This is a genomic window from Tessaracoccus caeni (assembly GCF_029211185.1).
GTDB classification, from domain to species: domain Bacteria; phylum Actinomycetota; class Actinomycetes; order Propionibacteriales; family Propionibacteriaceae; genus Arachnia; species Arachnia caeni.
Genome location: NZ_JARGDO010000008.1, coordinates 53990 through 168196, shown reverse-complemented (window position 1 = coordinate 168196; position 114207 = coordinate 53990). Strand labels below are relative to the sequence as shown.

The 114207-nt window shown below is 67.1% G+C and carries 106 protein-coding genes and 4 tRNA genes (2 of these 110 only partly in view); 44 read left to right on the top strand and 66 right to left on the bottom strand.

The window, feature by feature from the left end; genetic code table 11:
• Positions 1–297, bottom strand: the start of a protein-coding gene (lnt, locus tag P0D62_RS09305; RefSeq protein WP_275702358.1) for an apolipoprotein N-acyltransferase. Its footprint begins 1272 nt before the window's first position; the window shows 297 of its 1569 coding nt (coding positions 1–297); it begins with the start codon at positions 295–297; the stop codon falls past the left edge of the window.
• Between the two features lie 35 nt (positions 298–332).
• Between lnt and P0D62_RS09300 the strand changes: the two genes are divergently transcribed.
• Positions 333–1223: a 5'-3' exonuclease gene (locus P0D62_RS09300; RefSeq protein ID WP_275702357.1), complete on the top strand. Its 891-nt coding sequence runs from the start codon at positions 333–335 to the stop codon at positions 1221–1223.
• 80 nt (positions 1224–1303) lie between these two features.
• Here P0D62_RS09300 and P0D62_RS09295 read toward each other — a convergent pair whose 3' ends face one another.
• From P0D62_RS09295 to P0D62_RS09260, 8 genes are all read right to left on the bottom strand, one after another.
• A complete protein-coding gene (locus P0D62_RS09295) occupies positions 1304–3004 on the bottom strand; it encodes a glycoside hydrolase family 13 protein (RefSeq protein ID WP_275702356.1) in 1701 nt (566 codons plus the stop codon).
• Positions 3005–3144: 140 nt separating this feature from the next.
• Positions 3145–4401 (bottom strand): MFS transporter, encoded by a 1257-nt coding sequence (locus P0D62_RS09290; protein WP_275702355.1) that lies wholly within the window; start codon positions 4399–4401, stop codon positions 3145–3147.
• Between the two features lie 93 nt (positions 4402–4494).
• On the bottom strand, positions 4495–6738 hold the full coding sequence (locus P0D62_RS09285) for a glycoside hydrolase family 3 N-terminal domain-containing protein (RefSeq protein ID WP_275702354.1): 2244 nt from the start codon (positions 6736–6738) through the stop codon (positions 4495–4497).
• Between the two features lie 30 nt (positions 6739–6768).
• Positions 6769–7371 carry a methionine biosynthesis protein MetW gene (metW, locus tag P0D62_RS09280; RefSeq protein ID WP_275702353.1) on the bottom strand — a complete coding sequence of 201 codons (603 nt, stop codon included), beginning with the start codon at positions 7369–7371 and terminating at the stop codon, positions 6769–6771.
• Entirely contained in the window at positions 7368–8504 is a 1137-nt protein-coding gene (gene metX, locus P0D62_RS09275; RefSeq protein WP_275702352.1) for a homoserine O-acetyltransferase MetX, read from the bottom strand. The genes metW and metX overlap by 4 nt, the downstream gene beginning before the upstream one ends.
• A gap of 17 nt (positions 8505–8521) precedes the next feature.
• Entirely contained in the window at positions 8522–9802 is a 1281-nt protein-coding gene (locus P0D62_RS09270; RefSeq protein WP_275702351.1) for an O-acetylhomoserine aminocarboxypropyltransferase/cysteine synthase family protein, read from the bottom strand.
• A gap of 75 nt (positions 9803–9877) precedes the next feature.
• A complete protein-coding gene (locus P0D62_RS09265) occupies positions 9878–10633 on the bottom strand; it encodes an EI24 domain-containing protein (RefSeq protein ID WP_275702350.1) in 756 nt (251 codons plus the stop codon).
• A gap of 4 nt (positions 10634–10637) precedes the next feature.
• Positions 10638–11072, bottom strand: a complete 435-nt coding sequence (locus tag P0D62_RS09260; RefSeq protein ID WP_275702349.1) for a hypothetical protein — start codon at positions 11070–11072, stop codon at positions 10638–10640.
• A 178-nt stretch (positions 11073–11250) separates the two neighbouring features.
• Between P0D62_RS09260 and P0D62_RS09255 the strand changes: the two genes are divergently transcribed.
• The gene (locus P0D62_RS09255; RefSeq protein WP_275702348.1) at positions 11251–12414 is read left to right on the top strand and encodes a sensor histidine kinase; all 1164 of its coding nucleotides are present in this window, start codon (positions 11251–11253) and stop codon (positions 12412–12414) included.
• Complete coding sequence (locus P0D62_RS09250; protein WP_275702347.1) at positions 12411–13064, top strand: response regulator; 654 nt, start codon at positions 12411–12413, stop codon at positions 13062–13064. The genes P0D62_RS09255 and P0D62_RS09250 overlap by 4 nt, the downstream gene beginning before the upstream one ends.
• Positions 13065–13076: 12 nt before the next feature.
• On the opposite strand, the gene P0D62_RS09245 is transcribed toward P0D62_RS09250, so the two are convergent.
• Positions 13077–13247, bottom strand: coding sequence for a hypothetical protein (locus tag P0D62_RS09245; RefSeq protein WP_275702346.1), 171 nt, complete (start codon positions 13245–13247; stop codon positions 13077–13079).
• A 123-nt stretch (positions 13248–13370) separates the two neighbouring features.
• Here P0D62_RS09245 and P0D62_RS09240 point away from each other — a divergent pair, with 123 nt between their 5' ends.
• Positions 13371–13847, top strand: a complete 477-nt coding sequence (locus P0D62_RS09240; protein ID WP_275702345.1) for a SixA phosphatase family protein — start codon at positions 13371–13373, stop codon at positions 13845–13847.
• A gap of 77 nt (positions 13848–13924) precedes the next feature.
• On the opposite strand, the gene P0D62_RS09235 is transcribed toward P0D62_RS09240, so the two are convergent.
• From P0D62_RS09235 to P0D62_RS09215, 5 genes are all read right to left on the bottom strand, one after another.
• On the bottom strand, positions 13925–15091 hold the full coding sequence (locus P0D62_RS09235; protein WP_275702344.1) for a HipA domain-containing protein: 1167 nt from the start codon (positions 15089–15091) through the stop codon (positions 13925–13927).
• A 16-nt stretch (positions 15092–15107) separates the two neighbouring features.
• Entirely contained in the window at positions 15108–15395 is a 288-nt protein-coding gene (locus tag P0D62_RS09230; RefSeq protein ID WP_275702343.1) for a helix-turn-helix domain-containing protein, read from the bottom strand.
• Positions 15396–15558: 163 nt separating this feature from the next.
• Positions 15559–15633 (bottom strand) — tRNA-Val (locus P0D62_RS09225).
• A gap of 1 nt (position 15634) precedes the next feature.
• Positions 15635–15705: transfer RNA gene (locus tag P0D62_RS09220), tRNA-Cys, on the bottom strand.
• A gap of 43 nt (positions 15706–15748) precedes the next feature.
• Positions 15749–15821 (bottom strand) — tRNA-Gly (locus tag P0D62_RS09215).
• Positions 15822–16098: 277 nt separating this feature from the next.
• Between P0D62_RS09215 and P0D62_RS09210 the strand changes: the two genes are divergently transcribed.
• The 7 genes from P0D62_RS09210 to P0D62_RS09180 all read left to right on the top strand — a co-directional run bounded on the left by P0D62_RS09210 (position 16099) and on the right by P0D62_RS09180 (position 23080).
• A tRNA-Val gene (locus P0D62_RS09210) sits at positions 16099–16173 on the top strand.
• 34 nt (positions 16174–16207) lie between these two features.
• On the top strand, positions 16208–18028 hold the full coding sequence (locus tag P0D62_RS09205; protein ID WP_275702342.1) for an ABC transporter ATP-binding protein: 1821 nt from the start codon (positions 16208–16210) through the stop codon (positions 18026–18028).
• Positions 18025–19809 (top strand): ABC transporter ATP-binding protein, encoded by a 1785-nt coding sequence (locus P0D62_RS09200; RefSeq protein WP_275702341.1) that lies wholly within the window; start codon positions 18025–18027, stop codon positions 19807–19809. Before P0D62_RS09205 ends, P0D62_RS09200 begins: the two co-directional genes overlap by 4 nt.
• A gap of 158 nt (positions 19810–19967) precedes the next feature.
• A complete protein-coding gene (locus P0D62_RS09195; protein ID WP_275702340.1) occupies positions 19968–20765 on the top strand; it encodes a sirohydrochlorin chelatase in 798 nt (265 codons plus the stop codon).
• Positions 20766–20797: 32 nt separating this feature from the next.
• Positions 20798–21214 carry a peptide-methionine (R)-S-oxide reductase MsrB gene (msrB, locus tag P0D62_RS09190; protein ID WP_275702339.1) on the top strand — a complete coding sequence of 139 codons (417 nt, stop codon included), beginning with the start codon at positions 20798–20800 and terminating at the stop codon, positions 21212–21214.
• Positions 21215–21299: 85 nt separating this feature from the next.
• Entirely contained in the window at positions 21300–21878 is a 579-nt protein-coding gene (locus tag P0D62_RS09185) for a DUF3000 domain-containing protein (RefSeq protein WP_275702338.1), read from the top strand.
• A complete protein-coding gene (locus tag P0D62_RS09180) occupies positions 21875–23080 on the top strand; it encodes an HRDC domain-containing protein (RefSeq protein ID WP_275702337.1) in 1206 nt (401 codons plus the stop codon). Before P0D62_RS09185 ends, P0D62_RS09180 begins: the two co-directional genes overlap by 4 nt.
• A gap of 18 nt (positions 23081–23098) precedes the next feature.
• Here P0D62_RS09180 and dxs read toward each other — a convergent pair whose 3' ends face one another.
• From dxs to P0D62_RS09160, 4 genes are all read right to left on the bottom strand, one after another.
• Positions 23099–25033, bottom strand: a complete 1935-nt coding sequence (gene dxs / locus P0D62_RS09175) for a 1-deoxy-D-xylulose-5-phosphate synthase (protein WP_275702336.1) — start codon at positions 25031–25033, stop codon at positions 23099–23101.
• A gap of 120 nt (positions 25034–25153) precedes the next feature.
• Positions 25154–27829: an aconitate hydratase AcnA gene (gene acnA / locus P0D62_RS09170; protein ID WP_275702335.1), complete on the bottom strand. Its 2676-nt coding sequence runs from the start codon at positions 27827–27829 to the stop codon at positions 25154–25156.
• Between the two features lie 147 nt (positions 27830–27976).
• Positions 27977–29107 (bottom strand): class I SAM-dependent RNA methyltransferase, encoded by a 1131-nt coding sequence (locus P0D62_RS09165; RefSeq protein WP_275702334.1) that lies wholly within the window; start codon positions 29105–29107, stop codon positions 27977–27979.
• Positions 29104–31095 carry an APC family permease gene (locus tag P0D62_RS09160; protein WP_275702333.1) on the bottom strand — a complete coding sequence of 664 codons (1992 nt, stop codon included), beginning with the start codon at positions 31093–31095 and terminating at the stop codon, positions 29104–29106. Before P0D62_RS09160 ends, P0D62_RS09165 begins: the two co-directional genes overlap by 4 nt.
• 101 nt (positions 31096–31196) lie before the next feature.
• Between P0D62_RS09160 and P0D62_RS09155 the strand changes: the two genes are divergently transcribed.
• Both P0D62_RS09155 and P0D62_RS09150 read left to right on the top strand, forming a co-directional pair.
• On the top strand, positions 31197–31859 hold the full coding sequence (locus P0D62_RS09155) for a potassium channel family protein (RefSeq protein ID WP_275702332.1): 663 nt from the start codon (positions 31197–31199) through the stop codon (positions 31857–31859).
• Positions 31860–31865: 6 nt separating this feature from the next.
• A complete protein-coding gene (locus P0D62_RS09150) occupies positions 31866–32552 on the top strand; it encodes a potassium channel family protein (RefSeq protein ID WP_275702331.1) in 687 nt (228 codons plus the stop codon).
• 277 nt (positions 32553–32829) lie between these two features.
• On the opposite strand, the gene P0D62_RS09145 is transcribed toward P0D62_RS09150, so the two are convergent.
• From P0D62_RS09145 to P0D62_RS09125, 5 genes are all read right to left on the bottom strand, one after another.
• Positions 32830–35853 (bottom strand): CHAP domain-containing protein, encoded by a 3024-nt coding sequence (locus P0D62_RS09145; protein ID WP_275702330.1) that lies wholly within the window; start codon positions 35851–35853, stop codon positions 32830–32832.
• A gap of 631 nt (positions 35854–36484) precedes the next feature.
• Positions 36485–36853 carry an OB-fold nucleic acid binding domain-containing protein gene (locus tag P0D62_RS09140; protein ID WP_275702329.1) on the bottom strand — a complete coding sequence of 123 codons (369 nt, stop codon included), beginning with the start codon at positions 36851–36853 and terminating at the stop codon, positions 36485–36487.
• Positions 36854–36926: 73 nt separating this feature from the next.
• Positions 36927–37640 (bottom strand): DUF3710 domain-containing protein, encoded by a 714-nt coding sequence (locus P0D62_RS09135; RefSeq protein WP_275702328.1) that lies wholly within the window; start codon positions 37638–37640, stop codon positions 36927–36929.
• Positions 37637–38098, bottom strand: coding sequence for a dUTP diphosphatase (gene dut, locus P0D62_RS09130; RefSeq protein ID WP_275702327.1), 462 nt, complete (start codon positions 38096–38098; stop codon positions 37637–37639). The genes P0D62_RS09135 and dut overlap by 4 nt, the downstream gene beginning before the upstream one ends.
• A complete protein-coding gene (locus tag P0D62_RS09125) occupies positions 38095–38532 on the bottom strand; it encodes a DUF3093 domain-containing protein (RefSeq protein WP_275702326.1) in 438 nt (145 codons plus the stop codon). Before P0D62_RS09125 ends, dut begins: the two co-directional genes overlap by 4 nt.
• Positions 38533–38594: 62 nt before the next feature.
• Here P0D62_RS09125 and P0D62_RS09120 point away from each other — a divergent pair, with 62 nt between their 5' ends.
• Complete coding sequence (locus P0D62_RS09120) at positions 38595–38885, top strand: DUF4235 domain-containing protein (protein WP_275702325.1); 291 nt, start codon at positions 38595–38597, stop codon at positions 38883–38885.
• 88 nt (positions 38886–38973) lie between these two features.
• On the opposite strand, the gene P0D62_RS09115 is transcribed toward P0D62_RS09120, so the two are convergent.
• Positions 38974–39270 (bottom strand): DUF4193 domain-containing protein, encoded by a 297-nt coding sequence (locus P0D62_RS09115; RefSeq protein WP_275702324.1) that lies wholly within the window; start codon positions 39268–39270, stop codon positions 38974–38976.
• Between the two features lie 27 nt (positions 39271–39297).
• On the opposite strand from P0D62_RS09115, the gene sepH reads away from it, so the two are divergent.
• Positions 39298–40461 carry a septation protein SepH gene (gene sepH / locus P0D62_RS09110; protein WP_319946998.1) on the top strand — a complete coding sequence of 388 codons (1164 nt, stop codon included), beginning with the start codon at positions 39298–39300 and terminating at the stop codon, positions 40459–40461.
• 21 nt (positions 40462–40482) lie between these two features.
• Here sepH and P0D62_RS09105 read toward each other — a convergent pair whose 3' ends face one another.
• Positions 40483–41598, bottom strand: a complete 1116-nt coding sequence (locus P0D62_RS09105; protein WP_275702323.1) for an alkaline phosphatase family protein — start codon at positions 41596–41598, stop codon at positions 40483–40485.
• Positions 41598–42164 (bottom strand): DUF5998 family protein, encoded by a 567-nt coding sequence (locus P0D62_RS09100; protein WP_275702322.1) that lies wholly within the window; start codon positions 42162–42164, stop codon positions 41598–41600. Before P0D62_RS09100 ends, P0D62_RS09105 begins: the two co-directional genes overlap by 1 nt.
• 58 nt (positions 42165–42222) lie before the next feature.
• Between P0D62_RS09100 and P0D62_RS09095 the strand changes: the two genes are divergently transcribed.
• From P0D62_RS09095 to P0D62_RS09085, 3 genes are read left to right on the top strand one after another with little or no spacing between them, the layout of a single operon-like run.
• A complete protein-coding gene (locus P0D62_RS09095) occupies positions 42223–43242 on the top strand; it encodes an App1 family protein (RefSeq protein WP_275702321.1) in 1020 nt (339 codons plus the stop codon).
• A 23-nt stretch (positions 43243–43265) separates the two neighbouring features.
• A complete protein-coding gene (locus P0D62_RS09090) occupies positions 43266–45719 on the top strand; it encodes a DNA gyrase/topoisomerase IV subunit A (protein ID WP_275702320.1) in 2454 nt (817 codons plus the stop codon).
• Positions 45716–46207, top strand: coding sequence for a beta-class carbonic anhydrase (locus P0D62_RS09085; protein WP_275702319.1), 492 nt, complete (start codon positions 45716–45718; stop codon positions 46205–46207). Before P0D62_RS09090 ends, P0D62_RS09085 begins: the two co-directional genes overlap by 4 nt.
• A gap of 110 nt (positions 46208–46317) precedes the next feature.
• Here the strand turns inward: P0D62_RS09085 and P0D62_RS09080 are convergent, their stop codons facing one another.
• The 9 genes from P0D62_RS09080 to P0D62_RS09040 form a co-directional block, all read right to left on the bottom strand.
• Positions 46318–47667: an ABC transporter permease gene (locus tag P0D62_RS09080; RefSeq protein ID WP_275702318.1), complete on the bottom strand. Its 1350-nt coding sequence runs from the start codon at positions 47665–47667 to the stop codon at positions 46318–46320.
• Positions 47664–48503 carry an ABC transporter ATP-binding protein gene (locus P0D62_RS09075; RefSeq protein ID WP_319946997.1) on the bottom strand — a complete coding sequence of 280 codons (840 nt, stop codon included), beginning with the start codon at positions 48501–48503 and terminating at the stop codon, positions 47664–47666. Before P0D62_RS09075 ends, P0D62_RS09080 begins: the two co-directional genes overlap by 4 nt.
• Complete coding sequence (locus P0D62_RS09070; protein WP_275702317.1) at positions 48500–50209, bottom strand: hypothetical protein; 1710 nt, start codon at positions 50207–50209, stop codon at positions 48500–48502. The genes P0D62_RS09075 and P0D62_RS09070 overlap by 4 nt, the downstream gene beginning before the upstream one ends.
• Before the next feature lie 97 nt (positions 50210–50306).
• The gene (locus tag P0D62_RS09065) at positions 50307–51332 is read right to left on the bottom strand and encodes a hypothetical protein (protein ID WP_275702316.1); all 1026 of its coding nucleotides are present in this window, start codon (positions 51330–51332) and stop codon (positions 50307–50309) included.
• A gap of 261 nt (positions 51333–51593) precedes the next feature.
• On the bottom strand, positions 51594–52625 hold the full coding sequence (locus P0D62_RS09060) for a hypothetical protein (protein ID WP_275702315.1): 1032 nt from the start codon (positions 52623–52625) through the stop codon (positions 51594–51596).
• A 264-nt stretch (positions 52626–52889) separates the two neighbouring features.
• Positions 52890–53906: a hypothetical protein gene (locus P0D62_RS09055; RefSeq protein ID WP_275702314.1), complete on the bottom strand. Its 1017-nt coding sequence runs from the start codon at positions 53904–53906 to the stop codon at positions 52890–52892.
• An 18-nt stretch (positions 53907–53924) separates the two neighbouring features.
• Complete coding sequence (locus P0D62_RS09050; RefSeq protein ID WP_275702313.1) at positions 53925–55412, bottom strand: DUF1846 domain-containing protein; 1488 nt, start codon at positions 55410–55412, stop codon at positions 53925–53927.
• A gap of 22 nt (positions 55413–55434) precedes the next feature.
• On the bottom strand, positions 55435–56055 hold the full coding sequence (locus P0D62_RS09045; RefSeq protein WP_275702312.1) for an L-threonylcarbamoyladenylate synthase: 621 nt from the start codon (positions 56053–56055) through the stop codon (positions 55435–55437).
• A 9-nt stretch (positions 56056–56064) separates the two neighbouring features.
• Positions 56065–56487, bottom strand: coding sequence for a TadE/TadG family type IV pilus assembly protein (locus P0D62_RS09040; RefSeq protein ID WP_275702311.1), 423 nt, complete (start codon positions 56485–56487; stop codon positions 56065–56067).
• A 191-nt stretch (positions 56488–56678) separates the two neighbouring features.
• Between P0D62_RS09040 and P0D62_RS09035 the strand changes: the two genes are divergently transcribed.
• Positions 56679–57902 (top strand): pyrophosphate--fructose-6-phosphate 1-phosphotransferase, encoded by a 1224-nt coding sequence (locus P0D62_RS09035; protein WP_275702310.1) that lies wholly within the window; start codon positions 56679–56681, stop codon positions 57900–57902.
• 206 nt (positions 57903–58108) lie between these two features.
• On the opposite strand, the gene P0D62_RS09030 is transcribed toward P0D62_RS09035, so the two are convergent.
• The 14 genes from P0D62_RS09030 to P0D62_RS08965 form a co-directional block, all read right to left on the bottom strand.
• Positions 58109–59317, bottom strand: a complete 1209-nt coding sequence (locus P0D62_RS09030; protein WP_275702309.1) for a YhjD/YihY/BrkB family envelope integrity protein — start codon at positions 59315–59317, stop codon at positions 58109–58111.
• A 9-nt stretch (positions 59318–59326) separates the two neighbouring features.
• On the bottom strand, positions 59327–59902 hold the full coding sequence (locus P0D62_RS09025; protein ID WP_275702308.1) for a MerR family transcriptional regulator: 576 nt from the start codon (positions 59900–59902) through the stop codon (positions 59327–59329).
• 154 nt (positions 59903–60056) lie between these two features.
• Positions 60057–60527, bottom strand: a complete 471-nt coding sequence (locus P0D62_RS09020; RefSeq protein ID WP_275702307.1) for a bifunctional nuclease family protein — start codon at positions 60525–60527, stop codon at positions 60057–60059.
• Complete coding sequence (ftsR, locus tag P0D62_RS09015; protein ID WP_275702306.1) at positions 60514–61236, bottom strand: transcriptional regulator FtsR; 723 nt, start codon at positions 61234–61236, stop codon at positions 60514–60516. The genes P0D62_RS09020 and ftsR overlap by 14 nt, the downstream gene beginning before the upstream one ends.
• A 5-nt stretch (positions 61237–61241) precedes the next feature.
• Complete coding sequence (locus P0D62_RS09010; protein WP_275702305.1) at positions 61242–61718, bottom strand: FHA domain-containing protein; 477 nt, start codon at positions 61716–61718, stop codon at positions 61242–61244.
• A gap of 84 nt (positions 61719–61802) precedes the next feature.
• A complete protein-coding gene (locus P0D62_RS09005; RefSeq protein ID WP_275702304.1) occupies positions 61803–62558 on the bottom strand; it encodes a DUF881 domain-containing protein in 756 nt (251 codons plus the stop codon).
• Positions 62551–62883 carry a small basic family protein gene (locus tag P0D62_RS09000; RefSeq protein WP_275702303.1) on the bottom strand — a complete coding sequence of 111 codons (333 nt, stop codon included), beginning with the start codon at positions 62881–62883 and terminating at the stop codon, positions 62551–62553. Before P0D62_RS09000 ends, P0D62_RS09005 begins: the two co-directional genes overlap by 8 nt.
• Positions 62884–62887: 4 nt before the next feature.
• Positions 62888–63670, bottom strand: coding sequence for a DUF881 domain-containing protein (locus tag P0D62_RS08995; protein WP_275702302.1), 783 nt, complete (start codon positions 63668–63670; stop codon positions 62888–62890).
• Complete coding sequence (locus P0D62_RS08990; protein WP_275702301.1) at positions 63654–64271, bottom strand: CDP-alcohol phosphatidyltransferase family protein; 618 nt, start codon at positions 64269–64271, stop codon at positions 63654–63656. Before P0D62_RS08990 ends, P0D62_RS08995 begins: the two co-directional genes overlap by 17 nt.
• Positions 64268–65311, bottom strand: a complete 1044-nt coding sequence (locus P0D62_RS08985) for a glycosyltransferase family 4 protein (RefSeq protein ID WP_275702300.1) — start codon at positions 65309–65311, stop codon at positions 64268–64270. Before P0D62_RS08985 ends, P0D62_RS08990 begins: the two co-directional genes overlap by 4 nt.
• Positions 65308–66132, bottom strand: a complete 825-nt coding sequence (locus tag P0D62_RS08980; protein ID WP_275702299.1) for an LpxL/LpxP family acyltransferase — start codon at positions 66130–66132, stop codon at positions 65308–65310. The genes P0D62_RS08985 and P0D62_RS08980 overlap by 4 nt, the downstream gene beginning before the upstream one ends.
• Position 66133: 1 nt before the next feature.
• Positions 66134–66679, bottom strand: a complete 546-nt coding sequence (locus tag P0D62_RS08975) for an HIT family protein (RefSeq protein ID WP_275702298.1) — start codon at positions 66677–66679, stop codon at positions 66134–66136.
• Between the two features lie 6 nt (positions 66680–66685).
• Positions 66686–68722, bottom strand: coding sequence for a threonine--tRNA ligase (thrS, locus tag P0D62_RS08970; RefSeq protein ID WP_275702297.1), 2037 nt, complete (start codon positions 68720–68722; stop codon positions 66686–66688).
• Between the two features lie 126 nt (positions 68723–68848).
• A complete protein-coding gene (locus P0D62_RS08965; protein WP_275702296.1) occupies positions 68849–69769 on the bottom strand; it encodes an alpha/beta hydrolase in 921 nt (306 codons plus the stop codon).
• A 308-nt stretch (positions 69770–70077) separates the two neighbouring features.
• Between P0D62_RS08965 and P0D62_RS08960 the strand changes: the two genes are divergently transcribed.
• The 4 genes from P0D62_RS08960 to P0D62_RS08945 all read left to right on the top strand — a co-directional run bounded on the left by P0D62_RS08960 (position 70078) and on the right by P0D62_RS08945 (position 73486).
• A complete protein-coding gene (locus tag P0D62_RS08960; protein ID WP_275702295.1) occupies positions 70078–70959 on the top strand; it encodes an MFS transporter in 882 nt (293 codons plus the stop codon).
• Positions 70842–71369 (top strand): MFS transporter, encoded by a 528-nt coding sequence (locus P0D62_RS08955; RefSeq protein WP_275702294.1) that lies wholly within the window; start codon positions 70842–70844, stop codon positions 71367–71369. The genes P0D62_RS08960 and P0D62_RS08955 overlap by 118 nt, the downstream gene beginning before the upstream one ends.
• A 165-nt stretch (positions 71370–71534) precedes the next feature.
• A complete protein-coding gene (locus P0D62_RS08950) occupies positions 71535–72389 on the top strand; it encodes a helix-turn-helix domain-containing protein (protein ID WP_275702293.1) in 855 nt (284 codons plus the stop codon).
• 134 nt (positions 72390–72523) lie between these two features.
• Positions 72524–73486, top strand: a complete 963-nt coding sequence (locus tag P0D62_RS08945; RefSeq protein ID WP_275702292.1) for an alpha/beta fold hydrolase — start codon at positions 72524–72526, stop codon at positions 73484–73486.
• A gap of 53 nt (positions 73487–73539) precedes the next feature.
• On the opposite strand, the gene P0D62_RS08940 is transcribed toward P0D62_RS08945, so the two are convergent.
• Positions 73540–73821 carry a GNAT family N-acetyltransferase gene (locus tag P0D62_RS08940; protein ID WP_275702291.1) on the bottom strand — a complete coding sequence of 94 codons (282 nt, stop codon included), beginning with the start codon at positions 73819–73821 and terminating at the stop codon, positions 73540–73542.
• Positions 73822–73872: 51 nt separating this feature from the next.
• On the opposite strand from P0D62_RS08940, the gene P0D62_RS08935 reads away from it, so the two are divergent.
• Positions 73873–74904, top strand: a complete 1032-nt coding sequence (locus P0D62_RS08935; protein ID WP_275702290.1) for a hypothetical protein — start codon at positions 73873–73875, stop codon at positions 74902–74904.
• Positions 74901–75761 (top strand): hypothetical protein, encoded by an 861-nt coding sequence (locus P0D62_RS08930; protein WP_275702289.1) that lies wholly within the window; start codon positions 74901–74903, stop codon positions 75759–75761. The genes P0D62_RS08935 and P0D62_RS08930 overlap by 4 nt, the downstream gene beginning before the upstream one ends.
• Positions 75762–75847: 86 nt before the next feature.
• Here the strand turns inward: P0D62_RS08930 and P0D62_RS08925 are convergent, their stop codons facing one another.
• On the bottom strand, positions 75848–77926 hold the full coding sequence (locus P0D62_RS08925; protein WP_275702288.1) for a DNA gyrase/topoisomerase IV subunit B: 2079 nt from the start codon (positions 77924–77926) through the stop codon (positions 75848–75850).
• 122 nt (positions 77927–78048) lie between these two features.
• On the opposite strand from P0D62_RS08925, the gene P0D62_RS08920 reads away from it, so the two are divergent.
• Complete coding sequence (locus tag P0D62_RS08920) at positions 78049–78249, top strand: DUF7455 domain-containing protein (RefSeq protein WP_275702287.1); 201 nt, start codon at positions 78049–78051, stop codon at positions 78247–78249.
• 18 nt (positions 78250–78267) lie between these two features.
• Here the strand turns inward: P0D62_RS08920 and nudC are convergent, their stop codons facing one another.
• From nudC to P0D62_RS08905, 3 genes are read right to left on the bottom strand one after another with little or no spacing between them, the layout of a single operon-like run.
• A complete protein-coding gene (nudC, locus tag P0D62_RS08915) occupies positions 78268–79110 on the bottom strand; it encodes an NAD(+) diphosphatase (protein WP_275702286.1) in 843 nt (280 codons plus the stop codon).
• Positions 79107–82247: an ATP-dependent DNA helicase gene (locus tag P0D62_RS08910; protein WP_275702285.1), complete on the bottom strand. Its 3141-nt coding sequence runs from the start codon at positions 82245–82247 to the stop codon at positions 79107–79109. Before P0D62_RS08910 ends, nudC begins: the two co-directional genes overlap by 4 nt.
• Positions 82244–85324 carry an ATP-dependent helicase gene (locus P0D62_RS08905; RefSeq protein WP_275702284.1) on the bottom strand — a complete coding sequence of 1027 codons (3081 nt, stop codon included), beginning with the start codon at positions 85322–85324 and terminating at the stop codon, positions 82244–82246. The genes P0D62_RS08910 and P0D62_RS08905 overlap by 4 nt, the downstream gene beginning before the upstream one ends.
• A gap of 119 nt (positions 85325–85443) precedes the next feature.
• On the opposite strand from P0D62_RS08905, the gene P0D62_RS08900 reads away from it, so the two are divergent.
• The 11 genes from P0D62_RS08900 to P0D62_RS08850 all read left to right on the top strand — a co-directional run bounded on the left by P0D62_RS08900 (position 85444) and on the right by P0D62_RS08850 (position 96023).
• Positions 85444–85710, top strand: coding sequence for a type II toxin-antitoxin system Phd/YefM family antitoxin (locus P0D62_RS08900; protein ID WP_275702283.1), 267 nt, complete (start codon positions 85444–85446; stop codon positions 85708–85710).
• A complete protein-coding gene (locus P0D62_RS08895) occupies positions 85707–86090 on the top strand; it encodes a type II toxin-antitoxin system VapC family toxin (RefSeq protein WP_275702282.1) in 384 nt (127 codons plus the stop codon). The genes P0D62_RS08900 and P0D62_RS08895 overlap by 4 nt, the downstream gene beginning before the upstream one ends.
• Before the next feature lie 108 nt (positions 86091–86198).
• The gene (locus tag P0D62_RS08890; RefSeq protein ID WP_275702281.1) at positions 86199–86972 is read left to right on the top strand and encodes a PP2C family protein-serine/threonine phosphatase; all 774 of its coding nucleotides are present in this window, start codon (positions 86199–86201) and stop codon (positions 86970–86972) included.
• An 87-nt stretch (positions 86973–87059) separates the two neighbouring features.
• Positions 87060–87284 (top strand): DUF3107 domain-containing protein, encoded by a 225-nt coding sequence (locus P0D62_RS08885; RefSeq protein ID WP_275702280.1) that lies wholly within the window; start codon positions 87060–87062, stop codon positions 87282–87284.
• Between the two features lie 182 nt (positions 87285–87466).
• A complete protein-coding gene (locus P0D62_RS08880; RefSeq protein ID WP_275702366.1) occupies positions 87467–88912 on the top strand; it encodes a DEAD/DEAH box helicase in 1446 nt (481 codons plus the stop codon).
• A 132-nt stretch (positions 88913–89044) separates the two neighbouring features.
• On the top strand, positions 89045–90196 hold the full coding sequence (locus P0D62_RS08875; RefSeq protein WP_275702279.1) for a BMP family lipoprotein: 1152 nt from the start codon (positions 89045–89047) through the stop codon (positions 90194–90196).
• Positions 90197–90327: 131 nt separating this feature from the next.
• The gene (locus P0D62_RS08870; protein ID WP_275702278.1) at positions 90328–91842 is read left to right on the top strand and encodes an ABC transporter ATP-binding protein; all 1515 of its coding nucleotides are present in this window, start codon (positions 90328–90330) and stop codon (positions 91840–91842) included.
• Positions 91839–93050, top strand: coding sequence for an ABC transporter permease (locus P0D62_RS08865; protein ID WP_275702277.1), 1212 nt, complete (start codon positions 91839–91841; stop codon positions 93048–93050). The genes P0D62_RS08870 and P0D62_RS08865 overlap by 4 nt, the downstream gene beginning before the upstream one ends.
• Entirely contained in the window at positions 93050–94333 is a 1284-nt protein-coding gene (locus tag P0D62_RS08860; protein WP_275702276.1) for an ABC transporter permease, read from the top strand. Before P0D62_RS08865 ends, P0D62_RS08860 begins: the two co-directional genes overlap by 1 nt.
• 1 nt (position 94334) lies before the next feature.
• Positions 94335–94730 (top strand): cytidine deaminase, encoded by a 396-nt coding sequence (locus tag P0D62_RS08855; protein WP_275702275.1) that lies wholly within the window; start codon positions 94335–94337, stop codon positions 94728–94730.
• Positions 94731–96023 (top strand): thymidine phosphorylase, encoded by a 1293-nt coding sequence (locus tag P0D62_RS08850; RefSeq protein ID WP_275702274.1) that lies wholly within the window; start codon positions 94731–94733, stop codon positions 96021–96023. It begins immediately after the preceding gene.
• 18 nt (positions 96024–96041) lie between these two features.
• Here the strand turns inward: P0D62_RS08850 and trpS are convergent, their stop codons facing one another.
• Both trpS and P0D62_RS08840 read right to left on the bottom strand, forming a co-directional pair.
• Positions 96042–97130: a tryptophan--tRNA ligase gene (trpS, locus tag P0D62_RS08845; RefSeq protein WP_275702273.1), complete on the bottom strand. Its 1089-nt coding sequence runs from the start codon at positions 97128–97130 to the stop codon at positions 96042–96044.
• 52 nt (positions 97131–97182) lie between these two features.
• Positions 97183–98034: a PHP domain-containing protein gene (locus tag P0D62_RS08840; RefSeq protein ID WP_275702272.1), complete on the bottom strand. Its 852-nt coding sequence runs from the start codon at positions 98032–98034 to the stop codon at positions 97183–97185.
• A gap of 77 nt (positions 98035–98111) precedes the next feature.
• Between P0D62_RS08840 and P0D62_RS08835 the strand changes: the two genes are divergently transcribed.
• Positions 98112–98579 (top strand): DUF2505 domain-containing protein, encoded by a 468-nt coding sequence (locus P0D62_RS08835; protein WP_275702271.1) that lies wholly within the window; start codon positions 98112–98114, stop codon positions 98577–98579.
• A gap of 2 nt (positions 98580–98581) precedes the next feature.
• On the opposite strand, the gene P0D62_RS08830 is transcribed toward P0D62_RS08835, so the two are convergent.
• Complete coding sequence (locus tag P0D62_RS08830; protein ID WP_275702270.1) at positions 98582–99055, bottom strand: DUF6912 family protein; 474 nt, start codon at positions 99053–99055, stop codon at positions 98582–98584.
• 60 nt (positions 99056–99115) lie between these two features.
• Here P0D62_RS08830 and P0D62_RS08825 point away from each other — a divergent pair, with 60 nt between their 5' ends.
• The 3 genes from P0D62_RS08825 (at position 99116) to P0D62_RS08815 (ending at position 101266) form a co-directional block, all read left to right on the top strand.
• Positions 99116–99451, top strand: a complete 336-nt coding sequence (locus P0D62_RS08825) for a hypothetical protein (RefSeq protein WP_275702269.1) — start codon at positions 99116–99118, stop codon at positions 99449–99451.
• Entirely contained in the window at positions 99448–100707 is a 1260-nt protein-coding gene (locus tag P0D62_RS08820) for a hypothetical protein (protein WP_275702268.1), read from the top strand. The genes P0D62_RS08825 and P0D62_RS08820 overlap by 4 nt, the downstream gene beginning before the upstream one ends.
• Positions 100708–100855: 148 nt before the next feature.
• Entirely contained in the window at positions 100856–101266 is a 411-nt protein-coding gene (locus P0D62_RS08815) for an Rv3235 family protein (protein ID WP_275702267.1), read from the top strand.
• A 29-nt stretch (positions 101267–101295) separates the two neighbouring features.
• Here the strand turns inward: P0D62_RS08815 and secA are convergent, their stop codons facing one another.
• The 7 genes from secA to P0D62_RS08780 all read right to left on the bottom strand — a co-directional run bounded on the left by secA (position 101296) and on the right by P0D62_RS08780 (position 110282).
• Complete coding sequence (gene secA, locus P0D62_RS08810) at positions 101296–104079, bottom strand: preprotein translocase subunit SecA (RefSeq protein WP_455153229.1); 2784 nt, start codon at positions 104077–104079, stop codon at positions 101296–101298.
• A gap of 121 nt (positions 104080–104200) precedes the next feature.
• On the bottom strand, positions 104201–104824 hold the full coding sequence (gene hpf / locus P0D62_RS08805; protein WP_275702266.1) for a ribosome hibernation-promoting factor, HPF/YfiA family: 624 nt from the start codon (positions 104822–104824) through the stop codon (positions 104201–104203).
• A 166-nt stretch (positions 104825–104990) separates the two neighbouring features.
• Positions 104991–105644, bottom strand: a complete 654-nt coding sequence (locus tag P0D62_RS08800) for a ComF family protein (protein ID WP_275702265.1) — start codon at positions 105642–105644, stop codon at positions 104991–104993.
• Between the two features lie 73 nt (positions 105645–105717).
• Positions 105718–107421, bottom strand: coding sequence for a GerMN domain-containing protein (locus P0D62_RS08795; RefSeq protein ID WP_275702264.1), 1704 nt, complete (start codon positions 107419–107421; stop codon positions 105718–105720).
• A complete protein-coding gene (mtrB, locus tag P0D62_RS08790) occupies positions 107418–108980 on the bottom strand; it encodes an MtrAB system histidine kinase MtrB (protein ID WP_275702263.1) in 1563 nt (520 codons plus the stop codon). Before mtrB ends, P0D62_RS08795 begins: the two co-directional genes overlap by 4 nt.
• Positions 108961–109665: an MtrAB system response regulator MtrA gene (mtrA, locus tag P0D62_RS08785; protein WP_275702262.1), complete on the bottom strand. Its 705-nt coding sequence runs from the start codon at positions 109663–109665 to the stop codon at positions 108961–108963. Before mtrA ends, mtrB begins: the two co-directional genes overlap by 20 nt.
• A gap of 53 nt (positions 109666–109718) precedes the next feature.
• Complete coding sequence (locus P0D62_RS08780) at positions 109719–110282, bottom strand: YqgE/AlgH family protein (protein ID WP_275702261.1); 564 nt, start codon at positions 110280–110282, stop codon at positions 109719–109721.
• A 210-nt stretch (positions 110283–110492) separates the two neighbouring features.
• Here P0D62_RS08780 and P0D62_RS08775 point away from each other — a divergent pair, with 210 nt between their 5' ends.
• Together P0D62_RS08775 and P0D62_RS08770 are read left to right on the top strand one after the other, a co-directional pair.
• The gene (locus tag P0D62_RS08775; protein ID WP_275702260.1) at positions 110493–110837 is read left to right on the top strand and encodes a hypothetical protein; all 345 of its coding nucleotides are present in this window, start codon (positions 110493–110495) and stop codon (positions 110835–110837) included.
• A 5-nt stretch (positions 110838–110842) separates the two neighbouring features.
• Positions 110843–111166, top strand: coding sequence for a hypothetical protein (locus tag P0D62_RS08770; protein WP_275702259.1), 324 nt, complete (start codon positions 110843–110845; stop codon positions 111164–111166).
• A 356-nt stretch (positions 111167–111522) separates the two neighbouring features.
• Here the strand turns inward: P0D62_RS08770 and P0D62_RS08765 are convergent, their stop codons facing one another.
• Positions 111523–112008 carry a TetR/AcrR family transcriptional regulator gene (locus tag P0D62_RS08765; protein ID WP_275702258.1) on the bottom strand — a complete coding sequence of 162 codons (486 nt, stop codon included), beginning with the start codon at positions 112006–112008 and terminating at the stop codon, positions 111523–111525.
• 155 nt (positions 112009–112163) lie between these two features.
• Here P0D62_RS08765 and P0D62_RS08760 point away from each other — a divergent pair, with 155 nt between their 5' ends.
• A protein-coding gene (locus P0D62_RS08760; protein WP_275702257.1) for a PEP/pyruvate-binding domain-containing protein crosses the window boundary here: on the top strand, positions 112164–114207 show its 5' portion. It continues 425 nt past the right edge of the window; only the first 2044 of its 2469 coding nucleotides appear in the window; the start codon lies at positions 112164–112166; its stop codon lies beyond the right edge, outside the window.

Below are 114207 nucleotides of genomic sequence, written 5' to 3'. Positions count from 1 at the left end.
CACCACCGCGACGGCGACCCCCACCATGGGCGACCCTATGGAGGCACCCAGCATCGCGACCCAGGAGATGGTGAGGGCGTTCATCGACAGCCCGATCAAGTAGCCATAGCCGGCCGCCTGCTTGGCGCGTCGTCCGCTGAGCAGCCAGGTCATGAGGGCGAGCCCCACCATGGTCGCCGGCCAGACTCCCATCGGGGCTTGCCCGAGGCCGATCAGCAGTCCGGTCAGGACCGCAAGCACCGCCGACAACCAGCGGGGTATCACAACCTGGCTCCATGGCTTAGGGCGCTCATTCACGCCTCGAAGCGTACCCAATGTGGCAGCATGTGCGGATGGGCACCTTGATGGCGTTCGACACGTCGTATCTGTATTTCCGCGCCTACTTCGGCGTGCCGAGCAGCTTCCGCGCTCCCGATGGGACTCCGGTCAACGCCGTGCGCGGCACGCTCGACTTCATCGCCCGGCTGGTGTCGCAGTACGGGCCTGACCAGGTGGCCTGCGCTTGGGACGACGATTGGCGTCCGCAGTGGCGCGTCGACCTGGTGCCCAGCTACAAGGCGCACCGCGTCGTGGAAGTCGCGGGAGCTGAGGCTGAGCAGGTGGAGGCGGATCTCAGCATCCAGGTGCCGCTGATCCGGGAATGCCTCGACGCTCTTGGCCTGCCTGTCGTGGGCGCGGCGGAGCATGAGGCCGACGACGTGCTGGCCTCGCTCGCCGCCGCCAACGACAGCCACACGTTCGTCGTCACGGGAGACCGGGACCTGTTCCAGCTGGCCTCCGCAGACACCAGCGTCGTCTACATCGCCCGCAGCGTCGCGAAGCATGAGGTGGTCACTCCCGATCTGCTGGTCGAGAAGTACGGCGTGAGCCCCGATCGTTACGTCGACTTCGCGGTGCTGCGCGGCGACCCCTCCGACGGGCTGCCGGGAGTCAAGGGCATCGGCGAGAAGTCGGCGGCCTCGTTGGTGACGACCTATCCCTCCCTGTCGGCCATGCTGGCGGCCGCCGAGGATCCGAGCTCCCCGATGGCGAAGGCCATGCGAGCCAAGCTCCTCGCCGCGGCGGACTATCTGGAGCCCGCCCGACAGGTGGTGGCGTGCGTCCTCGATCTACCGTTGCCGACACCGACTCGACGCGGCGTCGACGAGCAACGAGCAGCAGAGCTGGGCGAGCGCCTGGGCCTCGGGGGCTCGATGACGAGGGCCATCGCTGCGCTGAGCTGAGCCCGACCGAGCCGGGCCGACACGACGAAGCGCCCCGTCGCAGACGTTCAGGTCTGCGACGGGGCGCTTGTGTCTCAGGCTCAGCCGCGCAGCCAGACGGTGGTCTCGCCGGGCAGCTGACCGACGGCAAGCGGGCCACTGGACAGCAGTACCTCACCGGCGGGCAGGGCGACGGGCTCGGTGCCGAAGTTCATCACCGCGTGCCAGCCGTTGGGGCGGACGAAGCCGAGCACGGTCTCGCCGATCTCGGTCCACTGGAGTGTTTCGTCGCATTCCAGCGCACTGCGCAACGCCAGGGCCTTGCGGTACATGTTCAGCGTCGAGGCCGGATCGCCGGACTCCACCTCGACGGCGTAGTCGCCGAACCATTCGGGCTGGGGCAGGTGCGCGCCGCCTGTTCCGAAGCCGAAGGACGACCCCTCACGGGCCCAGGGCAGCGGCACCCGGCAGCCATCGCGGCCCACCTCTACCTCGCGGTTGCGGAAGAACGCCGGATCCTGACGCTGATCGTCGGGGATCTGGCCGACCTCCTGCAAGCCCAGTTCCTCGCCCTGGTACAGGTAGGCGGAGCCGGGCAGGGCGAGCATGAACAGCGTGGCCGCGCGGGCCCGTCGAAGACCCTTGACCTGATCAACCTCAGCCGGGTCACCGCCGTCGAACAGCCACTGCTTGCCGTCGTTGCCGCCGACGGTGGCACCAGCGCCCGGGGCCGACGCGCCCAGGCTGCCGCCCTCGAGCCCGTAGCGGGTGGCGTGACGCACCACGTCGTGGTTGGAGAACACCCACGTCGTCGAGCCGTCCAGCTCGGCGGCTGCCTTGAGGTTGCGCTCGATGATGTCGTGGAAGTGGCCAGCCTCGAAACGTGCGCGCAGCAGATCGAAGTTGAAGGTCTGACCCAGGCCGTCCGGCGACGAGTAGCGGGCCTGGCGATGCGGCGCCACCCATGCCTCGGCCACAGCGGTGCGCGGCGGATCGTACTCGTTGAACACGGTGCGCCACTCGGCGTAGATGTCCTGCACGTCGTCGCGGTCCCAGATCGGGTGCTGCCCGTCGAGGAACAGCTCGGTGCCGCCGAGGATATTGGCGATCATGTCGTAGGCCGGGTCGAGGTTCTTCTTCAGGCCATGGGCGACGTCGACGCGGAACCCGTCGACGCCCCGATCCGACCAGAAACGCAGCGTCTCAAGGAAGTCCGCATGCACATCCGGATGCTCCCAGTTCCAATCAGGCTGTTCCTTGGCGAACAGGTGGAAGTACCACTGACCCGGAGTGCCGTCGGGTTCGGTGACCCGCTCCCAGGCACCGCCGCCGAAGATCGACAACCAGCTATTGGGCGGCAGCTCCCCGTTGTCTCCCTTGCCGTCGCGGAAGATGAAACGCTCGCGCTCGGGTGATCCCTTGCCCGCCGCGACCGCGGCGGTGAACCACTCGTGGCGATCCGAGCAGTGGTTGGGCACGATGTCGACGACAACCTTGATGTGAGCGGCATGCAAAGCCGCGACCATCTCGTCGAAGTCGTCGAGGGTGCCGATCTTCGGGTCGACATCGCGGTAGTCGTCGACGTCGTAGCCGCCATCGGCCAGCGCCGAGGGATAGAACGGGCTCAGCCACACCGCGTCGACGCCGAGCTCCTTGAGATAGCCCACCTTCGACGTGATGCCCTTGAGGTCGCCGATGCCGTCGCCATTCGCATCGGCGAAGCTGCGCGGGTAGATCTGGTAGACGACGGCCTGACGCCACCAATCGGGCGCGTTGAAGACGTCGTGCGGGGAGAGTGCCATGGGCGCGTGTGTCCTTCCTGGACGCATTGTGGTTTTGGCTGCATAATCGCTAGCCAGAGAGATTTAGGGGCACAAATTCGAAGATCGAATTTATCTGTGCGCATCTAGCCTAACAGCGCTCGCGTCGCCGTCAAATGCGCTCAGTTCGAGTGCGAGGGAACCGAGGCAGGATCATCGGTCGCGGTGGCCTTTGCGTTCGGGCGGTTGCTGAGCACGCTGGCAAGGATCAGCACCACGACACCGGCCAACGGGATGGCCATCAGGCCCACGCGCAGGCTCGTGGCATCGGCGATCATCCCGACGATCGGCGGGGACAACAGGAACCCCAGGCGCATCAGCCACGAGACGACGGTCAGCCCTGTGCCGTGGCGCAGCCCGGGAAGGTCGTCAGCCTCCTGCATCGCCGCTGGCACCAGGGTGGCGACGCCGAAGCCGGCGGCGGCGAAGCCCAGGATGGTGCCGGCAATGCTCGGAAAGGCAAGCGCGACGCCCATGCCCGCCGCGGTGATGAACGCACCCGCGCGACCAATGGTGCGCTGGCCGAAGCGGTCCACCAGGCCGTCCCCGAGCAGGCGTCCGATGAACTGCGCGCCGACCAGGGCAATGAAGCCCGTGGCGGCCAACGCCGCGGGGGCGCCCAAGGACGTGAGGTACAGGGTGGCCCAGGAGTTGCCGGCATCCTCGACGATGGTGCCCATCGTCGCGATCACGGTCAGCGCGGTCAGAATGAGGATGGTGCGCGTGGTGGCACCGGTTCGCACGGTGGTGCGGATCTCGTCGACATCCGCAATGGCCTCTTCGTCTTCCTCCTCGTCCTTGCCGGGCAGGCAGAACCGCAGCGCCGTCAGGGAGACGACGGAGAACAGCACGCCAGAGATCGCCAGATGCGTGCCCAGTGAGAGCCCGAGCGCGATCGCCCCTGCCGACATGGCGCCACCGAGTACCGCGCCGATCGACCATACGGCGTGGAAGGAGTTGATGATGGAGCGTCCGTAGCGGCGCTGCACCCGCAGGCCGTGAGCGTTCTGCGCGACATCGGTGTTGGCATCCGCCGCGCCACCGAAGAACAACGCGGCCGCGAACAGCAGCACCGACGAGGACAACCCGGCCAGAAGCAGCCCGACGCTGGTCAGGATCGTTCCGGCCACGGCGACCTTCGCCGAACCGAAGCGCCGGATGATCGCCGCCGCCGCGAGACCGGCGATGATCGCGCCAACCGGGAAGGCTGCAATCGACAACCCGTACACCGCATTGCTCAGCCCCAGCATCTCCTTGACCTCGGGATAGCGAGGAATGATGTTGGCGAACAGCGCCCCGTTGGTGAGGAACAAGGCCGCGACGGCGCCACGGGCCCGGCGGTCGACCTGGGACGGCCGAGTGGCAGCAACAGAACTCATGAGTACGAGCGTACTCATTTCGCGGGCCACGACAAACTCGGCGCATTTACGTCCCGGAATGACAGCGCGGCCCTTCGGCCTTCGGACGCCGAGTTACTCGATGACGGTGAACTCCGCGTGCAGCTGCGCGGTGGCGTCGGACCCCACCCACACGTCGAAGACGCTGGGCTCGAGCACCCAGTCGCGGGTGGCGGCGCTCCAATAACGACGCGCATCCGGCCCGACGGCGAGCGTAATCGTCTCTGTCGCTCCGGCTGCGACGTGCACCCGCTGGAAGGCCTTCAGCTGTCGCAGCGGCCGTGACGACGTGCCATAGCGCTGGTGCAGGTACAGCTGCACCACTTCGACGCCATCCCGGTCGCCGGTGTTGGTGACGTCGACACTCACGGTGATCGTCTGGTCGAGACCGACGGTGTCCGCGTCGAGTCGCAGATCGGCGTACTCGAAGCTGGTGTAACCGAGCCCGTATCCGAAGGGGAACAACGGCACGCTCTCCTCGTTCCAGTAGCGCTGGAACTGGGTGGCGGGTGCATGCGACCGGGTGACGGCGTGATGGATCGGCACCTGGCCCACCGAACGCGGCCACGTGAACGGCAGCCGTCCTGCCGGTGCCGTGTCGCCGAAGAGCAGGTTGGCCACCGCGGTGCCACCTTGGGTGCCCGGGTACCAGACCTCGAGGATCGCCGGCACATGTTCGGCCGCCCAGCGCAGATCGAGCGGGCGTCCGCTCATCAGCACCAGCACCACGGGCGTCCCGGTGGCCACCACCGCCTCCAGCAAGCGCTGCTGATCGCCCGGCAGGTGAAGCTCGGAGCGCGACGCGTTCTCCCCGATCATGTCCTGCTGCTCCCCCAGCACCATCACGGCGACGTCGGCCACGGTGGCGGCGTCGATCGCCGCCTGGAACGCGGCCTGCGGATCGAAATCGGCAGGAGCGGACGGGCTGTGGTCGCCCCACACGTCGAAGATCGACGGCGTGCCGCGCTTCGGCTCGGCCACGCCGCGCTCGAACACCACCTGGGCCCGTCCGTCCAGGTAGGTCCGGATGCCATCGACGACGGTGACCGTCTCCGAGGAGTCGTGGTCGAAGACCCAGGGGCCGATGATGTCGCGTCGCGAGTCGGCCAGTGGTCCGATCACCGCGACGGTACCCACCCGATCGGCGTCGAGCGGAAGAAGACCGCCCTCGTTGCGCAGCAGCACCGCAGCCTGCTCGGCGGCCCGGCGCGCGACCACCCGATGCTCCGGCGCGCTCAGGATCCGCTGAGCCTCGTCCTCGTCCACATAGGGCGACTCGAACAATCCCAGCTGCTCCTTGACACACAGAAGTCGCCGCACGCTCTGGTCCAGCCGCTCGACGGTGAGCCTCCCGTCGGCCAGCGCGTCCTCAATATGCGAGAAGGCCGGATCGAAGGCTGTCATCTCCAGATCCACGCCAGCGTTCAACCCGCGCACACCGGCGTCGGTGAGGTCGGAGGCGAAGTGGTGGGTGAAAAGATCGCGGACGGAGTCGGCATCCGACACCACGAACCCATCGAAGCCCAGCTCGTCGCGCAGCACGTCGGTGAGCAGCCACCTGTTCCCGGTGGCCGGCACGCCGTTGAGGTCCATGTAGGCAGCCATGATGTTGCCAGCACCCGCTTCGACGGCCGCGCGGAACGGCGGCAGGTAAGTGTTCCAGATCTCCTGATCCGACAGGTCCACCTCGTCGTAGTCGCGGCCACCGAGCGCGGCGCCGTATCCGAGGAAGTGCTTCGGCCCGGCGATCAGACGGCCAGGAACGCCGAGCCGCTCACCTTGGAAGCCACGCACCTGCGCCGCGGCCACGACCGAGCCCAGCAGCGGATCCTCCCCCGCGCCTTCGATCATCCGGCCCCAACGCGGATCCCGAGCGATGTCGACCATCGGCGCGAATGCCCAATGGATGCCGACCGCCCGCGCCTCTCGCGCCGCTACGGATTGCGCCTCTTCGATGATCGATTCATCCCACGTCGCCGCCAAGCCGATCGGCACCGGGAAGACCGTGCGGAAGCCGTGGATCACGTCGTAGCCGAACAGCGCCGGGATCCCATGCCGGTTGCCCTCGATCGCCGCGCGCTGCAGCCGGTTCACGTCGGCCGGGTCGCGCACGAACAGCAACGCCCCCGCACGACCCTGGGCGAGCTGCTCCTCGACCATCCGCGTCTGCTCCCGCATGCCCTCCGACGTGGCGGCCAGATCAGTGTCCGCAGGCAGCTTGAAATAGAAGTACTGGATCAGCTGCCCGATCTTCTCCTGCGTGCTCATCGCGTCGATGAGCTCCTCCACGCGGGCCGAGAAGCCCGTCCCCTCTGACATAGCTCTCTCCTTGGTCGTGTCCTGGGCAGGTCAGTTGCGCGCGGCGTGCAGCAGGTACATCGCGCTGCTGCCGAACAGGTTGGCGCCGACGTTGCCGAAGGGCCGGATGCGCCCGCGGTCGTCGAGGATGAGACGACGATCGATCTGCAGGTTCAACTCGGCGAACAGGGGCTCCAGGTCGGCGAGCGTGGTGAAGTGCAGGTTGGGCGTGTCGAACCAGTCGAACGGCAGATCCTTCGACATCGGCATCCGCCCGCCGAGCAGCCGCAGCCGGTTGCGCCAGTGGGCGAAGTTGGGCATCGAGACCACGGAGTGCACGGCGATCCGGCTGATCTCGCGCAGCACCTCCTTGGGGCGGCGCACCGCCTGCAGCGTGCGCGACAGCACCACGACGTCGTAGGAGTCATCGGTGAACTCGGAGAGCTGGCTGTCGAGGTCGAGGTCGATCACGTCGACGCCGGCCCGGATCGCGCTCAGCACCTGGTCGGGGTCGATCTCGACGCCGGTTCCGGTGCAGCCCTTGTCCATCAGCATGCGCAGCAGGCTGCCATCGCCGCAGCCCAGATCGAGCACCCGGGACTTCTCGGGAATCAGGCGGGCGATCAGCTTGAGGTCGAGGCGTGGGGGTGTCATAGCAGCTCCTCCGCCGCACGGTCGAGGAAGGCGCGCACCGTCGCGTGGTACTGCTCGATCTCCAACAGGAACGAGTCGTGGCCCCATGGCGAGGCGATGTTGCGGAACGTCACCGGCACTTTCGCGCCCTCCAGATAGCGCACGATCCGACGCGAATGCTCGGGTGAGAAGCGCCAATCCGAGTCGAAGCTGGTCACCAGACATCGGACGGGGTGCGCCTGCAAGCGTGGCAGCGCGGTCTCGTCGGAGAACGGGTCGAAGTAGTCCATGGCCCGCGACAGATACAGGTAGCTGAGCGCGTCGAAGCGGGAGAGGAACCGCTGACCCTGGTGCTCCAGGTAGCTCTCCACCGCGAAATCGACGTCGAAGTTGGGTGAGAGCCGTTCGAACTGGGCCTGTCGTCCGAACTTCTCAGAGAAGGCCTCCTCCGAGAGGTAGGTGATGTGCGCCATCATCCGCGCCACCGACAGGCCCTTGTCGGGGCTGGTGCCATGAGCGGCGAAGTCGCCGCCGTGGAAGTCGGGATCGCGCATGATGGCCTGGCGTCCCACAGCGGAGAAGGCGATGTTCTGCGCGGTCAGCCGCGACGACGCCGCGAAGATCAGCGCGTTGTCGATCTCCTGCGGATGGCTCAGCGTCCAGTCCAGCACCTGCATGCCGCCGAGCGAGCCGCCCACCACGGCCGCCCAATGGTCGATGCCGAGATAGCGCCCCAGCCGACGGTGCATCGTCACGAAATCGCTGATCGCCAGCAACGGGAAGTCCAGCCCGTACGCCTTGCCGGTGGCCGGGTTGGTGCCGGAGGGTCCCGTCGTTCCCTTGCAGCCGCCCAGCAGGTTGGCGCTCACCACGAACCACACGTCGGTGTCGATGGGCTTGCCCGGACCGATCATGTTGTCCCACCAGCCGGGCCGCTCCGCGCCCTCGTGGAAGCCGGCGGCGTGCGCGTCACCGGTGAGCGCGTGGCAGATGAATACGGCATTGCTGCGTCGAGAGTTCAGCGTGCCATAGGTCTCATAGGCGGCCTGCACAGGCGCCAGAACGGCCCCGCTGCGCAGTTGCAGCGGGGTGTCCTGGTCGTAGAGCTGAGCGAACTGGGTTTTCACCGGCCCGACGCTGCGATGGGAAGTCACGCCCCCATTGTGGCAGGTCAGAGGGCGGCCAAGGCTTGCTCGAGGTCTTCGAGCAAGTCGTCGATGTGCTCGATGCCGACAGACAGGCGCACCATCTCCGGCGGCACGCCCGCCGCCTCCAGTTCCGACTCGGAGAGCTGCGAGTGCGTGGTGGAGGCGTTGTGGATCACCAGCGACTTCACGTCGCCGATGTTGGCCAGGTGGCTGAACAGCCCTAGCGACTCGACGAAGCGCGAGCCGGCCTCGCGTCCGGCCTTCACCCCGAACGAGACCAGGCCGCCGAAGCCGCCCTTGAGGATGCGCTTGGCCACCTCGTGCGTCGGGCTGGACTCGAGCCCCGGGTAGTTCACCCAGGCCACCTTCTCGTGGCCCTCGAGGTACTTCGCGACAGCCAGCGCGTTGCTGCTGTGACGCTCCATGCGCAGGTGCAGCGTCTCGGTGCCCTGCAGGATCAGCCAGGAGTTGAGCGGCGCGATCGCGGCGCCGGTGTTGCGCAACAGCACCGTGCGGGCCCGGATGATGTAGGCGGCAGGGCCGGCGGCGTCGGTCCAGACGACGCCGTGGTAGGCCGGATCCGGGCCCGACAGGCCGGGGAAACGCTCGGCGTGGGCCGCCCAGTCGAAGCGCCCGGAGTCGACGATCACGCCGGCGAGCGTGGTGCCGTGGCCTCCCAGGTACTTGGTCGCCGCATGCACGACGATGTCGGCACCGTGGTCGAAAGCGCGAGTCAGGTAGGGCGTCGGGACGGTGTTGTCGACGATCAACGGCAGCCCGTGGGCATGCGCGGCCTCGGCCCACGCGTCGAGATCCACGACGTTCAGCGCCGGGTTGCCGATGGTCTCGGCGAAGACCAGCTTTGTCTTGTCGTCGACGTAGTTCGCGAGATCCTCGGGGCGGGCCGGGTCGACGAAGCGCGTGGTGATGCCGTACTGCTCCAGGGTGTGGGCGAACAGCGCGAAGGTGCCGCCGTAGAGCGTGGAAAGGGCGACGATGTTGTCGCCGGCGTAGGTGAGGTTGAGCACCGAGTATGTGACGGCGGCCATGCCGGATGCCACGGCCAGCGATCCGACGCCGCCCTCCAGCGCGGTGATCCGCTCCTCCAGGGTGTTCTGCGTCGGGTTCATCAGTCGGGTGTAGATGTTGCCGGGCTTGGACAGCGCGAACAGGTCGGCCGCGTGCTGGGTGTCGTCGAAGACGTAGGAGGTGGTCTGGTAGATCGGCACCGCCCGGGAGTTGGTCGCCGGATCCGGCTGCTCCTGGCCCGCGTGCACCGCGATGGTCTCGAGACGATGAGTCATCTGCTTCCCCTTAAGAAGGTCGTTGCTGCTCCCCGAAGAGTAGGGGCTGGGGACGGCCGATAGCGGGCGTCTCGGCTATCGCGGGAACGCGTGCGGCTCTCCGCGAAGCTCCCGGATCAGCAGGGTTCCTCCGACGATCGCGGCCGGCGTGCCGATCACGGCGACCCCGGGAATGAGGAAGATCAGATAGGCCCCCACGCCGAAGCCCAGCTGCCGTGCCCGTCGGCCGGCGAGCAGCGCCTGACGCTGATCGAGCGTCAGGCCACGGGCGTCGCCCGGAAGTGAGGTGAGCTCGACCGACAGCATCCGACCCGCGAACAGAGCGCCCACCACGCCGGCGACCGGCGCCCCCACAAGCGGAATCAGGCTCACCAGGAACACCCCGATGGCCGTGACGAGCGCGACGCCCGCCAGCCTGAGCGCGTCGCCCACTCCCCTGCGCACCGACTCCCACAGTGACAACTCGGTCAGCGCCGCGCCGCCCAGGTCGCGCTCGGCGTCGCGCCACACCTTCTCGAAGAACGGCTGGCCCACCAGCAGCGTGATCGCTGCATAGCTGATCACCATCAGGAAGCCCGCGCCGCCGACGATGGCCCCGGCCACCACCCCGCGCAGCACCGCGGCCACCGAGGCAGTCCACCCGGAAGCGAAGCCGGTCAGCGCCGTCGCCCAGTCGTAGGACGAGGCCCCGATCCAGATCAGCAGGCCGAACATGATCGCTCCAACGATGAGCGCCGGGATCGCGCTGATCGCCATCCTGCGTGGGTTCCGCGACCAGTAGCCGAAGCCGCGCAACAACGTCGTGAAGCCGTGGACAAACTCTTGGAACATGCTCCTACTGTGACAGATCGTCTGAAAGCGCCCCGCGCGTCCGCTGCACGAGCTGCGCGAGCACTCCGGCAAGAAACCCCCACAGCGCATTGGTGAGGAGCATCGGTACGATCGCGAGCGGCATCGCCAATGGCCCCTGCAACTCGCCTGTAAGGATCGGGGAGAGCACCGCGCTCAGCAGGATGGCCATCAACGCGTAGACGAGACCGGCGGCCACCAAGGTGAGGATCGGGGAGGCCACCCGGCTGAGCCCGACGATCAGCACCCACGCCAGCGAGATCGCGATGGTCAGGGCGATCGGGGTCACCGGTTTGCCGAGCAGGTCGGTCAGGCCGACGATCGAGAAGAGGGGGCGGATGAGGGCCAGCGCCGCCAGCCCGGTCACCAGGGGCCAGTGCAGACGACGGGTGATCGCGGAGCTGTGAGTCGTGTCGTTCATGACCTTCACGCTAGGTGTGCGGCACCGGACGGCGCGTCCGTCCGAGCGCGCGAATGACCGGTCTCATGGTCGTATGTCGACGTCCCCCGGATGTCGCTTTTCGACGTACAGGAGCCGCGCTTCACGGATGCGATGATGAGGGGATCGGATGGAAGCGGATGGAGAAGGAGGGTGAACGATGCCGACCACATTCGACCGGCAAGCCCCGGAAGTGCCGGGATGGGTGCTCACCGGCTTGCTGGCCGCCGGCCAGTCGATCGCCGTCGCTCTGATCATCGCGATCGGATCCGGCGACGGCGGGCGGCATGCGCCTGGGGCCTACCTCTTCGCCGCCGGGTTCGGTCTGCTGCTCCTGGCTCGGCGTTTCACCCCCACCGGCGTACTCGTGATCAGCATCCTGGCGGTCTTCGTCTACTACGCCATCGGCTATCCCCCGATCGGTATGGCCGTGCCCGTCGTCGGCGCCTTCTATAGCGCGGCGGAGCGAGGCCGCGTGGTCACGACGCTCTCCGCGGGCGCGATCCTGCTCGCGGTGTCGCTGTACTTCCGAGTCGACGACGGCGAGGCGAGCCATGTGCTCGCCTACGACGTGGTGACCAACGCCGCCCTCATTGGCTGCGCCGTCGCCCTGGCCACCGCCGTGCGGCACCGCCGCTCGCTCGACGAACAGCACGCCCGCGTCCTCCTGCTGGAGCGCCGACACCACGAGGAACGCGCGGATCGCCAGATCCAGACGGAGCGAGTTCAACTGGCGCGAGACGTTCACGACTCCATCGGACATGCCCTCTCACTGGTCTCGGTGCAAGCTCGCGTCGCGCAGCAGGCGCTGGGCGAAGACGATGTGGCCGTTGCCCGCGCGTTGGACAACGTGGTGTCCGCGACGCAGTCATCCTTGGCGGATCTGCGGCGCACCATCTCGATGCTGCAACGAGAAGATGGGGCCGCCGAGCGATCGCCGCTGAACCTGGCCGGTATCGAACAGATCGCCCAAGCGGCGCGCGACGTCGGGCTGGATGTCCGCGTGCATCTCGGGCTCGACGACGCCCCCATCCCTGTGATCACCGCCAGCACGGCCTTCCGGATCGTGCAGGAGTCGCTGACCAACGTCTTGCGCCATGCCGAGGCTCGGCGCGTCGACATCGACATCCGCACCGACGGAACTCGGCTCGTCCTGGAGATCGCCGACGATGGACGCGGCTGTGCCTCCGACCGGCTCGTCTCAGGCCGCGGCATCGTCGGTATGAGGGAGCGGGCGGCCCTGCTCGGGGGCACCGTCACCACGGAGAACACTCCGTCCGGCTTCCTTGTGCGCGCCCTGCTGCCACGGGAGGCCCGAGCGTGATCAGGGTGGTGATCGCTGAGGACGAGCCCCTCCTGCGTAGCGGACTGATCGCGCTGGCGGAGCACGACGGCGACATCCGGATCGTCGCAGAGGCCGATCAAGGAGGTGCCGCGGTGGCTCGCGTCCGGGAGACGCATCCCGATGTCGTCCTGATGGACATTCGTATGCCCGGCCTCGACGGCATCACGGCAACCCAGCTGATCAGAGAGGATCCCAGCCTCGCGGGCGTCGCGGTGCTGGTGCTCACCACCTTCGGCGAGGACCAGACGGTGGTGGAGGCGATCAAGGCGGGAGCCGACGGCTATCTCCTGAAGGACGTCCACCCTCGGGATCTCCGCGAGGCGATCCGCACCGTTGCCTCAGGACGCCCGGTCCTCTCCCCAGAGGTCACGCGTACGGTGATGCGCTCTGCCGCATCCACGCGCGTCGCACCCGACCCTGGGGTCCTGGAAAAGCTCGCGCCGCGGGAGGTCGACGTGCTCGCTGCCATCGGCCAAGGCCTCAACAATGTGGAGATCGCCGAGCGACTCTTCATCAGCCCCGCGACGGCCCGTACCTATGTGGGCCGGCTCCTGCACAAGCTCGATGCCAGAGACCGAGCCCAACTCGTGGTGATCGCCCATCGCGCGGGGCTGGTCGACCGCGGCTGACGCCGCTTGTCATCAGCGGAAGTCGGCGATGGCTCGACGTTCCTGCTCGCGACGCGTGCCCTTCCGCGGAGCTGGCACGTGAGGGACCGCGGCGTTGGAGCGGCGGATCTCGCGCATCGCCTGCGCCATCTCCGGATTCGCTCCGGTCTGCGGCTTGTCGCTCTGTTTGCCGTTCTTGCTCATCGTCCCTCCTCACCCTCTGGTTGTCGTACAGGCGACAGAGTTTACCGGCCCTACTCTTCAAGGGCTCTGGAAGGTAACAGCGTCGCCTCCCAGTCGGGGGGATAATGAGGCCCAGGAGGCATCGTGATCACTCTGACGCTCGTACGACATGCCAAGTCCGATTGGAGCGACCCCTGGCTCGCCGATCATGACCGGCCGCTCAACGAACGCGGCGCCCGCAACGCGCCGATGATGGCTCGACGATTCGTCGACGCCGGCGTCGAGGTGCAACGCATCCTCTCGAGCACAGCCGTGCGGGCACGCACCACAGCATCTGCTTTTGGGGCAGAACTTGGAATACCCGTCGAACTCGAGGACGACCTCTACCACGCCTCAGCCCGTGACCTCCTCCTTGTCGCTGGAAGGGCAGGGGTGTCGTCGGTGATGCTCGTCGCACACGACCCCGGGCTTTCAGACCTCGCCAGCAGGCTCTCGGCCGGGCGCATCACGCACATGCCCACCTGCGCGGTCGCGACCTTCACCTGGAACCTCGAAGAGTGGCAAGACGTCATGCCTCCCGCCGACGCCATGAGCTACGACACTCCTCGCTCCCGTTCATAGGACTGACATGGGGCGCGGCGTGTACCGCCATAGGTACACCGAGCCACATAACCAGCGCTGGCAGCCTCGCACGACAACTACCGAACCGGCCTCGACAGGCTTGCGCGGGTGAGCGTGACGTACCTGTAGGCCTCGTCCACAGCGTTCGTTCCAAGACCCGCTTCGGAAAAGGCAGACGGCAGGCGCTCTCCGACCTCCTTGAAGATCCTGCGCATCTCAGTGACAACCAGCTCCGGTTCGTAGCCGCATTGCTGCGCCCACGCGATCCAGTCCGGCTCTGTCACGTTGTGAAGTGTCGTCTTGCCGTTGACTGTGATGCATAAGTTCTGGTCGTACTGCGGCCAGAGGAACATGGGGACCGTGTCGTAGATCGGTGCCAGTCGCACCTGGCTGCCGGCGAGAAGCAGCGAGTAGTTCTTGGCGTGCGCGTCCGAGTTGCCGATGGCGACGTTGAAGAGCACTTGTCGCAGGTGCTCTTTCTCAAGGCCGTAGCGCGCCATGAAGCGGCGCGCGTCGTCCGCGTAGATCCCGTACTTGTCGGACCAGACGTCGCCGTAGGCCTGCAGAAGATCCTCGGCATGGATGCGGGCACCGTTGGCTCGGTCCCACCGTCTGGTGGTGAAGACCTCTTGCCCGCGAAACGTCATCACTTCCGCCTGGGATGCCAGCACGCCGACCTCCTGCGCCACCTGCAAGCACGCATCCTCGGCGCGCTGCAGCCCTCGGTGCTTCTCGAACTCAGGCTTGAAGATGTGCGTCGACGGCACCTCGGCAGTGGACCAGAACCACGAGTCCCCGATCAGGGACAGCGAGAACTTGGCCTGCTGACCCGCCAACGAGAATCTCGGAGCAATGCCATCCGGCGGCGGCGCCGAGGGATCGCGCTTGAGCACAGTCACCCAGTAGGCGATCTGATCGATGCTCGCCTCATACGGCGGCGTGGGCACGCGGCTCGGCAGTTCTGGATCTGGAGAGAGCACCGCGGCGCCAGCGACATCTTCACCGATCGCAGCAAGCAGCCCGAAAGTGTCATCCGGTGCATGCACGAGGTCGGCCAATCGGCTCCTGGCCACCTCATTCTCCGGCAGAAGGTTCTCAAGGTAGGCGTACGCGACCTCTTCGTCGGGCTTCTCCCCCAGCGGCATCGACAGTGACAGCGGGGTACCTGCGTAGGACGTCTCGTAGGCGAAGTGCGCCGTGCTTGACCCCGTCTCCACGAAAACGCCGAGAGGCTTGCCATGCATGAATGCGTAGAGATGCCTACCGGCCATTCTGATACTCCGCGAGTACCGCGTCGAGATCGATCTCGTGGGGATCGACGTCGCTTCTCGTTGGCGGAATGGCGTACGGGCGGACGTCCAAAGCGTGGAGCACAGCGAGCACCCTGCTCAGCTCCGCGCGTGGGTGCCCCTTCTCCAACTCGATGATGAAGCGTCGGCTCACGCCCGCCCTGCTCGCGAGCTCCAGCTGCGTGAGATGCGCCTCGCGGCGCTCGTCGGCCACCACCTGCGCGAGGCGTTCGATGGTGTCGATGAACAACCGCTTCATGCCGGAACCTTACCTCAAATGTCACGGTACGGGCACATGTCTGACCCGAGATGCGATCCCCGGAAGTCCAGTTGAAGAAGCTCGGGCCGACTCACACTCGCGTCGCAGGTTGGCAGTAAACTAGAAACAAAAGAACCCCCAGCTCAGCTAGGGGCTTCTTAGTTGGTGGGCGATGCCAGGTTTGAACTGGCGACCTCTTCCGTGTCAAGGAAGCGCGCTACCACTGCGCCAACCGCCCGAGGTGGAGACGGGATTTGAACCCGTGTACACGGATTTGCAGTCCGTTGCCTCGCCTCTCGGCCACTCCACCGCGTGGATCACCCTCCCCGGTGGAGTTGGGAGAGGAATCTCCGAGCGGACGACGAGATTCGAACTCGCGACCCTCACCTTGGCAAGGTGATGCTCTACCAACTGAGCCACGTCCGCATGCTTCTTCGAGCCTTGCCTTTCGGCCTTGCTCTCCGGCGCGTTGAAAACTCTAGCGCACCATTTCGGAGGATGCCAAATCGAGCCTCACAAGGGCTCTTCTGAGCGCGAAACCCGCCTGAAGCCGGTTCAAGTGACGAGACCGGCGATCGGTTCGCCGCGCCCGGCTGCCAGCACCTTTCGACGACCCGCACCAGGGGCGACGCACACCTCGTGGAGCGCAGAAAAGGCCCAGTTCGCACATCGGTGAGAACTGCGCTACATTTAGTGACCGCTGGGGCGATTGGCGCAGTGGTAGCGCGCTTCGTTCACACCGAAGAGGTCGGCGGTTCGAACCCGCCATCGCCCACCAGACGAACCCAGCGCAGGGCACTCGAAGCCAAGCTATGAACACACCTGACGACGCAGCCCGCGCTGACGCACACACCGATTCCCTGACCGGACACGGCAACACCCGCATGCGCGATGGCATCCGAATACTCGGCGTCGCCGTCCGCGAACAGCCCAAGATCTTTGTGCTCGCCACCATCGCCAGCACCGTCTTCGGCGCGCTCACCTCACTCGACGCCTGGGCGCTCGGCTGGGCCACCGAGGAGGTTCTCCTCCCGGCGTTCCGCACCGGCGAGATCGCCACCACCAAGACGGTGCTTGCCGTGCTCGCCATCTTCGTGGGCCTGGCCATCCTGCGTGCGGCGGGCGTCTTCGGGCGTTGGCTAGGTGCGATGGTGATGCTGTTTCGCCTTCAGTCGAGCTTCCGGCGTCGAGTATCCGCCCAGTATCTTCGGATGCCCATGCGGTGGCATCGTCGTCGCCCCACTGGCCAGTTGCTCTCGCACGCCAACTCCGACGTCGAGGCGGCTTGGGCGCCGCTCGCCGAGCTGCCGATGGCGCTCGGCATCTCGGCGATGCTGCTCTTCGCGGTCGTCCAGATGCTCCTGATCGACCCGCTGATGGCGGCCATCGGCCTGCTGGTGTTCCCCGGAGTCGCCGCGGTCACCATCGCCAACCATCGGCTGTCCGCTCCCCTGACCTCGCGCGTCCAGGTGCTGCGCGCCGAGCTCAGCGACGTCGCCCACGAGTCCTTCGACGGAGCGCTCGTGGTGAAGACGCTCGGCACCGCTGACGCAGAGACGGCCCGGTTCGCACGCGCGGCCGACGAGCTGCGGGATCTGGGCGTGAGGATCGGCCGGCTCCGGGCGATCTACGAGCCGGCGCTCGAGGCCGTCCCGGCGCTGGGAGTGCTCGCGGTCCTTGGCATCGGCGGCATGCAGGTCGCGACGGGCAGCGTGACGGCCGGCGACGTCGTCACCATCGCCTACCTGCTCACGGTGGCCTCGGTTCCACTGAAGAACCTTGGCTGGCTCTTCGGCGGTTTCCCGGCTTCCATCGCCGGGTACGAGCGGCTGCGCGCGGTGCTCGAGGAGAAGGAGACCGTGCCCTACGGAGAGCGCACTCTCACAGCCGGACCACGCGGTGCAGCCGTCCGTCTGGCCGACGTCGGGGTCTCCTACGACGGCTTCGACGTCTTGAGATCGGTGGGCTTCGATACGCAGCCTGGTCGCAGCATCGCGATCGTCGGGGAGACCGCGTCGGGGAAGAGCACCCTCGTCTCGCTTCTCGCCCGCATGATCGACCCCGACCGCGGCGTCGTCGAGATCGACGGCATCGACGTGGCACAGCTCCGACAGGGCCACCTCGCCGAGCACGTCGCTCTGGTGCCCCAAACCCCGTTCGTGTTCGACGACTCCGTGCGAGGCAATGTCGCTCTCGGCCGCGAGCTCTCGGACGACGAGGTGTGGGAGGCTCTGCGCATCGCCCAGGGAGAGGACTTCGTCGCCTCGCTCCCCCACGGCCTCGATACCCGGCTCGGCGAGCGAGGCACCACCCTCTCCGGCGGACAACGTCAACGCATTGCGCTGGCTCGAGCGCTCGCCGGCCGGCCTCGGCTCCTCGTGCTCGATGACGCCACCAGCGCGATCGATCCCGAGGTGGAGGCGCGCATCCTGAGCAGACTCCGCTCGTCGCTCGGCCACACGACCCTGATCATGGTGGCCTACCGCAAGGCCACCGTCGCCATCGCCGACGAGGTGCTCTTCCTGGAAGACGGAGTGATCTCCGAACGCGGCACCCACGCCGAGCTGCTAGAACGCAGCCCGGGATATGCCCGGCTCATCACCGCCTACGACCAGAAGGACGCCCTCTCATGACCGCCGGCTCACCCACCCGCCTGCGCAGCGGCGACGAGCTCACCGGACGGCAGGCCCTGCGTCGCGGCATGCAGATCTCTCCGGAGATCACACAGGGCCTTTGGATCACCGTGCTTGCGGCGGTCGTCGGCACGGCGGGTCGCGTCGTCGTGCCCATCGCGGTGCAGCGGGCCCTCGACCACGGGATCAACGCGCCGGGTGGCGTCGATAGCGCCTACCTCACGCGGATGATCCTTGTCGCTGCTCTCGCGGTGATCGTGACCGGGCTCTCCACCTGCTGGATGACGGTGCGCCTCTTCACGCGCTCGGAGGCAGGGCTGGCCACCTTGCGCATCAAGGCCTTTCGCCACGTGCACGAGCTGCCGATCCTGACCCAGGCCACCGAGACCCGAGGCGCCCTGGTGTCTCGGGTGACCAGCGACGTCGATCAGATCAGCCGGTTCCTCGTCTCCGGGGGCATCACCGCTATCGTCAGCGTGGGACAGGTGCTGGTGGCGACCGCCATCATGCTGGCTTACAGCCCCGAGCTGACGCTGGTGGTGTGGGTCTGCTTCCTCCCGTTGCTGCTCAGCCTGCCGTTCATGCAGCGGCTGCTCTCCAAGACCTACGCCGCCGCGCGTCGAGCGATCGGCCGGATGACCTCGTCGATCGCCGAGTCGGTGGTGGGCATCGCGACGGTGCGCAGTCATGCGATCGAGCACCGCGTCGAGGCCAGGATCGATGACGCGATCACCGAGTTCGAGGCGGTCAACACCCGCGCGCAGACCATCTCGGTGCTCTCATTCACCAGCGGCGGATTGGCGGCCGGTGTGGCGAACGCGCTCATCGTGCTGGTCGGCGTCTGGCTCGGTTCACAGGGCCGCATCTCCAGCGGCGAGGTACTCGCCTTCATCTTCCTTGTCACTTTGTTCACCGGCCCGCTGCAGAGCGGGGTGCGCATCATCACCGAGATGCAGAACGCGCTCGCCGGATGGAAGCGGGTGATCGGGATTCTCGACACGCCCGTCGACGTCGTGGCTCCCGGCACCTCGACGCTCGCTATTCCGGACGGCCCCCTGGGCGTGAGCCTCGACAAGGTGGGCTTCGCCTACCACGACGGCGCCCTGGTGCTGCGCGACGTGGACCTCACCATCGCACCGGGATCCAGGATCGCCGTGGTCGGCGAGACCGGCTCCGGCAAGTCCACCTTCGTGAAGCTGCTCGCTCGGCTGATGGACCCCACCGTCGGCGCCATCCGACTGAACGGGGTGGATCTGCGTCGGATCGCGGACGACGAGCTTCGACGCCACGTGCTGCTGGTGCCTCAGGAGGGCTACCTCTTCAGCGGCACGCTCTTCGACAACGTGAGCTACGGCACCCCCGGCGTCTCGCGCACCGACGTCAGCCGAGCCGCCGAAGAACTCGGCCTCACCGCCTGGCTGGGCGATCTGCCCGCCGGCCTGGAGACCCACGTCGGGCAGCGCGGCGAGGCGCTCAGTGCCGGCGAACGCCAGCTCGTGGCGATCCTGCGCGCCCATCTGACGAGCCCTGGTCTCCTCCTGCTCGACGAGGCCACCTCCGCGATCGACCCAGCGCTTGAGATGCGTCTCAGCAAGGCGCTGGAGCGCCTCCAGGCAGGACGCACGAGCATCACCGTCGCCCATCGACTCACCACCGCCGAACACGCGGACGAGGTGCTCGTCTTCGACGCAGGACGCGTCGTCCAGTGCGGACCGCACCACAAACTGCTGGCTGAAGACGGCGCCTATCGGCGCCTCCACGCGGCCTGGTTGCCCATATGAAGGACTTGCTGGCGGCCGGACTTCTCGTCCCGGCATGACACATCAAACCCAGCGCAAACCACGCTCACAGAGCTTTGACGTGCGACCACATGGTGGACATGCTCTACAATCCCTGTCAGGTTATGCGTGCAAGAGCACTCGATGAGAAAGGGGACGCGATGGTTGCCCCCGCGATCGTTCTCACCGCTCCGGAGCCGGATGACCTCACGGTGGCCGGCGCACTTCAGGCTATTCGACGGACTCTCGCCGAGTACCGGACCGATCTCGCGGTGGAGCTTGCGTTCCTCGGCGGCAAGCCTTCGGTGGCGAAGGCGCTTGCCAACCTGGCGGCCGCGGACCAGCGCGAAAGCGTGCTCGTTCCGCTGGACCTCACGTCGGCGGCCTCACACGATCCCCGTCTGGACGAGGAACGGGCCCATGGGCTGCAGCGCGGCCTCAACGTGGTGATCTCCCGCCCCATCGGACCCGCCACCGAGCTGCTCAACATCCTTGACGAGCGGGTGCGAGAGATCCTGCAGCGCAAGGGAGTCCTCGAACTCGACGCGCTGGTGCTGGCTGTTCCGGCCGGCGGCGACATCCGCGGCAACGGCCTTCTGGCACGCAGGGCCCGTCAATGGTCGGCGCACCACAAACTTCCCGTCCAGCTGGCGGTCGACGAGGGCGACGGGCGCATCACCGCCGCAGCCGTGGCCATGCTCCGCACCCAGGGCCGTCGCTACATCGCCGTGGGCAGCCTCTTCCTGGTGCCCGACGAGCATTACTTCTTGCATCTCGACGCGGCCCTGCGCGCCGGCGCGGTGGCCGTCACCGAGCCGATCGGGCACAGCGAGCACCTCAGCCAGCTGATCCTCGCCCGCTACGCCTTCGGCGCGATGGAACTCCTCGACGGGCACCCCCAGCCCCTCGCACTGGACGAGGACGACGACGGCGAGCCCGTCCTGCCGGAAGACTCCTAAAAGGTTCCGTCGGACGCACATAGACTCGCCTCATGGACGAGAACGAGCAGCCGATACTGATCAAGCCGGACTCCGAATGGCGCGCCCAGCTGAGCGCACTCGAGTATCACGTGCTGCGTGAGCAGGGCACCGAGCGACCGTTCACCGGCGAGTACACCGACACCGTCGACGAGGGCATCTATGGATGCAAGGGCTGCGGCGCCGAGCTGTTCCGCAGCACCGAGAAGTTCTCGTCTCATTGCGGTTGGCCCAGCTTCTTCGCGCCGCTCGCCGACGACCGCGTCCGCTATCTGGAAGACCGATCCATGCCCGGCCGGCCCCGCGTCGAGGTGCGCTGCGCACGCTGCGACGGTCACCTGGGCCACGTCTTCGAGGGTGAGGGATACGACACCCCGACCGACCTGCGCTACTGCATCAACTCCGTCAGCCTGACGCTGCAGAAGACTTAGTAAGAGATACCGCGCGTAGCCCGCACCCTGGGCTTTCGCGGCGCGTCACCCGCACCTGCCCGCATCTGCCGCTTAGGCTCAGGACGTGTCAGTGAACGTGCCAGCCTCGCCGCACTTCTCGCGCGCGCTCGAGGAACTGGAGGCGATGCGCTGGCGACAAGGCATTCAGGTGGAGGAGATCGGCTCACCGCAGCGGATCGCCCCGTACTCCGTGGCGCTCTCCGGCGAGCTGGGCACCGGCACGACGATGCTCTCCTCCGGACGCTTCATCCTGCTGCACGACCCGCTCGGAAACGATGCCTGGCAGGGCACCTTCCGCATCGTCAGCTACACCCGGGCTGCCGTCGACCTGGAGATGGTGGCCGATCCGCTGTTGCCCGAGGTGGCGTGGTCGTGGCTGACCGACGCCCTCAGCCAGGAAGGCTGTGACGCGCACACCCTGGCCGGCACCGTCACCGCGTCCTACGGTCGCTCCTTTGGGCAGATGAGCGGGGAGGCCGATCGGGGCGAGGTCGAGGTGCGCGCGTCCTGGACTCCGTTGCTCGATGAGCGGCGTTCGCTGGTGGATCACCTGCTTTCCTGGCAGGATCTCTTGTGTCTGGTCGCCGGCGAACCCCCCGAAGTGCCGGGCGTGACCAGCCTGATGGAGCGGATACGACGATGACCGGCTACCTCGAACACAGCCGCGAGCCCCTGCGCCCGGTGGTGTCCACCGCGGACGGGCTCGAAGAATGCCTGGACGCGCTGCGCGCGGCCACCGGCCCCGTGGCCTTCGACGCCGAGCGCGCCCACGGCTACCGCTACTGGCCCAAGGCCTACCTCTTCCAGATCCGGCGCGAGGGCGCCGGCACCTGGCTGATCGATCCCCTCCCCTTCGAGGACGACGGACTGTCCCGTCTCGTCGAGGCCTGCGGCGATGCCGAGTGGATCATTCACGCCGCCAGCCAGGATCTCCCCTGCATGCGCGACATCGACATCCTGCCCTCGCGCATCTTCGACACCGAACTGGGCGGCCGTCTGCTGGGCAAGCCGGGAGTGGCGCTCGGCATGCTGCTCAAGTACGAACTGGGCATCAAGCTGCGCAAGGCCCACTCCGCGGTCAACTGGTCTCAACGCCCCCTCAAGGAGTCCTGGCTTACCTACGCGGCGCTCGACGTCGACTACCTGATCGAGCTGCGCGACACCATCGATGAGCAGCTGACGGCGACCGGTCGCCGAGAGTGGGCGCAGGAGGAGTTCGATTGGGAGCTCGCCCACCATTCGGTGGCGCCGCCGCCGGCCCCCGAGCCCTGGCGGCGTCTGAGCGGCATCACCAATCTGCGCAACACCCGCCAGCTGGCCGTCGCCCGCGAGCTGTGGCAGGAGCGCGACGCCATCGCGCGTCATCGCGACCGCCCACCCAGCCACATCCTCGCCGACCTGGCCATCGTCGACCTTGCCGCCACCGCCCGTTCGCCTGAGACCATGCCCGGCGCCGATAAGTTGGCGTCGGTGCCCGGCTTCCGCACCCCGTCGGCTAGGCGCTACCGCACCAACTGGGTGCGTGCCCTCAGCAAGGCCGAGCAGCTGCCTGAGTCCAGCTACCCCGCCCGTCGGCCCAAGCTCACGGGACTGCCGCACCCTCGCTCGTGGGAGCGGAATAATCCCGAGGCCGCCGCGCGCTGGGAGAGGGTTCGTCCTCGCGTCGACGGGCTGGCCTGCGAACTGAGCTTCATGTCCAGCATGATCGCGCCCCCTTCCGTCATTCAGCGCGCCGTCTACGAGGCCACCGCTGGTGCCCCCGACGCCGCCCGGCTTCGTGAGCTGGGGGCACGGTCGTGGCAGGCAGAGTTCCTCGAGCCGCTCCTCAAGGAAGCGCTGGAGTAGCGAAGGTCTCGCCGCGCTCTACTGGCGGGAGTCGTCGAGAGATTCGGCCTGGGTCTCCTGGGCCCGGTCGAGCACCCTGGAGAAGTCGAGGATGCGCAACGCGATCTGCGGTGCCGTCAGACCCACCTCTTCCAGCACCTCTTGGCGGGTGCCGTGGGCCAGGAACCGTTGCGGAATGCCGATGCAATGCACGTGCACGCCGCTGCCGGTCTCGTCCAGCGCCGCGCGCAGCTGCTGACCGGCACCCCCTACCACCAGGTTGTCCTCGATCGTCACCACGACGTCGAACCGTTGCGCGTAGGAAGCAAGATCGTCGCTGACGGGCAGGCACCACAGCGGATCGACCACGGTGGTCATCACGCCTTGACTGGCGAGCCGGTCGGCCACGTCGAGAGCGAGCCCCGCGAACTGCCCGATGCCCACCAGAAGCACCCGGGCGTCGGGAGTGAGACGCAGCACGTCGAAGTGCCCCAGCCCGTCGCCGCCGGAGACGACCGCCTCCATCGGGTTGGGCAGGCGCTCCTTCGAGTAGCGCACCACCGTCAGGGCATCGTCGACGGTGACCGCTCGGGCCATCGCCTCCTCCAAGCGCTGCTGATCCCGGGGTGCGGTGAGCTGCAGGCCCGGGATGGTGCTCATCAGGGAGATGTCCCACATGCCGTTGTGGCTGGGCCCGTCGGTGCCGGTGATGCCCGCGCGGTCGAGCGCGATGGTGACGCCGCTCTTATGCAGGGCCGCATCCATCAGCACCTGGTCGTAGGCGCGGTTGAGGAAGGTGGAATACAGGGCGACGACGGGGTGCAGGCCGGCAGTGGCCATCGCGGCCGCCGAGGCCACCGCGTGCTGCTCCGCGATGCCGACGTCGAAGATCCGGTCGGGATAGGCGGCCGCGAACCGGCCGAGCCCCACCGGATGCAGCATGGCAGCGGTGATCGCCACCAGCCGCGGATGCTCGTCGCCCAGGCGCACCATCGTCTCCGCGAAGGCGTCGGTCCAGGTGGCCTGCAGCGACGCGGACAGCGGCTCGCCCGTGAACTCGTTGATCTGGCCGACGGCGTGGAAGCGGTCTTCCTCGTGATCCTCCGCCGCCTGGAATCCCTTGCCCTTGCGGGTGACGCAGTGCACGATGACCGGCTGCCCGAACTGGCGGGACTGCTCCAGCAGGTTGGTCAGGGCTCCGATGTCGTGCCCGTCGATGGGGCCGGTGTACTTGATGCCGAGGTCGGCGAACAGGCCGTGCTCGGGTGACAGCACGTCTTTGACCCCGGTCTTGAAGCCGTGCATCAGGTCGTAGAGCGGGCGCCCGATGAGGGGCATCGCCTTCACCGTGCGCTTGATGAAGCTGAGCGTCTGCTCGTAGCGCGCGTCGGTGCGCAGCATCGAGAGGTGGTTGGCCAGGCCACCCACGGTGGGCGTGTAGGAGCGGCCGTTGTCGTTGACGACGATCACCAGCCGAAGGTGCGGCTGGGCGGCGATGTTGTTCAGCGCCTCCCATGCCATGCCGCCCGTGAGGGCGCCGTCGCCGACCACCACGACGACGGTGCGCTGCTCCCCCGTCAGGTGGAACGCCTTGGCCATCCCCTCGCCCCACGACAGCGCCGACGAAGCGTGCGAGCTGGTCAGCCAGTCATGCTCCGACTCGGCGCGCTCCGGATAGCCGGACAGCCCGCCACGCTGACGCAGCCGGTCGAAACCCGGCGCGCGACCGGTCAGGATCTTGTGCACGTAGGCCTGGTGGCCGGTGTCGAAGATGATCGGATCGTTCGGCGAGTCGAAGACCCGGTGGATCGCCAAAGTGAGCTCGACGGCCCCGAGATTGGGGCCCAGATGCCCGCCGGTGCGACTGACCTTGGTGATCAGGAACGCGCGGATCTCCTCAGCCAAGGCCTCGAGCTGGCGCTTGGACAGCGCACGAAGATCCCTGGGGTGAGTGATCGAGTCCAGCAGCGGCATGGGCTCGATAGTAGTCCTAACAACCAGGCTGCGCGTGGTCTGAAACCCCGAAACCCCACAAGAGAGGCGGGGCCGCACCAACCGGTGCGACCCCGCCTCCCTGCTCAACGAGCCCGCGGATCAGGCCTTGGCCAGGTTCCGCAGCACGTACTGCATGATGCCGCCGTTGAGGTAGTAGCTGCGCTCTCCGGGGGTGTCGATGCGCACCACCGCGTCGAAGGTCACCTCGGAACCGTCGGGCTTGACGGCCGTGACCTTCATCGTGGCCGGGGTGCGTTCCTCGTTCAGCTCCGTGACGCCGGCGACGGAGAAGGTCTCCTCACCGGTCAGGCCGAGAGTGTCTGCCGTCTGGCCCTCGGGGAACTGCAGCGGGAGGACGCCCATGCCGATCAGGTTGGAGCGGTGGATGCGCTCGTAGCTCTCGGCGATGACCACCTTGACGCCCAGCAGGGCCGTGCCCTTGGCCGCCCAGTCGCGCGACGAGCCGGAGCCGTACTCCTTGCCGGAGAGCACCACCAGCGGGATCTCCTGCGCGGCGTAGTTCTGCGCGGCCTCGTACACGGTGGTGACGGGGGCGTCGTCCAGGGTGAAGTCGCGGGTGAAGCCACCCTCGGTGCCCGGGGCGATCTGGTTGCGCAGGCGGATGTTGGCGAAGGTGCCGCGGATCATCACCTCGTGGTTGCCACGACGGGAACCGTACGAGTTGAAGTCCTTGCGCTCCACGCCGTGCTCGGCCAGGTAGACGCCCGCGGGAGAATCCGCCTTGATGTTGCCGGCCGGCGAGATGTGGTCGGTGGTCACCGAGTCGCCCAGCTTGAGCAGCACGCGCGCGCCCGAGACGTCCTGCACCGGCTCCGGTTCGGCGGGCATGCCGTCGAAGTACGGGCCCTTGCGGACGTAGGTGGAGGCGTCGTCCCATTCGAAGGTTTCACCGTCGGGGGTGGGCAGCGAACGCCAGCGATCGTCGCCGGAGAACACGTCGGCGTAGCGGTCGGCGTACATCTCGGCGGAGATCGACGAGCCGACGACCTCCTCGATCTCGGACTGGCTCGGCCACAGATCGCGCATGTAGACGTCCACGCCGTCCTTGTCCTGACCGATCGGGTCGTTGAACAGGTCGATGTTCATGGTTCCGGCCAGCGCGTAGACGATCACCAGCATGGGGCTGGCCAGGTAGTTCATCTTCACGTCGGGGCTGATCCGGCCCTCGAAGTTACGGTTGCCGGAGAGCACCGCGGTGACGGCCATGTCGTGCTGGTTGACCGCCTGCGAGATCTCGGGGATCAGCGGGCCGGTGTTGCCGATGCAGGTGACACAGCCGTAGCCGACCAGGTTGAAGCCGATCGCGTCGAGGTACTTGGTGAGCCCGGCCTTCTCGTAGTAGTCGGTGACCACCTGGGAGCCCGGGGCGAGCGAGGTCTTCACCCACGGCTTGCGGTTGAGCCCGCGCTCCACGGCCTTCTTCGCCACCAGCGCGGCGCCGATCATGACGCTCGGGTTGGAGGTGTTGGTGCAGGACGTGATCGAGGCGACGGTGACCGCACCGTTCTCCAGATCGAAGGACGGGCCGTCGTGCAGCGTCACCGGAATCTTGGCCTCCGGGTTGGAGGTGTACGAGCCGATGTGCTCCTGGAAGTTGGTCTTGGAATCGACCAGCTTGATCCGGTCCTGCGGGCGCTTCGGGCCGGCGATGGACGGCACGACGGTGGACAGATCCAGCTCGATGTACTCGGAGTAGACCGGCTCGTTGCTGGGGTCGTGCCACAGACCCTGGGTCTTCGCGTAGGTCTCGACGAGCGCGATCTGCTGCTCGTCGCGGCCGGTGAGACGCAGGTAGTCGGTGGTCTTGTCGTCGATCGGGAAGATCGCGATGGTGGAGCCGTACTCGGGGCTCATGTTGCCGATGGTGGCGCGGTTGGCCAGCGGCACCTCAGAGACGCCCTCGCCGTAGAACTCGACGAACTTGCCCACCACCTTGTGCTGGCGCAGCATCTCGGTGATGGTGAGCACCAGGTCGGTGGCGGTGGTGCCCTCGTTGAGCCGGCCCTTCAGCTTGAAGCCAACGACGCGCGGAATGAGCATGGAGACCGGCTGGCCCAGCATGGCCGCCTCGGCCTCGATGCCGCCCACACCCCAGCCGACGACGCCGAGGCCGTTGACCATGGTCGTGTGCGAGTCGGTGCCGACGCAGGTGTCGGGGTAGGCCTGCAGCACGCCGCCCACTTCGCGCGGGAAGATCACGCGCGCCAGGTGCTCGATGTTGACCTGGTGCACGATGCCGGTGCCGGGCGGCACCACCTTGAAGTTGTCGAAGGCGGTCTGGCCCCAGCGCAGGAACTGGTAGCGCTCGCGGTTGCGCTGGTACTCGATGTCGGTGTTCTGTTGGAAGGCCGACTTGATGCCGAAGACCTCGGCGATCACCGAGTGGTCGATCACCATCTCGGCCGGCGACAGCGGGTTCACCTTGGCGGGGTCGCCGCCGAGCTGGACGACGGCCTCGCGCATGGTGGCGAGGTCGACGACGCAGGGTACGCCGGTGAAGTCCTGCATGATCACGCGGGCGGGCGTGAACTGGATCTCGTGGTTGGGCTCGGCCGTCGCATCCCAGTTGCCCAGCGTCGCGATATCGTCGCGCGTGATGTTGGCCCCGTCTTCCGTGCGCAGCAGGTTCTCCAGCAGCACCTTGAGGCTGAAGGGCAGCTTCTCGTGCCCCTCCACCTGATCGATGCGGAAGATCTCGTACGAGGTTCCGTTGACCTCGAGGGTCGACTTGGACCCGAAGCTGTTGAGGCTCATCTGACTCCTTCTGATGGCTGCCGTGCCGCAATATCTCTTGACGTCAAGATAATACCTCGCGTCCGCAAAGATTCGGCAATTTACCTACGTGTTCACCCTAACGGGTGCGTCGGTGATATGCGGGGAAAGTGGACGGCGGTGTGCGGTTCAGGCGCCTCGATGCAGGATCGCGACGCACTCCACGTGATGCGTGCGCGGAAAGAGGTTGAACGCCTCGACGCTGGTCGGCCGGTAGCCGGCGGCGGCGAAGTGGGCGAGATCGCGGCCGAGCGCTGCGGGGTCGCAGGCCACATACGCGATGGCCCGGGGCTGGACGGCGGCCACCGCGCGTACGACGGCCCGCCCTGCCCCCTTGCGCGGCGGGTCGAGCACCACGACGCCCGCGCGGCGCGGGAAGCGGTTGAGCGCGCGCTCCAGCGGAGCGGCGAGGAAGCGGGCCTCGGGAACGTTGCGCCTGGCCGCGTCGATCGCCGGCGCGCTGAGCTCGATGCCGAAGACGTCGCAGCCCCGCTCGGCCAGGGCTCCCGCGAACAGCCCAGCCCCGCAGTAGAGATCCAGCGCCTTCTTCCCCGGCCTCGGCTCCAGCCCGGCCAACACCCGCTCCGTGAGCAGCGACGCCGCCCGCGGGTGCACCTGCCAGAACCCCGACGCCGCCAGGGTGTAGGTGCGCCCACCCACCTGTTGGGAGACCCGCTCGTTGCCGCGTTTCCCGTCGACGAGGACGGCGGTGCGGTCGTCGGCGACAATCACCTCGATCTGTTCCTCGGCCTGCCGGGCGAGCGCGCGCAGCTCGTCGACGCTCGGCCCGGGAGCCGCGATCAGGCACCCCTGATCGGGAAGCTCGACCACCTCGTGCGAACGGCGCGCCCGCAATCCGATGTGGCCGTCGTCGACCGCGTAGCGCATGCGCGTGCGCCATCCCGTCGCAGGGAGCACGTCCTGCACCTCGCCATCCCAGTCCAGGCCTGCCAGCCGGGACAGCTGCTCCGCGACGACGGCGGTCTTCAGCTCTCGCTCGGTCTCGGTCGTGGCGTGCTGCCAGTCGCACCCGCCGCATCGGTCGGCGACGGGACAGGCCGGCGTCATGCGCCCGAGCGAGGCGGTGAGCACCTCCACGACGTGCCCGCGGTCGAAGGACGCGCCGCGCTCGGTCACCTCGACGCGCACCCGCTCCCCGGGCAGACCACCGGTGACGAACATCACCTTGCCCTCATGGCGCCCCACAACGACGCCCTGATGCGCGACGCGCTCCAGGCTGAGCTCGCGAACCTCCGTCATCGACGCCTCGGCTGGGCTGCCGACCTCAGCCGGTCCTTCGCACGGTCGGACGAGCGCAGCTGATACGGCACGCTGGTGATCATCACGCCCTTCATGAAGTGCAGCCGGGTGCGGATCAGCAACGACGTCTGGTTGTGCAGCATGTTCTCCCACCAGTGCCCGACGACGAAGTCGGGAATGTAGACCGAGACCACGTCGCGAGGATTCTCGGTGCGCAGGTCGGCGACGTACTTCAGGAAGGGGCCGCTGATCTCACGGTACGGCGACGCGATGACGCGCAGCGGGATGCCGAAGTCCTGCTTGTTCCACGCGCGCATCAGGCGCTCCGTGTCCTCGTCGTCGACGGACACCGCCACCGCCGTCAACGTGGTGGGACGGACGGCCTTCGCGAACGCGATCGCCTTCGCCTCCGGCAGGTTGACCTGCTGGACCAGCACCACCGCGCGCACCCGGCTGGGCAATGCGAAGTCGGACTCCGAGGTGATGGCCACCTCCTTCGAGACCTTCTCGTAGTGCTTGGAGATGCTGAGCATCAGCAGGTACAGCACGGCCATGGTGATCAGCGCCAGCCAGGCGCCGTGGGTAAACTTCGACACCAGCACGACCACCAGCACGAAGGCCGTCGACAACGCGCCGATGGCGTTGATCACCCGGGCTCGTTGGTAGCGAACCCGCGTCTTCTTCTCCGTGGTGAGCTTGAGCACGCGCGTCCAATGCACGATCAAGCCGACCTGGCTGGCGGTGAACGAGATGAACACGCCCATGATGTACAGCTGGATCAGGCCCGTCACCGAGGCGTCGAACACCAGCACGAACGCGATCGCCGCCAGGGCGAGGGTGACGATGCCGTTCGAGTAGGCCAACCGATCGCCGCGAGTGTGCAGCTGGCGGGGCAGGTAGCCGTCTTTGGCGAGCATGGAGGCCAGCGACGGGAAGCCGTTGAACGCGGTGTTCGCGGCGAGCAGCAGCACCAGGATGGTGGCCGAGACCACGATGTAGAAGCCCGGCTCGAACCAGTCGTCGAACACCACGCGGGCGAGCTGGCTGGTGACCGTCGCGACGCCCGACTCGATGAGGTTGCCGTTCGCGTCGACGAAGTGCGTGCCGGTGACCTCGTCGATCAGCCGGACGTGGGTGAGGTTGGCCAGCGCCAGGATGCCGAGCATCATGGCGATCGCCAGGCCGCCCAGCCAGGCCAGCACGGTCGCGGCGTTGTGCGACTTCGGCGGGCGGAAGTTGGGCACATTGTTGGCCAGCGCCTCGACGCCCGTGAGCGCGGCGCAGCCCGACGAGAAGGCCCGGGCGACCACGGCGACCAGCGCCAGTCCGGCCAACGAGGTGGCTCCCTCCGGGGCGACCACTTCGTAGTCGGCGGTCTCGGCGCGCAACGGCTCGCCGAGGGCAAGCACCCGGAACAGTCCGATGCCGACCATGAGCAGCATCGAGCCGATGAAGATATAGGTGGGGGTGGCGAACGCGCGCCCCGATGCCCTGATCCCGCGCAGGTTCACCAGGGCCAGCAGCGCGATCAGGACGACGGCGGCCAAGGCCTCGCGGCCCTGCAGCCAGGGCAGCATCGCCTCGGCGTTGTGGATGCCGGCCGACACCGATACCGCCACGGTCAGCGTGTAGTCGACGAGCAGCGCCGACGCGACGGTGAGGCTGGCGCGTTTGCCGAGGTTGGCGTTGACCACCTCGTACGCGCCGCCGCCGCCCGGGTAGGCCCAGACCATCTGCCGATAGCTGAGCACCACGATGGCGATCAGTCCGGCCACCGCCAGCCCGATGGGCCACGAGAAGAGAAAGGCGGCCACGCCTCCCAAGGACAGGGTGATCAGGATCTCATCCGGGGCGTAGGCGACGGAGCTGAGCGCGTCGGACGCGTACACCGGCAGGGCCAGACGCCGCGGCAGCAGGGTCTCTCCCACTTGGGCGTTGGCCATCCGGCGGCCGACCAGCATGCGCTTGACGGCATTCAGCACACTCACACCGGCACTCTATCCCTGTCCATCGTCCCGGCAGAACAGCCTGGGGGCTCCAGTTCCGCGCAGCTTCCTTGAGTGCTACGGTCGCGACGTAAGGAGGGGTCATGCATATCGTGATCATGGGATGCGGCCGGGTCGGCTCGATGCTGGCCAGGGGTCTCGACAAGCGCGGGCATCAGGTCTCGATCATCGACGTCGACCCTGCGGCCTTCGACCGCCTCGGCGACGGCTTCCGCGGACACACCGTCAAGGGCGTCGGTTACGACCGCGAGGTGCTCGAAGAGGCCGGCATCCGCAAGACCGACGGCTTCGCCGCCGTATCCTCCGGCGACAACTCCAACATCCTGGCCGCGCGGGTGGTGCGCGAGGTCTACCACGTCGACAACGTCGTCGCCCGGATCTACGACCAAGGCCGCGCGGCCGTGTTCGAGCGGCTGGGCATCCCCACCGTCGCCACCGTGAAGTGGTCCGTCGAGCAGGTGCTGCGACGGCTGCTCCCCGAGGGCTCCGAGCCGGTCTGGCGCGACCCCTCCGGCAACGCCCGCCTACTCCAGATCCATGTGCATCGCGGATGGCGGGGCCGCAAGATCGGCGAGCTCCAGCTAGCGGCACGCGTGCCGATCCCCTTCATCCTGCGCGTCGGGCAGGGCTTCGTGCCCACCGCCGACACCATCTGTCAGGACGGCGATCTGATCTTCGTCGCCTGCGACCTGGAGCGCACCGACGAGGTAGAGACCACCTTCGCCCAGCCCCCGCGAAAGGACTGAGGAATCATGCGCGTCGCCATCGCGGGAGCCGGCAATGTGGGCCTGTCCATCGCCCGAGAGCTGCTGGCCAACGGACATCATGTGCTGCTGATCGAACGCAACGTCAACGCCCTTGAGCCGGACACCGTCCCCGGCGCCGAATGGCTGCGGGCCGACGCCTGCGAGTTGGCGACGCTGGAGGACGCGGAGCTGGACGGCTACGACGTGGCGATCGCCGCCACCGGCGACGACAAGGCCAACCTGGTGCACTCGCTGCTCGCCAAGACAGAGTTCGGCGTGCCCCGCACGGTGGCTCGGGTGAACCGGCCCGACAATGAATGGCTGTTCGGCGAGATGTGGGGCGTCGACGTCGCCGTCTCCACCCCCCGCCTGATGTCGGCCCTGGTGGAGGAGGCGGTCTCCACCGGCGACCTGATCCGGCTGCTCAGCTTCAACAAGTCGACGGCCCACCTTTCGGAGATCACGCTGCCCCAGGACTCGCCTCTCGTCGGCTGTCTGGTGCGCGACCTCGCTCTCCCCCGCGACGTGGTGCTGACCGCCATCATCCGCGACGGCGCCCCCCTGACCCCCGAGCGCGAGCGCGCCATCGAAGGCGGCGACGAACTCCTCTTCATCCTCCCTCAGGAAGCCGAAGAAGAACTCACCGCCTTCTTCGAACACCAAGACGACGAGGCCGACGAAGACGCTCCTTGAGGCGCGAGGCCGCCCGCGGCCGAGCCTCGAAAGGCCGGGACTGTGCGTAGGGACTTGTGGTCAGGTCCGTCGTGCTCCGGATGGGGTCCGCTCCTGCCCGGACGCTCTCCCGGCGCTTCGCGCGGGCTGAGCGTCTTTACGCCCACCAAACCCACTCGCGGACCCCATCCTCCACAAGACTCAGCCCGCCAACCACCAACAACAACGCTCCAGTGGGAGATGTTCCCCCGTCTACGGTGGAACATCTCCCACTGAAGCACTCTCCCGAACCCGGGCGCTACTTGATCGTCGCTTTCACCGAACCCGACTTCCCCTCATACGCCTTCGTCGAGCCGTAACTCACCTTGAACGTATGACTCCCCTTCTTCAACCTCGACAAACCCACTGACGCTTTGCCCTTCTTCACAGTCACCGTCTTGACCAACCTCGCCCCGTCATACACCCTCACCTTCCCGACCACCGACGCATCCTTCGTCCCCGGCAACCCCAACACGATCGACAACGTCACCTTCCCCTTCGAACCAGCCTTCGCGCTGACCTTCACCGACGGCAACCCCTTACCGACCTTCACCACCTTCGACACGACGGTCTGCGACTCCACACCAGACGCACTAGCGGTCACCCGAACACCGAGCTTCTTCCCCACATCCGACGGCAACGGGGTGTAGGTGGACTTCGTCGCCCCCTTGACGCTCTTCCCATCCAGCAACCACTGATACTTCACGCTGTAGCTGGACTTCCAAGCCCCCAGCTTCACCGACACCTTCGACCCAACCTTCACCGACCCAATCGACGGCGCCGTCACCTCCGGCAACAGCGGCTCCTCAGACGGCCCGGCAGTCGGGGACGGCGTCGGAGTGGGAGTCGCGGTCGGCGTCGGAGTGGGGGTAGGGGTCGGAGAAGGCTTCGGCGGAATCGGCACCAACACCTCGGCACTGGTCTTCGACACCGACGCATACCCAGCCTTCGAACCCGTCACCTTGACACTGATCTTCTTCTCAGCATCATCCGCAGTCAGCGTGTACGACGACGCCGTCGCACCAGCGATCACCTTCCCATCCCGCAACCACTGGTACGCCAACGCAGCATCTGGTGTCCAGGAGCTACTCACTGCCTCGAGCTCGTCGCCGACTGCGGGTGTTCCCGTGACCTTCACGCTTCCCGCCACGACCGTCGCAGTGACTTTGCTCGTGGCGTTCGATGTCTTCACCAACCTTGTCAGGCCCGCCTTGATACCCGTCACTCGCACGGAGATCGTCTTGCCAAGCATCGCGTCGGTCAACCTCAACACCGACGATGTCGCATCCTTGATCGCCGAACCATCTGCAAGCCACTGATACCTGAAACTCACACCGGGGGTCCACACACCAGTCGCCACAGAGAGACTCTGACCAACAACGGCCTTGCCAGAAATAGTCGGCGTCTTTCCCCTCACCGCCGCGGAACTCACCCCACGGGGATGCGCTTCGACTCGCCATCCACCGCCGGAAGGGCCCGCACCGAAGTAGTTGTTCCACTGTTTCGTCGGACCAAAAGACGACCCACTATTCAGAGCAACAAGCACGCCAGCTTCAGCGAAACCAACCACGTCTGGCAAACCATCACCATTCACATCCACCAGCATCCGCGGATGCGCCTCGACTCGCCATCCACCTGCCTTCACAGTGAAATCTGCAATCCACGACTTCGTGGGACCAAAAGACGACCCACTATTCAGAGCAACAAGCACGCCAGCTTCAGCAAAACCAACCACATCCGGCAAACCATCACCATTCACATCCACCAGCATTCGCGGATGCTGAGAAACTTGCCAACCACCCGACGCCCCAGACGCACCAAACCCGGCATGCCAACGAACCGCCGACTTGAACGAGGAACCAGAGTTCAGCGAAACATATATCCCGACCGAGCTGAACCCAACGATGTCAGGCAACCCGTCCCCGTTCACGTCAACCAAGGAGCGCGGCGAATCACTAATCTTCCAACCACCATCAGCCGCGAAATCAGAAATCCATGTCTCCGTCGCCCCGAACGACGAACCCGTGTTTAACGCAATCCTCACACCAGAGTTCGCGAAACCAACCACATCAGGCAAACCATCACCATTGACATCCACCAGCATTCGCGGATGCTGAGAAACTTGCCAACCACCCGACGCCCCAGACGCACCAAACCCGGCATGCCAACGAACCGCCGACTTGAACGAGGAACCAGAGTTCAGCGAAACATATATCCCGACCGAGCTGAACCCAACGATGTCAGGCAACCCGTCCCCGTTCACGTCAACCAAGGAGCGCGGCGAATCACTAATCTTCCAACCACCGTTAGCTCCGAAATCAGAAATCCACCTCTCCGTCGCCCTGAAAGAGGAACCTGTATTCAGAGCAACATTCACCCCCGCTTCAGCGAAACCAACCACATCAGGCAAACCATCGCCATTGACATCCACCAACATCCGCGGATGCGCGTCAACTCGCCACCCGCCCGCCTTCGCCGTGAAATCCGCAATCCAAGACTTCGCCGGACCAAAAGACGAACCAGTATTCAGAGCAACACTCACACCAGAATCGGCGAAACCAACCACATCAGGAAAACCATCACCATTCACATCAGTATCCCAAGGAATCATCTCCTGCGAGTCCTCGATACCGTTGCCGTTTGCATCCACAGGACACCCACCAAGCTCTACCCGCCCAGGAACGGCAGGACAGGCATCCCTATCATCAGGGACGCCATCGCCGTCCGAGTCAGCGGATGGCGGAGGACCGGAAATGTCCTTCACATGGATGAAGCCGTCCGGCCAGCGTCCCCCGTTGCGGAGAGTCGTCAGGCGGAAGCTGTTGTGGTAGTCGGCGTTCATCTCTGAGATGAGGATTGATCCGTCCGCGTAGACTTCTTCCACATAGGCGACGTGGAAAGCCCTATCCCACCATGCCACCGAGCCCTTTCTGGGATTCGCATCCACGCTGATCCCCGCAGATCTGGCTGCGGGGCCCCACTTGTTGGCATTACCCCAGTGGACACCGGCGTACCAGTTGGTAAAGGTCTTCTCAGCACCAAAGTTCAGCTGATTCAGACGGTATGCAACCCAGGACGTGCATTGCCCCTGATAGAAGCTCCACTTGTCGGCGGCGCAGTTGGCCTCAGTGACCTCGTCGCAGTCTGGAGCGCTCGGATACGGGTAGCCGTAGTCTCGGTTGGCAATGGCAGGCGAGGCTTGTGCAGCTGGAGCGAAGACCAGTGAGCTCAGTACCAGGGACAGGGCAGCGAGGACGCTGAACAGGATGCGACGGATGGACATGTGGTTCCCCCTCCACGTGAGTGCCGACCATTGGCACCGCACTCGGGATTCTTCCACACCGCCACCCGGGCAATGTCGACGGCCCAGGATTCGCCAAAGGCGCGACGAAGGCGGCCTCGATCGCCTTAGGCGCTTGCTAACCCACCGAAGTCGGTGGGTTAGCAAGCTCCTAAGCCGCGCGGCCAGTTTCCTGCGGGGTCTTGCGCTGGGTCTTTTCGAGGCTCGGCCGCGGACGGCCTCGTACCTCAAAGACCATGGTGCGAGCCCGCGCGAAGCGCCGGAACACGGCGGGCGGGCACTTCGGGGCTCGTTTCGCTCGTTCCTCAGCCACCGCAACCCGATCCGGAACACGACGAACCGGACCACAGTTTCCGACCACAAGCCCCTAGACACCGTCACGCTCTCCTCGAGGCTCGGCCGCGAGCGGCCTCGCACCTCGAAGAGCGTGATGATGACGCTCTTTGAGGTGCGTAGGCGCTGGGCGAGGAACGAGCCCCAGAGCCTAAGCCTCGAAAAGAGCGACCGGCAGCCGAACACCCAGCCCGACGGCCAACTTCCTGCCCGTTCTCACGCGGGCTCTCCTCGAGGCTCGGCCGCGAGCGGCCTCGCACCTCGAAGAGCGTGAATGGACTCAGTCCAGGACTTCGAACTCCGGGTTGTAGATGGCGCGGCCACCGTCGAGGTCGGCCAGGCGGCCGGTGGCCTTCACGTGACGTCCCGGGAGCACGCAGTCGATGGTGGTGCGACCCATCCAGATCAGACGTACGCTGCCCGTTCCGTCGTTCAGTTCAGCGCTCAACCAGCCGTTCTTGTCACCGCTCGTGACGGCGGTGATGGTGCCTCGTACCGTCACCCGCTGCCGCGACCTGCACTGGGACAGGGGCGTGGCACCGCAATCCCTGGCCGCCTTCTCCAGATCCTCGGCCTCGAGCCGTTCTGGCGACCAGAAGTAGCGACGCAGCCGCTCGCCCAACGGGCGAGGTGCCTCATGGGTGCTCACCGTCGGGCTTCCTTCCTCAGCGGCAGGGCGACGTCCACAGGGACCGCCTCACCATTGTGGCCGGTGGTCACGGTCAGGCGTCCTTCTGCGGCACCGTCATCGGGATCAGGGAGCCAGGGGCAACCGGAGTGGTGCCGCGTCGCACGACCAGGTTCGCGAAGAACTCCAGCAGGGCAACCGAGGCGTCGTAGTCGGACGGGTCCATCGCGGCCTTACCCATCAGCACGCCGCGCAGCATCCAGCTGGGCCCCTCGACGAGCCAGGTGCGGGAGACGTGCATCGCGGGGTTGCCCTGCGGATCGGTGACGGGCAGCGCGCGTCGGATCTCAGCCCCGAACGGGCCCTTGGCCACGGCGACGCGGCCCTTCGACTTGGCCGCCGACTGGATGATCTCGCCACGCGTCTCCGGAATCAGCGAGCTGCGCGCAGGGGCACCGAAGAGCGCCACCTCTAGCGCCGACGCGCCGTCGCCCACCAGGATCGCCTGCACATTCTTGCGCTGCTGATCCACCTGGAGCTGCAGCTTCATCTCGGGGAACGGTGTCACGACCAGGCAGCCCAGATCGAGCCGGTTGACGTCGTCGGCCTCGAGGTCCACCTCGCTGATGTCGAACGGGCCCTCGTCGCGCGTGAACTGCTCGTCCCATTCGCGCCAGGTGGCCTGCGCCTCAGCCGGCACACCAGGGATCTCCTGAGGAGCCGACGACTCCTCCGTCTCCTCGACCTGGGGCTGGGCAGGCGTCGACTCGTCGGCCGGCTGGCTCGACTTCTTGCGTCCGAAAATCACTTGGTCTCTCCACTCAACAACTGGCTACCGCCAGTAGAACCATAGCCACCCTCGCCGCGCTCGGTCTCATCGAGCCCGTCCACGGGATGGAAGAGGGCCGTCGCGAAGGGCAGCACCACCATCTGCGCGATGCGGTCGCCGTCGGCGATGTGGATCTCCTCCCGAGGATCCAGGTTGATCAGGCACACTTTGATCTCACCCCGGTAGCCCGAGTCGATCACTCCAGGCGAGTTGACGATGCTGAGCCCCGCCTTGGCGGCCAGCCCCGAGCGGGGGGTCACCAACGCCACATGGCCCTCAGGAAGCGCGATGCGCACCCCGGTGCCCACCAGCACCCGTTCTCCCGGCGCCAGCACGACCTCCTGCGTCGAGCGGAGATCCGCTCCCGCGTCGCCGGGACGGGCATAGGAGGGAAGATGGCGCTGGTCGGCAACGGTATCGATGGTGATGTCGGTCACAGGATGCTCCTCACGGCTTCGGCGAGTTCTTGGGGACGGCGGGTGCTGATCAGCCAGCTGCGATGCGGGTCGGCGGGGTCGTCCAGCACGACGCGCACCAACCCGGACGTGTACGGCCGGGTCTGCAGGAGCGCGGTGTGGTCGGCGTCAGGGCCTTGCACCCGCTGGGCCGCTTCGCCCTCATAGGCCTCCGCGGTGGCGATGTAGTCGCGCTCCAGCCGGAACCGCCCGACGGTGAGCGTCTCGTCGTCAACCGCGATGGGAAGGGCGTACCCGATCAGCACCACCCCCACAGCGAAGGCCGCCGCGACGGACAAGGCGATGCCCGCGGTGGAGTCGACATAGGCCAGCACGGCGACAGCCAACGATCCGACGAGCAGGACGCCGAGCGCCCACCACCACCAGGGAACAGCAACCCGTTCTCGAAACCTCACCGGGCCAATCTACCCGCGTCCCGATCCCGCCGGGCATAATGGGTGGCCAGGAGGCCAATGACATGCAGCTCACCCAGAAGATGATCTGGAAGATCTACGCCGGAGTACTGGGCGCCGCCACCACCATCGTCGCGCAGAAGCTCGTGACGAAGGCGTGGGAGGCGAGCACAGGAGAGACCCCGCCCGATCCGAACGATCCAGAAACCCCCATCACGCAAGCCCTCATCTGGGCCCTCGCCAGCGGATTCGGCGTCGGTATCACCCAGCTCACGATGAACCGCTACATGTCTCGGCATTGGGCGAAGGCGACCGGCGGCAAGGCCCCCGGCAAGCTGTTCAACAAGCTCGACTGAGAGCGAAGACCAAACCACCCAGAACCCAGAGCGCGTCTCGAGGATGATCCTCGAGACGCGCTTTGGTCTGTATCTGTAGTCGCTCCGTCTACACGCAGTCGACGCAGTAGTCCTGGCCGCCCTTGCTCTCAGCCAGCTGGCTGCGGGCCTTCACCAGGAAGCAGGACGCACAGGTGAACTCGTCTGCCTGACGCGGCAGCACGCGCACCGTGAGCTCCTCGTGGGACAGGTCTGCCCCGGGTAGTTCGAACGATTCCGCGGCCTCAACCTCGTCCTCGTCGACCTTGCCGGAGTTCTTGTCCGCACGGCGCGACTTGAGCTCTTCGAGCGAGTCCTCGCTCATCTCCTCGTCGGTCTTGCGAGGGGCATCGTAATCAGTAGCCATGCCAGTCCTTTCGTCACGCTCGCGGATATGTGTACCACATCCCGGCGAACAATCAAGCTCTTGCCTCCGAATATCGCGTCGTGGCCATCCGTCAGCCGCGCGATGGTGCCCCGCACTGATAGGTTTGGGCGGAACACCGGACGAGGAGCGAGCTTTCACATGGAGAGTGCACTTTCCCCGCGCGAGATCCAGGCACGGATCCGTGGCGGCGCAACCCTTGACGAGGTGGCGGCGGAAGCGGGAGTGGACGCGCAGCGCATCGCCGCATTCGCCGGCCCCGTGATGGCGGAGCGCGAACACATGACCCGGCAGGCCCTCGGCGCGACGGTGCGTCGGCGTGGCGAGTCGGGCACCCATCGCCGGCTCGGCCAGTTGATCGGCGAGCGTCTCCTCGCCCGCGGCATCGACGCCGACGAGATCTCGTGGGATGCCAGCCGAAGGGCAGATCTGAAGTGGCGCATCGTCGGTGTGCTGAGCTCCGAGAAGGGCGACGCGGAGTCGCGGACCGCCGAGTTCGTCTACGACCCCCGCGGACGGTTCAACGTCGCCGACAACGCCGACGCCCGCTGGATGATCGGCGAGGAGCTCACCGGCTCCCGTACCCCCGATGAGGAGAACACCGTCGACCTGAGGGACGAGCTGGCGCTGGTGCGCGCCGTCACCGCCCCCGAGCCGAAGCCGGCCGCCGACCTTCCCGGAGACGACATCCCGGCCGCAGCCGTCCTGTACGAGCCCAACGAGGACACCTCCCAGTTGGACGAGCTCTACGACCTGCTGAGCGGCATCTCCGAGGACTCGGTGCGCATCTACACCGATATCGACCGCGAACTCCCGGCTCGCCAGCCGGAGGTCGAGCCCGGGGCCGAGGCCACGGCGCCAGGCGAGCCTGAGGCGACCGTCGCCGAGCCAGAGCCGGACGCGGCACCCCAGGCGCCGGAGCAAGAACAGCCGGTCGACCAGGAGCCCTCCGAGCCAGAGCAGGACGCCGCGCAGCCCGAGAAGGCCGAACCGACCTCGGAGGCGTCGCCAGAGCCCACCCCATCGGCCGAATCCACGCCTGAGCCCCCGCAGGAGGCGTTGATCGACGGGCCGGCAACGTCTGCACCCAAGTCGTCGAAGCGCCGCAGGGCTCAGATCCCCAGCTGGGACGAGATCATGTTCGGCGCGCCCCGCGCGCCGAAGAAGGACTGACGCAACCGCGTACTGAGTGCCTTACTGCGCGCCACCGAGGATCAGGAGGGGAACCTCCATCTCCTCGGGCGTCAGCGAGCCGTGCATCCCGACGATGCTGAACTCACCCGGGAACGTGGTGCTCATGACGGCCCAGTCGTCTCGCATCGCCACCAGCACGTCGCCGATCCGGGCGGCCGTCGTCGCGGTCACCTCCGGACCGAACCAGCCGGCCTCAATGGCGTCCTGACGTCGCCACACGGCCGCCCGCTCGCCCAGGTGACGCGCCCAGCGCGCTGCGACGGTGGCGGGATCGTGGCAGTAGAGCTGGCGTAGCCGGCCCTCTCCCCCGATCAGCACGCCGTCAGCCAGTCCTTCGTCCTCGGCCACCACGCGTCGCTCTGCAGGTACGTCGATCATGCCGTGATCGCCCGTCACCAGGATGCAGACCTCTGGCGACGACAGCTCGGCGAGCGCCGCGATCAGGTCATCCACGGCGCCCAGCCGGTCAAGCCACTGCCACGACGCCACCCCGTGCCCATGGCCGGTGTGGTCGAGCAGCCGCTCGTAGCAGTAGACGACGTCGTGCCCGACGAGGGCGTCGGCCACCAACTGCACGACGTGCTCCGGCTCGCCCTCCGCCGTCACCGGGAACTGGGTGGTTCCGCTGAAGGCCGTGCGGGTGAGGGCACTGGCCTCGAAGCGAGCCAGCGTCACGGCCGCGCACGCGCATCCCACGGCGCCGAGTTCCTGAAATCGGGTGGGCGCCTGGCGGAAGGCCTCGACGTCGTCCGGGCCGTTCTCCCAGGTGAGAGCGTTGACGATCTTGCCGACGCTCGGCTCGAAGAAGCTGTAGCCCACCACGCCATGCCGGCCTGGCGGTGTGCCGCAGCCCAGGCAGCTGAGCGCAGTGGCCGTCGTGCTGGGCACCGCGGTGGTGAGCCGACGCGCCGAGCCCAGCACGCCCGAGACGAACTCGCAGTGGTCGAGATTGCGCTGCACCTGATGCCACCCGAAACCGTCCACCAGCACCACGATGTACTTCTCGGCCTTCGGGATGTCGATCACCGGAACGCGTCCCGCGAGGCGATCCTGGACGGACGGGAGCAGGTTGGTGAGGCAGTCCCCGTCGTATCGGGGCAGGAGGAAATCCCCCATCAGCCGACCACGCTCTGCAGCAGCGAGCCGAACTCCACCAGCCGGTTGGCGTTGGTGGCGCCGTCGCCCTCGCGGCTGATCCTGATCGAGATGTCATCGGGGGTGAGCGTTCCGGTGTAGCCGTGATCGGCCTCGCACGCCGGATCCTCGCAGAGCGCCGGGCCCAGATCGATCCGGCTGGCGGCTCCCCAGGCGATGGCCAGCCACGCCTCGACGAGCACGGGGCCATCGCGACGCTCCGGGTCGCGCACCGACTGGGTGATCGCCACGGAGTTGATCGAACGCAGCGCGACGATCTCTGCCGTCGCGAGCGCGTCGCTGCTCGAGTCGGGATCGCCCTCGTCGGCGTGGCAGATCACCAGGTGCTTGTCGGTGAGCACCATGACGTTCATGTGGCGAAGGATGTTGGCTCCGAGGAATGTCGCCTCGTGATGCACCAGATAGCCCAGTACCTCTCGCGTTCCCACGGCTCCCTGGAGCGTCGAACACACGAAGCTGGGGTAGAAGCCGCATTGCCTGATCTCCTCGATCAGGTTGGCGGGAAGGGGGTTAGTGGTTGCCGGCACGCGTTCATACTAGACGAGCGTGTCGGCGCGTGAGCCGATCCCAGATAGCCTAGGCGTCATGAGGACGAGACCGTTCTTCGCTGCCCGCGTCGAGGACCGCATCAATCGCACGCTCAACCGGCGCCTGCTGCGCCGGGGTTGGCGCGAGTCCATCAGCGCTTTCGTCGGGTACGGCACCGAGGAACAGATCCGCGTGCTCGCCAGAATCACGCTCCTGCCGCCCAGCAATCTCGGGATCGTGCAGGCCGCATCTGCGGCGCTCTATCGCCGCGGGTGGCGCAACTTCATCAACGTGGCACGAGTGGGCAGCGTCGTGACGGTGACCGTCGGCGAGAACACGGTGACCGCCGAGGCCGATCGCGGCGGCTATCTCGACGTGCGGATCAAGAACCCCGGTCTGTCGCCCGGCTGGCACACGATCCAGCTCGCCACCGAGTCCGGGGCCAGCACCACCTGCGACGTGCAGGTGATCGGCCCTGAGGTCGACTTCGGCATCGTCTCCGACATCGACGACACCATCTTGTCCACCTGGCTCCCCCGGCCCATGCTCGCCGCCTGGAATTCGCTGATCCTCACCGAGCAAGCCCGCCAGGCGGTGCCCGGCATGGCTCGGCTGTATCAGCGACTGCTCGCGGAGCGACCCGGTGCGCCCATCATCTACGTCTCGACGGGCGCCTGGAACACCTATCCGATGATCCATCGCTTCATGAAGCGCCACGGCTTCCCGCGAGGGGCCATGCTGCTCACGGACTGGGGCCCCACCAACACCGGCTGGTTCCGTTCCGGGCCGGATCACAAGCGGCGCGCGCTGCGCGAACTGGCCCGCGACCTTCCCAACATCCAGTGGCTGCTCGTCGGCGACGACGGTCAGCACGATCCGGATCTGTATGGCGAGTTCGCGGCCCTGCAGCCCGAGCACGTGCGCGGCATCGCGATCCGGGAGCTCACCGCCGTCGAGGCGTCGCTGGCCCACGGCATCCGCGTCGCCGACATGGAGGAACGCTGGTATCCCGACACGGCGCCGGAGGTTCGCGGCCCCGATGGGGATGCACTTGGCGATAGACTCGCGCAGTTGTAACCGGCTCAGGGAGATATGCGCTGATGGTCAAGAAGGCGGCAGACGACTTCGCCACGGATGAGGAGCACATCGTCGACGTCGACGTCACCGTCGAGATGGAGTCGAGCTTCCTGGAGTATGCCTACTCGGTGATCTACTCCCGCGCGCTGCCCGATGCGCGCGACGGGTTGAAGCCGGTGCAGCGTCGCATCCTGTTCTCGATGGACGAGATGGGCATCCGTCCGGACAAGTCGCACGTGAAGTCGGCCCGCGTGGTGGGCCAGGTGATGGGTGCTCTGCATCCGCACGGCGACGGTGCCATCTACGACGCGCTGGTGCGCATCGCGCAGCCGTGGGCCATGCGGCTGCCGCTGATCGACGGGCACGGCAACTTCGGCTCCCTCGACGCCGGCCCCGCCGCGATGCGTTACACGGAGTGCCGGATGGCGACGCCGGCGCTGGCCATGACCGCAGGGCTCGACGAGGAAACCGTCGACTTCAAGCCCAACTACGACGGCAAGGAAGCCGAGCCCGTCGTCCTGCCCGCTGCCATCCCCAACCTGCTGGTCAATGGCGCCACCGGCATCGCCGTCGGCATGGCCACCAATATCGCGCCCCACAACCTGGTCGAGGTGGTGGCGGCCCTCAAGCAGCTGCTGCGCAACCCTAAGATCGAGCTCGATGAGCTGATGCGCCACATCCCCGGCCCCGACTTCCCCGGCGGCGGCAAGATCATCGGCCTCGACAGCATCCGCGACGCCTACGAGACCGGACGCGGCAGCTTCAAGGTGCGCGCCAGCGCCCGGATCGAGAAGGTCACGCCCCGCCGCCAGGGCATCATCGTCACGGAGCTGCCGTACATGGTTGGGCCCGAGAAGATCATCGAGCAGATCAAGAAGGCGATCGGCGACAAGAAGCTGACCGGCGTCGCCGACGTCAAGGACCTCACCGACCTGACGCACGGCCTGCGCCTGGTGATCGAGGTCAAGAACGGCATCAACCCCGAGGCCCTGCTCGAGCAGCTCTACAAGGTGACCAAGCTGGAGGACACCTTCGCGATCAATGCGGTGGCGCTGGTGGAGGGCCAGCCCCGTACGCTGTCGCTGAAGGAGCTGCTGGAGGTCTACCTCGACCACCGCCTCTCCGTCGTGCTGCGTCGCTCGCAGTATCGCCTGCGCAAGGCGGAGGAGCGCCTGCATCTGGTGCGCGGCCTGCTGATCGCGATCGCCGACATCGACGACGTGATCGCCATCATCCGCTCGTCGGTGGACGTGGCCGAGGCTCGCCAGCGCCTGATCACGGCCTTCGACCTGGACGAGGTCCAGGCCAACTACATCCTCGACATGCAGCTGCGCCGGCTCACCAAGTTCTCCACCATCGAGCTGGAGAAGGAATCCGACGAGCTGCTCGGCCGGATCGCCGACCTGCGCGAGATCGTGGACGACGACGCGCGGCTGCGCAAGGTGGTGGGCGACGAGCTCACCCAGGTGGCCAAGCTGCACGGTACCCCTCGTCGCACCATCCTGCTGGCATCCAGCGGCCAGCCCAAGACGGCGGCCGCTCCGCTGGAGGTGCCCGACGACCCGTGCTGGGTGCTGCTGTCCGGCACCGGGCTTGCGGCCCGCACCGACACGGCCCACCCGCTGCCCACGACCGGCCGCGCGGCGCACGACGTGATCGTCTCCGCGATCCGCACCACGGCACTGGCCGAGTTCGGCGTGATCACCAACCGCGGCCGGCTGATCCGCTGCCGCGCCATCGACCTGCCCACCGTGCCGCTGACCGCGAGCGCGCTCAGCCTGCAGGGCGGCAGCCTCGCCACCGAGCTGTGGCCGCTGGACGGTGAGCGTCCGCTGGGCCTCACCACCCTCGAGCCGTCGTCCCTCGGCCTCGCCCTCGGCACCAAGCAGGGCGTGGTGAAGCGCGTCGTGCCCGAGGTGCTCACCAAGGACTCGTGGGACGTGATCCGCCTCGACGACGGCGACGAGCTGGTGGGCGCCGTCGAGTTGGCCGACGAGGCCCTAGACCTGGCCTTCGTCGCCAGCGACGCCCAGCTGCTGCGCTTCCCCGCCTCCGTGGTGCGCCCCCAGGGCCGCTCCGGCGGTGGTGTGGCCGGCATCAAGCTCGCCTCCAAGGCACAAGCGATCTGGTTCGGCACCGTCGATCCCGAGGTCGACGAGGTGCTCACCATCTCAGGTTCCTCGGATGCGCTGCCGGGCACCGAGGCCGGGTCGGCCAAGCGGACGCCGTTGTCGGTGTACCCCGCCAAGGGGCGCGCCACCGGCGGGGTTCGCTGCCATCGCTTCCTGAAGGGCGAGGACGCGTTGCTGTTCGCCGCCATCGGACCCGCTCCTCTGCTCGCGGCCGCCGCGTCGGGTTCGCCGGTGGAGCTGCCGGGCGTAGACTCCCGACGAGACGGCTCCGGCACCCCCGCCTCTCAGCCGATCACCATGGCCGCCGGACGCGGACGACCCGCCACCCTCGAGGAGACCCCATGAGCTTCGACGACCTGCTCGCAAACAACGCGGCCTATGCCTCCCGCTTCGACGAAGGCGGCTTCGACGGCATCGCCAAGGCGGGCGTCGCCATGGTGACCTGCATGGACTCCCGCATCGAACCCCTGCGCATGCTCGGCCTGCAGCTGGGCGACGCCAAGATCCTGCGCTCCCCCGGTGGTCGCGTCTCGAACGACGTGCTGACCGGCTGCGTGCTCTCGGTGCAACTGCTCCAGGTGACCCGGATCATGATCGTGCCGCACACCCGCTGCGCCATGGCCTCCGGCACCGATGCCGACATCCGCCGCAAGATCCACGACCGCACGGGCGTCGACACCAGCTGGATCACCTTCGGCGCCGACCAGGACGTCTTCGGCCGCCTGCGTCACGACGTCGACATGGTGCGCTCCCACCCGCTGATCAACGGCCACGCAGAGGTCGGCGGCTTCCTCTACGACGTCGACTCCGGCCTCCTCACCCAGCACATCTGATCCCCCCACTCACGCTCTTTAGAGGCGCGGAGCGCAGCAGCGCCTCGAAAAGATCGAACTGACGGCCGAGCAGCAGATGCTGCTCGGCCGTCAGTTCGCGTGGATGTGGACTACGCGGTGCGCAGTGCGTCGACCGGTTCGATGCGAGCCGCCTTGATAGCCGGGTAGGTGCCGGCGACCAGGCCGACCAGAGCACCGACGCCGACCCCCGCGGGAGCGGCCCAGGCCGCCAGCACGGGCGTCCATTCTCGGAACACGCACACGATGAGCAGGGCAAAGATGCCCAACGCGACGCCGATCAGGCCGCCGAGCACGCCGGTGGTGAGCGACTCCAGAACGAACTGGCGCAGGATGTCGCGCCGTCTGGCGCCCAACGCCCGTCGCAGGCCGATCTCCCCCGTGCGCTCCGTCACCGACAGCAGCACCACGTTGGCGATACCCAGGCCGCCGCCGATCAGCGCGACGACGCCGATCGCCACGAACAGCAGGTTCACGTCGGCCTCGATGCCCTCGCGCAGCGAGTTGGCGTTGCTCGGGGCCGAGACCTTGTAAGCGTCCGGAGAGTTGGGGTTCATGGCCATCGGCGCCTGACGCGCCACGACGGGCCCGGCCCCGATCGCGATCCGGATGTCCAGGCTGTTCGGTGCCGACACGCCGATCTGCGACCGCGCCGTTCCGATCGGCATGATCACCGAGTCCATCAGCGCTTCGCGCGTGCCGACCGACTCGAGGATGCCGATCACGGTGTACGGCCGCTCGTCGATGAAGATGGCGGGCTGATTGGTGATCCGGTTGATGCCCAGCTTCTCGGCGGCCTTGGCCCCCAGCACCACGACGAGATCTCGTCGCGCGTCATGCCCTGAGTCGAAGAACCGCCCCGTCTTGAGCTCGCCACGGACCACGTCCAGCAGTTCGGCGCTGCCCGCCACCACCGGGGGCGGCGCCGTCTGCGCCTGCGCGGGATCGTAGATGGTCACCGCAGAAACCTGCGGGGTTCCGGGCGCCCTGGCGAACACCGCCGCGGCTTCTACGCCGGCAAGATCCTTGACCCGGTCCGCCCCGTCCCACGGGATACGGGCGGTTGCGCGCTCGGTGCCGCCACTACCCCTGGTGGTGCCGGGTTCGATGGTGACCCGCGTGGCGGAGACCGCGTCGAACTGCGAGGCGATCTGTCCGGCGCCGGTCTGCGCGAAACCGATGGTGACCACCAGCGACGCGATGCCCAGCACCGTGCCGACCAGCGTGATCATCAGTCGCGAGGGCCGCGAACCGATGCCCTCGAAGGCTTCATGCACCAGATCGCGCAGCGTGAATCCGGTGCGGATCTTGCGGCGCTTCTCCTTGGACTTCTTCGCCTTCTTCGGCTTCTTGCCCTTGCGGGGAGCCTTCTCCTTGCGAGCCTTGCGGCCAGTGGCGGGCTCGCCGGACTGGATCGGCTCGACCTGCTCGAACTCGGTCATGCCACCTCCGAAAGCTGGCCGTCGCTGATGCGCACGCGACGCTTCGCGCTGGCGGCGACCGCCATGTCGTGGGTGATCACCACGATGGTGAGGCCCTCGGCACCCAGTTCGTCGAACAGCCGCATCACCTCGCCGGAGTTGCGCTGATCCAGGTTGCCCGTGGGCTCGTCGGCGAAGAGCAGCCGCGGTGAGGTGCTCACCGCACGAGCGATGGCGACGCGCTGCCGCTCACCGCCCGACAGCGTGCCGGGGCGGAAGTCCAGACGATGTCCGAGCCCGACGCGCTCCAGCGCGGCCTGGGCACGGTCATGACGCTCGTCCCGCGGCACACCCGCGTACGCCGTCGCGAGCACCACGTTCTCCAGCACGCTGCGCGTCGGCAGCAGATGGAACGACTGGAACACGAAGCCGATCGCCTGCGCGCGCAGCGCGGACCGCTCGTCGTCGCTGAGCGCCGACACCTCGATGCCTTCGAAGTGGTAGCTGCCGGAGCTGGGACGATCCAGCAGCCCCAGCGTGTTCAGCATCGTGGACTTTCCGGATCCCGACGGGCCGACGATCGCAATGTAGTCGCCCTTGTCGACCACCAGATCCACGTTGCGCAGCGCCTGCACCGGCGGCTGGCCCGGGAAGATCCGGGACACGTCCGTGAGCTGCACGATGGGGCCATCGAACTCGGGGTTGCCCACAGGCGTCGGCAGGTGGCGCGTCGCCTTGCGGTCGGCGCGCACCTGCTTCTTCGCCGCCTTCGCCTGGGCCTTGGCCGCCAGCTTGTCAGCCTTGGCCTCCGCCGCGCCACCGCCGTCCGCGGTCTGCTCGGGCAGGAGTTCCGTCATCGGCCCACCACGACCTTGGCGCCCACCACGATGCGCGGGTCGGTGGAGGTGATCTCGACGTAGCCCTCTGCGGACAGACCGGTGGTCACCGGAACGACGATCGGCTCGTCCTTCAGGTTCTCCGGGGCCAGTTCGACGCGGCTCTCACCACCGGTGCCCGCGCTCAACGCCGCGACCGGAACCGCCATCACCTCGCCGTCGGTGGAGGCCACCGCCATCGACACGCGCACGTTGGTGCCGCGCAGCATCTCGATCTGGTCGGAGGTCAGCTCGCCCGGCTCCAGGACGACATCCCAGCGGTCGCTTCCGCTGCCTCCGCCGCCACCGCCGCCTTCTTCTCCTTCGCCTTCACCGCTGCCGCCTCGAGACGGCGCGGACACCTTGACGACCGTCGCCGGCACCTCAGCGCCGTCGGGCGTCTGGAAGCTCGCCTCGGCGCCTTCCTTCAGCATCTGCGCGTCCTGCGGTGCCGCGGTGCCCTTGATCTGCAGCGTCGCGCCCGAAACAGACATGGTGGAGCCGCTGACGATGTCGCCCTTGTTCACGTTGACGTAGTCCACTCGGCGCGGGAGGTTGGACAGGTACATGACCTCTTCCGCCGGCATCCGAGCGCTGGTGCCCTTCTCGGCCTCCTTCAAGGCGGCCTTGGCCTCCTTGACAGAGCGCTCGGACTCCTTGATCCCCGCCTTGGCGTCGGTGACGGCCTGCTCGGCGGCCTTGACGGCGGACGTGTCCGGCTTCTTCGCCTCCTCGAGCATCACCTTCTTGAGACGCACGTCGTCCTTGAGGTTCGCGATCTCGCTCTTGGTGGCATTGGCATCGCGCGCGTCCCGCAACGCGCGCTCGGCCGCGCGGACGGCGTTCTCGGCCTCCACGACCGCGACCCGCGAAACGGTCGCCTTCTTGGCGTCCTTGAGCTCTCGCTGCGCGCTGCTCAGGGTCTTCTTGGCCTGGCTGAGTCCGGACTCCGCGATCCTGACCCCGTCCTTGGCGGCCTTGACCTCCGCCTGCGCCTCCGCACCTCCGGTGGGGGCCGCGTAGCCGAGCTTGTCGTACAGCTGCTTGATCGCCGACGCCGTGCTGGAATCGAACTCGTTGTTCTTGGCGTTCTTGATCTTGTATCCCAGCGACTTGAGAGCCTTCTTCAGCTGCAGCACGTCGGGGCCCTTCATGCCCTCGCTCAGGGTGCGGTAGACCGGCAGTTCACCGGGCAGTACCACCACCGGGCGCCCTGCGATCTCGAGCGCGATGTCGCCGGCCTTGAGCTCCGCGCCCGTCTCGGGGATGCGGCCCGTGACGACCGCACGCTCGGACATGCCGCTGACCTCGATCATGGCCTCCACCGAATCGGCGTAGGTGACCTCGCCGCGGATGGTCACCTTGTTCTCGATCGAGCGCGACTCGATCGGCACCGTCACCGGACCCGCCTCCGGCGGCTCGGTCCGAGCGGCCAGCTCTGCGGGCGAGATCACGAAACGCATCAGGACCGCGCCGGCGGCAAGTGCCAGCACCGCGACGATGGCGACCAACGCCACCAGCCGCGTGCCGGCCAAGCCCTTCTTGGACTTCTTTTTCTCGCCCTCGTCCGCCCCGTTGCCGGGGGTGGGATCGCCAGCTCCGACCACGGGCAGCGTCTCGGTGGGATCCTCTCCGCCCAGGCCGATGCTGTCGAGGCCCTCGCTGCGCGAGTTGTCACCGCTTTGCACTATCGAACGCTCCTCATGAGTTCGTCACTGTCCATCCGTCTATCACCACGACGCTCCAGGGTGGGCATCTGGTTGCATCCGACTTACCGCCGGATGATCAGTTCTTTCCGTACTTTGCGACCAGTGCTTCCAGCTGGGTCTTGTGCTCGTCGACGAACTTCTGCTGATTCGCGAAGTAGATCTCCTGCATCTTGTCGTCGTACTTGATGTCGTCGGCGCAGGTGAAGTCGTCGACGGCCTGCTTGATCTCCTCTTCCTGGACCGCCTCGCGGGCCGCGTTCACCGCAGCCTCGTCCGGGCCGTCCGGCTGAGCTTCCCAGTCATGGTTGTCGTAGGGCGCGCTGACCTTGTCCCAGATGTACTGCTGCGCCTCTTGACGGGTGGAGAACGCGTAGCCCTTGCCCGTCATGCAGGTGGCCCATTCGCTCTCGAGCGTCCGCATCTCGTCGTTGTTCTCGGACGTGGGGTATAGATCCTCGCTCATGCTGTTCATGAGCTCCTCGTAGTCGGGATCGTTCCAGACCTGGTCGCCGTTGATCTCCGCCTCGGACTTGCCATAGCAGCCCATCTGGCTGGGGTCGTACGACGGTTCGATCGGGTTGCCGTCGGGGTCGAGCTCTTGGAAGTCGTCCCACTTGCCGTAGAGGGCCTCGTAGTAGGCGGACTGCTCCTTCTCGGTGAGCGACATCACGTAATCCTGGTTGGGATCGACGTACTCCTCCTCCGGCATCGGAGCCTCGGGCTCTTCCGTCTCGTCCTGACCGGGCCAGTTGACCGCGCCGTAGCCGTACTTCTGGGCGAACTCGAGCGTGCCGTAGGCCGGTCCTTCGTCGCCGTCGCCATCATCGCCGATGACCACACCGCCGTCCTGGTACGGCACGGGGATGTACTCCCAGCCCTGCTCGCTCATGCACTTGGCGATGAACTCCTGGCGCTCGGCCTCTTCCTTCTTGTACTTCTCTTCGTCGAACTCTTCGTTGCCCCAGAGCGCCTGAAGGTACTTGTCGAGGGGGCCGACGGGCTCTTCCTCGTTCTTCTCCGTGTCCTTCGAGCAGCCGGTCAGAGCGAGGCCACCGGCCAGCACCATCACCGCGATGATCCGAGGGATCCTGTTGACGCGCATCGCTACCTCTTTTCGCCTCTCCGCCGGGCTTGTGCTCCCCTGACGGCTCGTGGATCGGACCACGCTGTCATGTCCGACACTCGCCATGCTATCCGTCGCCCGGCGAGGTTCCTGCTTCGGCCACCCGAAACGAGACGTCCGGGGGGCATGAGGAAGAGGACTCGAAGCGGGGGTCACACGGCCGTGGAAGAGATCGATGGCCAAGGGCTCTTGACTTCGACGCTGTCGTTCGATCTTCGTGCGACCCACCGCTTCGACCCGCTATTCGCTCTTGTTCTTGTCCTTGTACTTCGCCTTCATCGCCTCCAGCGCCGACTTGTTCTCGTCGACGAACTTCTGCTCCGCGGCGAACTGAATCTCCTGAGCGCGCTTGTCGTACTTGACCTCGTCGGCGCAGGTGAAGTCGTCGGTGGCCAGCTTGACTTCCTCGGCGTGGAGCGCGTCCTGCCGCTCCTTGATCTCGGCTTCGTTCGGGTTCTCCTGGGTGCCCTGGTCTTCATAGATCTTGTTGAGCTTCTCGTAGATCTGATCCGAAGGTTCGTTACGGGAGGTGAACGCGTAGCCCTTGCCGCTCATGCACGTAGCCCACTCGCTGTTCACTTCGGCCATCTCGCCGCTGTCGGAGCCGTAGATACCCCAGACCTCGGTCTCCATGCGCTCCATCAGTTCCTTGAACTCCGGATCCTCCCACGGCTGCTCGCCCTGCTCCTCGGCGTACGCCTTGCCCCAGCAGCCCTGCTTGCTGGGGTCGTAGGAGGGTTCGATCGGATTGCCATCGGGATCGAGCTCTTCGTACTCCTCCCACTTGCCATGCAGGGCCTCGTAGTAGGCGTCGCGCTGCGACTCGGGCAGCGACATCACGTACTCCTCGTTGACGTCGACGTACTGCTCGGGATCTTCAACAGGATCCTCGATCACCTCTTCGTCCGTGTTCCACGGAGACTTCACCGCACCGTAGCCGTACTCCTTGGCGAACTCGATGGTGCCCCACTGCGGGCCGTCCTCGGCCAAATCGTCGGAACTCTGATACCAGCTGTCCTGCCACGGCTGGGGCTTGTACTCCCATCCCTGTTCGCTCATGCACTTCGCGATGAGTTCCTCGCGCTGGACGTGTTCCTGCTTCGCGCGGTCTGCGGTCCATTCTTCAGATCCCCAGATCACCTGCAGGTACTCCTGAAGGGGGCCCATCGCTTCCGGATCGACCTTGCCGTCGTCCTTCGAGCAGCCGGTCAGCACGAGGCCGCCGGCCATCACCGCCGCCACGAGAACTCGGGGGAACCTGTTGACGCGCATCGTTACCTCATTTCGTCTGTCCGCTCCGGGGTGCATCTTTGCCGGGCGGGCCGATGGACCGGGCCGCGCCGCCGCGACCCGAACGCCGTCAGGCTATCCACATACACCCGAAGCGGACCCGCGAACCCTGTGAAACCGGGACAGTTTCAGGCGAGTGGGGCGCGTGAGTCGCACAGCGAACACAAAGATCGACGACCGCAGAGTCTTGACTTTTTGACACACTTCCGATCTGCACGTCGTTGCCCGAGAAATCTCCTAGCTGCCTCACGCCTTGTACTTCGCCACCAGCGCGTCCAACTCGGCCTTGTGCGCATCGACGAACTTCTGCTGAGCCACCCGCATCACCGCATCTGCGCGCCCGTCGTAATCGACCTGCTGGGCGCACGTCACGTCGGCGACCGCCTGCTCGATCTCCCGCGCTTGCAGGGCGGCCATGTCATCCTTCGACGGACCGTCGGGTTGCTCGGCCAGATCGACCCGTTCCCAGAGCCGGGCGAGCTCGTCGTCGACATGCTGCTCGGCCTCCGAACGGGTCGAGAAATAGTGCCCCCTCCCCGCCATGCACGACGCCCATTCGTCCTCGAGGGCTGCCATGTCCTCGTTGTTCTCGTGGCTCGGGTAGAGGTCGTCACCACCGAGAGCTATCAGGTCGGCGACCTCCGAGTTCAAGAACGGCTGATCGATTTCGGTCTCCGCCCAGGCCCTCCCGTTGCAGCCCATCGTGCTCCAGTCGATCTCCTGCACGATCGGGTTACCCTCGTCATCGAACTCCTCGTCGACAACGGTGCCTGTGCCGAACAGCGCTTCGTTGTATACGGCCCTCTCCGACTCAGTGAGGGACTCCACGTAGGCGTCGTTGGGATTGACATCGAGCGGCGGTGCGATGTCGGGTTCGCCTCTCATCTCCTGCTCAGGCGAAGAGATCACCCCGTACCCGAACTTCTGCGCGTACTCCAACGTGCCGCGCCGCTGTGCATCGCGCTGGGTCTCCTGCCTGCCATCGACGACGATGACCGACACCGTCTCGAAGGGCAGTGGCGTGTAGGTCCAACCCTGCTCGTGCATGCACCTCGCGGTGAACTCTTCGCGAGCCATATGCGCCTTCTTGAGGGCATCCTCCGTCATGTCCTGCACATCCCACAGCACCCGCATGTATTCGTCGAGAGCGCCAAGTACCTCCTCATCGCTCTCTTCGACGCCGACGGTGCACCCCGCGAGCACGAGACCACCCGACAACACCGCCGCGATCGCACGAGAGATCCTCGGCAGGGGCATTGTCATCTCGTCTCAGCTCTCACATCAACGACGGTAGAGGCGCTTGGTCTGGTAGACGGGCTCGCTGGTGATCTGGACGCCGAGGTTGCGGAAGATGGCCTCGTCGACGGGGCCGAGGATCACGCTCGTGTGCACGTTGCAGCCGCGCAGCTCTTGCAGCACCTCCAGGGCACGTCGAGCGTGCTCGTCACCGTTGGCGCTGACCGACAAGGCGATCAGGACCTCGTCGGTGTGCAGACGCGGATTGCGGCTGCCCAGGTGCTCGGTCTTGAGGCGCTGGATCGGTTCGATCGACTCCGGTGCCAGCAGTCGCACCGCGGGATCGATGCCGGCGAGAGCCTTCAGCGAATCCAGCAGCATAGCTGAGCAGGCTCCCAGCAGCGGGGACGTCTTGCCGGTGATGATCCGGCCGTCCGGCAGCTCCAGTGCTGCGGCGGGCTCCTTCGTACGCCGCGCGCGCTCGAGCGCCGGAGCGACGACGGGGCGATCCTCCGGCTTCACCCCGAGGCTGCTCATCAGCAGGGCGATCCGGTTGGACATGTGGGGTTCGAGTTCGTCCTTCTTCTCCTGCACCAGCGCCTGATAGTAGCGCCGGATCACCTCTTGCTCGGAGGCCCGACGGCAGATGTCGTCGTCGGAGATGCAGTGCCCGGCCATGTTGACGCCCATGTCGGTGGGCGACTTGTACGGTGACGAGCCGAGCAGCCGCTCGAACAACAGCGAGAGCACGGGGAAGACCTCGACGTCGCGGTTATAGTTCACCGCCGAGCTGCCATAGGCCGCCAGATGGAAGGGGTCGATCATGTTGACGTCGTCCAGGTCGGCAGTGGCGGCCTCGTAAGCGACGTTGACCGGATGGTCGAGCGGGAGGTTCCAGATGGGGAAGGTCTCGTACTTGGCGTAGCCGGAACTGATGCCCCGCTGATGGTCGTGGAACAGCTGCGACAGGCAGGTGGCCATCTTGCCGCTGCCCGGTCCCGGCGCGGTCACGACGATGAGGTCACGGCTGGTCTCGATGTAGTCGTTGCGGCCGTAGCCATGGTCGCTGACCACCAGCTGCACGTCGTTGGGATAACCCTTGATGGGATAGTGCCGGTAGACCTTGATGCCCTGCCGCTCCAGCTTCCGCTTGAACGCCCTGGCCTGGCGATTGTCGTCGGTGACGTGCGAGATCACGACGGAGCCGACGTAGAGGCCGTAGGAGCGGAACACATCGATGTGCCGCAGCACGTCCGCGTCGTACGCGATGCCGACATCGGAGCGCATCTTGTTGCGCTGCAGATCCATCGCGTTGATCACGATCACGATCTCTACCTCGTCGGAAAGCTGCTCCAGCATCCGGATCTTGTTGTCCGGGGTGAAGCCCGGCAGTACCCGGGAGGCGTGGTTGTCGTCGAACAGCTTGCCGCCGAATTCTAGGTACAGCTTGCCGCCGAACTGCTCGCGTCGCTGCTGGATGTGCTGCGACTGCATCGCCAGGTAACGCTCACGATCGAATCCGGGCTCTCTCACCCGGCCAACCTTAGCGCTGCGGCTACTCGAAAGGTGACGGATCCCCTGCACCGACGCGCTCGACGACGGGCTCGTCGCCGGTGAGGTCGACGACGGTGGTGGGCTCGGTGCCGCATTCCCCCGAGTCGATGACGGCATCCACCTGGTGATCGAGGCGTTCCTTGATCTCCCAGGAGTCGACCAGCGGCTGATCCTCGTCGGGCAGCAGCAGGGTCGAGGACAGCAGCGGAGCGCCCAGTGCGTCGAGCAGCGCGCGCGTGGTGCGGTGATTGGGAATCCGTACGCCCACCGTGCGCTTCTTCGGATGCTGCATCATCTTCGGCACCTCGCGGGTGGCCTTCAGGATGAAGGTATAGGGGCCGGGTGTGGCCGCCTTCACCATGCGGAACTTCCAGTTGTCCATCTCGACGAACTGGCCGAGCTTGGCGAACTCGTCGACGATCAACGTGAAGTGATGCTTGTCGTTCAGGTTGCGGATCCGCTTGATCTGCTCAATGCCTGCGGAGTTACCGAGCGTGCAGCCGAGCGCGAAACAGGAGTCCGTGGGGTATACGATCAGGCCGCCGTCTTGGAGGATACGCACGGCCTGCTGGAGCGCCCGAGGCTGCGGATTGACCGGATGAATATCGATGAACTGGGCCATCACCACACTCTACCGGTGCCGGTATCGATCCACCGACGACGTGGCGTGGCCCGTCAGCGGGAAACTGCCGGGAAAGGTCGGCAAGGTCACGTCCGCGACACCGATCACGCAGTCGATCGAGATCTTCACCTCGCCAGAGCTGCCGAGCGGGGCCTCGAGCGCGGCAGCGTCGATGCTGATCCTCGACGTCAGGCATTCGACGCCCTGCTCCCGAAGCCCGACCTCCACGGCCTCCTCCGCGTGGCGGCGTCCCTCGGCCGCCGAGCGCTCCAGGCTCGTGGCCCGCGCGGCCTGCGCCGCCACCGCGTTCAAGGCCTGTTGGGTGAGCGCCACCCGCGCCGATGTCGCGAGCAGACCGATGAACAAAACCAGCACCGGCAGCAGGATGGCGGCCTCCACCGACACCGCCAGTCCCCTGCTCCCGCTCTTCATCGCCCCATCCTGGCAGGAGCCCTCGGTCACTACCACGCGACCACGACGTCCTGTGGACAAGGTGCGGAACATACCGGGTCGCCTATCCGCGAAATCTCTACGTCCGTTAGGGTGGCCTGTAGTGCGCCGACGTCCCGTCGTAGAACGAGGTGGTCCCGCACCCCACTCTTGGAAAGCAAGAAAGGAACCTCATGGTCCAGAAGGTAGCCATCCTCACGGCCGGTGGCTTCGCCCCCTGCCTGTCCTCCGCCATCGGCGGACTCATCGAGCGCTACACCCAGCTCGCCCCCGAGGTTGAGATCATCGCCTACCGGCACGGCTACCAGGGCCTGCTCAAGGGCGACTACCTCACCGTCACCGACGAGGTACGCAAGGACGCGGCACTGCTGCACAAGTTCGGCGGCTCCCCCGTCGGCAACTCGCGCGTCAAGCTCACCAATGCCAAGGATCTGGTCAAGCGCGGCCTCGTCGAAGAGGGCGCAAACCCGCTGCAGGTGGCGGCTGATCGCCTGGTGGCCGATGGCGTCGACGTGCTGCACACCGTCGGCGGCGACGACACCAACACCACCGCGGCCGACCTGGCGGCGTACCTCGCCGAGCACGACTACGGCCTGACCGTCGTCGGCCTGCCCAAGACCATCGACAACGACGTGATCCCGATCCGCCAGTCGCTCGGAGCATGGACCGCTGCCGAGCAGGGCTCGATCTTCGCCCAGAACATCGTCGCCGAGCACAACTCCGGCTCCCGGATGCTGATCGTGCACGAGGTCATGGGCCGCAACTGCGGCTGGCTGACCGCCGCCACCGCGCAGAAGTACCGCGAGTGGCTCGACGAGCAGCGGTGGCTGCCGGAGATCGGCCTCAGCCGCGAGGCCTGGGACATCCACGGCGTCTACGTGCCCGAGGGCGTCATCGACATCGCCGCCGAGGCCGAGCGCCTGAACAAGGTGATGGACGAGGTGGGCAACGTCACGATCTTCCTCTCGGAGGGCGCCGGCCTCGATTCGATCATCGCCGAGATGGAGGCCGCCGGCGAAGAGGTGCCGCGGGATCCCTTCGGCCACGTGAAGCTCGACAAGGTCAACCCCGGCGCCTGGTTCGCCTCCCAGTTCGCGGAGAAGCTGAGCGCCGAGAAGGTCATGATCCAGAAGTCCGGCTACTTCTCCCGCTCGGCCGCCGCCAACGACGCCGACCTGGCGCTGATCAAGCAGTGCACCGACCTCGCCGTCGACAGCGCCCTGCGCGGCGAGCCCGGCGTCATCGGCCACGACGAGGAGAACGGCGACGTGCTCAGCGCCATCGCCTTCGACCGGATCAAGGGCGGCAAGCCGTTCGACATCACCCAGCAGTGGTACATCGACATGCTCGACGCCATCGGCCAGGCCCAGCCCGCTGCCGCGGTGGTCTCGCACTGAGCTGACACCGAGAACCCCCGCCGACTCGTTGGAGCGGCGGGGGTTCTTTTCTATTTGCTTGTGTGGTTCTGCGGTCCTGCTCTTTTCGAGGCTCCGCTGCGCTCCGCACCTCAAAGAGCGTGATTGTGGTGCTTCGCGCCCTCCTTAACTGTCGAGGCTCCGCTGCGCTCCGCACCTCAAAGAGCGTCAACCTCAAAGAGCGTGGGTCAACGGCGGCGGAACCAGCTCACGATCGAGACGATGATCGCTCCGATACCGAGGCCGGTGGCCGCTCCCAGGGTGTAGCCGACGCCGGTGCCGACCTTGACGGCGTTGGCGGCGACGTCCTGGCGCACGGTCAGATTGGGATCGGGTTCGGGCACGAAGGCGGCGTCGCGGATGCTGTCTAGCGGGATGGCGGCTGCGACCCGGTCGGGAATCACGGGCTCGTCGTCGAGATCCTCGTCGAAGGCGAACTCGTGCATCGTGCCCTGCGCGCGTTCCTCGCGAATCTGGGCTCGGTAATGCGGCCAGGTGTGATCGGTACCGATCCAGGCCGCGATCAGCAGGATGATGCTGGCCAGCACGTTGAGCAACAGCATCAGCACAATGATCGGCCCGAACACGGCGGCTGCGCGTCCTTGGGACAGCAGCCCCATGATGGTGCCCGCCAACTGCTGGATCACCGTCAGCGCGAGTGCGCCGGCCAGTATGCCGATCGCCCGCACGCGGCGCGCCGCCGGCTGGTTGGGCAGCACCACGAAGAGGAAGGCGAACAGCAGGAAGCTGACCATGAACGTCAGCGCGATGCTGATCACCCGCAACCAGAACGAGATGCCCGACACGTGGGACCACCCCAGCCACCCGATCAACTGCTCTGAGAATGTGGAGCCGCCTTGCGCCAAGGCGATGCCGAGGACCACGCTCAAGAGCAAGCCGAGGAAGATCAGCAGGTTCCAGCCCAGTTCGACGAAGAAGTTCTTGCGTTCGGCGGCGTCGCCCATCCGGTCGCACCACATGACGCGAACGGCTCGCTTCAGGTTGCCTACCCAGTTGGCACCCGAGTAGGCCGCGGTGAGCAGGGCGACGCCAAGCAGGCTTCGCCAGCCCGTCAAAGTCTCCACCAGGAAGGTTCCAAGCTGCTTGGCGAAGCCGGTATCCGACTCGGCGTCGGCGACCTGCATGCCGCCCAGCACGACATGGATCTGATCCTGCACCCACTGCAGCAGATCTGGGCGGAACTGGGTGAGCACCATGCCGGTGAGGGCGAGCGAGAACATCAGGATCGGCACCATGGACAGCACCGAGAAGTAGGTGATGGCGCCGGCGAAGGCCGGGCCGAGGCGTTTGCCGTAGCGTTCAGTGGCAGCCAGCAGATGCGCCACCGTATCGGTGTCGCTGACCCGCTCCCACCAGGCTTGGAGCCCCTTGAGCACGATATCCGTCTAGACGGCGCGCGCCCTGCGCCGCGCGGCGAGCTCGTCGCCGGGCAGTTCGATCAGGGCCTCGTCGCCGTCGTTTCGTTCGGTGGGCAGAGTGCTGAGGGTGCCCTCGATCTCGCGCCAGACCGAGCCGACCGAGATCATGAACATGCCCTGGCCGCCCTTGGTGAGGTCGAACAGTTCGTTGGCGGAGGTGCACTCGTAGACGCTGAACCCGTCACTGGCCAGCGTCACCTCGGTGAGATCCTCGACGCCGCGCGCCCGAAGGTGCTCGATGGCCACCCGGATCTGCTGCAAGGAGATGCCCACGTCGAGGAAGCGCTTCACGACGCGCAACAGCAAGATGTCGCGGAAGGAATAAAGGCGCTGAGTGCCGGAGCCCTCGGCGTTGCGGATCTCCGGCACGACCAGGCCCGTGCGGGCCCAGTAGTCGAGCTGACGATAGGTGATCCCTGCCACCCGGTGTGCAACCGGACCGCGGAAGCCGAGGTCGCTGGGCAGCGGAGCGAAGTCGCCCTCGAACAGGGTGTCTTGCAGAGGGGATGTCCCCCCTGCTTTCTTGGAGCCGGTCTCAGCCACGGTCCCTCACTTCGCTGCGTATCAAGAATTTCGGAGGTGCCCGGGCACCTGCCTACTTGTTTTCACCGTAATCTTACGGCCCGAAACCCCCCAGCGACACGCCGAGGTAGATCCTTACTCGCTGTTCCTGGGGCCAAGAAGCCCCCGAAACCGCCTACTCGGCCTCGAAATCCTCCGCGGACACCGAGTCGAGGAAGGCGCGGAACTGCTCCACCTCGTCGTTGGGCACCTCGTCCACCTCGACGCCGATCCGGTCCATCAGCGCCGCAGGACAGACGATCTCCCACCCGAGGCGCAAGGCCAACGCCACCCCGTCGCTGGGTCGGGCGTCGACGACGGTCTCCCCCATCCGAAGCTCGGCCGAGTACACGCCGTCGCGCATGTCGGTGATCGCGACCTGCCCCTCGACACCCTCCGCGAACAACGTCACCAGCGACGCGAGAAGGTCGTGGGTCATCGGACGGGTCACCTCGGTCTGCTGGTCGAGCACGATCGCGATGGCGGCGGCCTCGACGTTGCCGATCCAGATGGGCAGACAGCGGGAGCCGTCTTCCTCCCTCAGCAGGAGCACCGGGGAATCCTCCGGCGCCGACAGCCGGATGCCCAACACCTCAAGAGCGATCATGGATCCCACGGTACCAACGCGACGCGACGATGTTGCCCTGCAGGTAGGCGCTCTGCGCGTCCTGCAGCACCTGGAGCACTTCCTGGACGTTGTCCCGGGATGGACCGCGTCCGTGCGGGTAGCCCTCGAAGATCTGATCCAGCAACGCCGCCTGTCCGGCCGCGGCCTGCTGCAGGATCCGCAGCCGGCGCACGTCGACGCCTTGACGGGTCAGCCGGGCCGCTGCGCGCGCGATGGCCATCGCCTCACGGCCGTAGCGTCCGCTTCGGGGCCTGACGCTGATCATCTTCATCCGCTCCAGCTGGACCAGCGTGGCCTCGGACAGGCCCGACTCGTCGAGCAGCTCGCGACGGGTCCACCGCCGGTCCTTGTCGAGACGATTGGCCTGGACGTTGACCTTCCTCGCCGGCGCAGCCTTCCGGCCCTTGGCGGGCGTCGCCGACGTCGGCGCCAGCTCTCCCCTGTCGAGGGCTTCCAGCTCGGCGCGAATAACCTCGAGGGGAAGGTAGCGGTCGCGCTGCGCACGCAAGGCGTAGCGCAGACGACCGATGTCGGCTTCGCCGAAGACGCGATAGCCCGAAGACGAGTCGCGAGCGGGCGTGATCAGCCCCACCCGCTCGTAATACCTGACCTTCGAGACCGTGATGTCGGGGAACTCACCGCGGAGCAGCTCCAGCACGGCGCCGATGGTGCGCCCGGCACCGACCATCAGGCCTACCTGGGCTCACCCAACGCGATGGTGGCGCGGTACTTGCCGATCTGGATCTCATCCCCGTCCCGCACCTGCGCGCGTCCGTCCAGCAGCGTGCGATTCACATAGGTGCCATTCAGGCTGCCGAGATCCTCCAGGTACAGTCGCCCCCCGCTGCGCACGAACTTGGCGTGGTGCCGAGAAACGGTGATGTCGTCGAGAAAGATGTCAGACTCCGGATGACGACCCACGGTGGTGACATCCGCGTCGATCAGGAAGCGGTGGGACTCCCCCGGCCCGCGCTTGACGATCAGCAAGGCATGCCCCGGAGCAAGAGCGGCGGTGGCCTCCTGCTCTTGTGACGTGAGGTCTGCCGAACGCTCCTCCACCACCGGGATCATGGTGGTGGTGTCGCCCGTGGTGTCAACCAGGGACCGGCCGCATACGCTGCAGAATCGGGCGTCGTCGGGGCTCTGCGTTCCACACTGGGGGCACTTCATCAGGCATCCCTTTCTGACGGGCAAATCCGGTTACGTCTGGTCAGCCTACCGGACCGGATAACCCGATGTGACGCTATGACAGCGCTACTCGTCCACGACCGGCTGAGCGAAGCGGAACTCCATCGGGGACGCGGTGGTTTCGATCTCGATCTTGTCGCTTTGCGTGATCGTCACCGAGCCTCCGACCCGGTCCACCTGGCTCACGAGCCCGCCGCGGAACCTGGCGCCGGCCTCCAAGGTGCCCGGCTCCCCGATCACGGAAAGCACGTATGGAGGACGCAGTTCGGTGCCATCGACGACGATGGCGGAGTTAGGTGAGCTGGCAAACCAACTGGTCGCCACCAGCCTCACCGTCCCGTTGATCTCGATCACCTCGCCTCCCGCGTCGCGTAGTTCCTCGACGGCGTTCAGCATCAGCTCCGCACCGATCTTGCCTTGCGGATCGTCGATCTGGATCTGGACGCCCGGCCCCACCGCCGGCACCTGCCCCGACAGGATCTGGAACTGCTCGAGACGACGCTCGGCCTCCTCCTTAGCGGCCCGGGCGCTGTCGGCGCCGCTCACGAGCTGAGAGCGCGTGGCCTGGAGTTCGCGGATCTCGTCCTCCAGGCGCCGCGTCTCGGCCTGCTGGTTGTCGAGCAGCTGGATGAGGTCGCCTTGCCGCATCGTCGCGAACTCGGGCTGCTGCGCCTGAGAGCGCAGGGTCAGCACGATCAGCAGCGACGTGACGAACAGCACGAGCGCCACCACGGCCTGCCCCTTGCTGGGGCGAAGGAAGGCCAGGAGGGCCTGCCGCCGGCTGGGACGAGCGCGCTGCGGAGCGGGCTGTGCCTCAGGCATGGAGCAGCGCCCGCCTGATCGCCGCCGCGTTGGTGAAGATCCGGATGCCGAGAACCACCACGACGCCGGTGGACAGCTGACTGCCGACGCCGATCTGATCCCCGATGAAGACGATGCCTCCCGCGATCAGGACGTTGGAGAGGAAGCTGACGGCGAAGACCCGGTCGGAGAAGATGCCGTCGAGATAGGCGCGCGTGGCGCCGAGGATGGCGTCGATCGCGGCGACGATCGCGATGGGAAAATAGGGGGCGAGCACCGGCGGCAGCGTCGGCTGCAGGACGAGACCGACCAGTACGCCTGCCACCAGGCCCAGAATCGCAAGCATCCCCTTAGTTCTCCCCTACCGTCGTCGCATATCTGAGCGTGATGCCCGGATCCGCTGTCAGCGTCAGATCGTCCTCGGGCTGCTCGATGGTCATCGAAAGGCCGTAGCTCTTGGTCAAATACTGCCACCAGGAGGCCGCCGAGGTACGGGCGAATCGCGCTTGGAGACTGAGCGGATCGCCGATCGCCTCCACCCGGTACGGCGGGCTCAACGACACGTAGTCGACGGTGATGGCCGAGCCTGCGGCCCTGATCGCGGTCAAGGTGGACAGTCGTCGACCGTTGATCGCGATGGCCTCGGCGCCGGCTTCGTACAGTCCATTGACCAGGATGCTCAGGTCGGAGTCCATCACCTGGCCCGAGGTGGAGTCTCCGCCGGCTGCATCGTCGAGGGTGAAGACCACCCCGGGTCCGGTCACCCCCGCGCCGGCCGCCACCAGCTCGACCTCGCTGATCTGCTCCCGGAGCGCCGGATCGGTGAGGGCCGCCTCGGCGAGTCGACGGTTCTCCATCGTCATCTCGTCGACGTAGGCGAGCAGTTGCTCCTGTCGTGCCCGTTCGTCCTCGATGCGTTGCACGAGCTCGTCGCGGGCGACCGCGTTCTGGTCGGTTCCGCCGATCGTCTGCACCGCGGCATAGGTGAGCAGCGCCCCGAGCACGACCAGCATGAGGGGCAGCGTGAACCGCGATCTGTCGCGCCGACGACCGGCCGTTCTGTACTCGGGTTCGAGAGCCCCCTCCTGCAGGTCGGTCAGCAGGCTCATGCTGGCATCAGGACGCTGCGGCATCGTCTTTCCCCTGGACGTCCTTGGCTCGGAACAGGCGCACCGTCGCGGTGACGTACATGAACCCGGCGGCCCAGTAGAGTCCGGCTCCGGCGGCGGCGAGCACCCAGCCGAGCCAATGCGCCCACGCGATGCCGAACGACGTCGGCGAGCCCAGCAGGATCATGGGCAGCGAGATCAGCAGCAGCATGGTGGCCGACTTGCCGATCCAGTTCACGGGCAGCGAGACCATGCCGTGCTTGCGGAGCGCGGGAATCAGTCCGGCGAGCATCAGATCCCGGGCGAGCAGCAGGATGAAGAACCACGGTGGCACGATGCCGCGCACCAGAAGCGCGACCACTGCGGCGAGGATGTAGAGCCGGTCGGCGATGGGATCGAGCTTCGCGCCCAGCGGCGAACGCTGCTTGAGCCGACGCGCGAGGTACCCGTCGAACCAGTCGGTGAGGCCGAACACCGCGAGCATGGCGATGGCGGCACGGTCATAGCCGGCGATGATCAGCCAGCAGAAAACCGGCACGCCGAGCAGGCGGATGAAGCTCAGCACATTGGGGATGGTGAACACCCGGTCGGTGTCGAACTGTTGCGCCGGGGTAAGGGAGCTCACGCCTTCGATCCTATGCCATCCGCGCCACGACGGGCCGCGAGATAGGCATCCAGGACGCGCGGACCGACCACATCCCAGGAGAATCGCTCCGCAACCGCCCTGGCACGCTGAGGGTCGATCGGCTGCTCCAGGGCCCGACGCAGCGCCGACACAGCGGCGCCCGGGTCCCCCGGCGGAAACCAGTGAGCCACCGGCTCGTCGCCCACGACCTGCCGGAAGGCCTCCAGATCCGATGCGACGAGCGCACAGCCCGCGGCAAGCGCCTCGACCAGCACCATGCCGAACGACTCTCCCCCAAGATTGGGCGCCACCACCACCTGAGCGGCGCCGAGTTCCTCGGCGAGGTGGTCGTCGTCGATCACACCGAGCGTACGCACCCCGGGGCCTGGGTCGCCACCGGGCCCGATCGCGATGAACTCGGCGTCGATCCCGGAGCGGGCGAGGGCGGAGAACGTGGCGTATCCCTTGCGGGCGTCGTCGCGGCGGCCGACGAAGACCACGCGAGGCCGCCCTGCTCGCGGCTTTTCGGCCGCCGCGGGCAACCAGACGGCGTTGGGCAGGACCGCAGGTTCGAGTCCTGTCGCCTCGCGAGCGGTGCGGGCTGCCGCCGCGGAGACCGCGAGGCTGTGCCGAGGCCCCAGCACCCGTGCACGACGGCGCAGCAGCGGACGGACGAGGCCCGGCACGGGAAAGGAGGCATGGTGAGTGACCACCAGGCGGCGCGCCGCCCGGGCCGCAGCGTACGCGGCGCCCGGCGTGAGCGGTTCGTGCACGTGCACCACGTCGGCGTCACGCACGGCGTCAGCGGCGGCCCGTCGCTGACGGTGGGAGATCGCGAGCTGCGCGGTGGACCCGTTGAACCGGAAGTCGACGGTGGGCCCCAGCAGGTGCACGTCGATGTCGCTGGGAGCCGAGGTGCCGGGCGCGATCACCGTCGCACGATGTCCCTGTCCGTCCAGCCAGCGGGCGAGGCCCAGGACATGGGTGGCGACGCCTCCGGGCGTGTCCAGGTTGTAGGGGCAGACCAGCGCGATCCTCATCGGAAGAACCGCTGCAGGACCAGCCAGTTGGAGGGGTCGGAGCGGATCGCGTCGACGAATCCATCGGCCGTCGCCTGCGCCATGTCCCGGGCCCGGCCGTTCGGCAACGTCTCCGAGATGCGCAGGCGCACCCGCCCGCCCTCGAAATGCGTCGTGGTGAGGCGGAGGTCCGCGCCGGTGCGCAGCGCCAGCAGCGCCGGCCCGGGGGGCAGGGTGACCTGGTGGCCCGCCCAGTCGACGGCGACGCCCCGCCCGCCGAGATCGCGGTCGGCGAGCAGGCAGACCATCTTCTTGTCCCGCACCGCGGCCGCGAGGTCGCCCATCAGCCCGGGATGGTCGACGGGGAAGATCTCCATGCCCATCCCGGCGCGCGCGTCGCGGAACAGCTCGAACAACCCAGAGGGCAGGCGTTCGGCGACGCTCACCACCCTGATGCCGACGCGCGCGCACCAGGCCCCGGCGAAGTCCCAGCTGCCCATGTGAGGCAGCGCCAGCACCAGCCCGGGGCCGGCGATGGAGTCGCGTAGGCGCTGGAGGTGCTCGTCGGAGATGATCACGCGGCGCAGCACCTGCTCGTCGCTCCAACGGGCCAACGACAGCGACCAGAGGTTGTTGCGGGCCCACCAGCGCAGCATCCGCCATCGCTCGATCATGGTGGGTGGGCGCCCGATCGTCGCCTCGACGTTGGCCTCCCAGCGTCGCACGGGCCGGAGGGGCAGCAGTGTGCACACGCACGCGACCAACACCTCCAGCACCTCGGCGAGGGGCAACGGCAGCCGGGATGCCACCGCCCACATGACGCGGATCAGGCGGGGCGACACGTCAGTCGTTCCAAGCCTCGGCCAGCAGCCGGCGGGCGTCGTTCAGCAGCTGCGGCACCGCCTTGGTCTGGGCGATGATCGGCAGGAAGTTGGCGTCGCCCTGCCACCGGGGCACGATGTGCTGGTGCAGGTGCATCGCGATGCCCGCGCCCGCCACGTCGCCCTGGTTGATGCCGAGGTTGAAGCCGTGCGGATGGCTGACGCGGCGCAGCACCGTCATCGCCCGCTGACTCAGCGCCGCGATCTCGGACACCTCGTCGTCAGTGGCGTCCGTGTAGTCGGCGACATGGCGATAGGGACAGATCAGCAGGTGGCCCGGCGAGTACGGGAACAGGTTCATCACCACGAAGGCGTGCTCGCCGCGCGCGACGATCAGCCCGTCCTCGTCCGACCGGCCCGGCGAGGCGCAGAAGGGGCACTCGCCCGCGTCCTTCGGCTTGCCCTCGCCGTTGATGTAGACCATCCGGTGCGGGGTCCAGAGGCGCTGGAAGGCGTCGGGCACCCCCGGGAGAGTTCCCGGGGGCACCACGGACGCGTCGTCACTCACGGGGGCTCAGGCCTCCGCGGTGGGGTTCTCGTTGGAGCGCGAGGCGATGAACGCCACGATCTCGGCGATCGCCTGCTCGACGGGCACCTGGTTGCGCTGCGAGCCGTCGCGGTAGCGGAAGGAGACCGCGTTGGCCTCGCGATCGTCGCCGCCGGCGATCAGGATGAAGGGGGCCTTCTCCTGGGTAGCGTTGCGGATCTTCTTGCCGAACCGGTCGTCGGAGTCGTCGAAGTGCACGCGCACGCCCTGGGCACGCAGCTGCGCCACGACGCCGCCGAGGTACTCGTCGAACTCGCCTGCCACCGGCACGGCGACCACCTGGACGGGGGCCAGCCAGGCCGGGAAGGCGCCCGCGTAGTGCTCGATCAGCACGCCCATGAACCGCTCGATGGAGCCGAACTTGGCCGAGTGGATCATCACCGGGCGCTGGCGGGAGCCGTCCGAGGCGGTGTACTCCAGCTCGAAGCGCTCGGGCTGGTTGAAGTCGTACTGGATGGTCGACATCTGCCAGGTGCGGCCGATGGCGTCCTTCGCCTGGATCGAGATCTTCGGGCCGTAGTAGGCGGCGCCACCCGGGTCCGCCACCACCGGCAGGCCGGACTCGTCGGCGATCTCCTGCAGGATGGCCGTGGCCTCGGCCCACTGCTCGTCGGAGCCGATGAACTTGTCCTTCTTCTTGCCGTCCTCGTCGCGGGTCGAGACCTCGAGCGCGACGTCGGTGAGGCCGAAGTCGATCAGCAGCGACAGCACGAAGCGCAACAGGTGGCGCACCTCGTCGGGTGCCTGCTCCTTGGCGCAGTAGCTGTGCGAGTCGTCCTGAGTGATCGAGCGCACCCGGGTGAGGCCCTGCACGACGCCCGACTTCTCGTCGCGATAGACGGTGCCGAACTCGAAGAACCGCAGCGGCAGCTGGCGGTAGGAACGGCCCCGCGAGGCGAAGATCAGGTTGTGCATGGGGCAGTTCATGGCCTTCAGTCGGTAGGCCTGACCGCCCTTGACGACATTGCCCTGCTCGTCGCGCTCGGCGTCCTCCAGCAGCGCCGGGAACATGCCGTCGGCGTAGTACGGCAGATGCCCGGAGGTGTAGAACAGCTCCTCCTTGGCGATGTGCGGGGTGCCGACGTAGTCGAAGCCCTCCTCGATGTGGCGGGCGCGCACGTAGTCCTCCATGGCGCGCTTGATCACGCCGCCCTTGGGATGGAACAGCGGCAACCCGGAGCCGACGATCTCGTGGAAGCTGAACAGGTCGAGCTCTTGGCCGAGCTTGCGGTGGTCGCGCTTGGCGGCCTCCTCCAGGCGGGTCTTGTAGGCCTGGAGCTCGTCCTTGCTGGGCCACGCGGTGCCGTAGACGCGCTGCAACCCGGCATTGCGCTGGTCGCCGCGCCAGTAGGCAGCCGAACTGCGGGTGAGGCCCCAGCCGTTGCCGAGGTAGCCGGTGTGCGGCACGTGGGGCCCGCGGCAGAGGTCCTTCCACGCCACCGATCCGTCGCGACGGACGTTGTCGTAGATGGTCAGCTCGCCGGCGCCCACCTCGACGGACGAGCCGTCGTCGTCGGAGGCGGATCCCTTGTCGGTGATCAGCTCCAGCTTGAACGGCTCGCCGGCCAGCTCCTCGCGAGCCTCCTCGTCGGTGACGACACGGCGGACGAAGCGCTGGCGCTCCTTGACGATCTGTCCCATCTTCTTCTCGATGGCCTTCAGGTCGGCCGGGGTCAGCGGCTCGGTCTGGAAGTCGTAGTAGAAGCCGTCGGTGATCGGCGGGCCGATACCGAGCTTCGCTTCGACGAAGAGGTGTTGCAGGGCCTGCGCAGTGACGTGGCCCGCGGAGTGGCGCAGGATCGACAGACCCTCTGGTTCGCTGATCAGCACCGGCTCCACTTCGTCGCCGTCGTTCAGCTCGCGCTGCAGGTCGAGGGTTTCGCCGTCCACGCGCATCGCAACGACGGTGCGGTCGTCGCCGAACAGGTCGAGGCCGGTGGTCGTGGTCGTCAGCTCCACCTGTTCCGCTTCGTCGTTGCGGCGGACGGTGATGACTCCACTCATCGGGCTCTCCTTGGAACTTAACTATCAAGACGGGGCAGGGTTCTGCCCCACGGGCTATTGTGCCGCACTCGCGCGAGAGTCACCCAGTCCGCAGACCCGACACGGTGCCGTCATCACGACCGACCGTCAGCGGCGGTCGGGGTAACACGCCCTCGCGAAGCTCTTGTATGCCTCGATGATCCCCGTCTCGTGGTCCTCGCCCTCAATGTAGTGGCTGGTGACCTTGAGCCCGTCGACCGGGTGATCGAGCATCTCGTTGTGGAGCTTGAGGATCTCGATCGTCATCTTCCGATACAAGGACACCCGCCCCCACACCTCGCCTCCACCGATTGTGAAGTGGACATGGCGTTGCCGCCCGGAGGTGTCGCTGGCGACCAGTTCCTGGTAGAGGGTGAAGACCTTGCTGTTGGGGGTGAGCAGGCCGGCGCTCGCCGCACCGAATCGGGTGAACAGCTTGCTCTGCGCGACAAGCGCGTACAGGGCGAACAAGCCGCCGTAGGAGAAGCCGAAGACGCCGGCATTCTCGTCGCTCACGTTGTAGCGACTCTTGATCAACGGGTGAAGATCGTCTTCGAGGAAGGACAAGAAGAGATCCGCCCGAGGGTCGTCGAGGATTTTGAAGAAGAAGTCGAGCTTGTCGTCGCTGGCGTGTTCTCCCGCGCTGCCCAGATGCTCGGCGAGGTACTCGCGGAAGCCCTCAGGGAACGCATCGCCCTGAGGAACAAGGTCGTGGTTGCGTAGCGCGACGGCGAGGTCGCCGTCCTCCATCGTGTAGCCGATGTTCACCTGGACGAAGGGGCCGGCCGGCCAGAGCGACTCGCCCTTCATCAGCCCGTTGTGGGCCTTCTCATAACCGCCGCCATGCCATTGCGCGTCCAGGGTATAGACCACGGGCAAGGGGCCCATCTTGTCCGCACCATCGGGCAGTGAGACGGAAATGTTGTACCGGCCACCTGTCTTTTCTGACTCGATCTGGAAGCTCTCCAGGTTCAGTTCGACCACCTTGGTCGAGAATCCTCCGGGTACGAACTCTATAGAGGTGCTCATGCGCGCCTCCCCTTTCCTGTCGTCGTCGACTGCCACCAGCTCACACGCGGGAACTGCAATAGACATCCCTATCAAACAGCGATGACGCTCTGCCAGGGACAGTCATGTCCCATCCTCACACGCACGCCAGAGCAGGGTTCCTAGGACATGATTGGCCTAGCCATATTGCTAGAGATCGGATTACGGCTGAGGCTACCGTTGGCGTGTTGTGCAGCCAACGATAGCGATGTCGGCAACGGCGCAACGGCTCATCCACTATCGAAGAGGATCTCAGTGGATACCTCTTTGTGACCGCTAAGGGAACTCGAATGTCAGAATCGAAGGGCACCGCCACGACCACGCCCCCGCCAACTCCAGAAGGCATGGAGCCATTCCAGCTGAGCGCGGGTCAACGAAACAAACTCTTCGTCTCTTTGATGATGGGCTTCTTCCTCATCTTCGCGTGTTATGCAGCGGTCGGCGCCGTGTTCATGCCGGCGGTGCTCGCCGACATCGACAACGCGAACAAGGAGAACAACCTCGCCGCGATCATGAGCGTGACGGCCGTGTTCACGATGTTCATCCAGCCGATCGTGGGGGCGTTGTCCGACCGCACCAAGTCGAAGTTCGGCCGCCGTGCCCCGTGGATGGTCCTCGGCGGCCTGTCCGGTGGCACCATCGTCATCCTGATGCAGTTCGCCAACACCGTCGCCTACATCGGCATCTGCGCGGTCCTCGTCCAGGTGCTGCTCAACATCATGCAGGGCCCGATCTCGACGCTGATCGCTGACCGCGTGAACTACGAGCATCGCGCCTTCGGCTCGTCCTTCGTCGGCGTGGGCCAGGCGCTCGGCATCTCGGGCGGCATGGCGATCGCCGGCAACCTCCTCGACCGGATCGGTTTCGGATACACCGTCTTCGGTACGACGATGATCGTGGTGACCCTTCTCTTCGTGTTCCTCAACCGCGACAAGGATTCTCGAGGACTGGTTCAAAGCGATTTCAGCTGGAAGGAGTTCGCGCTCGGCTTCGTTCGTCCGCTGAACTTCAAGAAGCATCCCGACTCGTATGGGCCTTTGGTGGTCGCTTCTTCATGGTGCTCGGCTACCAGGCCATCCAGGCCTATGGCCTCTACATCCTCACCGACTACATCGGACTCGAGCTCGCCGAAGCCGGCAAGACCCTCGGCTTCATGTCGATCTTCACCATGATCACGATGATGATCAGCACGGTGCTGTTCGGCCGGCTCTCCGACGTCACAGGACGCCGCAAGATGTTCGTCTTCGGCTCCAGCGCCGTGATGGCCATCGCGATCGCGGTGCCCTTCTTCATCCCGACCACGACCTCGATGTACATCTATGCCTTCGTGGTGGGCATCGGCTACGGCGCCTACACCTCCGTGGACCTGGCCCTCATGATCGACGTGCTCCCCTCGCAAGGCGAGGTGGGCAAGGACTTGGGAGTGCTGAACCTCGCGTCGAACATCCCGCAGATCATGGTTCCGATTCTCGCGGCTTTCCTCATCGGCCTCACCGGTGGCTACTCGGTGATCTTCGTCTACGCGATCATCGGAGTGGTGCTCTCGTCCTTGTTGGTGTTCCCCATCAAGTCGGTGAAGTAGCGTTCGCCACCACGTCCGGCGCTGCGTTTCCCTCGAGGAGCGCGGCGCCGGATTTGCGGGCCTAGGAAGAGCCTTACCTAGGTCATTTCTGTCCCACCCATGCGAGAGAAGCGGCGGATAGATTGACCCGTACGACGCCCCTGCGAGTCGACGGGAGTGGCAACGATGACCAGCAACGCCAACGCGTTAGCACTCGGATCGTTCCTGCGTGCCCGGCGCCAGGAGGTGACGCCAGAGATGGCGGGGCTCTCCGAGGGATACGGCCTCAGACGAGTACCGGGGCTCCGTCGCGAGGAAGTTGCGCGGCTGGCCTGTATCAGCACCGACTTCTACACCCGCCTGGAACAAGGACGACGACCCGCGTCGGAGAGAGTTCTCGATTCCATCGCAGATGCCCTTCAGCTGTCCGAAGACGAGCGATCCTATATCTTCGCGCTGGCGGGAAAGGAACAGGATCTCCCACGCACCAGGCAACGGTCACTGGAGATCCGCCCGGTTCTGAAGTACCTCCTCGACGAACTCACCGGAACCCCGGCCATGGTGGTTGGACCGTCGCTGAACCTCCTTGCGTGGAACCCCATGGCCTCGGCCATCCTCGGGGACATCGAGTCTCAGTTGCCCAAGAGGCAGAACTACCTCTGGGCTCTCTTCACCGACCCACGGATGCGGCTTCTCTACAAGAACTGGGAGCACGTGGCGGAGATGGCTGTCGCCCATCTCAGAGTGGAAGCCGGACGCCGCCCGAACGACCCAGAAATCGCCGAGCTCGTCTCGGATCTTTCCGCCCAAGACGAGTTTTTCACCACGCTGTGGTCCTCCCATCCCATCGCCTATCGGGCGGAAGGAAAGAAGAAGATACGTCATCCGCTGGTCGGCGAGTTCGAGGTGACCTGGGAGGCGCTTTCGGCGGTTGCGGACCCGGATCAACAACTCCTCATCTGGACTGCGGCGCCAGGAAGTAGTTCCGCTGACGCATTGGAGCGACTCGCCCAGTGGGTCGCGTCGCAAAACCAGAAATAGACCGGTCCTTCCCTGAGAGGGCCATATCTGGCCTATTCACGACGAACACGAGACACGCTACGGTAACGAAGACCCTGAATTCGGTGCCAAGATCGTCGCCATCAGGTCGCCCCATCAACGAAGAGGAACGCGCTATGGCCACAGCGAACATAAGAAGGATCGAGCTGCTCGACGGCAAGGTCACCGGCATCGCGGTCGATCCGCCCGGAAAGGTCCGGGGGCCGTTGATCGTTCATCTTCACGGCGGCGGCAGCAACTGCTCCGAGACCGTGCGGAAAGAGTTCTCCATCCTGGGGCTCGCCGCCGACCTCGGCTTCCCCGGCGTCGGACTGAACCGTCCGGGGTACGCCGGAAGCGAGTGGCTCGACATCCCCGGCACCCAGGACGAAGGACTCTACGATGCCAGCGCAAAGCGGATCGGCGATGCTCTGACGGATCTCTGGGGCCAGTACGAGGACGAGGAGGGGTGCGCTGGCATCGTGCTGATGGGCTGTTCGGTGGGTAGCCCGGTCTCGTTCATGATCGCGACGCGGTGGGCCGCCGGAGAGCCGGGGTGGACCTGGCCGCTGCTCGGCGTGGCCGCAACCGATGTGGGCCATGTTCCCATGCCCGGGATCCCCGAGCTATGGAACAGCAGTCCCGTTGCCGACTTCATCGAGGATCTCGACGTGCTCGTCGATCAGATCGAGTTCGGCCCCGAATGGGCGCGCGTCGCCCCGCCCGAGACTCATGAGGACAACCCCGTCGATGACTCCCTCATCGTCGGTCACAGCACCCTGTCCCGCTCCGAAGCGCTCGAGATCGGTGGCGGTTGGCCGCGCGAAGCCTTGAAGATCGCCTCGCAGGTGACGGTTCCCGTCTACTGGCGGGTGGGTGAGTTCGACCCGCTGTGGACCTCCGAGCCGGAGGTGGTGGCCGAGTTCATCAGCGCCCTGCGGACGTCGTCGCCCTATGTCGATGGCGGTGCCATGCAGGGAGCCAGCCACGCCATTCACGACGGTCCCCTTCGTCGCCACATGGTGCTTCAGGCGCTCGCCTTCGTCGAACTCTGCGGCGCGGCACAGCGGGTTCCGCAGATTCTTGAGCGTCGCGAGTAACGCGCTGCACGGAGCTCGCGCGGATAGGAAGCTCGGCCAGTAAGTGTCGGTGGTCAGTCGGCTCGAACGTCGCCGTAGTCGGGGTGGCGGTCGATGTAGCGCGCGATGAAGGGGCACGTCGGGCGAGCTTTCTTGCCCTGGGCGCGCACGTCGTCGAGGGCGTACTTCGCGAGCAGGCCGCCGTAGCCCTTGCCGCCGTGCGCCGGGTCGACGATGGTGTGCGGCAGGTCGATCACGTCGCCCTCATCCACCCACTCGATATGTCCGACCACGTCGCCGTCGACCACCAGTTCGTAGTGACGATCGGCGTCGTTCTTCCGCAGTTCCTCAGTCATCCACACAGCTTAGTGTCCCGGTAGTGTCCCGTCGGTATTGTCGAAGTCATCATGGATCATTGGCAGCCAGTACCGCTCGAGGCGACGGTCGGGTCGCTCGTGGGCGAGAACCTGGCTGTGTCCGGAACAGGCCCCGACGGCAAGCGGACATTGGTGCTGGTCAAGGTGACGGCGCGTAAGGACGGAGCCGTGTGGGTGTGGGTCTCGGATACCGCCACCCGAACCCCCATGCCCGTCGCGACCCGAGCCTCGACGGGCGCCACCGTCACGCTGCGCGCCGCCATCCTGGCGCACGCGGACGTGGAGGCACACTCTGCAGCCCGCGTGCCCTATGAGACGCGGTGGCCGTCGGACATCACGCGACCAGGCGGCAACCCATGGCTGTTCCTCGCCACCGCCGCACTGATCGTCACGATGGTGGTGTTCTTCGCGGTGGGCCTGCCGTCCGTGGGCATGGCGTTCTTCGTCCCTGCGGTGCTGACCGCGATCGCCGCCCGGCCGCGGGGCAACTCGACCGTGAACGGCGTCGCGAGCGTGTTCTCCCCCACTGACGGTGGGGGCGGCTCGTTGTTCGCCGCATCGATGATGTCGTCGGCGGTGCTGGCGCAGATCCCACCACCTGAGGCCGCCGTGGGGGTCTCCCCTGTGGAGCGAGTAGGCGTCGTGAAGGCGTCGTACGGAGAAAAGCTCGCTGACATCGTCTACCGGATCGAGAACTCAGCGCTCTTCGACGCCGCAGTGCCCGAGACGCAGCGCTTCCAGGTGGCGCTCGTCGGGTGGGAGGAATCGTCGCCCGACGCCGAGCGACTGGCCACCGAGTTGGAGAGAGCCTACGACGAGGCGATGCGCAACGCTGAGCGGCTCGGTGTGAGTCACCTGCCAGAGACGGCCCGAGACCCCGCCCGGCGCGCCGCGAAGGCCGCCACCATCGCCCTCGGCGATGGTCCAGAGGCCGAGCGCGACGCCGCGCGGGCCCGGGTGGCTGAAATCCTGAACTCCCTGGCGCTGTACTACCTGCCCTCCGTTGACCCCACCGCCCCTGCCCTGATCGGGCAACGCCGTGCGATCGAGCCGGGCCGATGAGGCTGCCCGGCAATCCCGCCCGCCGAGGCCCCATCCAGATCGAGGGGCCGCTCTGGCTGCCCATCGATCTGGACGCCCCGCTCCAAGGCCGCGCTGTCCTGCTCGTGGCGGGGTCCGACGTGCTCGTCGCCGATCTCGCCTCCCATGGATCGGCTACCAGTAGCTTCTGGAGCGAGCGGCTTCTCGGCGTCACGCAGTGGCGCAACATCGGCCCGCTGCCGCGCACCCGCGTCCGCGAGGTGTCCTGGCGCGCGACCGTGGAGTCCCTCGCCATCGCGCAGGAGCTGGTGCCAGAGCGCGCCTTCCGACTCGCCGCGGTGCACTGGCGGCCGCTACGTCCGCCGCTTCTCCTACCGCGGGAGTCGGGCCGATGGCTCACCGTCAACGAGGCGCTCGCGAGCCTGCCTGCCAACAACGGGCCCCGAGCCCGAGCCGAGGCGCAGGTCGCGGAGGTGCGGGAGAGCTACGGCCGGATGCTCGGCGACATCGCCTATCGGATCGAGAACGCAGCGCTCTTCGACTCCGCCGTTCCCCTGACCAAGCAGTTCGACACCGCGCTGGCTTTGTGGGCCGACGTGACCGATGCCACACCAGAGGACGAAGCGGTACGTCGCGCGTCGCTGGTGAAGGTCACCTTCGAGACCGCTCGCGCGAACGCTGAGACCCTCGGACTTGCGCATCTCCCACAGACAGCCCGCGATCCTGCCCGACGAGCCGCTGGCGCCGCACGTTTGGCCGCTCGCTCGACCAACGACGCCGAACGCGAGACCGCTACGGCGCAGGTGGTCCAGATCCTGGGTTCCCTGGCGCTGTACTACCTCCCGAAACCGGAAGACTTCCGCAAAGCCATCGAGTGACCGGCTTCCTGCGGATTCCCCCGCTGGCTCTCCTCGAGGCTCGGCCGCGGGCGGCCTCGCACCTCGAAGAGCGTCAGGTGGCGGGGTCAGGCGTCGATGCGGTCTTGCTCCAGCTGGTAGGCGCCTTCGACGATGAACTCCTTGCGTGGGGCCACGTCGTTGCCCATCAGGACGTTGAAGACGCGTTCGGCGGCATTCGCGTCGTCGACGGTGATCCGGCGCAGGGTGCGGTGCCGGGGATTCATCGTGGTCTCCGCCAGCTGGCTGGCATCCATCTCACCCAGGCCCTTGTAGCGCTGCGGCTCCTTGAACCTCTGGCCGCGCTTGGTGAGTTCAGCGGCCTTGCGCTGATATTCGGGGTCGGAGTAGGTGTAGATGTACTTGTCGTAGCCGCGCTTGGGATTAATCAGCTCGAAGCGATGCAGCGGCGGGACCGCTGCGTACACGCGGCCGGCCTCCACCAAGGGCCTCATGTAGCGGAAGAACAGCGTGGCCAGCAGGCACCGGATGTGAGCGCCGTCCGAATCGGCGTCGGCCATGAAGATGATCTTGTTGTAGCGGGCTGCATCCAGATCGAAGGACCGACCCGACCCGGCCCCCACCACCTGGATGATCGAGGCGCACTCGGCGTTCTTCAGCATGTCGCCCACGGAGGCCTTCTGCACGTTGAGGATCTTTCCGCGGATCGGCAGCAGCGCCTGGTACTCGGAGTTGCGCGCCACGTTGGCGGTGCCGAGTGCCGAGTCGCCCTCGACGATGAACAGTTCGGTGCGGTCGGGGTCCGACGAGCGGCAGTCCTTCAGCTTGGGCGGCAGCGACGACGACGCCAGCGCCGTCTTGCGCCGCTGATTCTCGCGATGCGCCCGCGCCTGCACCCGCGCCCGAGAGGCGTTGGCCACCTTCTCCATCACGGTGCGCGCGACGGCCTTGACCGACGGCTTGGAGCTGTTCAGGAACTCCCCCAGCTCCGACTCGACGATGCGCATCACGGCCCGCTGCACCGGCGGGGTGCCGAGCACCTCCTTGGTCTGGCCCTCGAACTGGGGCTCGGCCAGCCGCACGGTGACCACGGCCGTCATGCCCTCCAGGCAGTCGTCCTTGATGATCTCCTCGCCGGCCTTGAGCACCCGCGTGCCGTCCATCCCCTTCACGAAGGCGCGCAGCAACCCGCGCTCGAAGCCCGAGACGTGCGTGCCGCCCTTGGGCGTGGAGATGATGTTGACGAAGGAGCGCAGCGTGGTGTCGTACTTGTTGCCCCAGCGCACCGCGATGTCGACGGCGAGGTCGCGCTCCACGTCGGTGGGCGTCATGGCGCCGGCGTCGTCCAGCATCGGCACCGTCTCGACGAAGGTGTCGTGGCCCTGCAGCCGCAGCACCTCGGTGACGGGCTCGTCGGGGGCCAGGAAATCCACGAACTCGGTGATGCCGCCGGCGTGCACGAAGCTCTCGTGGAGGGGCTGGTCGTGACGACGGTCGTCGACCACGAGCTCCAGGCCCGGCACCAGGAACGACGTCTGCCGAGCGCGATCCAGCAGCTGGTCGACGCTGAGCTGCGCATCGGGCAGGAAGATCTGGCGGTCGGGCCAGTAGTGGACGCGGGTGCCGGTCTTGGTCTTGGCCAGGCGGGTCTTGATCTTGCGCAGCCCGCCCTGCGGGGTGAACGGCGCGTCAGGGCCCTCGCCGTCGAACACCCCTGGCACGCCGCGCTGGAAGCTCATCGCCCAGGTGGCGCCGTTGCGGTCCACCTCGACGTCCAGCCGCGAGCTGAGCGCATTGACCACCGACGCGCCCACACCGTGCAGACCGCCGGTGGCGTTGTAGCTGGAGTTGCCGAACTTGCCGCCCGCGTGCAGCTTGGTGAACACCACTTCAACGCCGGACAGCCCGGTGCGGGGCTCGGTGTCGACGGGGATGCCGCGAGCGGTGTCCAGCACACTGATCGACCCGTCGCGGTTCAAGCTGATGTGGATCTTCTCGCCGAAACCGGCCAGCGCCTCGTCGACGGAGTTGTCGATGATCTCCCAGAGGCAATGCATGAGACCGCGCGTGTCGGTGGAGCCGATATACATGGCGGGCCGTTTGCGCACGGCTTCCAGGCCCTCGAGTACCAGCAGGTGCTTGGCCTCGTAGTCACGCGAATGCTGCTGCTGTTGGGTGGTCTGCACCGAGACAGGCTACTCGACGCAGTTGTTTGCTCAGAGAAGAACACTCCGTGAGCAGACTGGGGAACGAACCGATCGCGCGCTACGTTGTAACCAGCGAGAAGTTGAAGAGGAGGATACGTCACATGACCGAAACGGTAGCCAATCCCACTTTGACCGCACTCGATCGCTGCGATCGGTGCGGCGCCCAGGCGTATCTTCGAGTGTTCCTGCGTTCCGGCGGCGAGCTGTTGTTCTGCGCCCACCACGCCACGGCACACCGTGAAAAGCTCACCGAGATCGCCAGCCATATCCAGGACGAGACGAACCGACTGCGCGAGAAATAGGCGCTCTCGCGAGACGAGCTAGCGCGAGGGCAAGTCGCCACGCAGCCAGCTGTTGATCAGCTGGCGCGCGATCGAGGCTCCACCGGGCAGCTTCAGTCGCCCCTCATCCACGGCCGAGGTCAGTTCCTGTCGCGACAGGTAACTGGCCTCGGCCATTTCTATGCCGTCCACCACCGGGTCTCCAGACTCCGCCCAGGCGACGAAACCCAGCATCAGCGAACGCGGATACGGCCACGGCTGGCTGGAGACGTAGCGCACCCCGTTCAGCCGCAGCTGCGCCTCTTCGTAGATCTCTCGGTGGCACGCCTGTTCGGCGGACTCCCCCGCCTCGACGAAGCCAGCCAGCACCGAGCAGCGCCCGGGAGCCCACGTGACCTGGCGTCCGAGCAGCAACCGATCGGCCTCGTCGAGCACCGCGACGATGATCGCCGGATCCTGGCGGGCGAAGGCCAGCGATCCGCACTCGGGGCAGAGCCGACGCAGCCCGCCCTCGTCGACCATCGTGACAGCGCCGCAGTAGTCGCAGCGCGGCTGGGTGCGATGCCAGTTCATCAGCGCCGACGCGTTGGCCACCAGATGCAGCCACTCCGGCGGACACTCACGCATGCCCATCCGCTGGCCGTCCAGCTCCGGGACCAGCCTGGCGAAGTAGACGGCGCCGCCGGCCGAGCCGAGCAGCACGTCGTCGGGGCGACGCTGCCCGGAGGCGGGCACCCACCGGGGACGGTCTCCGTCGGCCGCCAGCTGGCCGGCCTCGTCGACCAGCAGCAGCCTCGCGTCGGCCCAGAGCCGGTCGAGCTGTTCCTCGGTACGGCCCTGCGGCAGCCGGTCGAGCGAAGAGCGGGCGTCCCAGTAGGTCATCGGTCTCCTTCGGACAGAGGTAGCGCCGCGTCGATCAGTTCGGGCGGCGCCTCAGCGATCTCGAGCCTATCGCTCAGCACGTAATAGAAGCCTGCCGCGACGCGCTCGGGAGGCACACCCATCGCCTCGGCCCAAGCCTGGCGATAGATCGCCAGTTGCAGCTCGTCGGCGGGTGTGGAGGAAGTCTTCCAGTCCACCACCAGGTAGTCGTGATCCTCGTCGTCGCCCAGGTAGACGGCATCGATCCGGCCACGCAGGATCTGGCCCTTCCAGTTCATGACGAAGGGCACCTCCACCTCCAGCGGCGCGCGGTGCGCGAACAACCCGCCCTCGAAGGCGGCGATGAGCCGGTCGAGCTGCGGCGGATGGGCACCCGGCATAGGCACCAGCTCGTCCAGCGCGGCGGGCAGCTCGAAGCGACGCTGCACCCAGTCGTGGAACTTGGTGCCCACCCGAATCGCCCTCGACGGGGGGCGTGGCATCCGTCGCACCAGGTTGGCGGCGAAAGCCTGCTCGTCCTCGCGAAGCTGCATCAGCGCCGTTGCGGACAGACCCTCTGGCAGCACCACGTGACGACGGGCCGCCGACGCTGCCAGCTCCTCCAGATGCCGGCGCGCCTCGTCCCATTCCGCCACTAGCCGGGCCTCATCCGCCGACGCGACGCCAGAGCCCCACACCCAGGCCTCCTGCGCAGCCTTCGACCTCCCCACCAGCCGAGCGGCCTGCTCGACGAACCGGGCGCCCTCCCGCCGAGCAGCTACCTCGTCGTCATTCAGCACCACCGGCCACGCTGCCCTGACCGGCGCGGCCAAGGTGGGGTTCTCGTCCAGGCCGGGGGTGGTGCGGTCGTCATAGCGTCCGCGTTCCTCGGCTGCTGAGCGGATCGCGTCGAAGTAGCGAGAGGCGCCGAGCGGCTGGATCCGGGTTGCGGCCCAGGTATGCCGGGTGCCGACCAGCAGCTGCTTGGCCCGGGTAGCCGCCACGTAGGCCAACCGGTCTTCGGCCACCAGATGCTCGTCCTTCAGCAGTGCCCTGTAACCCTCCATGCCCTTCTTGCTGTACTCGCCCAGCTGGGGAATGGCCTCACTGTCACCCCGCAGCGGGGCCGGCACCAGCTCGGCGCGGGTGGGCCACATGCCGCTGCGATTGGTGCCGGGAAAGACGGTGTCCGAGAGCCCGGGGAGGAACACCGCGGGCCATTCGAGGCCCTTGGCACGGTGCACCGTCATCAGCTTGACCGAGTCGGTCTCCGAAGGCAGCGCCTGTTGCAGCCCGTCGCCCTGCTCCTCCTCTGCCTCCAGGTAGGCGAGGAATCCGCCGAGGCTGCCGTCGCCGTCGACATCGACGTAGGCCGCCGCCTCCGCAACGAAGCGCGCCAGCTGCGTGGGCTCCTCGCCCAGGGCCAGCAGCTCCGTCTCCAGGCCGAGCATCGAGATCACGCGCCCCACCACATCGGTGACGGGCTCGCCCGCGTGACGGCGCAACTCCGCCATTTCCTCCCCGAACCGCCCGATGCGACGACGGCCCTCGGGCGTCAGCGGAGCGTCTCCCGGATCGGCGACGGCGTCCAGCAGGCTGATCGCCTCGCCCGGATCCGACTCGCGCACCACGCGAGAGAGTTCGTCGTCGAGTTCGCCCTGCGTCTGACGCTCATCGCGCGCGGCGAGTTCGCGCGCCCGTTGCCCCAACGCGTGCAGATCGGCGAGCCCGAGGGCCCAACGCGGGCCGGTGAGCAGCGCCGCGACGTCGGGGTTGGCGAGCACGTCGTTGATCGCCCGCAGCGTGGCCACCACCGGAGCGATCTCGGGCAGCCCCAGGAGCCCGCCCAGCCCGACGATCTCGACGGGCACGTCTGCGTCGCGCAGCTTCTCGAACAGCGGTCCGAGCATGGCGTTGCGGCGTACCAGCACCGCCATGTCCTGCCAGGGGCGCCGCTCGTGCTCGGCCAGGATACGCTCGGTGATCCAGGCAAACTCGTCGTTTTCGGTGTCGAACTGGGTGGCCCAGACCTGGCCCGCCGGCGTGCCCTGCGGCGCCACCAGGCTCACCGACGGATGGTCGGCTGAGCCCGCGGCGAGTTCGTTGCCCACGTCGAGGATGCGCTGACCGGAGCGGCGATTGACCGACAGCGTGTAGCCGGAGGCCTCGCTCCCGTCGGCCTTCCGGAACAGCCGGGGGAACTCGACGATGTTGCCGGCGGCCGCGCCGCGCCACCCGTAGATGGCCTGATGAGGATCGCCCACCGCCGTGACCGGATGGCCCGGCGCCGCGCCGAAGATGCGGTGCAGCAGCTGGGCCTGGGCGGCCGAGGTGTCCTGGTACTCGTCGAGCAGCAGCACAGGATGCCGAGCCCGCAGCTCCTCACAGACCTGAGGAACCCGTCGCACCAACTCCACCGCTCGACGGAGCTGATCGGCGAACTCCACCACACCCCGGCGGCGCTTGGCCTCTTGGTACAGCTCCACCAGTCCCAGCAGCTCGAGGCGCTCGTCGAGGGCTGTGACCGCGTCGCGCACGTCCTTCATCATGGCGCCGCGATACAGGGGAGCCGCCTCGAAACGCGACCGCGACCGCTGCGTGAACGCGCGCAGTTCCTCTGCTGAGACAAGATGCGACTGCAGCTCGGCGTCGAAGTCCAGCGCGCGACGGGCGAGCGTGGCGGGACGAAGCCGGCTCAGCGATTCCAGCGGGCCCGGCGCCTGGGCGACCACCTTCGACGCCAGGCGGAACCTGGCGGCGCCCGTGATCATGGCCGGGTCCATGTCGATCCCGATGCGCAGGCCGAACTCGGAGACCACGCGTGCGGCGAAGGAGTCGTAGGTCTGCACCACGGGGACGCCCTCGCCGTCGTCACCGCTCAGCACGCCGGCGCGTTCGAGGGCCGCGGTGACCCGTTGCTCCAGCTCGGCGGCCGCCTTGCGCGTGAAGGTGAGGCCGAGGATGTCCTCGGGCTCGGCCTGGCCGGTGCCCACCAGCCACACCACTCGGGCCGCCATCACCGTCGTCTTGCCCGATCCCGCGCCCGCGATGATCACCGACGGCTCCAGCGGCGACGTGATCGCGGCCAGTTGCTCCGCGGAGAAGGGTATGCCCAGGGCATCGCACAGCTCGTCGTGGGTGGTGATTCTCGCCGTCATCGCACGACCCCCAGCACACCGGTCTTCGCGGGACAGGAGTCCGCGAACGCGCAGTAACGGCACGCGTCGCACTCGGTGGCGTCGAAGGTGCCCGATTCGAGAATGCGGATGCCCTGGAGGATCCGGTCGTGCACCCAGGTGGGGCCCTCCTCCAGCTCCTCGCCAAGGAGGGCGGGCTGATCTTCCAATGACGCCTGCTGATAGCACTGCGGCTCCGTGGCGCCGAAGCGGAGGAACGCCAGAATCGGCGGGGCGACCGCCCGCACGCCGGGCGCGAGATCGTCGAATCCGCCCAGCGCGGCCGCCAGCTGGTAGACGCCCAGCTGGATCATGCCCGACAAGGTGCGATCCTTAGGTTTGGTGCCGCCCGTCTTGAAGTCGACGATACGCAGCCGGCCCTCCTGATTCAGCTCCAGACGGTCGACCATGCCATGCAGACGCACCTGCCGGCCCGCCACGGTGAGGCCCACCTGGAACGGCACCTCGACGCCCAGCACCCGGTTGGGGTTGCGCTCGTGCCAGAACGCGAACCGGTCCACCGCCTTGTCGATCTCCTGTCGCTCGCTGTGCGACTGATACTCGGCGTCGAAGATCAGCCGCCCCCAGATCTCGTCGAGCTTCTCGCGCATCTGGGCTGCGGTGAGTTGCTGCGTGACGGCATGCTGCGCCAGCAGGTGCATCACATCGCCCAACGACGCCCGCGACGCGCGCCCCTTGTCGGCGTGGGCCTTGCGGGACAGGAACCAGCGGCGTGGGCAGCTGAGCAGGGTTTCCAGCGACGAGCCGGAAAGGGAGATCGGCTCCGCCAACGCGACGGCGCCTGAGGACACCTCTCGGATGCCCCACCAACGCTCCGGGCGCGCGGCTTCGAAGGATCGCGACGCGCCCGAGCCGGCCAGGCGCGCCAGCGAGAGGGCCGCCGCCCGGCGGACGCCGTCGGAGACCGAGGGATCGACCAGCTTGGCACGCAGCTCGCCGATCAACCCGGCGCTGCTGAGCGTGCGACGCGGGCGGCCGTGCACGCGCTCCACCTCGACGTCGAGTTCGCCGAGGAAACGCGACGGCAGACCGCCGTCGCCCTCTGGATCCTCGTAGCCGCTGACGGTGAGATGCGACGCCGCCCGCGAGCACGCGACGTAGAACAGCTGCCGTTCCTGTTGCAGCCGGTTGGTGCGGGTGTCCGGTTCGAGCGCGTCGAGGCGATCGGGGTCGAGCAGCAGCCCGGCTCGGGTCACGGTGGGCCAGCGCCCCTCCTGCACGCCGACCACCCAGACCCGCTCCCACTCGAGAGACTTGGCCCGGTGCGCGGTCACCAGGCGCACGCCGCTGTCCCCCACCTCCAGCTCACGCCCCGTGTCGGCCGGGATCTCCTCGCCGGATACCTCCACCGCGAAGGTGAAAGCGCCGGCCACGCCCCTCAACTGAGCCCGACGGGACGCAAGCTCGAACAGCTCCACCAACGCGTCCAGCTGGTGGTGGGCGCGCTGGGATCCGGCGAGCGCCTCCGCCCTCAGCGACTGGGGCCAGGAGGTGCCGTCCCACAGACACCACAACGCCTCCTGCACCTCGGCGCCCTTGCCGAGCAGCGCCGCGCAGGAGGTGAGCAACGCCCCCAGCGACCGGACCGCCGAGGCCTCATCCGTATCGTCGCCCTCCAGCATCCGAGGATCCGCCAGGCAGCGCCCCAGCAGGTGCAGCGAACTGCCGCCGTCGGGGTAGCGAGCCCGCAAGCGGAGCCCCAGCCGTCGCACGCCGACGCTGTCCAGGCCGCCGAGAGGCGACGTCAGCAGCAACCGACTCTCCTCCGGACCCGGTCGTCCACCCTCCGCCGCCACACGCAGCGCACTGAGCAGCGTCTGAACAGCGAGGTCATCGGCGAGCGCGATCTCGTCGCCGGAGACCTCGACGGGCACCCCGAGTCTGGTGAGGTCGCGTGCGATCGGCGTCAACTGGGAACGCCCGGCGCGGGCGATCACCGTCATGTGCGGCCAGGCCACGCCGTCGGCATGGGCCTGCCGGAGCTGTTGTGCGACGTGGGCCAGCTCAGCGGCCTCATCGTCGTAGACGATCGCGCGCACCCGAGATTCGCCCGGCGCGCTCGTGGGCGGCTCCGGGGCGAATCGTGCGTTCAGCCGGGCACGCACCGCCGCCAGTGCCGCTGCCGGGGCGGAGCGCGCGCGAAAGCCCTGGGTGAGGTCGATCACCGTGGCGCCGGGCAGTGCCGCGATGTCGGCGAGCGCCGTCGGGGAGGCTCCTCGGAATGCGCTGATCCGCTGCTGAGGATCGCCCACCGCCGTCACCGGCAAGCCGATCACAGCAAGGTCGCCCAGCAGCGCCGCCTGGGCCGGATCCATCTCGTGCACGTCGTCGGCGATCACCGCGTCGAAAGAGGCCCGCACGCTGCTCTGCACATCCGCGCTGGTGAGCAGCACCCGCGTCCGGTGGATCAGCTCCGCGTAGTCGAGCGCGCCTTCCAGGTCGCCCACGGTCAGGTATTCGGCGAAGAACTCCCCGATCGCGACGAAAAGCTCGTCGCCGCGCGCCCGAGCGGCGGCGATCACGTCGTCGGGATCGAGGGACAGGTGGCGCGCGCGAGCCAGCACCTCACGCAGCTGGCGGGCGAAGGCCCTGGTGGGGAGCGCCTCCCGCACGCTCTCGGGCCACCGCTCCTCGCCGTCCCCGGACAGCAGATCGCGGATCCGGAGTTCCTGCTCCGGCGCGCGCAGCAGGCGCCAGTCGGCGTCCTGGTCTGAGCGATAGCGGCGCAGCAACCCCAGCGCCAGGCCGTGGATGGTGGTGACCTGAGGGTTCACCTGAGCCCGAGGCAACTGCCGCACGATCTGACGCCTGAGCTGCTGCGCCGCCGCGCGCGAGTTGGCCAGCACGACGAGCCGCGACAGATCCGACCCGGCCTCGACTCGCCGGATCACGGCCTCGACGACGCAGAACGACTTCCCGGTGCCCGGCCCGCCACGTCCCACCACGATCCCCCGGCGGGCGCGCGCCAGTTCGGCCTGCTCCGCCGTCGGCTGAACCCGCGACGCAGCGGGCGCGGGAACCAGGGTGAAGACCGGCATGTTCACAACGGCTATGCAATCAGGTGCCACCGACATTTGTCGCGCCGCTGGGCCCTCCGCCCGCCAAACGCACTGCAAGAGACCTGGTCTGGTCCTGGTCCGATCGGTACGATGGTTGCATGACCGATGTGATTCCCATCTCAGAGGCGAAGGCCAACCTCAGCAGGTTGGTGAAGCGCGCCCACGCGGGCGAAGTGATCTACCTTGGGGCCTACGGCATCGCCGAAGCGGTGCTTGCTCCCGTTCCCGTCCGCCCCAGCATCGTCATCGGCGCCTGGACAGACAAGCGTGTCGCAGACTTCGACTATGCCGACGAAGGTCTCATCGGGCCCGATCCGGAAGTCGCCGAGGCCTTCGAGGCGGCGACCAACTCGGCGCTGCCATGAGATTCCTGCTCGACTCCCACGTGCTTGTTTGGCTGCTTTTCGCCCCTGAGATGGTGGGCAGGGAGGCGAAAGAGGCATTGGAGACCGCCGAAAAGGCATCGATTTCCACCGTGTCACTGTGGGAACTCACCTTGAAGCACGCGAAGGGGAGACTGCCGCATAGCCCGGAGCAGCTCACCGCCGGCGTAGCGACGGTCGGCGCCGATGAGCTTGCCATCAGCCATCGTCATCTCGTCTCTCTGCCGCAGGTCGAGCTGCCTCATGGAGACCCTTTCGACGCCATGCTGATCGCCCAGTCGCACACCGACGGACTTACTCTGCTCACCGCCGACCGGCATCTACTCAACTCCCGTTACGCCACGATGGACGTCCGCCAGTGAACTGAGGTGCTGCGGGTTATACAACGCGAAACCGCTCAACTGCGGACTCGCCATGCAAAACTAGCTAACACCTTCGTCTACCCGTCGAGAGATCCCGGAGCAGCCGCGATGACCAGTGCCCGCGACAACTACCGACTGGCCCCAGCAACCTGGGTCGCCGGCTCGTCAGACGTCGGCCTGCGGCACGGCACGAACCAGGACGCGATGAGCCTCGCGGTCAGGGAGAATCCCAGGCAGGCCGTGATCGTCGTCGCCGACGGTGTGAGCACCGCGTTCGGATCAGAGGCTGCCTCCCTCGCCGCAGTCGAGGCGTGCGGCGCCTCCCTGTCGCGCTCGCTCGAGCAAGGCCCGCCCGGAGCCCCGGAGTTCGGCACCGCATTCACCACCGCGAACGACGCCGTCTTCGCGATCGCAGGCCAGGACGAGCCGTCGGCCTGCACGCTCATCGCCGCCGTCGTCTCGCCCGGTGCGATCATCGTCGGCAACGTCGGGGACTCGCGGGCCTACTGGATCGGCGACGACGGCGCCTCGCTCCAACTGACCGCCGACGACTCGATGGCCGCCGCCCGGATGATGATGGGAATGACCAGGGAAGAGGCCGAGAACTCGCACCAGGCCCACGCGATCCTGCGCTGGCTCGGTCGCGGCACGCCCGACGTGACACCCACCATGAACACGCTGCGTCCCGATGGAGCCGGTTGGCTGCTGGTCTGCACCGACGGCTTGTGGAACTACGCGAGCGCTCCCGAGGATCTCGCCCACGTCTTCCACGGGGTAGCAGAACGAAACGACCACCCCGCAGAGATCGCCGACGGCCTGGTCACGTGGGCCAACGAACAGGGTGGCAAGGACAACGTCACCGTCGTCGTGGTGCGCTGCTGACACGCTTCTTTTTCGAGTGGCTAGAGTGGTCCGCGAAGCATCATCCGGCCCGCGCCCGGCGCGAGCGAGACTACGAAAGCGAAACGCATGGAGATCAAGATCGGCATCAGCGACGTCCCCCGCGACGTCACCATCGAGACCGAGGCGACGGCCGACGAGATCACCGCCAGCCTGGCGGCGGCGATCGAGAAGCAGGGTCTCTTCGAGCTGACCGATGCCAAGGGCCGACGTGTGGTGGTGCCCGCCGTGAAGGTTGCCTATCTCGATCTGGGGGCCCCGTCTGCGCGTCCCGTCGGCTTCGGCGTCGTCTGAGAGACGCTGTGGGCGGTTCCACGGAACCACTCTGTTCGTCCGGTTCGGGGCTCTGTTTCTCCGGTTCACGGAAAAGGGAGTACAGTGAGCCGCGTATGTCCCTGGGCTGGCGCCTCTGCGCTGCCCTTCGTCGGTCACGAGTGCGTGATCCGCACCGGCCGACCCGATCGTGAGGTAACACCCTGACCGAGCAACTTGCCCCGAGCGAAGAGACCTTCGCCGACCTGGGCGTCAACGAGTCCATCACATCCGCCCTCGCCGAGGCCGGCATCGTGCATCCCTTCCCCATCCAGGCGCTGGCTATCCCGCTCGCCCTCGGCGGCACCGACCTGATCGGCCAGGCCCGCACCGGCACCGGCAAGACGCTGGCCTTCGGCACCTCCATGCTGCACCGCATGGAACTGCTGAACGAGGATGAGCCCGCCACCCACGGCAAGCCCCGCGGCCTGGTGGTCTGCCCCACCCGCGAGCTCGCCCTGCAGGTCGGACGCGACCTCGCCGTCGCCGGCGCCAAGCTGAACACCCGCGTGCTCACCATCTACGGCGGCACCGGCTACGACGAGCAGATCAACACCCTCGCCGCCGGCGTCGACGTGGTTGTCGGCACGCCCGGGCGCCTGCTCGACCTGGTGCAGCGCCGCAACCTCGATCTCAGCGAGATCCAGGTGCTGGTGCTCGACGAGGCCGACGAGATGCTCGATCTCGGCTTCCTCCCCGACGTGGAGCGGATCCTGGCGAAGACGCCGAAGTCGCGCCAGACCATGCTGTTCTCGGCCACCATGCCGGTGCCGATCCTCACCCTGGCCCGCGCCACTCTCAACCGCCCGGTGAACATCCGCGCCGAGGGCGAGAACGCCAAGGCCACGGTGCCCGACATCGACCAGTTCATCTACCAGGCGCACGATCTGGACAAGCCCGAGATCATCGCCCGCGTCGTGCAGGCCGAGGACGCTGGCAAGGTGATGGTGTTCTGCCGCACCAAGCGCGCAGCGCAGCGTCTCAGCGACGAACTGGTCGACCGCGGTTTCGCCGCCGCTGCCATCCACGGCGACCTCAACCAGGCGGCCCGCGAGCGCGCGCTCAAGAAGTTCCGCGCCGGCACCATCAAGGTGCTCGTCGCCACCGACGTCGCCGCCCGCGGCATCGACATCACCGGCGTCACGCACGTGGTCAACAACGAGTGCCCCGACACCGACGCCACCTACGTGCACCGCATCGGCCGCACCGGCCGCGCCGGAAACAGCGGCGTCGCCATCACGCTGGTCGACTGGCAGGACGTGCAGCGCTGGAAGCTGATCGACAAGGCGCTCGAGCTGGGCAAGGGCGATATCCCCGAGACCTACTCCTCCTCCCCTCACCTCTACACCGACCTGAACATCCCGGAAGGCACGAAGGGCCGGGTGCCGGGCACCCGCTCGCATCACCGCGACCACGAGCCGAAGCGCGAGCGCGACGGTGAGCAGCCCCGCGCCCGCCGTCGCCGCACCCGCGGTGGGGAACGTTCGGAGCACGGCGCGAAGGATCACGCGCCCGCGCCCGCCGAGCGTGCGGATGGCGAAGCAGCGCGCACCCGGCGTCGCCGTCGTCGCACCCGCGGTGGCGTCGAGGTGAGCAAGCCCGCCGAGTAAGGGCACCGTAAGAGGGGTTCGGTCAGATTCTCAGGTTGCAGCTTGGTAACCATTTCCGCGCCAAGCCGCCTAGCCAGGCTTCCTTCTGGAATAGTGGTGCAGTGAGTTCCACATCCGACTTGGGAGGACACCTTGACCACTTCACTTCGTAAGAAGCTGATCAGCGTGGCGGGCTCCGCCGCGCTGGTCTTCGGCCTGGCGTCGTGCGGCGAAGCACCGCCGGCCGATCCTGGTACCGACTCGACCACTGGCGCGACCAACACGGCCACCAACGCGCCCGGTGGCGAAAATGCCGACTTCAAGGCCTGCATGGTCTCCGACGAGGGCGGCTTCGACGACAAGTCCTTCAACGAGGCCGGCTACAACGGCCTGAAGAAGGCCGAGTCGGAGTTCGGCATCAAGGTCACCACCACCGAGTCGAAGAACGCCAACGACTACGCGGCCAACCTGGACGGCCTCGTCGCCGACAATTGCAACCTGATCATCTCGGTGGGCTTCATGCTGAGCGCCCCCACGATCGAGCTCGCCAAGAACAACCCCGACGTGCACTTCGCCATCATCGACGACCGCGCCGACAATGAGCCCGAGGGTGCGCCCGATGGCAAGCCCGACTCCGACAACATCAAACCCATGGTCTTCGACACGGTCGGGGCCGCCTTCCTCGGTGGCTACGCGGCCGCGTCGTACTCCAAGTCCGGCAAGGTTGCCACCTTCGGCGGCGGCAAGATCCCGCCGGTGACCATCTTCATGGATGGCTTCGCCCAGGGCGTGGCCTACTTCAACAAGGAGAAGGGCAAGGACGTCCAGGTGCTCGGCTGGGACGTCGCGAAGCAGGACGGCCTGTTCACCGGTTCCTTCGAGGCCACCGATGGTGCCAAGCAGGTGGCCCAGGGCCTGATCGATCAGGGCGCCGACGTGCTGCTGCCCGTGGGCGGACCGATCTACCAGTCCGCCGCCCAGGCGATCCGCGATTCGAAGGAAGACATCGTGCTGCTCGGCGTCGACTCCGATGTCGCGATCTCCGATCCCACCGTCTCCGATCTGATGCTGGTCTCGATCCAGAAGGGTATTGAGGTCGCCGTGCACGAGGCGGTCGCCTCCGCAGTGAGCGGCAGCTACGATACCTCGCTCTACATCGGAACCCTGGAGAACGGCGGCGTGCTGCTGGGCGAGTTCCACGACTTCGATTCGAAGATCGACCCGGCGCTGAAGGGCGAGCTCGAGACGGTCAAGGCCGGCCTCATCGATGGCTCGATCGAGGCGACGTCGGTCTCCTCGCCGTAGACCCGCACACGTAAAACGGGTGGGCATCCTTCGGGTGCCCACCCGTTTCGTTTCCCCGAAAGCGCCAAGACTTCATAGTCCTGTTACAGGATTGCCCTTGTTAGGGGCTCTTTCTCGCTAGATTAACCCCCATGACGCTTGAACTGCGCTCGATTACCAAGAGATTCGGGGCCTTGGTAGCCAACGATGCCATCGACCTAGAGGTCAGACCCGGCGAGATCCACGCCCTTCTCGGTGAGAACGGCGCCGGAAAGTCGACGCTGATGAACGTGCTCTACGGGCTCTATCAGGCCGACGAGGGCGAGATCCTCATCGACGGCGAGGTCCAGCACTTCAGCGGCCCCGGCGACGCCATGAATGCCGGCATCGGCATGGTTCACCAGCACTTCATGCTGGTGCCGGTGTTCACCGTGGCCGAGAACGTGATGCTCGGCCATGAGGAGACCGGCTTCGCCGGCCGGCTGAACCTCGAGGCCGCCCGCACGCGGGTGCTCGAGGTGGCGGCCCGATTCGGCTTCCACATCGATCCCGATGCGATCGTCGAGGATCTTCCCGTCGGGGTTCAGCAACGCGTCGAGATCATCAAGTCGCTTTCCCGCGACGCCAAGTTCCTGGTCTTCGACGAGCCCACCGCCGTGCTCACCCCGCAGGAGACCGACGAGCTGATGCAGATCATGCGCCAGCTGCGCGACGAGGGTGCGGCCATCGTGTTCATCACCCACAAGCTGCGCGAGGTCCGCGAGGTGGCCGACCGGATCACGGTCATCCGGCGCGGCAAGGTGATGGGCGAGGCCAGCCCCACCTCCAGCAACAACGAACTCGCCGCGCTGATGGTGGGCCGCGCCGTCGAGCTCACAGTGCAGAAGGATCCGCCGAAGATCGGTCAAGGCGGGCTCGTCCTCGACGACCTGTTGATCACCGATGATCTCGGCCACGTCCTGGTCAATCACGTCAGCCTCACCGTCCGCCCCGGCGAGGTGCTGGCCATCGCCGGCGTGCAAGGCAACGGACAGACAGAACTCACCGAGGCGCTGCTGGGTCTGCAATCCAACATGCGGGGCAGCATCAGCCTGGACGGCAAGGAACTGCGCGGCCGCAGCGTCAACCAGATCATCAACGCCGGCGTCGGTTTCGTCCCCGAAGACCGCAACGTCGACGGCCTCGTCGGACAGTTCACAGTCGCGGAGAACCTGATCCTTAACCGCACAGACGATCCCGCCTTCGTCAGTGCCGGCACGATCAAGCGCGGAGCCCTGGACCGGTTCGCCAAGGACAAGATCGACGAGTACGACATCCGCACCCAAGGCGCCTACCAAGCGGCCGGCAGCCTCTCCGGCGGCAACCAGCAGAAGGTCGTGATCGCACGCGAACTCAGCCGCGAGCTCAAGCTCTTCGTCGCATCGCAGCCCACCCGCGGCGTCGACGTCGGATCGATCGAGTTCATCCATAAACGCATCATCGAAGCTCGCGATTCCGGCGTGCCCGTCGTGCTGGTCTCCACCGAGCTCGACGAGGTCTCGGCCCTCGCCGATCGGATCGCCGTGATGTACCGCGGCGCCGTGATCGGAATCGTTCCCGGCAACGCATCCCGCGAGACCCTGGGCCTCATGATGGCCGGCGACGTTCCCGAAGGAGTGGGCGCATGACCGCGCAGACCCAGACCCCCGCCACCGACCAGCGCGCCAAGCCCTCGGTGATGCAACAGATCGTCAACTCGTCGGTGCTCACCACTGTGCTGGCGATCATCGTCTCGATGGTGATCGGCGGCATCCTGATCGCCTTCACCGACGAGGACGTGCGCCGCACCTCCGGTTACTTCTTCAGCCGGCCCGGCGATACCTTCGCCGCGCTCTGGGACGCGGTCGCCGGTGGCTACGCGGCACTGTTCCGCGGCGCGATCTACAACTACGAGGCCAACAGCTTCGTGCGTGCGATCAAGCCGATCACCGACACCCTCAACTTCGCGACGCCGCTGATCACCGCCGGCCTCGGCGTCGGGTTGGCCTTCCGGGTCGGCCTGTTCAACATCGGCGGCCGCGGTCAGATGCTGATCGGCGCGGCCTCGGCAGGCGTCGTCGCCTTCTTCTTCGAAGCGCCCTTCGTGATCCACCTGCCGCTGACCATCCTGGCCGGCGTCCTCGGCGGGGCGATCTGGGGTGGCGTGGTGGGCTTCCTCAAGGCGCGCACCGGCGCGCACGAGGTGATCTTGACCATCATGCTCAACTTCGTGGCCTACTACTTCATCTCCTGGCTGCTCTCCACGCCCGGCATGCTGATGCGCCCTGGCGGCAACCAGCCCATCTCACCCGCGACGCCGGAGAGCGCGCAGTTCCCGCTGCTGTTCTCGGCACCGCTCACCACGAACTGGGGCTTCATCGTCGCAGTGGCCGCCACGGCCTTCGTGTGGTGGCTGATGGAACGCTCGGCCCTCGGCTTCCGAATGCGGGCGGTGGGTGAGAACCCGCATGCCGCCCGCACCGCCGGCATCAACGTCGAGCGGATCATCTTCTACGCCATGGCCTTCGCCGGTGCCCTGGCGGGCCTGGCGGGCGTGAACCAGATGGCCGGCACCATCACCAGCGGCTTCGCCTCCCACATCGACGCGGGCATCGGCTTCGACGCCATCACGGTGGCACTGCTCGGCCGCAGCCGAGCGTGGGGCGTGCTGGCCGCCGGCATCTTGTTCGGTGCGCTGAAAGCAGGCAGCTTCACCATGCAGATCTCCCAAGGTATCCCCGTCGACATCGTCCTGGTGGTGCAGTCGTTCATCGTGCTGTTCATCGCCGCTCCCCCGCTGGTCAGGTCGATGTTCTTCCTGAACCGCACCTCCAAGCGCCAGAAGAAGGAGGCGTGATGTCCACCGTGACCGCCCCGTCGCCCGCGGCGAGCGCCGCTCCGATCGTCGTGCCTCCGCTGAGTCTCAAGGCCCCTCTCACGTTCACCGTGGTGGCGCTGCTGACCAGCCTGCTGGCCTTCGTCTGGCCCCGCCAGGGAGAGAGCACCTTCCGGCTGTCCGATCGCACCTCATCGGTGGCCGTTCCTGATCTGGTGATCCCGACCGGCACCACGGTGCTGGTGTGCGTCGTCGTGATGCTGGTCATCGCCGCCGCGTCATGGTGGTTCGCGCTGAGCCGCCGCCGCGCGCCACTGTGGATCGTGATCGTCTTCGGTCTGGTGGGTGTTTTCGCCTTCCTCACCTGGTCGGCCGCCGGCGGCATGGTGCCCACCACCGGCCTGCTGTTCGGCGCGATCTCGCTGTCGGTGCCGCTGATCTTCGGTGCCCTCGGCGGCGTGATCGGCGAGCGGGTGGGCGTGGTCAACGTCGCCATCGAGGCGCAGTTCCTGCTCGCCGCCTTCACCAGCGCTCTGGTCGCCACCGTCACCGGCAGCTATGTCGCCGGCCTGCTCGGTGCCGTGGTGGGCGGCGTGCTGGTGGCGGCTGTGCTGGCAGTGTTCGCCATCAAATACGTGGTGGAGCAGGTGATCATCGGCGTGGTGCTGAACGTGCTGGTCACCGGCCTCACCAGCTTCCTGCACGGCGCCATCATGGCACCCAATAGCGCAACCTTGAACGCTCCGCCGCGGTTCCCCCGCTGGGCGATCCCCGGGCTGAGCGAGATCCCTGTGGTCGGGCCCGTGCTGTTCAATCAGACCTTGATCGTCTACATCGCCTACGTGCTGGTGCCGGTGATCACCTGGGCGCTCTACCGATCCAAGTGGGGCCTGCGGCTCCGCGCCTGCGGCGAGCACCCCAAGGCGGCGGACACCGTCGGCATCAAGGTGAACCCCACTCGCTTCTGGAATCTTCTGTTGGCCGGTGCCATCGCCGGTATCGGCGGCGCTTACTTCACGCTCGGCGCGGTGGGGGCCTTCGACAAGGAGATGACCGGCGGCCTGGGCTTTATCGCGCTGGGCGCCGTGATCTTCGGTGGCTGGGACCCGCTGCGCGCGACGCTGGCTGCCCTGCTGTTCGGCTTCACCACCAACCTGCAGAACCTGCTGGGCAACCTTGGCTCCCCCATCCCCAGCGAGTTCATGTCGATGCTGCCCTACATCGTCACCGTGCTCGCCGTGGTGGGCTTCGCCGGCAGGTCCAGGCCTCCGGCGGCCAGCGGCGTCGCCTACGTGAAGCAGTAGCGTGGCCGAGATCGACTGGGATCTGCTGCAGGCTGCGGCGGTCGAGGCGTCGGCCTCGGCCTACGTGCCCTACTCGCATTACCCCGTGGGTGCCGCGGCATTGACCGACGACGGCCGCCTGGTGACGGGCTGCAACGTGGAGAACGCCTCCTACGGGCTGACTCTCTGCGCGGAATGCGGGCTGGTCAGTGCCCTGCATCGCGGTGGCGGTGGACGGCTGGCTGCGTTCTGCTGCGTCAACGGCGCCGCCGAGATCATCATGCCCTGCGGGCGCTGCCGCCAACTGCTGTACGAACACGCTGCTCCCGGCATGCGGCTGCTCACCATCTCCGGTGTGCGCACCATGGATGAGGTCTTACCGGACGCATTCGGTCCCCGAGATTTGGAGGCGATTTAAATGAACATCGAACCCTTCGACGCCGTCGACGTGATCCACGCCAAGCGCGACGGCAAGTCCGTCGACGAGGCAGCGCTGCGGTGGATGGTGGACGCGTATACCCGCGGCTACGTGTCCGACGCCCAGATGGCATCCTTCGCGATGGCGGTCTTCCAGCGCGGCATGAGCCGCGATGAGATCCGGGTGCTCACCGACGCGATGATCGCCTCCGGCGAGCGGATGAGCTTTGCCGCCTTGGGCAAGCCCACCGTCGACAAGCACTCCACGGGCGGCGTCGGTGACAAGATCACGCTGCCGCTGGCGCCGCTGGTCGCGTGCTTCGACGTGGCGGTGCCGCAGCTCTCCGGCCGCGGGCTCGGCCACACCGGTGGCACGCTCGACAAGCTGGAGTCCATCCCCGGCTGGCGCGCCGCGCTCAGCAACGAGGAGATCTTCACCCAGCTGCAGGGCGATGTCGGCGCGGTGATCTGCGCCGCCGGCACCGGCCTGGCACCTGCCGACAAGAAGCTGTATGCCCTGCGCGACGTGACGGGCACCGTCGAGGCCATCCCGCTGATCGCGTCGTCGATCATGTCGAAGAAGATCGCCGAGGGCACCGGCGCGCTGGTGCTCGACGTGAAGTTCGGCTCCGGCGCCTTCATGAAGGAACTGGATCGCGCCCGCGAACTGGCGCAGACGATGGTCGCGCTCGGCACGGACTCCGGCGTGGCCACCACGGCCCTCCTCACCGACATGTCGGTGCCGCTGGGGTTGGCCATCGGCAACGCCAACGAGGTGCGGGAGTCGGTAGAGGTGCTCGCCGGCGGCGGGCCTGCGGACATTCGCGAGCTCACCGTCGCCCTCGCCCGGGAGATGCTGGCTCTCACCGGCAAGCCGGACGCCGACGTGGAGGCCGCCCTCGACGATGGCCGCGCGATGGACATCTGGCGGGCCATGATCCGAGCCCAGGACGGCGACCCGGACGCTCCCCTGCCGGTGGCACGCGAGACACACACCGTGCTGGCTCCGCGCTCCGGCTACGTCACCCGTATGGAGGCGCTGCCCTTCGGCGTCGCCGCCTGGCGTCTGGGCGCCGGCCGCGCCCGCGCCGAAGACCTCGTGGTGCACGCCGCCGGCGTCGACCTGCACGCCAAGCCCGGCGATGCCATCACGGAAGGCCAGCCGCTGTTCACCCTCTCGGCCGACGACGAGGCCCGTTTCGCTCGGGCTTTGGAGTCGGTGGAAGGCGCCTGGGAGATCGGCGACGAACCCCCGTCCTCCGCCCCGCTCGTCCGCGAACGCATCACCGCCTGACGCCGCGGTGTTTGCGCGTCAGTAGACCATCTGCATCGCCGACTGGACCTCGCTCAAGGTCTGGTCGGCGATCTGGTTGGCGCGACGGTTGCCGTCGGCGAGCACATTCTGCAGGTACTGACGATCGGCCACCAGCTCGGCGCGCAGCGCGCGATGCGGGGCGAAGCGCTCGTTGACCGCCTCGGTCACCAGCTTCTTCAGGCCGCCGCCGCCGGCGTCTCCGAGTTCGGCGGCCACTTCCTGCGGATCGCGGTCGGCGCACATGGCGGCGATGTTCACCAGGTTCGACACCTCGGGCCGGTTGGCCGGGTCATAGGTGATGTGACGATCGGAATCGGTCTTGGCCTTCTTGATCAGCTTGGCCGTCTGGTCGGCGTCGAAGCCCAGCTCGATGGTGTTGCCGCGCGACTTCGACATCTTGGCACCGTCGAGGCCGAGGATCGTTCCGCTGCGGCTGAGCAGCGCCTCGGGCTCCGGGAACACGGGCTGGGCGGCGTCGGCACGACCGTACCGCTCGTCGAAGCGGCGAGCGACGACGCGGGCCTGCTCGAGGTGCGGCAGCTGATCCTTGCCGACAGGCACCAGGTTGGCCTTGCAGAACAGGATGTCGGCCGCCTGGTGCACCGGGTAGGTCAGCATCAGGCCGGACATGGGACGCTCTCCGGTGAGGTCTAGCTCGGTCTTGACCGTCGGATTCCGGCGCAGCTCGGCGTCGGTGACGATCGACAGGAACGGCAGCATCAACTGGTTGAGCGCCGGCACCTGGGAGTGCGCGAAGAAGGTGACCTTCGACGGATCCAGCCCGGCGGCCAGGTAGTCGGCCAGCAGCGAGTAGACGCGCTCGCGGATGGGACCGACGCCGTCGCGATCGGTGATCACCTGGTAGTCGGCGATCAGCACCATCGTGTCGACGCCCAGCTGCGAGAGCCGCACCCGGTTCTCCAACGAACCGAAGTAATGACCGATGTGCAGGTTCCCCGTCGGACGGTCTCCGGTCAGGATGCGGAACTTGCCCGGATTGCTCCCCAGCTCCGCCTCGATCTCGCGGCTGCGAGCGGTGGAACGGGCGAGGGAGGCGTCCTCCTCGAAGTGGATCTCATCGGTCATGCGAGACACCCTATCGAACCCCGCACCACAGCGCCGAACGGCCCTTCGTCCGTCAGGCGAGCCCTCCCCGACGACGAATGCGGTTGATCAGATCGCGATAGGCCGAGGGGCGCGTGAGGTTGCCGCCGAGCGGATGGCCCTCCTTGCCGGTGCCGTGGAAGTCGCTCGACCCGGTGCGGATGAGGCCCAGCCGCCCACCGAGCTCGAACAGCAGCGAGCGCTCGTCCTCGTCGTGGTCCTCGTGGTCCACCTCGATGCCCTCCAGTTCGTGCTCGCGCGCCAGGAACTCCAGATACTCGGCGGTCATCACCGCACGGCCCTGCCTCCCCCAGGGGTGAGCGATCACGGCCACGCCCCTGGCTCGGTGGATGAGGTCGATGGCCCGCTCGACGGGGCACGCGTAACGAGTGACGAAACCCGGCTTGCCCTCCGCCAGCCACTCGTAGAAGGCCTGCTTGCGGCTCTTCACATAGCCTTTCTTGACCATGGTGTCGGCGACGTGCGGGCGCCCGACCGCCGGGGGCCACTGCGCCGTCTCGCGTACCTCGTCGGGGGTGATCTCCAGCCCGGCCTCAGTGAGCCGTCGGCACATCTCGGGCAGCCGGTCCATGCGGCCGGAACGGATCCTGGCCAGCTCCTCGCCCAACTCCTTGTCCGTCGGATCGCACCCGTAGCCCAGCAGATGCACCGAATGCCCGTCCTTGGCGGTGGACATCTCGATCCCGCCCAGCACGGTGAGTCCCATCCGCCGCCCGGCCTCCTGAGCCTCCTTCAGCCCGTCGAAGGTGTCGTGGTCGGTCAGCGCGATCACGGTGAGTCCGGCGGCCACGGCCTGCATCACGACCGACGTGGGGCTGTCGGTTCCGTCACTCACCTTCGAGTGGGTATGGAGGTCGATCTTCATGCCCCACATCCTAGGGCGACGCACCTGGCTGGCGCGGCGGATCTGCGGGTTGCCCCGCACCGCTACTCTTGGGCCTCATGGATCTCGCTTTCACCCACAAGTTCCAGGCCGAGCCGGCAAAGGTCGTCGACCTGTTCCGCAACGAGGCCTTCATCGCCGATCTTGCCAAGCACGCCGGCGCCACCAGCCACTCGGTGAGCATCTCCGACGATGCCACCTCGCTCGACATGCAGCTTCCGACGCCGGCCAACGTCGCCACCTTCATCGGCAAGACGGTGCGCCTGGTCATGCGCTTCGCGTTCAAGCCGTCCGGCGGAGATGGCAGCTACCAGGGCAACGTCGACGTCGACGTTCCCGGCATGCCCGTCGATGTGGCGGCCAAGGCCGTGCTGAAGCCCACCGCGAAGGGCTCGGAAGGCGTCTACTCGGGCACTCTGAAGGTGAAGATCCCGCTGGTGGGCAAGAAGGCGGAGGCGCAGATCGAGCCCTTCATCATCCGAGCCTTCAACCAGGTGGAGAAGCGCGCGAACCACTGGCTCAGCTGAACTCAGCTGAGCCCGCGGCGGTATTCGGCGACATCGTTCCAGAGCAGGTCGTGGGATTCCAGGAGTTCCTGGATCTCCGGCAGCTCCCACGCGTCGTCGATGCTGCGCCCGGCGGCAGCCGTCGCCGCTGCGTCGACGGAGACCCCCGGTGCGTCGCAGAACCATGCGGTCATGGCCGAGGGCGGGCACGACAGCAGCAGGCACTCCCCGTTGGCCGAGTCCTCCCCCGGCGCCACCAGACCCGGATCGACCTCGGCGACGATGATCGCCCGTTCGCCGAACTGGGCGAGTCCCGCGACGGATGCCAGCACCAAGGCCGCATACTCGGCGTCCTCGGTGGCCGAGGGCTCGTAGCCCAGCTCATCCAGCAGGTCGGGCGTCACAGTGAACGCCTGACGGTGAGCGATGGCCAGGTCGCCGTCGAAGGCGCTGAGCTCGGAGGACCGCACAGGGATGAAGACGAGTTGGCGCTGCATGGGGCAAGCCTACGGGAGGTCAGGCCATGCCGCCGACGCGAAGGCGGTAGCCTCACGGGTATGCGTTTCCTGAGGCCCCTCATGATTCCCCTGGTCGCGATCCTCGCGTTCACCGGCTGCTCCGGAACCACCGCCGAACCGGTGACGATCGACCTCACGGTTCCCGAAGGTGGGCTCGCCGAGACGATCCAGCAGAAGGTGCCCGTCGGCGCTCCGGTCACCCTGAACGTCACCACGGCGTTCGACGACGAGGTGCACCTGCACGGCTACGAGCTCAGCCTCGAGACGACGGCCGGCGTGCCCGGCCAGCTGACCTTCGACGCCGTGATGGCCGGCAGCTACGAGGTGGAATCGCACGTCACCGACGAGGTCTATATGCAGCTCGTCGTCCGATGATCCCCCTGCACGGCATCGCGTCGCGCCACGATCTCCCGCTGCCCTTCTGGTCGGTGCTGCTGGGCGCCGCCCTCGTCCTCGTCCTCACCTTCTGGGTGGGGATCTTCGCTTGGCGCACCCCGCGCTACGCCGAATCGCGTCTCATCGAACTGCCACGCCTGGGCCGCGTGGTCGACTCCCGCCTCACCACCATCGCGCTCTGGGCCGTGGCCGGTCACGTGTGGATACTGGCGGCGGCCGCTCTGCTGGCCGGGCCCGATCGCATCGACAATCCCGTGGTCGGCTTCATCTACGTGTGGCTCTGGGTGGGCCTCGTGGTGGCGTCGGTGCTCTTCGGACGTGTGTATGCGCGCATCAACCCCGCCCGAGCCCTCGTCGGCACCGGGCGTGGCGAGGCCACGAGCACCATTGCTCCCGCCGCGCTCGCACTGCTGGCATTTCTCTACCTGGAGCTGGTCCATCCCGACGGCGCCACGCTCCCCGCTCTTCGGATCGCGTTCGCGACGCTCATGCTCTGGCTGCTCATCGGCCTCTGGCGTCGCGGCAAGGGGTGGATCACGACGGCCGACCCGTTCGACGCCTACGCCGGGGCCGTGGCGCGGATGTCGGTCTGGACGCGATCCGACCGCGGCGTGCTGGCGTACACGAGCCCCCTGTCCAACCTCGCGTCGTGGCGAGCCCCCTCGGGTCTGGCCCTCCTGAGCGTCGTGTTGCTCGGCGGCACTTTGTTCGACGCGCTGTCCAACACCGCCTGGTGGGTCAGGCTGCTGCAAAGGCAGGATGACGGGATGGCACATCCGCTGGGAGCGGTCGGTCTGCTGGGTTCGATCCTCTTCGTCGGACTGCTCTACCTGATCGGATGCCGGCCGCTCCGACGCGCCGATGGGCTGCCCCGGACCATGGACGCGCTCGCGCCGGGACTCGTCCCGCTGATGGTGGGGTACGCGCTGTCGCACTACGGCACCATGCTGTACCTGGAGGGCCAGCGCACGGCGCACCGGTTCAGCGACCCCTTGGGGCGCGGGTGGAATCTGTTCGGCGGCGCCGAGGCCGCACCCGATGTGACGCTGCTCGCGTTCCCCACCGCCATCGCCATCATGCAGGTGGCGCTGATCGTCGGCGGCCACGTCCTGGGTGTGCTCGTCACCCACGACATCTCCCTGCAGCGCGGCGCGGCCGTTCGGGCGCAGGTTCCGCTCCTAGTGGTGATGATCGGCTTCACCGTCGGCGGGCTTCTGCTGATGTTCGGCGCCTGACGAACCTGTTCGGGACACGCGGTCGAGGTGTTGCCCGAATGGCCGTCAGTGTTGCCCGAACCCCTGATGGTGTTGCCCGTTCGGCGCAGGTGTTGCCCGTTTTCCTGAACCCCTCTGGGGTTGGCGAGGGGACGCTTAGCGTCCCGGTATGAACCCGTCGCACTCGCTCACCGTCAAGATCGGCCGACCGCTCCCCGCCGTCCCCGCGCCTCCAGCTCCCGTTCCGCCGACGCCGGTCCCCCGCGTCGCCGAAGCGCTGGTGCGAGCCCTGTTCGAGTCGATGACCGGACGCCGTCCGCTGCATCAGCTGCGCCGCCTGGTGGCCGGCCCCGCGTTCGCGCGCCTGGCCCAGCACGCCGCCAGCGGCGCCTTCCGCACCGCGCGACTGGCCGGCATCCGCTTTCAGATGCCGACGCCCACCGCCGTCGAGGCCGTCGTGCGGCTCGCCGCGGCATCGCGCTGGCTGGTCTGCGTCATCAGGCTCGACCTGCGCGACTCCTGGGGATGCACCGACTTCGCGGTGCTCGGCTACGACGATGCCAAAGGGGCCCGCCCGTAGCACATCCGCTACGCGCGGGCCCCTCGGACTCAGGCGCGGTTCGCGGGTGCGCCGTGGCAGACCTTGAACTTCTTGCCGGAGCCGCAGTAGCAAGGCTGATTGCGACCGGGTTTGCTGCCGGCCTTGGCCGTCTGCTTCTTGGTGGTGGTCTGGCCGCCCTGCTCGTCGGGAGCGGTGTAGCTGAGGTTCTGCGCCTCGCGGCCCTCCAGCCCCTTGGCCAGCGCGGCGGGACGGGTCTTCTCTACGACATCGACGGGTTCGCCGTCGTCGTCGGTGACCAGACCGACCTCGATCTCGTCCTCGTCTCCAGCCGCGGAGGTCTTCACCTCGAGGTTGAACAGGTACCCGACGACCTCCTCCATGAACGCGGCCATCATGGCGTTGAACATGTCGCCGCCCTCGCGCTGGTACTCGGTGAGCGGGTCGCGCTGAGCCATGGCGCGCAGGCCGATGCCCTCGCGCAGGTAGTCCATCTCGTAGAGGTGCTCGCGCCACTTGCGATCGAGCACGGTGAGCAGCACCTGGCGCTCCAGCTCGCGCATGGTCTCGGAGCCCAGCTGCGCCTCGCGTGCGTCGTAGGCGCGGACGATGTCCTCGACGAACATCTCCACCATCTCACCCTGGTCGATCGAGTCGTCGTCCAGATCGTGAACGGTGATCGTGGTGGGATAGAGCGTGCGCACCTCGGTGACCAAGGTGTCCAGATCCCAGTCCTCGGGCAGCGAGTTGGTGTGCGAGCGCACGACGTCGGAGACCACTCGCACCGCGGTGTCGCGCAGCTGCTGCGAGACGTCCTCGCCGTCCAGCACGCGACGCCGGTCGCCGTAGATGGCGTGGCGCTGACGGTTCATCACGTCGTCGTACTTCAGGACGTTCTTGCGGATCTCGAAGTTCTGCGCCTCGACCTGCTTCTGCGCCGACTCGATCGACTTCGACACCGACCTGGCGTCGATCGGGACATCGTCGGGCACCTTGAGCATCAGCATCGCGCGCTCCATCAGCTCCGGACGGAACAGGCGCATCAGATCGTCGGTGAGCGATAGGTAGAAGCGGGACTCGCCGGGGTCGCCCTGACGGCCGGAACGACCGCGCAGCTGGTTGTCGATGCGGCGCGACTCGTGGCGCTCGGAGCCGATCACGTACAGGCCGCCCGCGGCGACCACCTCGTCGTGCTCGGCGGCCACCTGCTGCTCCAGCTGCTTCAGCGTCGCCGGCCATTCGGCCTCGTACTCGTCGGGGGTCTCGACCGGATCGAGGCCGGCCTTGCGCAGCTGCAGGTCGGCCAGGAACTCGGGGTTGCCGCCCAGCATGATGTCGGTGCCTCGGCCGGCCATGTTGGTGGACACCGTGACCGCGCCCTTCCGGCCGGCCTCTGCCACGATCGCGGCCTCGCGCTCGTGGTGCTTGGCGTTGAGCACCTGGTGCGGCACTCCCGCCTGCTTCAGCATCTTCGAGATCACCTCGGACTTCGCCACCGACGCGGTGCCCAGCAGGATCGGCTGGCCGTTGTCGTGGCGGCCCTTCACGTCCGCGACGATGGCCTGGTACTTGGCCTCCTCGGTGCGGTAGATCAGGTCGGCCTGATCGACGCGGACCATCGGGCGGTTGGTGGGGATCGGGATCACGCCGAGGCCGTAGATCTTCTGGAACTCGGATTCCTCGGTCTTGGCCGTACCGGTCATGCCGGCCAGCTTGTCGTACATGCGGAAGTAGTTCTGCAGCGTGATCGTGGCGAGCGTCTGGTACTCGTCCTTGATCTGGACGCCTTCCTTGGCCTCCAGCGCCTGGTGCAGGCCCTCGTTGTAGCGGCGGCCGGCCAGGGTGCGTCCGGTGTGCTCGTCGACGATCAGGATCTCGCCGTCGGGCGTGACCACGTAGTCCTTGTCGCGCTTGAAGAGCTCCTTGGCCTTGATCGCGTTGTTCAGGTACGAGATCAGCGGCGTGTTGGCCGACTCGTAGAGGTTGTCGATGCCCAGCCGGTCCTCGACCTTCTCGATGCCGGGGGCAAGGATGGCGACGGTGCGCTTCTTCTCGTCCACCTCGTAGTCGGCGGTCAGGTCGTTGTCGTCCTTGCGGCGGCGAAGATTCAGCACCATGCGGGAGAACACCGGGTACCAGTCGTGGTTGTCCTCGGCCGGGCCGGAGATGATCAGCGGGGTGCGGGCCTCGTCGATCAGGATCGAGTCGACCTCGTCGACGATGGCGTAATGGTGGCCGCGCTGCACCATGTCTTCCTTGCGCAACGCCATGTTGTCGCGCAGGTAGTCGAAGCCGAACTCGTTGTTGGTGCCGTAGGTGATGTCGCACGCATAGGCCTTGCGACGCTGATCCGGCGTCATCTGCGACAGGATCGCGCCGGTCTCCAGGCCGAGGAAGTGGTGCACGCGGCCCATCTGCTCGGACTGGTACTTGGCCAGGTAGTCGTTGGTGGTGACGACGTGCACGCCCTTGCCGGACAGCGCGTTGAGGTAGGCCGGCAGGGTGCCGACCAGGGTCTTGCCCTCACCGGTCTTCATCTCGGCGATGTTGCCCCAGTGCAGCGCGGCACCACCCATCATCTGCACGTCGAAGTGGCGCTTGTCGAGCACCCGGACGGCCGCCTCGCGGACGGTGGCAAAGGCCTCCGGCATGATGCGGTCAAGGGTCTCGCCCTTGGCGATCCGCGCTCGGAACTCGTCGGTCATGGCGCGCAGCTCCGCATCGCTCATCGACCTGAAGTCCTCTTCGATGGAGTTGACTTGGTCAGCCACCTTCTTGAGCTTGCGCAACTGCGCGTTTGAGCCAACGCTGCTCAGGAAGTCCATAAAACCCACGTCGATCGTCCTCACATCTCACGTAAACGTACCGTCGGCAATCCTAGCCTCCTGCTTCACTCCTCCCAACAAACGACCGCCCGGCGCTCCTCGGGAGCGCCGGGCGGCTGATATCGAGTGGTTACTCGGTGACGTCCAACTGGATCAAGCCGTAGTTGTAGGCCTTGCGCCGGTAGACCACCGACGGACGACCCGACTCCGCATCCTTGAACAGGAAGAAGTCATGGCCCACCAACTCCATCTCGTCCAGAGCCTGCGCCAGCGTCAGCGAGGTGGTCTCGAAGACCTTCTCCCGCACCACCAGCGGACCGTCGCCCGTGACCACCAAGCCGGCCACATTGCGGCTGGGCACGACGTCCTCGGCCTGCTCCTCACTCGACGCCGACCCCGCGAGGATCTGCTCGGAAGCGATGAACGGGGCGTCCGCGGTGCGCAGGCCACGATGGGTCTTGCGGCGGTCGGCGGCCTTGCGCAGCTGCGTCTTCAGCCTGTCCAAGGCCATCTCGAAGGCTGCGGTCTTGTCGTTCGAGCGAGCTTCCGCGCGCACCACCGGTCCACGACTGCGAAGAGTGATCTGTACGTTGATGGCGTCGGAGGGATGCTTGGGGGCATCTTTCGCGTCGAACTCGACCTCGGCACGGATCACGCGATCGCGTAACCTCTCCACGGTCGACACACGCTCGGCCACCAGATCCTTCAGCTCCGGGCTGATGGTGCAATGACGACCAGTGACGACGATGTCCATTGTTCCTCCGTCTCCTGAGCCTTACGGCCCATGTTCCAGCCGGCTCACCCCCGTGAGCCGTCCCTGTCAGGCCGGTGCCCGGCCAAAAGCAGAAAACGCCTCCCGCGAATGCTGTGATCCTGCTGCGGTTGGCGCCCTCATACCGAAACATTACCCCCCTCTGCACTCAGGCAAGGGGAAATGCGTTTCTATGGTCAACATCGCCGATGACGGCGGCACCCCAGACCAGGGCTCCGGCCTCCTCGAGGGCTCGGCACGCCTCGATCACGGTGGATCCGGTGGTGACCACGTCGTCGACCAGCACGACCACCTGCCCGGCCCCGCCCCGCGCCCCCATCGATCCGGTCACGTTGGCTCTCCTCTCTCCCCTGCCCAGCACGGACTGATCCATCCCGGTGCGCCGGCGCACCAGCCATCGTCGCCACCGCAGCCCGGTCTCCCCGGCCGCCGAGCGCGCCAGCGTCGCCGCGTGGTCGAAGCCGCGACGACGAACCGCGGCGGGCAAGGACGGAACGGGGACGAGCACCGTCTCCGGCGGCGGACCGAGAGCTCGGACCGCCAGCGCCAGCCGCCCTCCGAGAAACCGGGTGAGATGGAGCGCCCCGTCGTCCTTGTAGGCGGGGATCGCATGTTCGAGAACGGGTCGGTAGGGATTGGCGGCGACAACGGGCATCGTCGTTCCTCGTTCGACGAGAAGGGGCGGGCACTCCAGCACCTTCCTGCACGACGCGCAGAGCCGCAGTCCCGGCCGGTGACATCCGGGGCACACCGCCCCCAGCAGAAGGTCGGCGGCGGCGTCGATCAAGGCAGAGGCATCCATGCCTTCATGATTGGCGACGCGGCGTCCTTTTTTCCATCGAATCTCACGCTGGGGATAACCCCGCACAGAGCCGCTATCCGGCGTAGGCGATGACCTCCGCCGAGTCCACCACCAGCATCCAGCGCGACCGGGTCTCGTAGCGCCATACCGCGCCGTCGTCCAGGGCGCGCACCGCGACCGCTCCTCCCCCTCGCATGGGCAACGCGGTCAGTTCTACGATCCGCTCGATGGGCGGGACCAGGTCTTCCACGGCGGAGCCGTCGTACTGGGTGAGGAAGACGCTCACCGGGCCGCCCGTCGAAGCGACCAGCGCCAGCGTGGTCTCGCCCTGCCAGTCGACGTCGCGGATGCCGGTGAGCGACACCCCTGCGGCGTTCACCGGTTTCAGGGCCCGCCACCGCGACACCGACCGTCGTTCCCCGACGGAGACCGTCATCATGCCGAGCTGCGTGCCGCCCTCTGCCTCGGTGATCACCGCGGCCCGCGCGCCGTTCTGTGCAGCGGCGATCGAAACCAGACGATGACCGTCCGGAAGGTCGATGCGCATCGAGCTGGTGTCGCCCTGGGCGTTGACGACCAGCACGACGGTGTCGCCGTCGACGGTGTCAGCCAGCACCCACAGCTCCCCTTGCACGAACTGCGGTCGTCGGAGGTTGCGATACGCGTGGTCGATCGGAGTGAAGCGCCCCTTGGGCGTGCCCAGCAACAGCGTCTGCCGATCGTCTTGCACCAACGCGGCCAGCGTCGCGTCGAGCGAGACCGCCAACTCCGCGACGGATGGGAGATCCTCGTAGAGCGGCTCCAGGCGCCGGTTGCTGGTCACCACGCCGAGAGATCCGTCTGCCACCGCATAGAGATCGGGGGCCGTGGCCCGGTTGAGCACTTGGTAGCCCTGCTGCGCGGAGAGCTCGAGCACGCCGTCGGCGCGCTGTCCGGGCAGATCGAACGGTCGGCCGTCGGAGGTGATCTTGAGACCCGTCGTGCGGGCCACCGCGGTCAGGCTCCACAGCAGCTGTGCCCCGACGCGTCGTCGCTCCTCTTCCGTGAGGTCGCCGGGCAGCCCGATCAGGTCGACGACCACCACGCCTTCGCTGTTGATCGTCGCGCCCTCCGAGCCGAGCTCGACGCCGCTGCCCAGCGCGTTGGTGACGGCGGGCACCAGTTCTGCCGGAGGACCGAGCACCTGGGTCTCGACCACCCGCTGAGGCGTCACCAGGGACTCGGGCTGGTAGGTCAGATCGGGTACGACGTGGGTTCCTTCGCGGCTGATGAAGTAGGTGGTCATGCGGGAGTAGTAGCGCTCGAAGACGAATCGCGACAGCAGCAGCCCGGACGGCGGCTCATCGATGCGCCATTGACCGTCGACTCGACGAATGTCGAAATCGTGTTTGAGGGATCCCGCCTCTGGATGGTAGCGCCCCTGGGCGTCGAGCCGCCCGATCAGGTCGCCCTCCAACGCCGGCACGTCTCCGGCCAGCTCACCGTCGTAGATGACCGCGCCCGAGGTCGGCTGCCATTGCGCCTCAGCCTGTGCCGTCAGGTATTGGCGCGCCACCGCGTAGTCGCTCTCGGGATCAGCCATCGCCAGCAGGAAGCCGTCGATCAGCTGCTCGGGTGTCATGTCCTCGCTGGGAGGCTCGGGCGCGATGTCGACGCTCGGGGGCTTCAACACCATCTCGATCTGCTCCACCGGACCCGACGTCGGCAGCTCGGCACAGCCGGCGCCCAGCAGGAGGGCCAAAGACACCGCGACCACGATGCGCCGCTTCGCGCTCATCGTGCCTCCTCATGGACGACGTCGGTGGGGATGATCGGCAGCGGGGAGCCCGTGACGCGACGCTTGGGATCCCGGGGCAAGGTCAGGCGGAACATGGCGCCCTTGCTCGGACGTCCCCACGCGCTCAGCCAGCCGTTGTGCAGGCGCGCGTCCTCCAAGGAGATCGCCAGGCCGAGCCCGGTGCCGCCGACCACGCGCGTCCGCGATGGGTCGGCCCGCCAGAACCGTTCGAACACCAAGGGAGCCTGCTCCGCGGGGAAACCGACGCCGTGGTCTCGCACCGTGACCGCCACCGCGTCGTTGTCACCGGCGACGGTGATGTCCACCGGTCGGCCCTCGCCGTGCTCGATCGCGTTGGCGAGCAGATTGCGCAGGATCCTGCGCACCCGGATCGCGTCGAGCAGCACGGTCCCCGCCGATCCGTCGTCGTGCAGCACCAGGCTGACCCCCTGCGTGGTGGCGAACGCCTCGTGGTTGGCCACCTCGACCGCGACCAGAGCGCCGAGATGGACCTCATCCAGAGCGAGGCCCGCCGCACCCGCGTCGATGCGGGAGATCTCGAGCAGGTCCGCGAGCAGCGCGTCGAAGCGATCGATCTCGGTGCTCATCAGCTCGATGCTGCGGGAGCGCGCCGGATCGAAGCTGTGCCGCGAGTCGTGCAGCATATCGGCGGCCATCTTGATCGTGGTCATCGGCGTGCGCAGCTCGTGGGACACGTCGCTGACGAACCGGCGCTGCACCGACGACAGCGACTCCAGCTGCTGGATGCGCTGCTGCAGGTCGGAGGCCATCTTGTTCATGGATTGGGCGAGCAGCGCCAGGTCGTCGGTGCCGCGCACCACCATGCGCTGGCCCAGGTCTCCCGAGGCGAGTTTCAGCGCCGTCTGGCTGGCCTTGCGTACCGGGCGCACCACCTGCTGCGTGATGAAGTAGCCCACCAGCCCGAGCGCCAGCATCAGGAGCACGAAGGTGGCCACGACGGCGGACTGCACCATCCGCACCACCTGCATCTCGTGGCTCATCGGGAAGACGAAGAACACCGGGAACTGCTCACCGGCGCTGCCCAGCAGCGTCGCCCCGACCACCCAGCCTGGCTCGGCCTGGCTGTCCGGCTGCGTGTAGTGCACCTGGGTGGGGACGACGAAGGCCTCGTCGGCACCGGCCCGGGCCACCGTAAGGCGCAGCTCCTCCGGCACGGATTCCGCCTTCATCCCGGTGGAGAGCAGTCGCGACGATGGGGCCTGGATCATCACGTGATATCGACCGGCCTGAGCGCTCACCAGGTCGGCGAGCCGGCTGAGCGACTCGTTGGTGGACACGCCGCGCTGCTCCGGCGACCGCAACTGCTGCTGCATGAAGGTCATGATGCTGCCGGCCTCGTTGATGGAGGCCTCGCGCTTCGACTCGGCGATGCCCGCAGTGACCACCTGAACCAGCGCGACGCCGGCGATCACCAACACCAGCATCGACGCGACCAGGGTGGAGCTGAGCACCCGCAGCGGCAGCGAACTCCACCACAGCTGGTGCAGCGGGCGGAGCCTACGGTTGGCTCGGTTCACCGGCTCGGTACCCTATGCCCCGCACCGTCACCACGATCTCGGGGTGCTCGGGGTCGCGTTCCACCTTGGCCCGCAGACGCTGCACGTGAACGTTGACCAACCGGGTGTCGGCGGAGTCGCGGTAGCCCCACACCTCGTCGAGCAGCGCGTCGCGGGTGAACACGTGCCCCGGGCGCTTGGCCATGGCCAACAGCAGATCGAACTCCAGGGGCGTCAGCGACAAGGTGGTCTCGCCTCGGCGGACCACATGCGACGACACCGAGATGGTCAGGTCTCCGATCCGGAGCACGTCGGCGCCGGCCTCGTTGCTGTTGCGCCGCAGCCGCGTGCGGACGCGGGCGACGAGTTCTTTGGTGCGGAACGGCTTGGCGACATAGTCGTCGGCGCCCGCATCGAGGCCGGACACCACGTCGGAGGTATCGGACTTCGCGGTGAGCATGATGATCGGCACCCCCGATAAGGCCCTGATGTCGCGGCAGACGGCCACCCCGTCGCGGCCAGGAAGCATGAGATCCAGCAGAACAAGGTCGGCGCGGGAACGCCTGAAGTCGGCGACGGCGTCGGTACCCGTCGCGCACCGGATCGTGTCGAATCCCTCCTGTCGAAGCACGATCTGCAGCATCTCGGACAGCGCCTCGTCGTCATCGACGATCAGAATCCGAGCTTTTCCCCTAACGTCGGTCACTCCAGCCTCCTTCGGCCCATGCTATCCGGTACCCCATTACCAGCATGCAACCCTCAGTTAAGCACGGGTTCTCCCGTCCAGGTGGACCAGCGGCCAAGTGTCCCGCCCCTTCGTCTCAGGACGCGACGCCACATGCCCTCCGGCGTGCCGAACACCTCTTCGAGCCGGGCGACGGAGCGGAACCAGGAGCCTCGGATCAGTTCGCCCTCCAGCTGGCCGGGGCTCCATCCGGACAGGCCGATGAAGATGCGCAGGTGCGTGAACGCGCCTCGCACGAGTTCGACGGGGGTGTCGAGGTCGAGCATGCCGACGTCGCCGAAGACGCGACGCCATCCCGGAGGATCTTCCCACGGATGGACGAGGTGGGCCAGCGCCACAGCGGACTGCTGCGACACCGGCCCTCCCTCGAAGGGCATGGCGGGTGGCGTGAGCAGGTCGGTGAAGTGCCCCAGCGGGCCCTCGATGTCGACGTTGGAGAGCTGATGCAGGCAGACGCCGAGAGTTCCGTTCTCGTTGTGCTCCAGCAGCAGCACCACGCTCTGCTCGAAGTACCCCCCACGTCCAGGATCAGCGGAGATCAGTAGCTGTCCCGGCTCGATCGCTGCGCCCATCTCCATGAACTAACCCTATCCAGGTCGCCCGCTGTGCAGGGGCGCATTATCCTGGATCCGTGGAAGGTCGCCGTAGCGAGCGGCATCAGATGGGGTCGCGCGAGTCAAGCGAGATTCCGCGGATCCAGGATTAGTATCTGAGACAAGAGTTGAAGCGGGAGGGCACTCATGGCGGTCGATACTGCAGCACCGACGCGCAGTGCAGCTGACCGTTTCATGCGCCGATTGCTTCGCGTTCCGGAGGGCATCCCCGGTGGTTCCGGGCTGGTGGGCGATGCTCATCGGGCGTTCCGCACGTCGCTGATCATCTCGGGTGTGCGCTGCCTGATCACCTACCTCCTGATCCCGGTCTTGGTGCCGCTGCTCAGCTTCGCCGGCGTCTTCGCCGCCCCCATCGGAATCGCCCTCTGCGCCGTGGCCGTCGTCAATGGCGTCATCAGCCTGCGTCGCTTCTGGGTGTCCAACCACCGCTCCCGCTGGATGTACACCTGGTTCATGGTGGTGGTGTTCTTGGTTCTCGGCGTCGCCCTGTACTCCGACATCTCACGATTGGTCTCCTGAACCCCATGAGCCTGGACAACGACAAGCACAAGCTCACCACCGACCAGGTCGACGAGCACTTCGCCGGCCGCGAGGTGGACCAGTTCGAGAACGACACGCTCACCGAACTCGCCCGTGACGAGGCGGCCCGGCACGTCGAAGACGCCACGGCGAACGCACACCTCGGAGCCCGGGAGGGCGACGCGGACCACAAGGCTGGTGAGATGGAGGAGGAGCTCGAGGACGAGGCCGATGACTTGGGCATCTCCCAGACGGTGATCACGGTCGTCCTGTTCGTCGCGTTCTTGTCCTTCGTCGTCGTCTGCCTGCCGTTCTACTTCTTCAACTAGCCTTCCCGACGCTCTTCGAGATGCGAGGCCGCCCGCGGCCAAGCCACAAGGAGACCCAACGCAACAATCGGCAGGAGGTCGGCCACAGCGGGCGAGGTAGTCATTCGGCTGCCGGTCGCTCTCCTCGAGGCTACGGCTTCCGGGCTCGTACCTCGCCCAGCGCCTCCGCACCTCGAAGAGCGTGGTGGGGACGACGCTCTTCGAGGTACGAGGCCGTCCGCGGCCGAGCCTCGAGGAGAGCGAACGCAAGGATCCTCAGGCGCCCGGGCACAGCGCTCCACTGTCAGGAGTTCCACACCAGACAGTGGAACTCCTGACACTGGAGCTACTTCTGACGCGACGGCCACAACCTCGACCTAGACCACAAGCCCCTTCAGGTATGCGGTGACGACGGCTCCTTCGTCGATCGGGGCCGTGCGGATGAGGCGCTGCATAAGCAGAGCGTCCATCAGAGCGGCGAGGTCTCTGGCGTGGGTGTCGGGATTGGCGATGCCGAGACGCCGCAGCATCTCAGCTGCCTCCGCGACAACGGTCTCGCGGACCTGCGGACGGGTGGCCAGCGACGCGACGAGCTGCGGGTCGCTGCGACATTCGAGCAGCAGGACCAGTCGTGCCCGGTGTTCATCCTCGCGTCGCATGGTGGCGTTCAGTCCGGCGACGATCAAGCGCGCCGCAACCTCAGGTGTCAACTCCTCCGGTACTTCGGGAGCAGCCAGATCGTCGAGAACCTGTACCGCCAGGTGTTCGACGATCAGAGCGATCAAGTCGTGGCGCGTGCGCGCGTAGTACGACGTCGAGCCTTTGGCGAGGCCGAGGTCGCGATCGATGTTCAAGTGAGTCAAAGCCCGGGCTCCCTGGGATGCCAGTATCCGCACCCCTGCCTCTGCGATCTGTACGCGTCGATCAGTCACTCTTCCGTCCCTCCTTCGGCACCCGCAAACCCTCTATGAACATAGAGTATGTTAGCTCTACGAACATAGAGGAAGGGTGGCTGCCGGTGATCGTGTGGTTCGACGAGATCGCTGCCGATGACGGGCGGCGCGTCGGTGGGAAGGCCGCGAACCTGGGCGAGTGCCGTCGAGCCGGGCTGCCCGTGCCACCAGGTTTCTGTGTGAGCACCGACGCCTACCGGGAGGCGACCGAAGAGATCGCCGAACTGCTCGCCGCCGACGCGCAGCGCGGGGACGCTGCCTCCGCGCGCGAGCGCATCCTCGCCCTGTCGCTCCCCGACGCCTTGCTGAACTCCATCGCCGAGGCCTACGAGCATCTGGGCGACGGGCCGGTCGCGGTGCGGTCGTCGGCCACCGCCGAAGACCTGGCCAACGCAAGCTTCGCCGGCCAACAGGACACCTACCTGGGCGTGAACGGAATCGACGCCGTGCTCGACGCGGTGCGGCGATGCTGGGCGTCGCTCTGGACCGACCGCGCCGTCGACTACCGCCGCCAGCAAGGCATCCTCGACGACGATCTGGCGCTGGCCGTCGTCGTGCAGGTCATGGTGCCGGCCGACACCGCCGGGGTGCTGTTCACCCGAAACCCCGTCACCGGCGACGACACGTCGATGCTGGTCAGCGCGTCCTATGGGTTGGGAGAGTCGGTGGTCGGGGCTCTGGTCACGCCCGATACCTTCGCAGTCTCGCGCGAGACCGCCATCGTGACATCTCGCGAGATCGGCACGAAGGAGACCCGGATCGACGCCACGCCCGGCGGCGGAACCGTCACCTCACCCGTCTCCCCCGCTGACCGGGCCCGCGCCAGCCTCACCGACGAACAGCTGCGCCGCCTCGTCGAGCTGGGCGAACAGGTGGAAAGGCACTACGGCACAGGCCAGGACATCGAGTGGGCGTGCGTCGGCGACGAGCTTTACCTCCTGCAAGCCCGCCCGATCACCACCAGCCACAAGGCCGTCGAAGGGCACGCCCCAGTCAGGAACAAGCTCGAGCACACGCTCCGCGACGACATCATCGAGCACTTCCCAGCGCCATTCCCACTCGACCTCTACGCCGTCCACCACGTGCAAGGCGTGGTCCAGGATCTGATGGGCACCGCAGGGCTGAGGGCCGCGCCCGTGTCGTCGCTCGTGCATGGCGACGACGACGGCATCGTCCGCATCGCCGTTACCCGCCCCCGGCTCACCCCGGCTGTGATCACACGGCTCCCCGCCCTGCTGCGGCGCGGAATGCGGCACGACCCCACCGACTGGCCGATCGAAGAGGCCGCCTATCGGCGCCAACTCGACGGCCTGACAGCACAAGCGAGCCGTTGCGCCTCGGCCAACGACGAGGCCGTTCTCGCCCTGGCGCGCGACGCCGTCGCCCAGGTGGCCACCATCACCACCGACCGCTTCATCCGCTATCTCGCGCCGATGATGATCAACCGCGACGTCGCGTCCTGGCTCATCGCGCTCGCCGGCGCGAAGAAGCACACGACGCCCGAGGATCTCTACGCCGGCGTAGCCTACAAGACCGCCGAGATCACCACAGCCATCAACACGCTCGCTGCCACGGCCCGGGACACGCACGTGGCGACATCGATCATCGACGCGCCTCAAGGTTCAGTGGGCACCACCCTCGCCGCCACCGCAGAGGGACGCGCGTTTCTCAGCGTCATCGACGAGTTCCTCGCGACCCACGGCGCACGAACCGCACGGCTCTATCTGCCGTTCTCCAACCGCTCGTGGCGCGAGGATCCCGAGGTCTTCTACGCCCTGCTCGCCGCAACGCTCCGAGGCGCGCCACTCGAGCAGGCTCACGGTATCGATCCCGCAGAGACTATCGAGCGCCGCCTCCCCCGCTTCCTCCAACGACGCTGGCGCGCCAACACCGAGCGACTGCGCGCCCTTCACATCGGACGCGAAGGCACGGTCTACCTGATCGAGGAGTTCTTCTGCCTCGCCCGCGTCGGCGTCGATGAGCTCGCCCGCCGCCTGGTGTCCCGAGGGCAGCTCGGGCACCCCGACGACACCCGCTTCCTCTACTTCCACGAGGTCGAGGACGCCATCACCGACGCCCAACCTCGGCAGTCCGTCGTGGCGCGACGTC

What these genes read in the sequence shown, in the direction of transcription:
- P0D62_RS09300 (WP_275702357.1), top strand. Translation starts at nt 333, where the DNA reads ATGGGCACCTTGATGGCGTTCGACACGTCGTATCTGTATTTCCGCGCC.
- P0D62_RS09295 (WP_275702356.1), bottom strand. Translation starts at nt 3,004, where the DNA reads ATGGCACTCTCCCCGCACGACGTCTTCAACGCGCCCGATTGGTGGCGT.
- P0D62_RS09290 (WP_275702355.1), bottom strand. Translation starts at nt 4,401, where the DNA reads ATGAGTTCTGTTGCTGCCACTCGGCCGTCCCAGGTCGACCGCCGGGCC.
- P0D62_RS09285 (WP_275702354.1), bottom strand. Translation starts at nt 6,738, where the DNA reads ATGTCAGAGGGGACGGGCTTCTCGGCCCGCGTGGAGGAGCTCATCGAC.
- metW (WP_275702353.1), bottom strand. Translation starts at nt 7,371, where the DNA reads ATGACACCCCCACGCCTCGACCTCAAGCTGATCGCCCGCCTGATTCCC.
- P0D62_RS09270 (WP_275702351.1), bottom strand. Translation starts at nt 9,802, where the DNA reads ATGACTCATCGTCTCGAGACCATCGCGGTGCACGCGGGCCAGGAGCAG.
- P0D62_RS09265 (WP_275702350.1), bottom strand. Translation starts at nt 10,633, where the DNA reads ATGTTCCAAGAGTTTGTCCACGGCTTCACGACGTTGTTGCGCGGCTTC.
- P0D62_RS09260 (WP_275702349.1), bottom strand. Translation starts at nt 11,072, where the DNA reads ATGAACGACACGACTCACAGCTCCGCGATCACCCGTCGTCTGCACTGG.
- P0D62_RS09255 (WP_275702348.1), top strand. Translation starts at nt 11,251, where the DNA reads ATGCCGACCACATTCGACCGGCAAGCCCCGGAAGTGCCGGGATGGGTG.
- P0D62_RS09245 (WP_275702346.1), bottom strand. Translation starts at nt 13,247, where the DNA reads ATGAGCAAGAACGGCAAACAGAGCGACAAGCCGCAGACCGGAGCGAAT.
- P0D62_RS09235 (WP_275702344.1), bottom strand. Translation starts at nt 15,091, where the DNA reads ATGCATGGCAAGCCTCTCGGCGTTTTCGTGGAGACGGGGTCAAGCACG.
- P0D62_RS09230 (WP_275702343.1), bottom strand. Translation starts at nt 15,395, where the DNA reads ATGAAGCGGTTGTTCATCGACACCATCGAACGCCTCGCGCAGGTGGTG.
- P0D62_RS09205 (WP_275702342.1), top strand. Translation starts at nt 16,208, where the DNA reads ATGAACACACCTGACGACGCAGCCCGCGCTGACGCACACACCGATTCC.
- P0D62_RS09200 (WP_275702341.1), top strand. Translation starts at nt 18,025, where the DNA reads ATGACCGCCGGCTCACCCACCCGCCTGCGCAGCGGCGACGAGCTCACC.
- P0D62_RS09195 (WP_275702340.1), top strand. Translation starts at nt 19,968, where the DNA reads ATGGTTGCCCCCGCGATCGTTCTCACCGCTCCGGAGCCGGATGACCTC.
- msrB (WP_275702339.1), top strand. Translation starts at nt 20,798, where the DNA reads ATGGACGAGAACGAGCAGCCGATACTGATCAAGCCGGACTCCGAATGG.
- P0D62_RS09180 (WP_275702337.1), top strand. Translation starts at nt 21,875, where the DNA reads ATGACCGGCTACCTCGAACACAGCCGCGAGCCCCTGCGCCCGGTGGTG.
- dxs (WP_275702336.1), bottom strand. Translation starts at nt 25,033, where the DNA reads ATGCCGCTGCTGGACTCGATCACTCACCCCAGGGATCTTCGTGCGCTG.
- acnA (WP_275702335.1), bottom strand. Translation starts at nt 27,829, where the DNA reads ATGAGCCTCAACAGCTTCGGGTCCAAGTCGACCCTCGAGGTCAACGGA.
- P0D62_RS09165 (WP_275702334.1), bottom strand. Translation starts at nt 29,107, where the DNA reads ATGACGGAGGTTCGCGAGCTCAGCCTGGAGCGCGTCGCGCATCAGGGC.
- P0D62_RS09155 (WP_275702332.1), top strand. Translation starts at nt 31,197, where the DNA reads ATGCATATCGTGATCATGGGATGCGGCCGGGTCGGCTCGATGCTGGCC.
- P0D62_RS09150 (WP_275702331.1), top strand. Translation starts at nt 31,866, where the DNA reads ATGCGCGTCGCCATCGCGGGAGCCGGCAATGTGGGCCTGTCCATCGCC.
- P0D62_RS09145 (WP_275702330.1), bottom strand. Translation starts at nt 35,853, where the DNA reads ATGTCCATCCGTCGCATCCTGTTCAGCGTCCTCGCTGCCCTGTCCCTG.
- P0D62_RS09120 (WP_275702325.1), top strand. Translation starts at nt 38,595, where the DNA reads ATGCAGCTCACCCAGAAGATGATCTGGAAGATCTACGCCGGAGTACTG.
- P0D62_RS09115 (WP_275702324.1), bottom strand. Translation starts at nt 39,270, where the DNA reads ATGGCTACTGATTACGATGCCCCTCGCAAGACCGACGAGGAGATGAGC.
- sepH (WP_319946998.1), top strand. Translation starts at nt 39,298, where the DNA reads ATGTGTACCACATCCCGGCGAACAATCAAGCTCTTGCCTCCGAATATC.
- P0D62_RS09105 (WP_275702323.1), bottom strand. Translation starts at nt 41,598, where the DNA reads ATGGGGGATTTCCTCCTGCCCCGATACGACGGGGACTGCCTCACCAAC.
- P0D62_RS09095 (WP_275702321.1), top strand. Translation starts at nt 42,223, where the DNA reads ATGAGGACGAGACCGTTCTTCGCTGCCCGCGTCGAGGACCGCATCAAT.
- P0D62_RS09090 (WP_275702320.1), top strand. Translation starts at nt 43,266, where the DNA reads ATGGTCAAGAAGGCGGCAGACGACTTCGCCACGGATGAGGAGCACATC.
- P0D62_RS09085 (WP_275702319.1), top strand. Translation starts at nt 45,716, where the DNA reads ATGAGCTTCGACGACCTGCTCGCAAACAACGCGGCCTATGCCTCCCGC.
- P0D62_RS09080 (WP_275702318.1), bottom strand. Translation starts at nt 47,667, where the DNA reads ATGACCGAGTTCGAGCAGGTCGAGCCGATCCAGTCCGGCGAGCCCGCC.
- P0D62_RS09075 (WP_319946997.1), bottom strand. Translation starts at nt 48,503, where the DNA reads ATGACGGAACTCCTGCCCGAGCAGACCGCGGACGGCGGTGGCGCGGCG.
- P0D62_RS09065 (WP_275702316.1), bottom strand. Translation starts at nt 51,332, where the DNA reads ATGCGCGTCAACAGGATCCCTCGGATCATCGCGGTGATGGTGCTGGCC.
- P0D62_RS09060 (WP_275702315.1), bottom strand. Translation starts at nt 52,625, where the DNA reads ATGCGCGTCAACAGGTTCCCCCGAGTTCTCGTGGCGGCGGTGATGGCC.
- P0D62_RS09055 (WP_275702314.1), bottom strand. Translation starts at nt 53,906, where the DNA reads ATGACAATGCCCCTGCCGAGGATCTCTCGTGCGATCGCGGCGGTGTTG.
- P0D62_RS09045 (WP_275702312.1), bottom strand. Translation starts at nt 56,055, where the DNA reads ATGGCCCAGTTCATCGATATTCATCCGGTCAATCCGCAGCCTCGGGCG.
- P0D62_RS09040 (WP_275702311.1), bottom strand. Translation starts at nt 56,487, where the DNA reads ATGAAGAGCGGGAGCAGGGGACTGGCGGTGTCGGTGGAGGCCGCCATC.
- P0D62_RS09035 (WP_275702310.1), top strand. Translation starts at nt 56,679, where the DNA reads ATGGTCCAGAAGGTAGCCATCCTCACGGCCGGTGGCTTCGCCCCCTGC.
- P0D62_RS09020 (WP_275702307.1), bottom strand. Translation starts at nt 60,527, where the DNA reads ATGATCGCTCTTGAGGTGTTGGGCATCCGGCTGTCGGCGCCGGAGGAT.
- ftsR (WP_275702306.1), bottom strand. Translation starts at nt 61,236, where the DNA reads ATGGTCGGTGCCGGGCGCACCATCGGCGCCGTGCTGGAGCTGCTCCGC.
- P0D62_RS09010 (WP_275702305.1), bottom strand. Translation starts at nt 61,718, where the DNA reads ATGAAGTGCCCCCAGTGTGGAACGCAGAGCCCCGACGACGCCCGATTC.
- P0D62_RS09005 (WP_275702304.1), bottom strand. Translation starts at nt 62,558, where the DNA reads ATGCCTGAGGCACAGCCCGCTCCGCAGCGCGCTCGTCCCAGCCGGCGG.
- P0D62_RS09000 (WP_275702303.1), bottom strand. Translation starts at nt 62,883, where the DNA reads ATGCTTGCGATTCTGGGCCTGGTGGCAGGCGTACTGGTCGGTCTCGTC.
- P0D62_RS08995 (WP_275702302.1), bottom strand. Translation starts at nt 63,670, where the DNA reads ATGCCGCAGCGTCCTGATGCCAGCATGAGCCTGCTGACCGACCTGCAG.
- P0D62_RS08985 (WP_275702300.1), bottom strand. Translation starts at nt 65,311, where the DNA reads ATGAGGATCGCGCTGGTCTGCCCCTACAACCTGGACACGCCCGGAGGC.
- thrS (WP_275702297.1), bottom strand. Translation starts at nt 68,722, where the DNA reads ATGAGTGGAGTCATCACCGTCCGCCGCAACGACGAAGCGGAACAGGTG.
- P0D62_RS08965 (WP_275702296.1), bottom strand. Translation starts at nt 69,769, where the DNA reads ATGAGCACCTCTATAGAGTTCGTACCCGGAGGATTCTCGACCAAGGTG.
- P0D62_RS08960 (WP_275702295.1), top strand. Translation starts at nt 70,078, where the DNA reads ATGTCAGAATCGAAGGGCACCGCCACGACCACGCCCCCGCCAACTCCA.
- P0D62_RS08955 (WP_275702294.1), top strand. Translation starts at nt 70,842, where the DNA reads ATGGTGCTCGGCTACCAGGCCATCCAGGCCTATGGCCTCTACATCCTC.
- P0D62_RS08950 (WP_275702293.1), top strand. Translation starts at nt 71,535, where the DNA reads ATGACCAGCAACGCCAACGCGTTAGCACTCGGATCGTTCCTGCGTGCC.
- P0D62_RS08945 (WP_275702292.1), top strand. Translation starts at nt 72,524, where the DNA reads ATGGCCACAGCGAACATAAGAAGGATCGAGCTGCTCGACGGCAAGGTC.
- P0D62_RS08940 (WP_275702291.1), bottom strand. Translation starts at nt 73,821, where the DNA reads ATGACTGAGGAACTGCGGAAGAACGACGCCGATCGTCACTACGAACTG.
- P0D62_RS08935 (WP_275702290.1), top strand. Translation starts at nt 73,873, where the DNA reads ATGGATCATTGGCAGCCAGTACCGCTCGAGGCGACGGTCGGGTCGCTC.
- P0D62_RS08930 (WP_275702289.1), top strand. Translation starts at nt 74,901, where the DNA reads ATGAGGCTGCCCGGCAATCCCGCCCGCCGAGGCCCCATCCAGATCGAG.
- P0D62_RS08920 (WP_275702287.1), top strand. Translation starts at nt 78,049, where the DNA reads ATGACCGAAACGGTAGCCAATCCCACTTTGACCGCACTCGATCGCTGC.
- nudC (WP_275702286.1), bottom strand. Translation starts at nt 79,110, where the DNA reads ATGACCTACTGGGACGCCCGCTCTTCGCTCGACCGGCTGCCGCAGGGC.
- P0D62_RS08910 (WP_275702285.1), bottom strand. Translation starts at nt 82,247, where the DNA reads ATGACGGCGAGAATCACCACCCACGACGAGCTGTGCGATGCCCTGGGC.
- P0D62_RS08905 (WP_275702284.1), bottom strand. Translation starts at nt 85,324, where the DNA reads ATGCCGGTCTTCACCCTGGTTCCCGCGCCCGCTGCGTCGCGGGTTCAG.
- P0D62_RS08900 (WP_275702283.1), top strand. Translation starts at nt 85,444, where the DNA reads ATGACCGATGTGATTCCCATCTCAGAGGCGAAGGCCAACCTCAGCAGG.
- P0D62_RS08895 (WP_275702282.1), top strand. Translation starts at nt 85,707, where the DNA reads ATGAGATTCCTGCTCGACTCCCACGTGCTTGTTTGGCTGCTTTTCGCC.
- P0D62_RS08890 (WP_275702281.1), top strand. Translation starts at nt 86,199, where the DNA reads ATGACCAGTGCCCGCGACAACTACCGACTGGCCCCAGCAACCTGGGTC.
- P0D62_RS08885 (WP_275702280.1), top strand. Translation starts at nt 87,060, where the DNA reads ATGGAGATCAAGATCGGCATCAGCGACGTCCCCCGCGACGTCACCATC.
- P0D62_RS08870 (WP_275702278.1), top strand. Translation starts at nt 90,328, where the DNA reads ATGACGCTTGAACTGCGCTCGATTACCAAGAGATTCGGGGCCTTGGTA.
- P0D62_RS08865 (WP_275702277.1), top strand. Translation starts at nt 91,839, where the DNA reads ATGACCGCGCAGACCCAGACCCCCGCCACCGACCAGCGCGCCAAGCCC.
- P0D62_RS08860 (WP_275702276.1), top strand. Translation starts at nt 93,050, where the DNA reads ATGTCCACCGTGACCGCCCCGTCGCCCGCGGCGAGCGCCGCTCCGATC.
- P0D62_RS08850 (WP_275702274.1), top strand. Translation starts at nt 94,731, where the DNA reads ATGAACATCGAACCCTTCGACGCCGTCGACGTGATCCACGCCAAGCGC.
- trpS (WP_275702273.1), bottom strand. Translation starts at nt 97,130, where the DNA reads ATGACCGATGAGATCCACTTCGAGGAGGACGCCTCCCTCGCCCGTTCC.
- P0D62_RS08840 (WP_275702272.1), bottom strand. Translation starts at nt 98,034, where the DNA reads ATGAAGATCGACCTCCATACCCACTCGAAGGTGAGTGACGGAACCGAC.
- P0D62_RS08835 (WP_275702271.1), top strand. Translation starts at nt 98,112, where the DNA reads ATGGATCTCGCTTTCACCCACAAGTTCCAGGCCGAGCCGGCAAAGGTC.
- P0D62_RS08830 (WP_275702270.1), bottom strand. Translation starts at nt 99,055, where the DNA reads ATGCAGCGCCAACTCGTCTTCATCCCTGTGCGGTCCTCCGAGCTCAGC.
- P0D62_RS08825 (WP_275702269.1), top strand. Translation starts at nt 99,116, where the DNA reads ATGCGTTTCCTGAGGCCCCTCATGATTCCCCTGGTCGCGATCCTCGCG.
- P0D62_RS08820 (WP_275702268.1), top strand. Translation starts at nt 99,448, where the DNA reads ATGATCCCCCTGCACGGCATCGCGTCGCGCCACGATCTCCCGCTGCCC.
- P0D62_RS08815 (WP_275702267.1), top strand. Translation starts at nt 100,856, where the DNA reads ATGAACCCGTCGCACTCGCTCACCGTCAAGATCGGCCGACCGCTCCCC.
- hpf (WP_275702266.1), bottom strand. Translation starts at nt 104,824, where the DNA reads ATGGACATCGTCGTCACTGGTCGTCATTGCACCATCAGCCCGGAGCTG.
- P0D62_RS08800 (WP_275702265.1), bottom strand. Translation starts at nt 105,644, where the DNA reads ATGGATGCCTCTGCCTTGATCGACGCCGCCGCCGACCTTCTGCTGGGG.
- P0D62_RS08795 (WP_275702264.1), bottom strand. Translation starts at nt 107,421, where the DNA reads ATGAGCGCGAAGCGGCGCATCGTGGTCGCGGTGTCTTTGGCCCTCCTG.
- P0D62_RS08780 (WP_275702261.1), bottom strand. Translation starts at nt 110,282, where the DNA reads ATGGAGATGGGCGCAGCGATCGAGCCGGGACAGCTACTGATCTCCGCT.
- P0D62_RS08775 (WP_275702260.1), top strand. Translation starts at nt 110,493, where the DNA reads ATGCGCCGATTGCTTCGCGTTCCGGAGGGCATCCCCGGTGGTTCCGGG.
- P0D62_RS08770 (WP_275702259.1), top strand. Translation starts at nt 110,843, where the DNA reads ATGAGCCTGGACAACGACAAGCACAAGCTCACCACCGACCAGGTCGAC.